The 115,343-nt window shown below is 43.2% G+C and carries 112 protein-coding genes (2 of these 112 running past the window's edge); 99 read left to right on the top strand and 13 right to left on the bottom strand.

Annotated elements, in window-relative coordinates; translation table 11 throughout:
- Positions 1–700, bottom strand: the 5' portion of a protein-coding gene (locus BMX69_RS06650) for a nucleotidyltransferase (protein WP_100041917.1). The gene continues 560 nt to the left of window position 1, outside the view; only the first 700 of its 1,260 coding nucleotides appear in the window; the start codon lies at positions 698–700; the stop codon falls past the left edge of the window.
- Between the two features lie 164 nt (positions 701–864).
- On the opposite strand from BMX69_RS06650, the gene pduL reads away from it, so the two are divergent.
- The 4 genes from pduL to rpmF all read left to right on the top strand — a co-directional run bounded on the left by pduL (position 865) and on the right by rpmF (position 3,517).
- Positions 865–1,434 carry a phosphate propanoyltransferase gene (gene pduL, locus BMX69_RS06655; protein WP_100041918.1) on the top strand — a complete coding sequence of 190 codons (570 nt, stop codon included), beginning with the start codon at positions 865–867 and terminating at the stop codon, positions 1,432–1,434.
- Between the two features lie 21 nt (positions 1,435–1,455).
- Entirely contained in the window at positions 1,456–2,649 is a 1,194-nt protein-coding gene (locus tag BMX69_RS06660) for an acetate/propionate family kinase (protein ID WP_100041919.1), read from the top strand.
- A 155-nt stretch (positions 2,650–2,804) separates the two neighbouring features.
- Positions 2,805–3,332 carry a YceD family protein gene (locus tag BMX69_RS06665; RefSeq protein ID WP_054791794.1) on the top strand — a complete coding sequence of 176 codons (528 nt, stop codon included), beginning with the start codon at positions 2,805–2,807 and terminating at the stop codon, positions 3,330–3,332.
- A gap of 2 nt (positions 3,333–3,334) precedes the next feature.
- Positions 3,335–3,517 (top strand): 50S ribosomal protein L32, encoded by a 183-nt coding sequence (rpmF, locus tag BMX69_RS06670; protein ID WP_038281809.1) that lies wholly within the window; start codon positions 3,335–3,337, stop codon positions 3,515–3,517.
- 134 nt (positions 3,518–3,651) lie between these two features.
- Here the strand turns inward: rpmF and BMX69_RS06675 are convergent, their stop codons facing one another.
- Together BMX69_RS06675 and BMX69_RS06680 are read right to left on the bottom strand one after the other, a co-directional pair.
- A complete protein-coding gene (locus tag BMX69_RS06675; RefSeq protein ID WP_100041920.1) occupies positions 3,652–4,836 on the bottom strand; it encodes a response regulator in 1,185 nt (394 codons plus the stop codon).
- Between the two features lies 1 nt (position 4,837).
- Complete coding sequence (locus BMX69_RS06680) at positions 4,838–6,475, bottom strand: sensor histidine kinase (protein ID WP_147297054.1); 1,638 nt, start codon at positions 6,473–6,475, stop codon at positions 4,838–4,840.
- Positions 6,476–6,932: 457 nt separating this feature from the next.
- Here BMX69_RS06680 and BMX69_RS06685 point away from each other — a divergent pair, with 457 nt between their 5' ends.
- From BMX69_RS06685 to BMX69_RS06705, 5 genes are all read left to right on the top strand, one after another.
- Positions 6,933–7,754: a carbohydrate ABC transporter permease gene (locus tag BMX69_RS06685; protein ID WP_242941375.1), complete on the top strand. Its 822-nt coding sequence runs from the start codon at positions 6,933–6,935 to the stop codon at positions 7,752–7,754.
- Between the two features lie 2 nt (positions 7,755–7,756).
- Positions 7,757–8,584 (top strand): carbohydrate ABC transporter permease, encoded by an 828-nt coding sequence (locus BMX69_RS06690; RefSeq protein WP_054791797.1) that lies wholly within the window; start codon positions 7,757–7,759, stop codon positions 8,582–8,584.
- A 16-nt stretch (positions 8,585–8,600) separates the two neighbouring features.
- Entirely contained in the window at positions 8,601–9,956 is a 1,356-nt protein-coding gene (locus BMX69_RS06695) for an ABC transporter substrate-binding protein (RefSeq protein ID WP_054791798.1), read from the top strand.
- Positions 9,957–10,065: 109 nt separating this feature from the next.
- On the top strand, positions 10,066–11,235 hold the full coding sequence (locus BMX69_RS06700; RefSeq protein ID WP_100041923.1) for an oligogalacturonate lyase family protein: 1,170 nt from the start codon (positions 10,066–10,068) through the stop codon (positions 11,233–11,235).
- The gene (locus tag BMX69_RS06705) at positions 11,228–12,295 is read left to right on the top strand and encodes a dienelactone hydrolase family protein (protein WP_157724398.1); all 1,068 of its coding nucleotides are present in this window, start codon (positions 11,228–11,230) and stop codon (positions 12,293–12,295) included. Before BMX69_RS06700 ends, BMX69_RS06705 begins: the two co-directional genes overlap by 8 nt.
- A gap of 126 nt (positions 12,296–12,421) precedes the next feature.
- On the opposite strand, the gene BMX69_RS06710 is transcribed toward BMX69_RS06705, so the two are convergent.
- Positions 12,422–13,123 carry an MBL fold metallo-hydrolase gene (locus BMX69_RS06710; RefSeq protein WP_054791801.1) on the bottom strand — a complete coding sequence of 234 codons (702 nt, stop codon included), beginning with the start codon at positions 13,121–13,123 and terminating at the stop codon, positions 12,422–12,424.
- Positions 13,113–13,652 (bottom strand): glucose PTS transporter subunit EIIB, encoded by a 540-nt coding sequence (locus BMX69_RS06715; RefSeq protein ID WP_197678662.1) that lies wholly within the window; start codon positions 13,650–13,652, stop codon positions 13,113–13,115. The genes BMX69_RS06710 and BMX69_RS06715 overlap by 11 nt, the downstream gene beginning before the upstream one ends.
- A gap of 87 nt (positions 13,653–13,739) precedes the next feature.
- On the opposite strand from BMX69_RS06715, the gene BMX69_RS06720 reads away from it, so the two are divergent.
- The 39 genes from BMX69_RS06720 to BMX69_RS06905 all read left to right on the top strand — a co-directional run bounded on the left by BMX69_RS06720 (position 13,740) and on the right by BMX69_RS06905 (position 56,053).
- Complete coding sequence (locus tag BMX69_RS06720) at positions 13,740–14,180, top strand: DeoR/GlpR family DNA-binding transcription regulator (RefSeq protein ID WP_100041925.1); 441 nt, start codon at positions 13,740–13,742, stop codon at positions 14,178–14,180.
- Positions 14,181–14,206: 26 nt separating this feature from the next.
- On the top strand, positions 14,207–15,610 hold the full coding sequence (locus tag BMX69_RS06725; RefSeq protein ID WP_242941376.1) for a M24 family metallopeptidase: 1,404 nt from the start codon (positions 14,207–14,209) through the stop codon (positions 15,608–15,610).
- 287 nt (positions 15,611–15,897) lie between these two features.
- On the top strand, positions 15,898–16,332 hold the full coding sequence (locus tag BMX69_RS06730; protein ID WP_054791806.1) for a VOC family protein: 435 nt from the start codon (positions 15,898–15,900) through the stop codon (positions 16,330–16,332).
- Positions 16,333–16,615: 283 nt separating this feature from the next.
- Entirely contained in the window at positions 16,616–17,629 is a 1,014-nt protein-coding gene (locus tag BMX69_RS06735) for a LacI family DNA-binding transcriptional regulator (protein ID WP_025232930.1), read from the top strand.
- A gap of 88 nt (positions 17,630–17,717) precedes the next feature.
- Positions 17,718–18,353, top strand: a complete 636-nt coding sequence (gene deoC, locus BMX69_RS06740; protein WP_054791807.1) for a deoxyribose-phosphate aldolase — start codon at positions 17,718–17,720, stop codon at positions 18,351–18,353.
- Positions 18,354–18,370: 17 nt separating this feature from the next.
- Complete coding sequence (gene rbsK, locus BMX69_RS06745) at positions 18,371–19,315, top strand: ribokinase (RefSeq protein WP_100041926.1); 945 nt, start codon at positions 18,371–18,373, stop codon at positions 19,313–19,315.
- Positions 19,309–19,707 carry a D-ribose pyranase gene (gene rbsD, locus BMX69_RS06750; RefSeq protein ID WP_025232933.1) on the top strand — a complete coding sequence of 133 codons (399 nt, stop codon included), beginning with the start codon at positions 19,309–19,311 and terminating at the stop codon, positions 19,705–19,707. Before rbsK ends, rbsD begins: the two co-directional genes overlap by 7 nt.
- A 30-nt stretch (positions 19,708–19,737) precedes the next feature.
- Entirely contained in the window at positions 19,738–21,249 is a 1,512-nt protein-coding gene (locus tag BMX69_RS06755; RefSeq protein ID WP_092249377.1) for a sugar ABC transporter ATP-binding protein, read from the top strand.
- Positions 21,233–22,195: an ABC transporter permease gene (locus BMX69_RS06760; RefSeq protein ID WP_054791808.1), complete on the top strand. Its 963-nt coding sequence runs from the start codon at positions 21,233–21,235 to the stop codon at positions 22,193–22,195. Before BMX69_RS06755 ends, BMX69_RS06760 begins: the two co-directional genes overlap by 17 nt.
- Before the next feature lie 41 nt (positions 22,196–22,236).
- A complete protein-coding gene (locus BMX69_RS06765) occupies positions 22,237–23,256 on the top strand; it encodes a substrate-binding domain-containing protein (protein WP_100041927.1) in 1,020 nt (339 codons plus the stop codon).
- A gap of 179 nt (positions 23,257–23,435) precedes the next feature.
- On the top strand, positions 23,436–24,182 hold the full coding sequence (locus BMX69_RS06770; protein WP_054791809.1) for a MurR/RpiR family transcriptional regulator: 747 nt from the start codon (positions 23,436–23,438) through the stop codon (positions 24,180–24,182).
- A gap of 139 nt (positions 24,183–24,321) precedes the next feature.
- Positions 24,322–25,242 (top strand): 1-phosphofructokinase family hexose kinase, encoded by a 921-nt coding sequence (locus tag BMX69_RS06775; protein ID WP_092249386.1) that lies wholly within the window; start codon positions 24,322–24,324, stop codon positions 25,240–25,242.
- Between the two features lie 45 nt (positions 25,243–25,287).
- Entirely contained in the window at positions 25,288–26,148 is an 861-nt protein-coding gene (locus BMX69_RS06780; protein ID WP_054791810.1) for a class II fructose-bisphosphate aldolase, read from the top strand.
- On the top strand, positions 26,141–27,139 hold the full coding sequence (locus BMX69_RS24390; RefSeq protein WP_054791812.1) for a dihydroxyacetone kinase subunit DhaK: 999 nt from the start codon (positions 26,141–26,143) through the stop codon (positions 27,137–27,139). Before BMX69_RS06780 ends, BMX69_RS24390 begins: the two co-directional genes overlap by 8 nt.
- Positions 27,136–27,786, top strand: a complete 651-nt coding sequence (gene dhaL, locus BMX69_RS24395) for a dihydroxyacetone kinase subunit DhaL (protein WP_242941377.1) — start codon at positions 27,136–27,138, stop codon at positions 27,784–27,786. Before BMX69_RS24390 ends, dhaL begins: the two co-directional genes overlap by 4 nt.
- Positions 27,787–27,812: 26 nt before the next feature.
- On the top strand, positions 27,813–28,787 hold the full coding sequence (locus BMX69_RS06790; RefSeq protein ID WP_054791261.1) for a substrate-binding domain-containing protein: 975 nt from the start codon (positions 27,813–27,815) through the stop codon (positions 28,785–28,787).
- A 30-nt stretch (positions 28,788–28,817) separates the two neighbouring features.
- Positions 28,818–30,338 carry a sugar ABC transporter ATP-binding protein gene (locus tag BMX69_RS06795; protein WP_100041928.1) on the top strand — a complete coding sequence of 507 codons (1,521 nt, stop codon included), beginning with the start codon at positions 28,818–28,820 and terminating at the stop codon, positions 30,336–30,338.
- On the top strand, positions 30,335–31,300 hold the full coding sequence (locus BMX69_RS06800) for an ABC transporter permease (RefSeq protein WP_054791266.1): 966 nt from the start codon (positions 30,335–30,337) through the stop codon (positions 31,298–31,300). The genes BMX69_RS06795 and BMX69_RS06800 overlap by 4 nt, the downstream gene beginning before the upstream one ends.
- A gap of 204 nt (positions 31,301–31,504) precedes the next feature.
- Positions 31,505–32,380, top strand: coding sequence for an AraC family transcriptional regulator (locus tag BMX69_RS06805; protein WP_100041929.1), 876 nt, complete (start codon positions 31,505–31,507; stop codon positions 32,378–32,380).
- 457 nt (positions 32,381–32,837) lie between these two features.
- On the top strand, positions 32,838–33,329 hold the full coding sequence (locus tag BMX69_RS06810; RefSeq protein WP_100041930.1) for an RNA polymerase sigma factor: 492 nt from the start codon (positions 32,838–32,840) through the stop codon (positions 33,327–33,329).
- The gene (locus BMX69_RS06815) at positions 33,326–34,213 is read left to right on the top strand and encodes an RsiV family protein (protein ID WP_100041931.1); all 888 of its coding nucleotides are present in this window, start codon (positions 33,326–33,328) and stop codon (positions 34,211–34,213) included. The genes BMX69_RS06810 and BMX69_RS06815 overlap by 4 nt, the downstream gene beginning before the upstream one ends.
- Before the next feature lie 217 nt (positions 34,214–34,430).
- Positions 34,431–35,198 carry a MerR family transcriptional regulator gene (locus BMX69_RS06820; protein ID WP_100041932.1) on the top strand — a complete coding sequence of 256 codons (768 nt, stop codon included), beginning with the start codon at positions 34,431–34,433 and terminating at the stop codon, positions 35,196–35,198.
- 60 nt (positions 35,199–35,258) lie between these two features.
- Positions 35,259–35,990, top strand: coding sequence for an ABC transporter ATP-binding protein (locus BMX69_RS06825; protein ID WP_100041933.1), 732 nt, complete (start codon positions 35,259–35,261; stop codon positions 35,988–35,990).
- Positions 35,977–36,720, top strand: a complete 744-nt coding sequence (locus tag BMX69_RS06830) for an ABC transporter permease (protein WP_100041934.1) — start codon at positions 35,977–35,979, stop codon at positions 36,718–36,720. Before BMX69_RS06825 ends, BMX69_RS06830 begins: the two co-directional genes overlap by 14 nt.
- A gap of 136 nt (positions 36,721–36,856) precedes the next feature.
- Positions 36,857–38,464, top strand: coding sequence for a response regulator transcription factor (locus tag BMX69_RS06835; RefSeq protein ID WP_100041935.1), 1,608 nt, complete (start codon positions 36,857–36,859; stop codon positions 38,462–38,464).
- A 13-nt stretch (positions 38,465–38,477) separates the two neighbouring features.
- Complete coding sequence (locus BMX69_RS06840) at positions 38,478–39,497, top strand: sensor histidine kinase (protein ID WP_100041936.1); 1,020 nt, start codon at positions 38,478–38,480, stop codon at positions 39,495–39,497.
- Positions 39,498–39,517: 20 nt separating this feature from the next.
- The gene (locus BMX69_RS06845) at positions 39,518–40,963 is read left to right on the top strand and encodes an ATP-binding cassette domain-containing protein (RefSeq protein WP_100041937.1); all 1,446 of its coding nucleotides are present in this window, start codon (positions 39,518–39,520) and stop codon (positions 40,961–40,963) included.
- Positions 40,964–41,132: 169 nt separating this feature from the next.
- Entirely contained in the window at positions 41,133–42,635 is a 1,503-nt protein-coding gene (locus BMX69_RS06850) for a sugar ABC transporter ATP-binding protein (RefSeq protein ID WP_100041938.1), read from the top strand.
- 22 nt (positions 42,636–42,657) lie between these two features.
- Complete coding sequence (locus BMX69_RS06855) at positions 42,658–43,665, top strand: ABC transporter permease (protein ID WP_025232955.1); 1,008 nt, start codon at positions 42,658–42,660, stop codon at positions 43,663–43,665.
- Between the two features lie 72 nt (positions 43,666–43,737).
- On the top strand, positions 43,738–44,745 hold the full coding sequence (locus tag BMX69_RS06860; RefSeq protein ID WP_054791258.1) for an ABC transporter substrate-binding protein: 1,008 nt from the start codon (positions 43,738–43,740) through the stop codon (positions 44,743–44,745).
- 162 nt (positions 44,746–44,907) lie between these two features.
- Positions 44,908–45,864 (top strand): ROK family protein, encoded by a 957-nt coding sequence (locus BMX69_RS06865; protein ID WP_100041939.1) that lies wholly within the window; start codon positions 44,908–44,910, stop codon positions 45,862–45,864.
- A gap of 106 nt (positions 45,865–45,970) precedes the next feature.
- A complete protein-coding gene (locus tag BMX69_RS06870; RefSeq protein WP_100041940.1) occupies positions 45,971–47,329 on the top strand; it encodes an MATE family efflux transporter in 1,359 nt (452 codons plus the stop codon).
- 96 nt (positions 47,330–47,425) lie between these two features.
- The gene (plsX, locus tag BMX69_RS06875) at positions 47,426–48,439 is read left to right on the top strand and encodes a phosphate acyltransferase PlsX (RefSeq protein WP_054791257.1); all 1,014 of its coding nucleotides are present in this window, start codon (positions 47,426–47,428) and stop codon (positions 48,437–48,439) included.
- Positions 48,440–48,458: 19 nt separating this feature from the next.
- Positions 48,459–48,689: an acyl carrier protein gene (acpP, locus tag BMX69_RS06880; RefSeq protein ID WP_025232960.1), complete on the top strand. Its 231-nt coding sequence runs from the start codon at positions 48,459–48,461 to the stop codon at positions 48,687–48,689.
- Between the two features lie 72 nt (positions 48,690–48,761).
- The gene (gene rnc / locus BMX69_RS06885) at positions 48,762–49,493 is read left to right on the top strand and encodes a ribonuclease III (RefSeq protein ID WP_054791256.1); all 732 of its coding nucleotides are present in this window, start codon (positions 48,762–48,764) and stop codon (positions 49,491–49,493) included.
- 150 nt (positions 49,494–49,643) lie between these two features.
- On the top strand, positions 49,644–53,204 hold the full coding sequence (smc, locus tag BMX69_RS06890) for a chromosome segregation protein SMC (RefSeq protein ID WP_100041941.1): 3,561 nt from the start codon (positions 49,644–49,646) through the stop codon (positions 53,202–53,204).
- Positions 53,205–53,215: 11 nt separating this feature from the next.
- Entirely contained in the window at positions 53,216–54,157 is a 942-nt protein-coding gene (gene ftsY, locus BMX69_RS06895) for a signal recognition particle-docking protein FtsY (protein ID WP_054791255.1), read from the top strand.
- Positions 54,158–54,160: 3 nt separating this feature from the next.
- Entirely contained in the window at positions 54,161–55,384 is a 1,224-nt protein-coding gene (ilvA, locus tag BMX69_RS06900; protein WP_054791254.1) for a threonine ammonia-lyase, read from the top strand.
- Between the two features lie 201 nt (positions 55,385–55,585).
- Positions 55,586–56,053, top strand: a complete 468-nt coding sequence (locus BMX69_RS06905; protein WP_054791253.1) for a cupin domain-containing protein — start codon at positions 55,586–55,588, stop codon at positions 56,051–56,053.
- A gap of 472 nt (positions 56,054–56,525) precedes the next feature.
- On the opposite strand, the gene BMX69_RS06910 is transcribed toward BMX69_RS06905, so the two are convergent.
- From BMX69_RS06910 to BMX69_RS06920, 3 genes are read right to left on the bottom strand one after another with little or no spacing between them, the layout of a single operon-like run.
- Complete coding sequence (locus BMX69_RS06910) at positions 56,526–57,641, bottom strand: anaerobic sulfatase maturase (protein ID WP_100041942.1); 1,116 nt, start codon at positions 57,639–57,641, stop codon at positions 56,526–56,528.
- 4 nt (positions 57,642–57,645) lie between these two features.
- On the bottom strand, positions 57,646–59,268 hold the full coding sequence (locus BMX69_RS06915; protein WP_100041943.1) for a response regulator transcription factor: 1,623 nt from the start codon (positions 59,266–59,268) through the stop codon (positions 57,646–57,648).
- Between the two features lie 30 nt (positions 59,269–59,298).
- Positions 59,299–61,059, bottom strand: coding sequence for a sensor histidine kinase (locus BMX69_RS06920; protein ID WP_100041944.1), 1,761 nt, complete (start codon positions 61,057–61,059; stop codon positions 59,299–59,301).
- A 318-nt stretch (positions 61,060–61,377) separates the two neighbouring features.
- Between BMX69_RS06920 and BMX69_RS06925 the strand changes: the two genes are divergently transcribed.
- The 14 genes from BMX69_RS06925 to BMX69_RS06990 all read left to right on the top strand — a co-directional run bounded on the left by BMX69_RS06925 (position 61,378) and on the right by BMX69_RS06990 (position 78,410).
- Complete coding sequence (locus tag BMX69_RS06925) at positions 61,378–62,721, top strand: ABC transporter substrate-binding protein (RefSeq protein ID WP_100041945.1); 1,344 nt, start codon at positions 61,378–61,380, stop codon at positions 62,719–62,721.
- 112 nt (positions 62,722–62,833) lie between these two features.
- A complete protein-coding gene (locus BMX69_RS06930) occupies positions 62,834–63,730 on the top strand; it encodes a carbohydrate ABC transporter permease (RefSeq protein ID WP_054791265.1) in 897 nt (298 codons plus the stop codon).
- Between the two features lie 12 nt (positions 63,731–63,742).
- Positions 63,743–64,570, top strand: coding sequence for a carbohydrate ABC transporter permease (locus tag BMX69_RS06935; RefSeq protein ID WP_100041947.1), 828 nt, complete (start codon positions 63,743–63,745; stop codon positions 64,568–64,570).
- Positions 64,571–64,737: 167 nt separating this feature from the next.
- The gene (locus tag BMX69_RS06940) at positions 64,738–65,916 is read left to right on the top strand and encodes a glycoside hydrolase family 88 protein (protein WP_100041948.1); all 1,179 of its coding nucleotides are present in this window, start codon (positions 64,738–64,740) and stop codon (positions 65,914–65,916) included.
- A 27-nt stretch (positions 65,917–65,943) separates the two neighbouring features.
- Positions 65,944–67,335 carry a sulfatase family protein gene (locus BMX69_RS06945; protein ID WP_100041949.1) on the top strand — a complete coding sequence of 464 codons (1,392 nt, stop codon included), beginning with the start codon at positions 65,944–65,946 and terminating at the stop codon, positions 67,333–67,335.
- A 249-nt stretch (positions 67,336–67,584) separates the two neighbouring features.
- A complete protein-coding gene (locus BMX69_RS06950; RefSeq protein WP_100041950.1) occupies positions 67,585–69,039 on the top strand; it encodes a sulfatase-like hydrolase/transferase in 1,455 nt (484 codons plus the stop codon).
- Complete coding sequence (locus BMX69_RS06955; protein WP_242941378.1) at positions 68,951–70,837, top strand: sensor histidine kinase; 1,887 nt, start codon at positions 68,951–68,953, stop codon at positions 70,835–70,837. Before BMX69_RS06950 ends, BMX69_RS06955 begins: the two co-directional genes overlap by 89 nt.
- Positions 70,834–72,348, top strand: a complete 1,515-nt coding sequence (locus BMX69_RS06960; protein ID WP_100041952.1) for a response regulator — start codon at positions 70,834–70,836, stop codon at positions 72,346–72,348. Before BMX69_RS06955 ends, BMX69_RS06960 begins: the two co-directional genes overlap by 4 nt.
- Positions 72,349–72,356: 8 nt before the next feature.
- Entirely contained in the window at positions 72,357–73,850 is a 1,494-nt protein-coding gene (locus BMX69_RS06965; protein ID WP_100041953.1) for a sulfatase, read from the top strand.
- A 373-nt stretch (positions 73,851–74,223) separates the two neighbouring features.
- Complete coding sequence (locus BMX69_RS06970) at positions 74,224–75,306, top strand: ABC transporter substrate-binding protein (protein ID WP_100041954.1); 1,083 nt, start codon at positions 74,224–74,226, stop codon at positions 75,304–75,306.
- An 11-nt stretch (positions 75,307–75,317) separates the two neighbouring features.
- The gene (locus BMX69_RS06975) at positions 75,318–76,103 is read left to right on the top strand and encodes an ABC transporter permease (protein ID WP_025232981.1); all 786 of its coding nucleotides are present in this window, start codon (positions 75,318–75,320) and stop codon (positions 76,101–76,103) included.
- Between the two features lie 2 nt (positions 76,104–76,105).
- Positions 76,106–76,894, top strand: coding sequence for an ABC transporter permease (locus BMX69_RS06980; protein ID WP_025232982.1), 789 nt, complete (start codon positions 76,106–76,108; stop codon positions 76,892–76,894).
- On the top strand, positions 76,870–77,649 hold the full coding sequence (locus BMX69_RS06985) for an ABC transporter ATP-binding protein (protein ID WP_100041955.1): 780 nt from the start codon (positions 76,870–76,872) through the stop codon (positions 77,647–77,649). Before BMX69_RS06980 ends, BMX69_RS06985 begins: the two co-directional genes overlap by 25 nt.
- A gap of 11 nt (positions 77,650–77,660) precedes the next feature.
- Positions 77,661–78,410 (top strand): ABC transporter ATP-binding protein, encoded by a 750-nt coding sequence (locus BMX69_RS06990; protein WP_025232984.1) that lies wholly within the window; start codon positions 77,661–77,663, stop codon positions 78,408–78,410.
- A 107-nt stretch (positions 78,411–78,517) separates the two neighbouring features.
- Here BMX69_RS06990 and BMX69_RS06995 read toward each other — a convergent pair whose 3' ends face one another.
- Both BMX69_RS06995 and BMX69_RS07000 read right to left on the bottom strand, forming a co-directional pair.
- Positions 78,518–79,264 (bottom strand): LytR/AlgR family response regulator transcription factor, encoded by a 747-nt coding sequence (locus BMX69_RS06995; protein WP_054791252.1) that lies wholly within the window; start codon positions 79,262–79,264, stop codon positions 78,518–78,520.
- Positions 79,265–79,278: 14 nt separating this feature from the next.
- Positions 79,279–80,589, bottom strand: a complete 1,311-nt coding sequence (locus tag BMX69_RS07000; RefSeq protein ID WP_100041956.1) for a sensor histidine kinase — start codon at positions 80,587–80,589, stop codon at positions 79,279–79,281.
- A 159-nt stretch (positions 80,590–80,748) separates the two neighbouring features.
- On the opposite strand from BMX69_RS07000, the gene BMX69_RS07005 reads away from it, so the two are divergent.
- From BMX69_RS07005 to BMX69_RS07015, 3 genes are all read left to right on the top strand, one after another.
- On the top strand, positions 80,749–81,330 hold the full coding sequence (locus BMX69_RS07005; protein WP_166433183.1) for an accessory gene regulator B family protein: 582 nt from the start codon (positions 80,749–80,751) through the stop codon (positions 81,328–81,330).
- Between the two features lie 4 nt (positions 81,331–81,334).
- Positions 81,335–81,490: a hypothetical protein gene (locus tag BMX69_RS07010; protein ID WP_025232988.1), complete on the top strand. Its 156-nt coding sequence runs from the start codon at positions 81,335–81,337 to the stop codon at positions 81,488–81,490.
- Positions 81,491–81,942: 452 nt separating this feature from the next.
- On the top strand, positions 81,943–82,128 hold the full coding sequence (locus BMX69_RS07015) for a hypothetical protein (RefSeq protein WP_025232989.1): 186 nt from the start codon (positions 81,943–81,945) through the stop codon (positions 82,126–82,128).
- Positions 82,129–82,286: 158 nt separating this feature from the next.
- Here the strand turns inward: BMX69_RS07015 and BMX69_RS07020 are convergent, their stop codons facing one another.
- Complete coding sequence (locus BMX69_RS07020) at positions 82,287–84,029, bottom strand: Rqc2 family fibronectin-binding protein (protein WP_100041958.1); 1,743 nt, start codon at positions 84,027–84,029, stop codon at positions 82,287–82,289.
- 142 nt (positions 84,030–84,171) lie between these two features.
- Between BMX69_RS07020 and BMX69_RS07025 the strand changes: the two genes are divergently transcribed.
- From BMX69_RS07025 to BMX69_RS24400, 11 genes are all read left to right on the top strand, one after another.
- Positions 84,172–85,050, top strand: a complete 879-nt coding sequence (locus BMX69_RS07025) for a YicC/YloC family endoribonuclease (RefSeq protein ID WP_100043788.1) — start codon at positions 84,172–84,174, stop codon at positions 85,048–85,050.
- A 16-nt stretch (positions 85,051–85,066) separates the two neighbouring features.
- On the top strand, positions 85,067–85,687 hold the full coding sequence (gene gmk / locus BMX69_RS07030; protein WP_054791249.1) for a guanylate kinase: 621 nt from the start codon (positions 85,067–85,069) through the stop codon (positions 85,685–85,687).
- A gap of 26 nt (positions 85,688–85,713) precedes the next feature.
- Complete coding sequence (rpoZ, locus tag BMX69_RS07035; RefSeq protein WP_025232993.1) at positions 85,714–85,968, top strand: DNA-directed RNA polymerase subunit omega; 255 nt, start codon at positions 85,714–85,716, stop codon at positions 85,966–85,968.
- A gap of 67 nt (positions 85,969–86,035) precedes the next feature.
- Positions 86,036–87,376, top strand: a complete 1,341-nt coding sequence (rimO, locus tag BMX69_RS07040; protein ID WP_100041959.1) for a 30S ribosomal protein S12 methylthiotransferase RimO — start codon at positions 86,036–86,038, stop codon at positions 87,374–87,376.
- On the top strand, positions 87,360–87,902 hold the full coding sequence (gene pgsA, locus BMX69_RS07045; protein WP_100041960.1) for a CDP-diacylglycerol--glycerol-3-phosphate 3-phosphatidyltransferase: 543 nt from the start codon (positions 87,360–87,362) through the stop codon (positions 87,900–87,902). The genes rimO and pgsA overlap by 17 nt, the downstream gene beginning before the upstream one ends.
- Positions 87,903–87,904: 2 nt before the next feature.
- Entirely contained in the window at positions 87,905–89,152 is a 1,248-nt protein-coding gene (locus BMX69_RS07050) for a competence/damage-inducible protein A (protein ID WP_054791264.1), read from the top strand.
- Between the two features lie 22 nt (positions 89,153–89,174).
- Positions 89,175–90,515 carry a hypothetical protein gene (locus BMX69_RS07055; protein ID WP_100041961.1) on the top strand — a complete coding sequence of 447 codons (1,341 nt, stop codon included), beginning with the start codon at positions 89,175–89,177 and terminating at the stop codon, positions 90,513–90,515.
- Positions 90,493–90,825, top strand: coding sequence for a hypothetical protein (locus BMX69_RS07060; RefSeq protein ID WP_330387656.1), 333 nt, complete (start codon positions 90,493–90,495; stop codon positions 90,823–90,825). The genes BMX69_RS07055 and BMX69_RS07060 overlap by 23 nt, the downstream gene beginning before the upstream one ends.
- Before the next feature lie 7 nt (positions 90,826–90,832).
- Entirely contained in the window at positions 90,833–91,771 is a 939-nt protein-coding gene (locus tag BMX69_RS07065; protein ID WP_054791262.1) for a DUF2953 domain-containing protein, read from the top strand.
- 1 nt (position 91,772) lies between these two features.
- On the top strand, positions 91,773–92,183 hold the full coding sequence (locus tag BMX69_RS07070; protein ID WP_100041962.1) for a GerW family sporulation protein: 411 nt from the start codon (positions 91,773–91,775) through the stop codon (positions 92,181–92,183).
- A gap of 54 nt (positions 92,184–92,237) precedes the next feature.
- Complete coding sequence (locus tag BMX69_RS24400) at positions 92,238–92,375, top strand: hypothetical protein (protein ID WP_013272624.1); 138 nt, start codon at positions 92,238–92,240, stop codon at positions 92,373–92,375.
- A 108-nt stretch (positions 92,376–92,483) separates the two neighbouring features.
- Here the strand turns inward: BMX69_RS24400 and rpmB are convergent, their stop codons facing one another.
- The gene (rpmB, locus tag BMX69_RS07075; protein WP_025233002.1) at positions 92,484–92,672 is read right to left on the bottom strand and encodes a 50S ribosomal protein L28; all 189 of its coding nucleotides are present in this window, start codon (positions 92,670–92,672) and stop codon (positions 92,484–92,486) included.
- Between the two features lie 168 nt (positions 92,673–92,840).
- On the opposite strand from rpmB, the gene BMX69_RS07080 reads away from it, so the two are divergent.
- The 9 genes from BMX69_RS07080 to BMX69_RS07120 all read left to right on the top strand — a co-directional run bounded on the left by BMX69_RS07080 (position 92,841) and on the right by BMX69_RS07120 (position 101,014).
- Complete coding sequence (locus tag BMX69_RS07080; protein ID WP_024295513.1) at positions 92,841–93,197, top strand: Asp23/Gls24 family envelope stress response protein; 357 nt, start codon at positions 92,841–92,843, stop codon at positions 93,195–93,197.
- A gap of 14 nt (positions 93,198–93,211) precedes the next feature.
- Positions 93,212–94,885 carry a DAK2 domain-containing protein gene (locus tag BMX69_RS07085; protein WP_100041963.1) on the top strand — a complete coding sequence of 558 codons (1,674 nt, stop codon included), beginning with the start codon at positions 93,212–93,214 and terminating at the stop codon, positions 94,883–94,885.
- 91 nt (positions 94,886–94,976) lie between these two features.
- Complete coding sequence (gene recG / locus BMX69_RS07090) at positions 94,977–97,028, top strand: ATP-dependent DNA helicase RecG (RefSeq protein WP_100041964.1); 2,052 nt, start codon at positions 94,977–94,979, stop codon at positions 97,026–97,028.
- Between the two features lie 109 nt (positions 97,029–97,137).
- Entirely contained in the window at positions 97,138–97,833 is a 696-nt protein-coding gene (locus BMX69_RS07095) for a DUF975 family protein (protein WP_100041965.1), read from the top strand.
- A 71-nt stretch (positions 97,834–97,904) separates the two neighbouring features.
- Positions 97,905–98,522, top strand: a complete 618-nt coding sequence (udk, locus tag BMX69_RS07100) for a uridine kinase (protein ID WP_054791248.1) — start codon at positions 97,905–97,907, stop codon at positions 98,520–98,522.
- A 187-nt stretch (positions 98,523–98,709) separates the two neighbouring features.
- Positions 98,710–98,913 carry an alpha/beta-type small acid-soluble spore protein gene (locus tag BMX69_RS07105; protein WP_013272630.1) on the top strand — a complete coding sequence of 68 codons (204 nt, stop codon included), beginning with the start codon at positions 98,710–98,712 and terminating at the stop codon, positions 98,911–98,913.
- A gap of 400 nt (positions 98,914–99,313) precedes the next feature.
- Positions 99,314–99,874 (top strand): 16S rRNA (guanine(966)-N(2))-methyltransferase RsmD, encoded by a 561-nt coding sequence (gene rsmD / locus BMX69_RS07110; protein WP_054791247.1) that lies wholly within the window; start codon positions 99,314–99,316, stop codon positions 99,872–99,874.
- A gap of 49 nt (positions 99,875–99,923) precedes the next feature.
- Positions 99,924–100,412, top strand: a complete 489-nt coding sequence (coaD, locus tag BMX69_RS07115; RefSeq protein ID WP_025233008.1) for a pantetheine-phosphate adenylyltransferase — start codon at positions 99,924–99,926, stop codon at positions 100,410–100,412.
- 20 nt (positions 100,413–100,432) lie between these two features.
- Positions 100,433–101,014, top strand: a complete 582-nt coding sequence (locus BMX69_RS07120; RefSeq protein WP_025233009.1) for a vacuolar family H+-ATPase subunit H — start codon at positions 100,433–100,435, stop codon at positions 101,012–101,014.
- On the opposite strand, the gene BMX69_RS07125 is transcribed toward BMX69_RS07120, so the two are convergent.
- The gene (locus tag BMX69_RS07125; protein WP_054791246.1) at positions 100,971–101,897 is read right to left on the bottom strand and encodes a hypothetical protein; all 927 of its coding nucleotides are present in this window, start codon (positions 101,895–101,897) and stop codon (positions 100,971–100,973) included. The two genes, BMX69_RS07120 and BMX69_RS07125, sit on opposite strands and share 44 nt — an antisense overlap.
- Positions 101,898–101,948: 51 nt before the next feature.
- Here BMX69_RS07125 and BMX69_RS07130 point away from each other — a divergent pair, with 51 nt between their 5' ends.
- The 14 genes from BMX69_RS07130 to hisA form a co-directional block, all read left to right on the top strand.
- Entirely contained in the window at positions 101,949–102,758 is an 810-nt protein-coding gene (locus tag BMX69_RS07130; RefSeq protein WP_100043789.1) for a M23 family metallopeptidase, read from the top strand.
- 175 nt (positions 102,759–102,933) lie between these two features.
- Positions 102,934–104,298: an RsmB/NOP family class I SAM-dependent RNA methyltransferase gene (locus tag BMX69_RS07135; RefSeq protein ID WP_100041966.1), complete on the top strand. Its 1,365-nt coding sequence runs from the start codon at positions 102,934–102,936 to the stop codon at positions 104,296–104,298.
- A complete protein-coding gene (locus BMX69_RS07140; protein WP_100041967.1) occupies positions 104,298–105,029 on the top strand; it encodes a pseudouridine synthase in 732 nt (243 codons plus the stop codon). Before BMX69_RS07135 ends, BMX69_RS07140 begins: the two co-directional genes overlap by 1 nt.
- A 127-nt stretch (positions 105,030–105,156) precedes the next feature.
- On the top strand, positions 105,157–105,822 hold the full coding sequence (locus tag BMX69_RS07145; RefSeq protein ID WP_054791244.1) for an HAD family hydrolase: 666 nt from the start codon (positions 105,157–105,159) through the stop codon (positions 105,820–105,822).
- Positions 105,819–107,759, top strand: a complete 1,941-nt coding sequence (locus BMX69_RS07150; RefSeq protein ID WP_100041968.1) for a YgiQ family radical SAM protein — start codon at positions 105,819–105,821, stop codon at positions 107,757–107,759. Before BMX69_RS07145 ends, BMX69_RS07150 begins: the two co-directional genes overlap by 4 nt.
- Positions 107,760–107,865: 106 nt before the next feature.
- Positions 107,866–108,636, top strand: a complete 771-nt coding sequence (locus BMX69_RS07155; RefSeq protein ID WP_100041969.1) for an SDR family NAD(P)-dependent oxidoreductase — start codon at positions 107,866–107,868, stop codon at positions 108,634–108,636.
- A gap of 28 nt (positions 108,637–108,664) precedes the next feature.
- The gene (locus BMX69_RS07160; protein ID WP_100041970.1) at positions 108,665–109,234 is read left to right on the top strand and encodes an O-linked GlcNAc transferase-like protein; all 570 of its coding nucleotides are present in this window, start codon (positions 108,665–108,667) and stop codon (positions 109,232–109,234) included.
- A gap of 100 nt (positions 109,235–109,334) precedes the next feature.
- Positions 109,335–110,297 carry an RluA family pseudouridine synthase gene (locus BMX69_RS07165; protein ID WP_100041971.1) on the top strand — a complete coding sequence of 321 codons (963 nt, stop codon included), beginning with the start codon at positions 109,335–109,337 and terminating at the stop codon, positions 110,295–110,297.
- Between the two features lie 9 nt (positions 110,298–110,306).
- Entirely contained in the window at positions 110,307–110,840 is a 534-nt protein-coding gene (locus BMX69_RS07170; RefSeq protein ID WP_054791243.1) for a Holliday junction resolvase RecU, read from the top strand.
- A 157-nt stretch (positions 110,841–110,997) separates the two neighbouring features.
- Positions 110,998–112,260: an ATP phosphoribosyltransferase regulatory subunit gene (hisZ, locus tag BMX69_RS07175; RefSeq protein WP_100041972.1), complete on the top strand. Its 1,263-nt coding sequence runs from the start codon at positions 110,998–111,000 to the stop codon at positions 112,258–112,260.
- 12 nt (positions 112,261–112,272) lie between these two features.
- A complete protein-coding gene (hisG, locus tag BMX69_RS07180) occupies positions 112,273–112,923 on the top strand; it encodes an ATP phosphoribosyltransferase (RefSeq protein WP_025233021.1) in 651 nt (216 codons plus the stop codon).
- Positions 112,920–114,227, top strand: a complete 1,308-nt coding sequence (gene hisD, locus BMX69_RS07185; RefSeq protein ID WP_100041973.1) for a histidinol dehydrogenase — start codon at positions 112,920–112,922, stop codon at positions 114,225–114,227. Before hisG ends, hisD begins: the two co-directional genes overlap by 4 nt.
- A gap of 173 nt (positions 114,228–114,400) precedes the next feature.
- Positions 114,401–114,988, top strand: coding sequence for an imidazoleglycerol-phosphate dehydratase HisB (hisB, locus tag BMX69_RS07190; protein ID WP_100041974.1), 588 nt, complete (start codon positions 114,401–114,403; stop codon positions 114,986–114,988).
- Positions 114,989–115,000: 12 nt separating this feature from the next.
- Positions 115,001–115,343, top strand: the 5' portion of a protein-coding gene (gene hisA / locus BMX69_RS07195; RefSeq protein WP_100041975.1) for a 1-(5-phosphoribosyl)-5-[(5-phosphoribosylamino)methylideneamino]imidazole-4-carboxamide isomerase. Its footprint extends 398 nt past the window's final position; 343 of the gene's 741 nt are visible here — the first part of the coding sequence; it begins with the start codon at positions 115,001–115,003; its stop codon lies off the right edge, out of view.

Consider the following 115,343-nt stretch of genomic DNA (forward strand, 5'->3'; position numbering starts at 1 on the left):
GGGAAGACTCCGCCTGCTTCAGGATATCTGGATTTTCATAAATGGCTTTCCGGATTCCCGTTGCAGAACTAAAACCTTCGGAGGCAAGACTGGTATCATGATAACCGTATCCTTTTCTGGATATTGTAACTGGAGTCATTGAACTTTTCTGCCTGTAAAGAGCCTTGCAATATTCGATTCCCAGGATGTTATTTGGGGAGGCCAGAATGGAAGCCTCATCCTCGTTTAAAATCCCACAGGAAATAAGGGCCAGATTTCTGGCCTGGGGAAAGGTGGCCCCCTTTTTCAGCTCTTTGCGCAGCTCTTTCGTATAAACAGGGGGTTCTGTGGCTAAAATAGAAGCAATACCGGTAAGTTTTTCCACATTACCGCATTCGCTTCCAAAGCAGACACTGCCAACTACTCCCAGATTGTTAAGAAGGGCGATCCCACTGGCTGCAAAATCCTCTGCGCTGCTGGAAGCAAAGACAGACGGAAGCTCGATTACCAAGTCAGCTCCGCAAGACAATGCCATAGCTGTTCTTGTATATTTATCATAGATGGCAGGAGCTCCTCTTTGGACAAAATCCCCGCTCATAGCCACGATGCAATAGTCTGCCTGAGAGATTTCTTTGGCTTTCCTGATATGGTAAGCATGTCCATCGTGGAAAGGATTGTATTCAGCGATAATACCAACGGCTAGAGAACTTTTGTTTTTCATGTTAAAAGATATCCTTTTTCATTTTCTTATCCTCTATTATGCGATTGTTTCGCAAAAAATGCAAATTATTTTAGCACAACACTTGAAAATTTTAGCGAATCCTCATAGAATAGAGTGAGAATCGGTGAAAAACATCGATTAAAAGAACAGGAGAATAGATAGGTATGAATTTTATCGTTGAAACATCAGCTCGACATGTACATCTAACTCAGGAACATCTTGAGATTTTATTTGGAAACGGCTATGAGTTAACAAAGAAAAAATCTTTATCCCAGCCAGGCCAGTATGCCTGTGAGGAGAGAGTAACTGTTGTTGGTTCCAAGGGCGAGTTTAAAGGAATTTCCATTTTAGGCCCGGTTAGAAAAGCGACTCAGATAGAGCTTTCCGCAACCGATGCCCGTTCCGTTGGAATTGCTGCGCCTTTAAGAGAATCCGGCGACGTTGCCGGCAGCGGTGCATGCAAGATCGTAGGACCTGCTGGTGAAATTGAGATAACAGAGGGCGTGATCGTTGCAAAACGTCATATCCATGCAACTCCTGCAGAAGCAGAAAAGCTTGGTGTTAAAGATGGTGAAGTTGTTTCTGTGAAAATAGACACAGACGGTAGAAGCCTTATTTTCGGAGATGTAGTTGTGCGTGTAAATGAAAATTATGCTTTGGCTATGCACATTGACACAGACGAATCCAACGCAGCAAGCTGTGGCAGAGAACAGTACGGCGAAATTATTAAATAAATGAAGGAGAATCAAAGGAATATGAAAATTTTAGTTATTAACTGCGGAAGCTCTTCCTTAAAGTACCAGCTGATCGATATGGAGAACGAGGGAGTCTTAGCAATAGGCTTATGCGAGAGAATCGGCATTGCCGGTTCCAAGCTGACTCACAAGTCAGAAGGCAATGAGGATATGGTAGTAGAGAAAGAGATGCCGAACCATACCGTTGCTATCAAGCTGGTTTTGGATGCATTGGTTGACCCGAAATATGGTGTAATCAAGGATACCAGTGAAATTTCTGCAGTAGGACACAGGGTTCTCCATGCAGGAACGATTTACAGCGATTCTATCGTAGTAAATGAAGACGTGAAAAAGGTTATCCGTGACTGCTTTGATTTAGGACCTTTGCATAATCCGGCAAACCTGATGGGAATTGAAGCATGTGAGGAAGCTGTACCGGGAGTTCCTAATGTAGCAGTATTTGATACTTCTTTCGGTATGGGTATGCCAGATAAAGCAGCCATGTATGCAATTCCTAATGAATATTATGAGAAATACAGCATTCGCCGTTACGGCTTCCATGGAACAAGCCACAAATTTGTATCCAATGAAGCTTTAACTTATTGTGATCTGGATCATAAGAATGGCAAGGTAATCGTATGCCACTTAGGAAACGGAGCCAGCATTTCTGCCTCCATCGGCGGCAAGTGCGTGGATACCAGCATGGGACTGACTCCTTTAGAGGGTCTTATCATGGGTACCAGAAGCGGTGACATCGATCCTGCTGTTATTCAGTTTATCTGCAATAAGGAAGGCAAGAACGTTAATGAGGTACTGGACATTTTAAATAAAAAATCCGGTATCCTTGGTATGTCCGGCGGTATTTCCAGCGATTTCCGTGATGTGCAGAAGGCACAGGGAGAAGGAAATCGTCTGGCTGATATTGCTATCCAGGCATTTATTTACCGCGTGGCAAAATATATCGGTTCATATGTAGCAGCAATGAACGGTGTTGACGCTATTGTGTTTACTGCTGGCGTTGGCGAGAACGATAAGCCGATCAGAGGTGCGGTTTGTGAATATTTAGGCTACCTTGGTATTTCTATTGATGCTGAAGCCAATAAAGCAAGAGGAAAACGTGTTATGATCTCCACACCGGATTCCAAGGTAAAGGTATGCGTAATTCCTACCAATGAAGAGCTGGCCATTGCAAGGGAAACAAAAGCTCTGGTATAATCCGGGATAAAATGGTACATGATGTTGAGTATGGGTTACAGTTCAGCCATACCATTCATAAGTATGGCTGAACTGTTACTTCAAATATGGAAATATTTGTTGACAAATGTTGCACCCATATGTATAATAACATAGGTGCGTATTAGGAGACTAGTATGCTTATTAATTTAACTGAGTTGTTCACCCTTGAAGGGAAAGAGAAAACTTACACACCCGATCTTGATATGAAGGTCTATCACGGGCCAGGCGGTGATTATGAAGTAGTAGATGCAGAACCTGTGCTGCTGCGGATTATGAATCTTGGAGACAAAAAGCTGGTAGTGGAAGGAAAAGCGAAATTAGCTTTAATCATTCCATGTGACCGCTGTTTGGATCCGGTACGTGTTGACCTAAGTTTTGATGTAATCCGTGCTCTTGATTTGAGCGAAACGGATTCGGGAATTGTAGAAGATTTCGAAGAACAACCATTTATTAATGGTTATAATCTGGATGTAGACCAGTTGGTTTGTGATGAACTCATACTGAACCTGCCTATGAAAGTTCTCTGTAGTGAAGACTGCAAGGGGATTTGTAATAGATGTGGAACAAATCTCAATCATGAGACTTGTGACTGCGATATTAGGTCTGCAGACCCTAGAATGGCAGTCATCCAGGATATTTTTAAAAAGTTTAAGGAGGTGTAACCATGTCTATCTGTCCAAAGAACAAATCTTCTAAAGGAAGAAGAGACAAACGTAGAGCAAACTGGAAGATGAGCGCTCCAAACTTAGTGAAGTGCAGCAAGTGCGGTGCACTTATGATGCCTCACAGAGTATGCAAGGCTTGCGGTTCTTACAACAAGAAAGAAATCATCAATGTTGAAGCTTAAATTTCTGCGGATTTTGTGGAAATAGGATTTTAACCGTATCAACTTAATTAGAAAATTTCTTTAAAAAAAGCTGTTACTCAAGGAATTGAGTAGCAGCTTTTTTAAGTGTGACGGGTATGGACTACAACCCTTCTTTAACCTGGACGATGCTGTTTTCTAAATTCTGTTATGGTGCAATCAAAATATTTCTTAAAGCTGTTACTAAAATGCTGGCTATATCCATACCCCACCATATCGGCGATTTCATAGATTTTTTTATCTGTTTGTATTAATAATTCCTTTGCTTTTTCCATTCGTGTACGTATAAGAAAATCATAAACACTAGTACCGGTTTCTTTTTTAAACAGCATTGTCATATAACAATGATTTAGACGGAATTGGGCAGCAATTTCTCTTAATGTCAAATCTTCTTCAGAATAATTCTGATAAATATACGTTTTTATATCTTCAACAAGACTATTATCAATAGTAAGCTCTTTTTTCATAGCTTCCCGATAAGAATGCTTCAGTTCCTCAGCTTTATGAAAGATTGAGCCAAAAAAGAATTTTGCCCCCAGTTTTTGGAAGACGTTTAGTCGTTCAATCACTTGTTTTTCAAAACTTTCCAAGTGTATGGTGAAATCCTGATCAGTTACTGTTTTTTTATGGAGATAAAGAAAAAATATTTGAGCAGCATTGGATTTTACAAAAATACAGTCGGGATACAGATTTTCCAGTTCATCACATATAAGTTCAATGCTATCTGATGATAGTAAAGAGCTTTCGGATAAAACTCCAGTCAAATTGATAACTCCGGTTGTGCCTATCTTGTCAGAGATATCAATATCAAACTGCTTTAATTTTTTTAAGTCTAAATCATGAAACTGGTTTTGCAAAAGTTTGGAGAGATAATGTCTTCTTACAATGGGAAGGCCATTTGTAAGAATCATCTTGGTCTTTGTGCGGTTAAGCAGTTCCGTTTCCGCTCTTTTTACCACTTCAATTAATGCTTCATTACTGATAGGTTTGGTCAGATAGTCAAAGGCGTTTAATTTGAGTGCTTGCTTGGCATATTCAAAATCCTCATGACCGGATAAAAATATAAACAGCATATCCGGATATCGCTCTTTTATTTGACGTGCCATTTCAATGCCGTCCATTACCGGCATTTTTATATCACTCAGTATGATGTCAGGCTGGTGAGAGGTTAGATATTCCAGTGCGTCAATACCATCCCTGGCCACATATTCAAGACAAAATCCATTAGATTCCCAATCAATATTTTTTTGAATTGCTCTTCGTATAATGGCATCGTCATCAATAAATAATAGTGTAGTCATCTCACTCCTCCTTAATTTCCGGCTGAATTTCAGTATGGAAAGGTATCTTCACAGTAACAGTGGTTCCAACATCAATCTCGCTTTCTATGGAAATGCCATAATCTGCACCATAAGCAAGCTGAAGTCGCTGATGGACATTTTTTAATCCATAGGTTTGAGAGGAATTAGGGGCATTACAGTTATGAATCGCCTCTGTAAGTTCCGCTAATGCTTCTTTGCCGATTCCTATTCCGTCATCGGATAAATAGATATAGAGGCTGTCCCGAATGGGTTCAGCAGTGATGGTGAGCATTCCACTTGAGCGTTTAGGGCGTATTCCGTGATAAATTGCATTTTCCACGATGGGCTGCAGTGAAAGCTTGATAATCCTGCAGTCAAAAAAAGCATCATCAATACCGATATAAAAAGTAAATTCGTCTTCGTACCGAAGCTGCTGAATCTGCAGATAGCTCACAACATGCTTAATTTCCTCTTTAAGCAAAATCATGTTTACCCCTTTGCTGACCCCTATCCGATAAAAAGTGGACAGTGAATCAATCATAAGAATTGCATTGTCTGTTTCACCAAGTTCACATAGCTGTCTGGCAGAATAGAGGGTATTATATAAAAAGTGAGGATTGATTTGGGATTGGAGAGCGGATAGTTCTGCTCTTCGTTTATTTTCCAGCTGAAGATTTAATTCATGAATTAAATGCTTCATATTTTGTGTCAATTCTCCGATTGTGTTGTTTAATGTACTTATTTCTTTAATTCCCCAGATGTTAAATTCTGTATCCAGATCTCCCTTTCCTACCTGAGAGATTTTTTTTGTGAGGGCTATTATAGGTTTACTGACCTGTATGGAAAGTATGGAGTAAATGATAAGTCCTAAAGAAAGTAATGAGATGGCGGCAATGGGCAGGATTGTTGTGGATTTTTCCAGATCCAAGTACATCTCTTCTTCGGGGATGGCTGCCATGATTCCCAGTCCGCTGAGCATAAGAGGGCGGTAGAGAACATAACATCCTGTTTCTTTATCCGTATAAAATTTTTGCTCATCGGAATGATAACTGCGCACTTTTTCGATCACTTCTTCTGAAAGCCTGTATTTTTCAGGAACATTTTCTGGATTCAAATAATTGTTTTCCTGAATCAATGTCAGATAACTGTTGTTGGTGATTCTCTGTTTTTCAATTATATCTTCCAGGTAGCTTGCTTTTAGACGAATTAGGAAAATTCCCTGCACATCCGTTTCGGGGGTTCCGAGAAGCTGTGTGATTGGCAGGCTGTTTTCCTGAGGATAGATCGTTTCATAAGGAGAGGGACCATTAATATCCCGCCACTTGATTCCATCATTTCCATACTTTCCAAAATATTTATTGAAGTCAAAGTTAATCTGCTTAATTGAGTTATTTCCGGCGTATAGCATGATGGAATTGTCATTCAAATAAAGAAATACAGATTCCAGAATAGATGCATTGTGGGAATAAAAATTACGGATATCATTATTCAGGGCAATATAGGATTCTGGATCCAACGTTTTCTTATTGCTATTTAAATTATATTGCAGTTTATTATAATTCTTGTTCTGAACCAGAACTGTTATTTGCTGAAAAAGCTTGTAGCAGTTTTCATCCAATGTATTTCCGATATTAATCATGGTTCCGACAGCATTATTTTCGACAATATTGGTAATCTGGTAGGAAGATATATTATAAAAAGCTAAAAAAGAAAGAGCTGTAAACAGAATAACAAGAAAAATGTTCGTGGCAAGGATTATGGTTCGGATAGAAAAAGAATTTTTGATAGGAATCACCTTCTTTCTGTTTTGGAATTGTTAGATTCAAACAATGAGATCAATTGGATTATATATTTCGATCTGGGTTATGTCAAATGAAAACAATAAAAAAACCATGTTTTATCAGCAATATAAACATATTATACTTTTTTCTAAAAATACTTTATTTACTATTCACTGAAATTATAGTTAGATAATAGTAACAAGCGCTTGGGTTAACATGTATAGGAAGGAAGGTAGGAAAACGTTGAAAAACGGATATGTATACAAAAAAAGAGTGACGACGCCATATATACTGATATTTCCGGCGGTAGTGTTTATGGCAGTGTTTATGGCCTATCCGTTGCTAAGGGTATTTGTATTGAGCCTGCAGAGGAACAACCCTTCAAAACCGTATCTGAATGGTTTTGTAGGGTTGGGAAACTTCATTGAATTGTTTCATACATCTCAATTCTATCAAGCATTGGCTAACTCATTCAAGTGGGTAATTCTAGAAGTTGTATTGCAGTTGTTATTTGGTATGGCTATTGCACTATTGCTTAATAAAAAATTTAAGGGAAGAGGGCTTGTCAGAACTCTGACCTTTATACCTTGGGCTTTGTCCGGCGTTCTGACTGCAGTAATATGGTCTTTAATTTATAATCAGCATATGGGAGTACTGAACGATATGCTGATGCGTACAGGTTGGATTGATAAGGGGATCGCCTGGACAGGAAATCGGGGAGTTGTGTTTGGGGCAGTTGCTCTGGCGGAGCTTTGGAGGGGGATTCCTTTCTTTGCCATTACTTTACTGGCAGCGATGCAGAATATATCAGGTGAACTTTATGAGGCTGCGAATGTGGACGGCAGCAATGCCTTTCAAAAACTTTTATACATAACACTTCCGCTTTTGAAGGAAACCATCGTATTGACAACTCTTTTAAGGGCTGTATGGGAATTTAACAGTGTGGATTTGATTTACAGTCTTACAGGAGGAGGACCGGCGGGGATGACAACCACATTGAGTATGTATATTGCAGACCAGGCGATACGAACCAGTAACTATGGGTATGGCTCATCGATTTCAGTAGTAAGCTTTTTAATTCTTTCGGTCTTTGCTATTATCTATATGAAATGTACAAATTTTGGAAAGGACAGTTGATTATGAAAGAGAAACGAAGACAGATGACACTTTATTTATTATTGATTCCTTTGCTGCTTTTCGTGCTTTTTCCTATTTACTGGACACTCTGCACCTCTTTGAAGCATGAGGGGGATATTTCAAAAATTCCGGTTAAATATTTTCCTTCACCTCTGACCTTCCAAAACTATGTGACTTCATGGAATCAGGTAGGATTTTCAAAATATTTTGTTAACAGTTTAATTGTTAGTATTAGTTCCGTAGCAGCCATTGTACTCATTGCTATTATGGTGGGATATGCATTAAGCAGGTATGAGTTTAAGGGAAAAGGGGCTTTTATGCTTGCACTTCTCAGCACCCAGTTCGTTCCGGTTGCAGTACTGCTTATTCCGCTTTTTAATATTTTTAATGGTTTACAATTAATTGGCACGAGAAGTAGTATTATTCTGGCGAATATAACATTCCAGCTTCCTTTTAACTCTATTTTGATGAGAGGATTTATATCCAATATTCCTATTGATTTGGAGGAGGCGGCTTCCATTGATGGCTGCAGCCGGTTTCAGGGAGTGATAAAAATTGTTCTGCCCATGTTAGTGCCGGGGATTGTTGCAACAGCAGCATTTGCATTTATAGGCTGTTGGAATGAGTTCTTATTCAGTTTAATGTTTCTGAATGATCCGAATAAATTTACAGTGCCGATTGGACTTCGGTTTATGCAGGGACAGTTTGATATCAATTATGGTGCTTTGGCAGCAGGTGCATTGATTGCAATGTCCATACCGGTACTGCTGTTTGCCTATTTACAGAAACATTTAGTACAGGGGTTGACTGCCGGAGCCGTTAAGGGTTAAAAAGGAGAAAAGAATAATGATGAAAAAACAATTATTGGGTACCGCAATTGTAATTATGTTGGCAATGGGGATGTCAGGGTGTAAATCAGCAGATACAAAGAATCATACCGATACGATAACCTCTGAAGTAAATAAGGAAGGGCAGGCTGGGAGCGAGCCTGTGACCATTACCTTCTGGGATGAAAATGCAGGACCCACAAGAACTCCATACTATGAGGAGCTGATTAAAAAGTTTGAGGAAAGCCATCCGGGAATTAAAGTGGAGTATGTGGGACTGCCCTGGAGTGATTCCAAGTCAAAATATGATGTGGCCATACAATCAGGAACCACACCTGATGTAGGAGGTATTACCCAGTCATGGCTGACTGACTTTATTGTAAAGGAAGCGGTAATCCCTCTGGATGATTATTTTGATAAATGGGATCAAAAGGACGATATGATTCCCGGATATATTCAATCTCAGCGTGATTGCGCTCCTAATGGTAAGCTTTATGCGATTAATAATACGGCGAATATTCCTGTTGTATGGTATCGTCCCGATGTATTAGAGGAAAAAGGAATTGATGTACCAAAATCCTGGAATGATGTTTTTAATACAATAGAAGCAACCACGGATAAAGGCAACAATATCTATGGATTCAGTATTCGGGGGGGATCCGGGGGAACCGGAGCTTTGGAAATGATGATGTATTCCTATTCCGGTATATCAGAAATGTTTGATGAGAATGGTAAAAGTACGGTCAATGATCCCTCTAATGTTGAGTTTGTTGAAAGGCTGTCATCTCTTTATAATGTTTACACTCCGGAAAGCGATATAACCAATGGATATAAAGAAATGGTAGCAGCCTTTGATACCAGGGTAGCAAATATGATTTATCATAATCTGGGTTCCTATGGTGAACATAGTAAGACCCTAGAAGAAGGAGAATATGCTGCTCTTACCAGCATTGAATCCGTAAAAGGATCTACCAGTTTGGTAACCAATGGCTGTATTTCTTATAGTATATTTAAAACTACGAAGCATCCCGAAGAGGCTTTTGAATTTTTAAGCTTCCTTTGTGAAAATGAACAATCCATATATTGGAATCAAAATATCGGTCAGCTTCCGACTACCAAAACTTCTCTGGAATCAGATTATGTAAAACAATTGCAGCATATCCGTGCAGCAGCAGAAACATCTTCCGATCCTGATATTAAAGCAGTACTCCTGCCTATTTACCTGCCGGGTTATGCGGATCTCCATGAAAATGTACTGCCCAGCCAGTTTCAGGAGGTTCTGCTTGGTAATAAAACAGCTCAGGAATTTCTTGATAATTGGGCGGGTGAGATGACGAAGTTAAAGGAAGAATACGATCAATATCTTACGAATTAAGAACACAGAGCTGAAAGAAAATATATCAGGAAAGGTGCCACATTATAAATCTTTCAGCTTTCTTTTGTGGCAGCACCGTAGTTAAAAACGGAATGCATAGGAGCATAGGATGATTGGAACGAAATATCCCTCTGAGATGAGGACTTATATTGATCCGAAAACGGGGCATCTGGTGACACAGCTTACACAAAATGGACAGAACTTCCATATGTATTTTACGGATAATTCCTTCGATATTAAAGGAAATGACATCTATTTTTTATCAAATCGAGGTTACGAAGGTGAAATTTACAATATATTCCATATGAATTTAAATACCGGAGATATGACCCAATTAACGGATGAGCCGGCGGGAGTTGTCTTTAATACAATAACAAAAACACCGGACAGCCAGTTGATAGCCTATAAAACCGGGAATTGTCTCAAGATTTTGAATAACCAGACTGGTTCAATCCAAACAATTTATGAAGATAACGTAATGAAGTTTGGCAATATACATATCAGTCCAGATAAAAAAATGATTGGTTTTTGCAGAAATGAAAAGGCGGATGTACTTCCTGATACCGGGCCGAATTATTCTGGTTTTAAAGAGAGAATGTTTGCCATCAAGGATGGGCGGGTATCAGTAATCGGACTGGATGGCACCGGGTTCCGGGATGTATGGAGGGATACTCATCAGCTGTCACACTTTCAGTTTTCCCCTGAAGATAGCCGGATAGCCATGTTCTGTCACGAGGGCCCGTGGAACTATGTACATCAAAGAATTTGGATTTTAAACATGGAGACATCAGAGGTTATTCCATGCTTCCGCCAGGGAGAGGACGACTGCGTAGGTCATGAGTTTTGGACCAGAGATGGAAACATCTTATTTGATAATCGGAGAGCAGGTCATGATGGAACCATTTCTTCAGATAAAACCCAGGTGGTCACAAAGGGGGCTGATTCAGGGCAGATTCCTTATTTCGGTTTTGCGGATAAAAAAGGAGAGGTACTAAAAAAGATAGAAATGCCATTTTACTGTAACCATTATCACGCGAACAATGACAGTACATTGTTTGTTGGAGATGGAGTGGAGGATATCGTCTTAATTAGAACCGAAGATGGGAAAGTACAATTGACAACCTTGACTAATCATAATACTACCTGGAAATACCAGCGTTCTCATTGTCATCCAACTTTTAGCTGGGATGGGAGAAAAATTCTCTATGCTGCGGATACAGATGAGATGCATTGCAATCTTTTTCTTGTTAAATTACATGAAGGGGAAAAAGATGGCTGATAAAATGGTTTATTATACAAGTCTGCACCGTCTGTCCGCAATATTTCGGAATAACAAGCCTAGAATGGCTATGCATGCAGATAATCGAAAAGAGTTTGAAGAATGGCAGAAGGAAACCAGAGAGAAATTAAAAATTCTGCTTGGAATGAATAAGTTGGAAGAATGTCCATTAAAGCCTCAGCTCATGGAACGAGAGGAGGAAGAAAACTTTTATCGGACCCGTATGCTGATTCAGACGGATATTGATGTATGGATGCCTTTTTTTATACTAGAGCCGAAGGGCAGGGAAGGAGAAAAACTTCCCTCTGTTATTGCTGCTCATGGTCATGATAGCGGAGGAAAAGCCGTTATTGCAGGAAAATGGGACCGCTCAGGGGTTAAAAAAGCGGCGGAACAGTATCATTACACCTATGGATTGGAAATGGTCCGAAGAGGTTACCGGGTTTATTGCCCGGATGCCAGGGGTTTTGGGGAACGCAGGGAAAGATCCGGTCAGGGAGACACTATAAAACAATATATGTCCAGTACCTGCCGGGAATTAAACCAAATGGCAATCTCTCTGGGACTTTCACTTACGGGACTTTGGGTATGGGATCTTATGCGGTTAACGGATTATATAACAAAAAGAGAAGATAATATACCGGGGAAAATCGGATGTATGGGGTTATCCGGCGGTGGATTGCAGACTCTTTGGCTTGCCGCATTGGATGAGCGGATCCAGGCAGCTGTGGTAAGCGGATATTTTTATGGATATCATGATGCGCTGCTGATTGACAATACAAACTGCAGCTGTAATTATGTTCCTCATCTGTGGGAACATGCAGATATGGGTGATATCGGAGCATTGGTGGCTCCCAGGGGACTGCTGATAGAAACTGGCAGTGAAGATCCGTTAAATGGAGAGGGAGGGCTTCAGAATGTGCAAGCTCAGCTGGAAACAGTAAAGAAGGCCTATACCTTGAGAGAAACGGAAGATAATCTGTCTCATCATATATTTTCAGGGTCTCATAGGTGGTCTGGCGAAACTGCATATGATTTTATGGACAAATTTTTAAAATAGATATGTATGAACAAGCTAAAGTAGTCAAACTGAGGGCCTTTTATGCAGCAAGGCGTTTTTTATCAGGCCGCCAAAATGGCGGCCTGATTGCATGAGGAAGACAAATATTATTCTACTCCTAGTTTACTACCGATTATTTAATAAATAATACTTGTATGCAGCCCGTATTGCTTCTTTTGCATTGTTGTTGATGAACGGAATTCCATGACCTCCTAATATAATGTTTGGATCTAAATTGAGATTCCATAATTTTTGAAAGCTTATCCCCAATTTATTGGCGCTATAACTAAGGTCCCCTTTCCAGCCAGTTTTAATATCTGTCCCGGTTTCCCCCTCTACGAAGAACATGTCTCCTGAAAATAAGATCCTGTCATCATCAACATTGGTATAATAAAGGATTGTTCCATCGGTATGCCCGGGCATAGGATAAACGATTATCTGTAAGCCATCAAATGTTAAAGTTTGATCCTCCTTAAGTATAACATCAGCAACACAGGGAGGCGCCATATGATTAGTAAAGGGACTATTTGGCCCAAAGTAACCTTTTTGGAGCGTCTCATTATCTGCACCAACATATATTTTTGCACCTTGATTCTGGAAATAGGCCGCACAACCAGCATGGTCATCATGACCATGGGTAAGGAGAACGGCTGAAATTTCTTCCTCTTTAATTTTCCAATAAGCTAGATTATTTCGGATAGTCGTCAAAGCATCCGGTTTACTGCTATCAACCATAATATAACCATTCTTGGTTTTAATCAGATAGGCATTTCCCAATTCGCCATAGCTGCCTCCTGAGATCAGATAAAGTTTATCTTTAATTTTCATTATAATTCCTCCCGTTGTAGCTTTCGATATATTCTTCCAATTCAGTTTTGATGGTACTGACCTTAGTACCGTAGATCACCTGCAGATTATTACCTTTTTGAATAACTCCTGCAGCACCCGTAGATTTAAGGAGTGCCTCATCGGTTTTTGCGGCGTCTTTCACAACCACTCTTAAACGTGTTGCACAATTATCTAAATCCACAATATTATCCATTCCACCCAGTCCATCAACGATTTGCACATACATATCTGTGGAAGTGCCTGCTTTTTCTTTTGCCTCAGCTTTCTTCTTATCAAGGTAATCCGCTTTTGTATATAATTTAGAATCCTCATCGTCTTCCCGGCCAGGTGTTTTTATATTTAATTTCATTATGGCAAACCGGAAAACCACATAATAAATCATTGCGTAAGCGAAACCTACGAGTAATACGGCAATCCAATTTGTTCGCACGTTCCCGGGCAAAATACCATATAAGGCGAAATCAAGGGCTCCGCCTGAGAAAGTATACCCCACACCTGCATTCAGCATGTTTACAACGGCAAAGGAGATGCCGCCTAAAACACAATGGATCCCAAAGTATAGAAGCGGTGATACAAATAAGAATGAAAATTCACAGTGATACCCTTGCTGGCTTCCAAAAGCCTGACCGCCATTACCAATTCTTTAACGCATGCGGTTGAGATGGCAAAACACGGTAATAAGGATATCAAAGTGGTGGGAGGGAAACTGCACCAAATACAATTGTTTTTATACGGCAGCGATACGGTACTGGAATTATCCCAGTATAGGGTTGATTATACACTGCTGGGAGTTTTCGCAATTACCGGTACCGGGCTTTATATCCACACGGAAGAGGAAGGTCTGGTCAAAAGAGCCATGGTCAATTGCGCCAAAAAAGTCATCGCAGTTGCGGATTCTACGAAAATGGATACAACAGGCTTCTTCAAAGTCTGTGCATTAGAGGATATTGATGTTTTAATTACGGATATAGAACCCTCCCCAGATTTCCAACGTGATCTGCAGGAGCATGGTGTGGATTTAATTATCGCCGGATAAACTGCAATTCATTCATAGGAGGAGTTATGATGTTAAATTTAGATCGAATTTACTTAAATACAAATTTGCCGGAGCCAAAAACCTACAATGAAGTTTGTCCTGTTTTATTGTCGGACCAAACGATGGAAGAGCGGTATCAGAAGGTTATAGCTGAAATGAAGGAAAGAAAACTCGATTATCTGGTAATTTATGCAGACAAGGAGCATAGTGGGAATTTCGAATACTTAACCGGCTTTATTCCGCGCTTTGAGGAAGCTTTGCTAATTTTAAAACAGGATCTCAAGGTATATTACCTCTTAGGAAATGAAAATCTAAAGATGAGACAATATACCCGGCTGCCTGGCCATGTTATCCATGTCCCTTCCTTTTCGCTTCCAAACCAGTCTATGGAAAGTGAAATTGCTTTGGATTCTATTTTTGAACGGCAGGGATTGAACCAGGCAAATAGAATAGGGCTTGTGGGCTGGAAGCTATTTACGGGCATTGAAGCGAAAGAAGGTCCTTTTGATATTCCCTACTATATTGTTGAAGCACTAAAGAGAAGTGCACGGCCAGACGCGAATTTAGTGAATGCAAATGATTTATTTATAGGGCCAGGTAAAGGTGTTCGTATTACCAATAATGCAAATGAAATCGCTCATTATGAATATGGAGCCAATCTTTCCTCCAACTGCATTTTAAATGCACTAAATGCCATTGAAGTGGACAAGGCGGAAATCGAGATAGGTAAATACTTAACGGCAGATGGTCAGGTTAATACAGTGGTACCGATTGCCGCAACCGGAGAGAGATTTCAGCAGGCGAATCTCTATCCCACTGCAAAAAAGATTCAGCGAGGAGATGCATTTTCTCTTACAACAGGCTTCAAAGGAGGACTTTCAAGCAGGACTGGTCTTGTGGTCAGTAATGAGACAGAACTTCCTCAGGGCCAGAAGGATTATCTGGGAAGAGTTGTTTATCCTTATTACAATGCAGTTGTTGCATGGCTGGAAAATTTAAGGATAAATAAAACTGGAAAGGAAATCTATCAGCTGATAGAGACAGTCTTCCCGAAAGAACAGTATGGCTGGTCTTTAAATCCAGGACATTTAACCGCAGATGAGGAATGGATGTCGTCACCTATTTATCCGGGCTCAGATAATAAAATTAAGAGTGGTATGATTTTTCAGATTGATATCATTCCAGCTGTACCAGGATATACGGGCGTAAGCGCGGAAGATTGTATTGCCATTGCGGATGAAGCTCTGAGAGTAAGGATTCAGGAAGAATATCCCGGTTTATGGAAACGGATTCTTGAAAGAAGAGAATATATAACTCAAACTTTAAATATTTCTTTATCGGATGAAATCCTTCCGCTTTCCAATACAGTTGGCTATTTGAGACCTTTCCTTCTTAACAAATCGTCTGCAATGTGTTGTAATAAGTCTTGAACGGGTGTTAGAACTATTTTGTAGATCTTTTTTAATGCAAGAAAGGCGGCTGTTGGCAGTCATTCATGAAATAGGTCTAAAAGTAGTTAGGGGTAGGTTATAAGCTTTCATACCTTGTGTCCTAGAACCAGGCATCTCAAAAACATACTTTGAGCTTCATGTTAATTGAAGGGTCGCTAACATTCAAAGATCTTAAATAAGATGAGAAATAAGACATACTGTTGTCGTATTCCTTGTATTATACTATTTGCAGGAATTAAATAAAAAAGTAGCAAGGAGGGAGTTAAATGAACCGAATAAATGTAATATGTTTAGGTGTAAGAAGTATGGAAGATTCAATCCGCTTTTATAAAGATGGATTAGGTTTTCAAACAAACGAAACGGGCTATAACCCACCGGTAATTTTTTTTAATACCTCAGGAGGATTAAAACTGGAACTATATCCGATCGACTTATTAGCAAAGGATATTAGCAACAGCAATCCTCCGCAGATTCACTCTGGTTTTAGTGGCATAACATTGGCCTATAATGTGAAAAGCAAAGAAGAAGTACATCAAGTGATCGAATTAGCAAGAAAAGCCGGTGCACAAATTGAAAAAGAACCGCAGGATGTCTTTTGGGGCGGTTATCATGCTTATTTTTCGGACCCAGATGGTTATTTTTGGGAGGTTGCATACGGTCCTGAATTTAAGTTTGACGAGAATGATATGTTGATTATATGATATAAGAAAGTAAAACTATTGTTCATCATTTTTATAGAAGGCTTTATAAAGTAGGCCATCTTTCAGAAGCACGGCGGCAAACCAGAGATTGCCACCGTGCTATTTTTTACCATTCTTCCATTCATAATAACTGTCATGGATTACCTTCTTATCTGGCACTATTTTCTGATTATACAAAAAAAGGTTCCAAATCATTTGTAAAAAATGATAAAAAAAGCTTTACATTCGTTATACAATATGTTAATATGCATATGTAACCGGTTACATAAAGGAGATACTAAAAATGAATATACGGGATATTGCCAAAAAAGTAGGTGTTTCTTCTGCGACAGTGTCCAGAGTGATTAATCAGTCAGGATACGTAAAGGACGAAACGAAGCAGAAGGTTTTAGCAGCAATTGAAGAAGCGGATTTCGTACCGAATGCCATTGCAAGAAGTTTAAGCACCCGTGACTCTTCCAGTATCGGTGTTATTGTTCCGGATATAGCCAATGAGTTTTTTTCCAGTGTTATAAGCGGAATGGGAGAGATAGCGGTCAATAACCAGTATAACATTGTTTTGTTTGATACAGGTGAAATGCAGGAAAGGGAGCATCAATACCTTCAGATGGCAGAAGGCCAAAGACTTTCCGGTTTGATTATTACCCCGGTTTCCGAGCTTGATATGGTCACTCGGGATAAGCTGATACAATTTGAAAACAAGGGAATTCCAGTGGTTTTAGTTGACCGGAATATTAAAAATTCCAGTTTGGATGGTGTTTTTGTAGAGAATGCCGCCGCTGCTTATAAAGGAGTGGAATCTCTGATCCATGCCGGACACCGAAAGATCGCAATCATAACAGGTCCAAGCACTTCTATGCCGGGGAAGGACCGGTTAAAGGGATACAAGGCGGCCTTAATGGATTATAGGATTGAACTTAAGGAAGAGTATATTGTATCCGGAGATTTCAAGATTATCAAAGCCTATGAGCGGACAAAAGAATTGCTGCGGCTTCCGGATCCGCCGACTGCAATTTTTGCCTCCAATAACCAGACCAGTCTGGGAGTCCTTAAGTATCTTACCGAGCAGAAACTTAAAATGGGCAGGGACATATCAATGGTAGGCTTTGACCAGATTGAATCTCTTAAAATAATCGATTACAGGCTATCAACCATCGAACGTGATGCAAAGAGGCAGGGATATGAAGCTATGGCAATGCTGATTGACAAGCTGTCCCATAAGGAGAGTAAAAGCTCCGGCAGGAAAATATTTGTTCCATATCAGGTGGTGCTTCGCGGGTCAGAATTAATAAAATAGGCTGCGGTTAGCAGTTTATTTTTACCCCGGATATGTAACCGGTTACATATCCGGGGAGATAGAGAATGAAGGAAAAGAGGAGAAGAAAATGGAAATTGCTAAATTAGTGGATCACACGATGTTAAAGGCAGATGCCACATCAGAAACAATTAAAAGATACTGTTCAGAAGCAAAAGAATATGGATTTGCATCGGTGTGTGTGAATACTTGCCAGGTACCTCTCGTTGCACAGGAATTAAAAGGCAGCGGTGTCGCTGTTTGCTGTGTGGTAGGTTTCCCTCTGGGCGCAATGTTAGCTTCTGCAAAAGCTTTTGAAGCCGCCGAAGCAGTGAAGGCAGGGGCAGATGAAGTAGATACGGTAATGAACATCGGCGCCATGAAGGATAAAAATTATGATCTGGTGCGTGAAGATATAAAAGCAGTTGTAGAAGCCTCCCAGGGGAAAATTGTAAAAGTTATTTTAGAAAACTGCCTCTTAACGAAAGAGGAAATTGTAAAAGCCTGCGAGCTTTCTATAGAAGCCGGAGCAGATTTTGTAAAGACATCCACAGGTTTTAGCACAGGCGGTGCTGTAGCTGAAGATGTAGCACTTATGAAGCAGACCGTAGGAAACAGGGCAAAAGTAAAAGCTAGCGGAGGAATCCGTACACCGGAAGAGGCACGGGCCATGATAGAAGCCGGAGCGGACCGGATAGGAGCAGGCAACGGAATCGCCTTGCTATAAGAAAAAGGAGAAGGATTATGGGGAAAAAAGTAACAGTTTTCGGAAGCTTTGTAGTGGATCTGATGGGAAGAAGTCCTCATCTTCCGGTCCCGGGAGAAACCGTTAAAGGAAGTATTTTTAAGATGGGTCCGGGCGGCAAGGGATTCAATCAGGGGGTAGCTGCCCATAAGGCGGGAGCTGATGTGACCATGGTAACGAAGCTTGGGAAGGATGCATTCGCAGATGTGGCCTTAAATACCATGAAAACCCTGGGAATGGACACAAACCGGATATTCCGCACAGGGCAGACAGAGACCGGCTGTGCGCTAATCATGGTGGATGAAAACACCAGCCAGAATGAAATAGTTGTCATTCTGGGCGCCTGTGACACAATTACAGACGAAGAAGTAGAATCTATTTCAGATTTGCTGGATCAGTCGGAATTTTTGTTAACTCAGCTGGAAACCAATATTTCTTCCGTGGAAAAAGTAATTGATATCGCATATGAAAAAGGCGTAAAAATCATTTTAAATACGGCTCCTGTACAGCCGGTCAGTGACAGCATTTTAAGTAAAGTGGATTTAATCACGCCGAACGAGGTAGAAGCTGAGATTTTAACCGGGATACCGGTGGATGGGGAAGAGAATGCAGGAAGAGCTGCAGATTACTTTTTTGAAAAAGGGGTTAAAAATGTACTGATCACCTTAGGGGGAAAAGGTGTTTACTTAGCAACTCCAAAGAAGAGGGGCATCCTGCCAGCTTACCGTGTCAATGCAGTAGATACGACCGGTGCCGGCGATGCGTTTAATGGCGGCCTGGTGGCAGCCTTGGCAGAAGGAAAGGATCTATGGGAGGCGGCAGCCTTTGCCAATGCATTAGCCGCTATCTCGGTACAACGGATCGGAACCACACCGGCCATGCCTGACAGGGAAGAAATTGACTCATTTATTAAAGAGCAGGAGAAGGAGAAACGTTCATGTTAAAAACAGGAATTTTACACCCACAATTAGCAAGAGTCATGGCAGAACTCAGGCATATGGATATGCTGGTAATCGGAGATGCCGGACTTCCCATTCCCAAGGGAGTGGAACGGGTGGACTTGGGCTGGAAGCCGGGAAGTCCTGCTTATCTGGAAGTACTGGAAGAAATAGAAAAGTATATGGTAACGGAAAAGGCCATATTTGCAGAGGAGGCACTTGCAGTAAGCCCTGAACTACATAAAAAGGCGCTGGCTCTCTTGCCGGAAGGAATTCCGGTGGAGTATGTGCCCCATAAAGAATTAAAAAAGATGACTGAAGGGGCCAAGGCAATCATCCTGACAGGCGAATTTACAGGCTATACCAACGTAGTATTGGTCTCAGGATGCGCATATTGACCGGAATCAAAGGGGAAGTGGTGAAAACATATGGGAGGAAGGTTAGTTTTAAAACTGGAATCAATCGTAAAGACGTTTCCCGGTGTCAAGGCTCTTGACGGGGTTCATCTGGAGATCTTTGAAGGAGAAGTCCATGCCCTGTGCGGAGAAAACGGGGCAGGAAAATCTACCTTGATGAAAATAATCGCGGGAGCGCAGCCTTATACTTCCGGTGCCATGTATCTGGATGACAAAGAAGTGGTGTTTCATTCTGCCAAAGATGCGGAAAAACATGGAATCGCCATGATCTATCAGGAGTTTAATATGGTTCCAGAGATGTCGGTAGCAGAAAACATGTATCTTGGAAGACTTCCGGTAAGTCCATTGGGGAAAGTGGATTGGAACAGGCTGTACCAGGATGCACAGGAGAATCTGGATCATCTGGGCTTAAAATTCAGTGCAAAGACTAAGGTAAAGAATCTGTCAGTGGCAGAGGCTCAGATGACGGAGATTGCTAAGTGCCTGACCATCGGGGCAAAAATCATCATTATGGATGAGCCTACCGCAGCACTGGCAGATGAGGAAATACAGATTCTCTTCCGGACAATTGAGGAACTGAAGAAAAAGGGAATTGCAATCATTTACATATCCCACCGCATGGATGAGATCTTTCAGATCTCAGACCGTCTAACCGTTTTCCGCGACGGAAAATTCGTTGCATCAAAAATCATTGGAGAGACGGATTATGATGATGTGGTATCCATGATGGTCGGACGCAATGTATCCAATCTGTATCCGGTAAGAGATTACAAAACCCAGGAAGTGGTATTTGAAGCCAGGAAAGTAAACAGCCGTGGGGTCCATGATGTCAGTTTAAAGCTTCACAAAGGAGAAATTTTAGGGATTACAGGTCTTTTGGGTGCCGGTACCATAGAACTTTCCAAGCTGATTTACGGTGCTATTCCAATGGACAGCGGAGAGATTTACGTACATGGTAAAAAGAAGGATTGTTCTTCTCCCAGAAAAGCATTAGAAGCAGGAATCGGATTTGTCTCGGATGACAGGAAGCAGGAGGGGCTTGTTTTATTAAGAAGCATCAAGGAAAATATCTCCATGTCTTCTCTAAAAAAGCTGACCAAAGGATTCCGGCTGGATAACAGGCTGGAAATGGACCGTGTAAAGGAACAGGTGAAAGCGCTTAATATTAAAGTCAGTTCTGCACAGCAGCTTGCCGGAAAGTTAAGCGGCGGAAACCAGCAGAAAGTAGTGTTTGCAAAGGTGCTTTTAGCGGATTCTGATATTCTGATTTTAGACGAACCCACACGAGGAGTTGATGTGGGGGCCAAGGCGGAGATCTATGCCATTATGAACAAGCTGACGGAAGCGGGAAAGAGCATTCTTGTAATTTCTACGGATCTTCCGGAATTGATTGGGGTCAGTGACCGCGTCATTGTTATGCGGGAAGGACGAACGGTGTTAGAAATCTCCAAACAAGAAATGAATCAGGAAAAAATATTAGCACATGCGTCTGGAGGGGTAAGTGAAAATGAATCAGGAAACTAAGAAACGGTTAATCAACCAAATTAATATATATCGCTCGGTTTTGATCTTACTGGTAATCTGTATCTTTGCCGCCTTTTTGTCAGAAAGCTTTTTAAGTGTTTCCAACCTGTTTAATGTTTTTAAGCAGGTGACAGTTGCCGGCATCATCGGATGCGGCATGACCTTTGTGATTCTTACCGGCGGAATCGATTTGTCCGTAGGTTCCATTCTGGGGTTTGCCGGGGTTGTAGCCTCCGGTGTGCTGGCTTCCACCGGCAATACCTTTCTGGCTGTGCTTACAGCAGTTGCAATCGGAATTACCTGCGGAATCGTAAATGGATTTTTTATTTCTCAGTGCGGGATACCTCCGTTTATTGCTACCCTTGGCATGATGACACTTCTTCGGGGCTGTGTTTTGGTCTACACCAAAGGCTCTCCCATTCCGGTCAAGGTAGATTCTTATAAATTTATTGGAAAAGGTACGGTTCTGGGGGTTCCGGTGCCTGTTATTATACTGATAGCACTTTTCCTGCTGGCACATTACATATTGACGCAAACCAGCTTTGGACGCAGCATTTATGCATTTGGCGGAAACCGGGAAGCAGCCCGCTTATCCGGAATTTCCGTAAAAAAAACGGAATGGATGGCTTACATCATTAATGGCTTTTTAAGCGGCATTGCGGCAGTGGTTTTAACAGCCAGACTGGGGTCTGCACAATCCACCAGCGGACAGGGGATCGAGATGGATGCCATTGCAGCGGTCATACTTGGAGGTACAAGCTTAAGCGGCGGAACCGGATTTGTGCTGCCTACTGTGGTAGGTGCTATGATCATGGGAATTATCGATAATATTCTTACGCTTATGAACGTAAATCCCCATGCCACCAATATTGTAAAGGGCGCAGTTGTACTCATTGCAGTTCTGGTGGACAAAAAGGTTAAGGATTTATCTGCGAAAGCAGAATAAATATAACTATTAATGCAAAAAAGAAGGGAAGGTAAAAGATTATGATCAAAAGAAAACACATGGCAGCAGTGGCAGCCGCAGGATTTGTCCTTGCATCATTGGCAGGATGCAGCAGCGGAGAGAAGGCGTCTGAAACCAAACAGGAGACCGCACAGACAGAAGCAGCTACGACAACAGCGGAAGCTAAAGCAGAGGCTAAGTCAGGGGAGAAGAAATACGTAATCGGACTTGCTATGAATACTCAGACAAATCCATTCTTTGTGGATGTTAAAGACGGGGTACAGAAAGCCGCAGACGAATTAGGAGTAGAACTTTATATTACAGATGCGCAGGATGATCCTTCAATTCAGATGAAGGATGTAGAAAACCTGATCACCAAGAAACCGGACTGCATCATCATTGATACTTGTGATTCGGATGCAATCGTATCTTCTATAGAAGCATGCAACGAAGCCGGTATCCCGGTGCTTACCATGGACCGTGAGGCAAGCGGCGGAGAAGTGGTTTCTCATATCGGTTACGATGCCATCAAATCCGGAAAGCTGGCCGGAGAGTATCTGGTAGATACACTGGGAGGCAAAGGAAATATCGTAGAAATCCAGGGTATTATGGGAACCAATGTGGCTCAGAGCCGTTCCAAGGGCTTTAACGAAGCCATAAGCCAGCATCCTGACATGAAGATCGTTGCCTGCCAGGTTGCAGATTTTGACCGTGCAAAGGGTATGAGCGTTATGGAGAACATCCTTCAGGCCAACGACCACATCGACGGATTATATGCAGCCAACGATGAAATGCTTCTTGGAGCTTTGGAAGCGATCGAAGCTGCCGGCCGTCTGGACGAGATTACCATGATCGGCTGCGATGCCATTGATGACACCATTGAGGCCATTAAAGCAGGAAAGGTTAATGCAACGATTGCAGAACCGCCTTTCTTCCTTGGAAAAGCAATTTTGAACTCTGCATACAATTATCTGCAGGGCAAAGACGTTGACAAGTATGTGATTCTGGACAACGAACTGGTAACTGCTGATAACGTAAATGATTTAGTTACAAAAGAATAATCGATATTTTTATTAGCTGCGGCATCAGGCTGGATTAATCGGTCTGATGCCGCAGCTTTATTAGGGTGTGTCAATATTTGTAAATTCTGAAAAGATTTTCGTTATTGTTTGTGATATAATTTCTACAGTTTTTAATAATGATGAGCCGGATTCAAAAATATGAGACAGGAGGTGTTGTCATGATCATATCACTTGATCCAAAGACCGTAGATAAGTTAACAAAAACTGAGCTTGAAATCGTAAATTTTATTAATACACATGAAGATACCCTTCCTGAGATGTCAATTGTAGATATTGCATTTGAGACCTATTCTTCTCCCTCTACCGTTTCCAGAGCAATCCGGAAGTGCGGATTAAACGGATTCAATGAGCTCCGGTACCGCTCCGTTAATAAGGCAAAGAGCGAGGAAATACAAGGCATAAATGAAATACTCAATAAAACCCTTATTGAGGCACAGAAAGTTCATGAACGTATTTCCCTTACGGATGTTCTGGAGATTATTAAATGCCTGGATTCTGCCCGGCAGATATCGGTTTTCGCAAGAGGGCCGACTACTTATGTTGGGCAGGAGTTTTCTTTAAAGCTTCAGCTTCTGGACTATGATGTCTTTTATACGGACGATCCCAACATCATGCAGGTAAAAGCTTCAAAACTAAAAGCAGACGATGTTTTGTTTCTCTTGTCTTTAAACGGAGAAACTCCGGAGCTGATCGCCTCCGCATGTACTGCCTTTCACCGTGGAAACCGTGTGATTACCTGCTGTTGTAATGAGAAGTCCAAGCTGTTGTTATACAGCAATTATTCCCTTATCGGATATAAGCATTCCCATCAGGCAATCAAGGAATTTGAAGTCTCATCAAGAATTGCGTTGCATATGATTTGCAGAATTATCATTGATTACATATCAACCTATCGCAAGAAATAACAGGGCGGATGAAAAATCCGGCCCTTTTTTTGTATCTTGGCTTTGCTGGGTTTTCAATTTCTGAAAAGATTTTCATGGGATTTCTATATATAATGGCAAATGAGCAGAAGTTCTGAAAAAAGGTGAGGTGCAATAGAAGATGATCTATACTTTGACTACAAATCCTGCGATTGATATGAATATTTCAACCAATGGGATACAGGCAAAAGTAGTAAACCGGACGTATGGTGCTGTTTATACTCCCAATGGTAAGGGGCTGAATGTAAGCTATTGTTTGAAACGGTTCCATATCCAATCAAAAGTTCTTGGCTTTTTCGGAGATTTTTCAGGAAAGTATATCGTTGAGGAGACTCAGAAGAAATCCATTGAAACCTTTCCGGTCTGGGTGGAAGATATCACACGGATTAATATTTTTATAAACGATGGGAAAGAGGAGTTCAAGTTTGTAAATGAAGGGTCCTATGTATCTGACAGGAAGCAGGAGGATATGCTCCGGATTATGAACGGACTTGCTGATTTAGATACGCTGGTAATCAGCGGAAGCCTGCCAAAGGGGATCGGAAACCAGTTTTATGATGAGGTAATGGAGATATGCAGAAAAAAACAGGTAAAGGTAATTTTAGATATTAGTTCCGATTACTTAAAGGACTTGATGCATTACCGACCGTACTTAATTAAGCCCAATGATGAGGAAGTAAAAGATATTTTTGGAATCATTATGCGGGATGAAGCAGATATGGTCGATGCCCTCCACTATCTGCACGAGAAGGGGGCACAAAATATCCTTATTACACTGGGGGACCGGGGATCCTATTTTTATAATGGGAAATCTGTATTTTTTGCAGGTACAAAGAACGTTGAGCTGGTCAGCTCTGCCTGCGCGGGAGATGCATGCCTTGCCGGATTTTTAAGCGTATGGCTTGATCAGCCGGGGGAGGTAGAACAAGCATTAAAGCGTTCTGCGGCAGTAGGGGCAAACGTGGCTGAGAGCAACGGATTGGGACCCATGGATAAGGTAGATGATTATGAGAAGGAAATTGATGTAAGAAGGGTGGAATGAACATGATGCTGTTTCATGATTGTCATAAGAATAGGAGAGAGAAAAATGCCGTTAGTTACTTCTAAAAAAATGTTACTTGATGCCCAAAAAGGAGACTATGCTGTCGGTGCCTTTAATGTGGAAAACATGGAAATGGTTATGGCTGTCATAGATGCGGCGGAGGAGCTTCACGCGCCGGTGATTCTGCAGACGACGCCGTCTACAGTAAAATACGGAGGCTTAAACCTGTACTATGCGAATGTAAAAGCAGCCGCCGAACTCGCTTCTGTCCCTGTGGCGCTTCACCTGGATCATGGCAGCAGCTTTGAACTGGCGATGCAGGCCCTTCGTGAGGGTTATACATCCATTATGATAGACGGTTCCCATTTGTCCCTGGAAGAGAATGCGGCTATATCAAAGTCCGTTGTGGCTGCCTGCCATCCGTCTTACATACCGGTCGAAGGGGAGCTTGGACGTGTGGGAGGAAAGGAAGATGATCTGGAGGGCGGTGACGGAGGATTCACATCACCGGATGAAGCCGCTTATTTTGTGGAAAAGACAGGGATCGATTATCTTGCGGTATCCATCGGAACCGCACATGGCGTATATTCCGGGGTTCCCAATATCCGAATTGATATACTAAAGGAAATCAGGAAGAAGGTTTCCATACCCCTTGTACTCCATGGAACCTCCGGCCTTGCGGATGAAACCGTGCAGGAATGCATCCGCGAAGGCATTTGCAAAGTCAATTATGCAACGGATTTACGAATCGCATTTAGCGAAGGGGTGAAAGCGGTTCTAAAAGAAAACCAATCCGTTATTGATCCAAAAACTTATGGCAAAAGAGGCAGAGAGTTTGTAAAGCATTATGTATGGAACAAAATTTCAGTTTGCGGCAGCGGGGGGAAAGCAGGAAATTATGAATAAGCTGATCAATAGCCAGGAGCGGATGGTACCGGAGATGCTGGAAGGCTATCTTTCCTTAAATCCGGACCTGTACTGCAAGGTACCTGGCGTTATGGGAATTAAAAATAAAAGGGAAGAAGATAAGGTGTCGGTGGTCATTGCCGGAGGATCTGGGAATGAACCGTGGGTTCTGGGATTTGTTGGAGAGGGCCTGGCGGACGGAGCTGCCCTGGGAAATGTTTATACAGCGCCGCCTTCCCGTACCGTATTGGAAGTGACAAGGTCAGTGCCTCATGATAAGGGCGTCATTTTTATCGCTGCAAACCATGCCGGAGATGTACTGAATTTTGAACTGGTGCGGGAACTGGCTGAATTGGAAGGAATTAAGTCCCATTGCATTTATGTATCTGATGATATTTCATCGGCTCCCCTGGAAAAAAAGGAGGAGCGCAGGGGGATAGCAGGAATTTCCTTTATGGTTAAAATTGCGGGGGCAGCATCAAAAGAAGGCTATGGTCTGGAAGAAATGAAACGGGTGGTTGAGAAAGCAGGCAAAAACACCAGAACCTTTGGTGTAACCACCTCCCCGGGATATATGCCCGGGTCAGGAAAGGCGATGTGCGAGCTTCCGGATGGCTTTGTGGAGTATGGAATGGGATTTAATGGAGAGCCCGGAACGAAACGGGAAGAGCTCTCGTCAGCAGATGCGATAACAGAAGCGCTCATGGAACAGTTGTTAAATGAGGTCCCGGCAGGCTGTGAGGCTGCATTTATGGTGAATGGTTACGGATTTACCAGCATGCTGGAACTTTGCATCGTAAGCCGGAAAGTGAGTGAAATTGCAGAGGCAAACGGAATTGTCAATGTTCATTCATTCATTGATACCCTGTTTTCCCCTCAGGGAACCGGTGGTTTTTCCGTATCAATCCTGATCCTTGATGATGAGTTGAAAGAATTATATCAAAAACCCTGTAAATCCCCATTATTCCGGTTTCAAGGAGGCAGCAGATGAATGTGGATCAACTAAATGCGGATCAGGTAAAGCAGCTTTTTCTGTGTGTTGCCGACCGGATTGTGATAAATGAGCCGTATCTGACAGAAATTGATATGAAAATAGGAGATGGAGATCATGGCACGGGAATGGAACTGGGGTTTAAAGCGGTTCTGGAACAGCTTCCTTCCCTGGAAGCAGAATCCGTGGAATCCGTATTCCAGGAATTGGGGCGGATCCTGCTTGATACCATGGGCGGAGCCTCAGGTGTTTTGTTTGGTACCATGTTTATCAGCGGTGTTATCCGTCGAGAACCCTCCTGTTGTTTTGGGCTTTCGGATTTTGCGGAAAGCTTTCGGGTATCCCTGGATGCCATTATGCAAAGAGGGAAGGCCAGGGTCGGAGATAAGACTATGGTGGATGCATTGGAGCCAGCCGTTGCTGCGTTAGAACACGCCGCTTCCCAGGGGCTGACCATCCATGAGGGATTTTCCATGGCTGCAGCAGCGGCAAAAAAAGGTGTTGAATATACAAAAGAGATAAGAGCCAGATTTGGAAGGGCTAAATATTACGGGGACAAGGCGATTGGACTGCAGGATGCGGGTGCTACATCCGTATGGCTGATTTTCCAGGCTATGTCGGATTGGGTATCAAATAACTTGATATAAATAAAAATTATGGGAGGTTACGCAACATGAAGAAAGCATTAAAGAGATTTTTAGTCGCAGGAGCAGTAGTTTTGAGTCTGGCAGGATGCCAGAAAGCCGCACAGGAACCGGCAGTGGCAACAAATGCAGGAAGCGAGGAAGCTTCAAAGCCTAAGGAAACCAATGACAAAATCATCACAGTGGGTGTCAGCCTGTTAAACAATGCGCATGTTTTCTATAATAACATAGAGGCAGCTATGAATGAAAAGGCAAAAGAAATGGGATATCAGCTGATCATCCAGGATGCGGCCGGAGATGGCAACAAACAGCTGAATCAGGTACAGGATTTCATTACACAAAAAGTAGATGCCATCGTCATTTGTCCAACCAACTCCGCCGGAAGTAAATCCATGGTGGAACTGGCTGATGCAGCCGGTATACCGGTATTTACCATGGATGTTGCGTCGGATGGAGAGGTAATCAGCCATATTTCAACCGATAATTACAGAGGCGGAGAACTGGCTGCTGAATATGCGGTAGAACATATCCTGAAACAAAAAGCCGGTCAGGCGGCAGTTATTACATATGCAGAGATTGAAGGCTGCGTACAGCGTGAAAAAGGGTTTACAGAATGGCTTAGTAAAAATGCTCCCGATGTATCGGTTGTGGATGTACAGAACTATTCAGGAGACCAGGGAAAAGCGGCAGAGGTTATGCAGAATATGCTGTTAAAGCATGAAAACCTTGATGTGGTATTCTGCGTCGGCGATCCCGCGGCCGTAGGCGCCATGTCCTCCATTGATGCGGTGGGAAGTAATGTAAAAGTGATTGGTTTTGACGGAAATCCGGAAGGTATTGAAGCAATTTTAAGCGGCGGAAACTGGATTGCTGATATTGCTCAGGATCCGTCAGCCATTGGAATAACAACCTTGGAATGCATTAAGAAGCATCTGGCCGGTGAGTCTGTTGAAAAATTAATTCCTATTCCACCCAGAGTGGTTGACGCAAGCAACTTAAAATAATACAACCTACAACGGAAGGAGTGAGATGCAATGAAAGAACAGGCTTTCGTTGCTTTAGAACACATTAGTAAATCCTTCCCTGGCGTAAAAGCACTGAATGACGTTTCCATCAATTTTTCCCCTGGCAGAGTCCACGTTCTGCTGGGGGAAAATGGTGCAGGGAAATCTACAATTATAAAAATTATCTCAGGGGTATATCAATCGGATGAAGGGAATCTGATTGTCAGAGGAAATAAAGAAAGATTTGAAAACACCAGAGAATCCTTAGGGAAAGGAATCAGTGTGATCCATCAGGAGCTCAGTGTGATACCTGATCTGACGATTGCTGAAAACATCTTCCTTGGAAGGGAACCAAAAACCCCCTTAGGGTTGATTGATAAGCAAAAGATGAATCAGGAAGCCGGTAAGCTGCTGGAATCATTGGGAATGCAAATAGACCCCAGGACATTTATCAGAAAGCTGGCCAATGGGGATAAGCAGATGGTCGAAATCGCCAGGGCAGTATCCCAAAACAGTTCCATGGTCATCATGGATGAGCCTACCTCCTCCTTGTCGGAAAAAGAAGTGGGGGCCTTGTTTAAAGTCATAAAGTCTTTAAAGGAAGAAAATGTAGCGGTTATTTATATATCCCACCGTTTGAAGGAAATACGCGAAATAGGGGATGATATTACGATTTTAAGAGATGGAAAGGTTGTTATAACACTGCCCTTATCTCAAATTTCAGAAGAAGAAATGATCAACAAGATGGTCGGAAGAGAAATGAAGCAGTTCTATTTCCGGTCTGAACATGCAGTGAAGGATGAAATTGTGTTATCCGTAGAAAACCTGGGTCGAGGCGGTACGTTCCACAATGTCACGTTTCAGCTGAGAAGAGGAGAAATCCTGGGTGTTGCAGGATTGATCGGCGCTGGACGGACAGAAGTGATGAGAACTGTGTTCGGAGCGGATGCCCCGGACTCTGGTTCTATGTTTGTCTATGGCAGACCATACCAGCCGAAATCAGTAAAGGATGGGGTTGCATCCGGGATTGGCCTTGTTCCGGAGGACAGAAGGGGCCAGGGGCTGCTTCTTGAAAAGAATGTAGCCATCAATACGACGTTATCCAGCTTGTTTCAAAGGTCTAAAAAGGGATTGATCGATTTCGCCTGGGAAAAGGCAGCGTCAGAGGAATATGTGAAAAAGATGGGAACGAAAACTCCCGGGATCAAGACCAGGATTAAAAATCTCTCAGGTGGTAACCAGCAGAAGGTGGTCATTGCAAGGTGGCTTCTTGCAGGCTCCCGTATTTTGATCATGGACGAGCCTACCAGGGGGATTGATGTCAATGCAAAAGCTGAAATCTACAACTTAATGAAGGAGTTTGTAGAGGCAGGAGGCAGCATTATCATGGTTTCTTCTGATCTGCCTGAAATTCTTGGAGTTGCAGACCGGATTATGATCATGAGGGAAGGCACTGTTTCAGGATTTATAGATACCAAAGAGGCTTCGGAAGAAAAAATCATGGGATTGGCAAGCATCAGCACAGAAAGTTCCGGGAGGGCAAAAGAATGAATAAACAAAAACCAAATAAATATCTGACATTTGCAAAAGACAATACCATGCTGATTTTCCTGATCCTTTTATTTGCACTTTGCCTGATGTTTGTTCCCAGGTTTGCAACCATCGGTAACTTTAAGAATGTATTGATTCAAATTGCAATTAATGCATTGATTGCAACCGGCATGACGTTTGTGATTCTTTCTGATGGAATTGATTTATCCGTTGGCTCTGTTGCGGCGCTTGCCGGTATTGCAGCAGCAGCCTGCATCAAGCTGTTTCCGGATGCCGGCATAGGGCTGAGCTTGTGTGTGATTATGGCAACATCTGTTGTGGTCGGAGGAATTTGCGGCAGCATCAACGGATTATTTGTATCTGTTTTAAACGTTCCGCCCTTTATCGCCACACTGGCGATGATGAATGCCGCAAGAGGTCTGGGATATGTTTTTACAGATGCAAAACCGATATTCGGACTTCCGGCTTCTTTTGGCTGGGTAGGACTTCGCTCGGTTGGTCCGGTGCCGGTATCTGTCATACTCATGTTTTTGGTGATTGGTACTGCCATTTTTATTCTTGGAAGAACCTGTTACGGCAGATACATTTATGCGGTAGGAAGCAATACAGAGGTTGCAAAACTCAGCGGAATCCAGGTCAGGAAGATCAAAATGTCCGTTTATATTATCTGCGGAATCTTAGCGGCCCTTGCAGGTGCGGTATTGGCTTCGAAACTACAGAACGGTCAGGCAACAGCTGCAGCCGGATATGAGCTGAATGCCATTGCTGCTGTGGCTATGGGAGGCACCAGCATGTCCGGAGGACGGGGCGGTATGGTGCAGACGATCTTTGGACTCTTTGTCATCGGAATCATAAATAATGCATTGAGTCTGTTAGGCATATCCTCTTACTGGCAGACCATTGCCATGGGAGTTATTATTCTCATTGCAGTGGTGATTGACCGGTTACAGAGCAATGAGTGATGCTGGTAATGATATAGTTTCCGGCATAGATTACTTCTTTTAACCAGAAGCATAGCATGATACAATGAAGCTGGAAGAGGAAGAATACCTCATGAAAGCAAGGAGTCCTTTATTGATAACTAAATCTGTGTTTATCCGCATCAAAAATATCAGGATTTATATCTAAATCTCAAGTATGATTGTTTTGAAAGGAGGAATCAGGCAATGAATACGCTGGCTCAATTTAATGATGCAATGGCATATATTGAAAGAAACTTGATGCTTGATATTGAACCGGGTCAAATCGCACGTATATCCGGCTGTTCAGAATATCATTTTCGCAGAATGTTTTCTTTTCTTGCAGGAATGCCATTAGGTGAATATATTCGCCGCAGGCGGCTGTCGGCAGCAGGACTGATGTTACAAAACGATTCGGTAAAAGTCATTGATTTAGCATTACAGCTTGGTTATGAATCACCGGAAGCTTTTAGTAAAGCTTTTCAAGTGATGCATGGAGTAACCCCTTCGCAAGCAAAAAAAACAAACACTGAACTTAAAGTCCTGCCTCCAATGACCTTTCAATTAACAATCAAAGGAGGAATAGAAATGAATTATCGGGTTGTCGAAAAAGACGAATTTTATGTTGTTGGATTTAAAAAAAGAATTACAGTGAAATTTAAAGGGATCAATCCACAGATGGACTCATTGGTACAAAAATTAACTCCTCAAATTATTGAAGAGCTAAAAGGATTATGCGACGTGGAACCAAAAGGAATGCTCAGTGTTTCTGCGAATTTTCATGAGCGTACCACGGAAGGCTCACAGCTTGACCAGTATATCGGAGTTGCTACTTCCAAAAGGGCTTCTGACGGCTATGATATCCTTCATGTCGCGGCATCTACTTGGGCGGTATTTAAAGCGGTTGGTCCATTTCCAGAGGCGATACAGGACACATGGGCTAAGATTTATGGGGAATGGTTCCCGGCATCGGGATATGAATTGACCGGGGGACCGGAGTTATTGTGGAATGAGACCCCTGATACGAGCAGGGCAGATTATAAAAGTGAGATATGGATCCCTGTCCGCAAAATTAACGGTTAAATTCTCGAAGACATTTTAAACTGCCGAACGGCATTTAAAAAGCCGTCATTTGGCAGGCAATATGTTTTACCCATTGAAAAATGTATAATTAAGCGGTGGTTTTGTAATCGAATCGATTCAAAGCCGCCGCTTTGTTTAGAGTATAAAGAGGGGAAGCCGATGCTCTGCTTGATATTTTGACTCAGTTATGTAATGATAGAGGTATGGAAATTATGAAAAAGCATAGGATACCGAATTGAGTCACATGCTGTTGGTGACAATTACGTTAATAGAATAAATTCAAGCTCCAAGGTGAAATAATAATAATGGATTAAATAGTAATAGCGTAAATCATATAAAAACAGGGCTTCTGAATTTTCAGAGCCTTGTTTTTCATTTTCTGCAACTTTTTTGCATCTGAAATCATCTATATAACAGAACGGCAAAAATGTCTGTTAAAAGACAGAAAGGGTAACAAATGAGACAAGAGAACTATGATAAGATGACAGGCTACATCATTGAAAACCAGAAAAAGTTTTACCGGCTGGCATTCAGCTACGCCCAAAACCAGGAGGATGCACTGGATATTGTTCAGAATGCGGTATTAAAAGCGCTGGATCATTATGAATCCTTAAAAAATTCCGATGCCATTAAAACATGGTTTTACAGGATTCTAGTAAACGAGAGCATTTATTTCCTCAAGAAAAATAAAAAAGAGATCGCCTCTGGAGAAGACCTGGGTCTGGAGATCCCCTATTATGAACAGGGCTTTGAACCATCGGATGACCTTTATCACGAGATCAACCGGTTGGATATAGAAATACAAAACATCATTAAGCTTCGTTTTTTCGAAGAAATGTCGCTGAAAGAGATTGCAGAGATCACCGGTGCCAATTTAAACACGGTAAAAGCAAGACTGTACCGGGGTTTGAAATTGTTAAAGCAGAATATTCAGGAGGTAAACTTATGAACCAGTTGGATGATGCAAAAAAAAGATACGATGAGACTCCCATTCCCGAGGAATTAAGCGGACGCATACAGGGTGCCATCGAGCAGTTTGAAGGAAGAAAAGCAACTAGCACCACGAATCATAATGGGAATGGAAAGAGACGGTATTATAAATGGGGACTGGGAACAGCGGCAGCTTTCCTTATTACATTTACTGCGGCGCTGAATATAAATACAGCTTTTGCAGAGGAAGTACACCAGATTCCGGTTGTAGGTGCCATCGCCCGGGTCCTAACCGTAAGCTCCTATAAAAAGACTGTTGGAGATGAAAAAATTTCAGTAGAAGTGCCGGGAGTGGAATTTATCCAAAACGACACCCATGGACTTTCCAAGCAAATAAATGAAGAAATCCAGGAAATCTGCAGTAAATATGCAGATGAATCATTGGAGCGTGCACAGGAATATAAACAGGCGTTTTTAGATACAGGAGGAACAGAGGCAGAATGGGCGGAACATAAGATCGAGATCAAGGTGTGGTATGAGATCAAGGCTCAAAGCGATAACTATCTTTCTTTTGTGGTGAGGGGAACAGAGAGCTGGACCTCTGCCTACAGTCAGGAAAAGTACTATAACATAGATCTAAAATCAGGAAAGCTATTATCACTAGGAGATGTTCTAGGAGAGGATTACATCAATAAAGCAAACGAGAGCATTAATAGACAGATGGAGGAAAAATCAAAAGAAATTGGTATTCCATTTTTTACTCCTGAGGAGGGCGGTTTCGAAAGCATTACTGATGAGACAAAATTCTATATGAAGGATAATGGAAATCCGGTTATAGTTTTTGACAAATATGAGATAGCGCCAGGAGCTGCCGGGTCAGTGGAATTTGAAATAGTAAGGTAAAAAGCGAATCGTGTTCATAGCTATGTAAGGCTTGGCTGACTGGAAAACAAGCGTATCGTTTACGATGGACGATATGCTTGTTTTCTTTTGCAGGCAGGCCGGTATCATCTCCACCTTGCACTTTTTATTCTTATTAGTTACAATTGAACTCTCCACTATAACACCAGACTTTAAAATGATGCTATTATGGTGGAATAGAATGGTGGTGATAGATCGAATGAAAACTTACATGACATCCGAAATTGCGCATAGTATAGGAATCCATCCCAATACGGTACGTCTTTATGAAGAACTTGAGCTTATACCCAAACCAGAGCGGAGGGCAAACGGTTATCGCATTTTTACAGATTTTCATATGGAGCAGATTAAGTTCGTAAGAATAGCGCTAAAGGTCGAGGTTTTACAAAATGGATTGAGAAAACAGGCGATTACTATTATTAAGACCTCTGCTTCCGGAAATTTTGACAAGGCAATTAATTTGACGGAACATTATTTGCAGCAGATAAAAAATGAGCAAAGTAATGCGGAGGAAGCCATAGAGATCACTCAAAAGCTGTTATCAGGCAGCAGCCAGGATCAAGAATCCGGTGCAATGGTTTTAACCAGAAAAGAAATGGCCGATTATTTACAAATTTCAATGGATGCTTTAAGAAATTGGGAAATGAATGGCCTGCTCACTATAAAACGAAAACAAAACGGCTACCGGGTTTATACGGATGAGGATATTCGGCGGCTCAAAATCATTCGTTCCCTGCGTTGTGGGAATTATTCCCTTTCGGCAATTTTACGAATGCTGAATACATTATCCCAAAATCCAAAAGCAGATATCCGGCAGGTGATTGATACACCGGACGAAAACGAAGATATCATTTCTGTATGTGATAAGCTTCTCACTTCTTTGCATTTTGCGGAGGAAAATGCGAAAGTCATGCTGTCGCACCTTGAGAAGATGAAAGAACAATTTGAAATAAACCCTACACTTTGACACCAGACTTTGCTCTGGTGTTATTCTTTTTGTGAAAAGAAAAAGGAGGGATTTTATCACATGGAAACAACCATAGAAGTAAAAGGACTGTGCAAGTCTTACGCCCAAGTGAAAGCGATAGAGAATATTAATATCTCAATTTGCCGCGGGGAAGTATTTGGCTTGCTGGGAGCAAACGGTGCTGGTAAAAGCACCACAATTGAATGTATCCTGGGAACGAAAATACAGGATAGCGGAACGGTATCCATTTTGGAATTGAATCCGCAAAAAGACAGGAAAAAACTTTTTGAGAGGGTTGGTGTTCAATTTCAGGAAGCCAATTATCAGGACAAAATCAAGGTAGATGAACTTTGTGAAGTTACTGCTTCGCTTTACAAAAACACCCTGGATTATGGTGTTCTACTGGAGCAGTTCGGACTTTTGGAAAAGTCAAATAGCCTGGTCAGTGAACTTTCAGGAGGTCAGAAGCAACGGCTTTTTATCGTGCTTGCGCTGATCCCAGATCCCGAAGTCGTGTTTTTAGACGAGCTGACAACAGGATTGGATGCCAGGGCACGGCGGGAAGTGTGGAAGAGCCTTTCCCAGTTAAAAGAAAGAGGTATCACAATTTTGCTGACCTCTCATTTTATGGATGAGGTGGAAGCCCTTTGTGACAGGATCATGATTTTGAAGAACGGGAAGAGCATATTTTGCGGTTCCATAAAAGAAGCGGTCACAGCAAGTCCTTATGAAAAGCTTGAGGATGCATATCTTTGGTACACAGACGGGGAGGGTGAATATGAAAACATTTAAAACGTTACTTAAAACAGAAGGAAAATTATCTCTTCGTGGGCTGGACATGTTTATCTTTGCTATTTGTATGCCGGTTGTCGTGGTTGTAATCTTAGGAGCAGTTTTTGGAGACAAACCCGCTTTTGATGGTGCAGAATATACGTTCCTGGAACAATCCTTTGGTGCGGTATCAGCCATTGCCATATGTGCCGGAGGCGTGATGGGGCTTCCCCTGGTTGTATCTGATTATCGAAGCAGAAAGATTTTAAAGCGGTTTAAGGTAACGCCCGCTGATCCTGCACTTATTCTGGCGGTGCAGGTTGCTATTTACGCACTTTATTCGATTGCATCCCTTATCCTGATTTATATAACTGGAGCGCTATTTTTTGGATTTCAGCTAAAAGGTTCATGGCTTCCGTTTCTAGGGGCATACTTGCTTGTCATGTTGTCCATGTTCAGCATTGGGCTGCTGGTGGGGGGAATTGCACCGAACACGAAAATAGCCGGTGCCGCCGCCAGCCTGCTGTACTTTCCAATGCTGATTTTTTCAGGTGCCACTCTGCCTTACGAGGTGATGCCTGCTGCATTTCAAAAAGCAGCAGACCTCCTTCCGCTGACTCAGGGAATTAAACTTCTTAAGGCTGCCTCACTGGGGCTGCCAATGGATAGGGTTTTCACTCCGGTTATGGTGATGATTGCCATTGCGGTGATATGTATCAGTATTTCCCTACGTTTTTTCAAGTGGGAATGAGAGCTTGGATTAATTGGCCTGACAGAGCTTACCTCGCCAATAATTTATGGCTGCTTTTTATTTTTTACACTACTTCCTTCACCCGGGCGAACATGATATAATGACAAAAGAATCGGGGCAAAGCAGGGGGTTAATCATGTTAAAAGTATTGATAGCAGATGATGAAGAAAAGATCTGCCAGCTGATCGAGAAGCTGATCGATTGGCAAGCACTGGATATGAAGCTCAGCGGTGTGGCAAATAATGGGATCGAGGCGCTTGAAAAGATAGAAGCCCTTTCTCCTGATGTAGTGATTACGGATATCCGGATGCCGGGATATGACGGCCTGGACCTGGTGAAAAAGACCCGGGAACTGAATGTAGGTGTGGAATTTGTGATTATCAGCGGATACCGCCATTTTGAATATGCCCAGACAGCGATCAAATATGGGGTCAGCGATTATTTGTTAAAACCAATCAAAAAACAGGAACTGACAGAAACTCTGGAAAAAATAAGAGTAAGGTATAATGAAAAAAGCGAGCAGCTGACCTACGAGGAGCGGGTCAGGCTGGCAAGGAAGAGTGACGCAGAGAGGCTGCGGACCACCTGGTTTTCCAATGTCTTGTACCGGGACCGAAGTGAACAGGACTGCTCCAGCCTGGAAGAAATCAATAAGCAGTATTATTATCAGTTAAAACAGGGGTGCTTTCAGATCGTTTGTGTCAAATTTGATGGAATTTCCATGCCTGACGAGAAAAACCTGGAATTTCTGACAGAAAAGACAACTCAGATTGCAGAGCAGATGCTGAAAGGCCATGTATATGACTGGGAATTGTATGTGGAAAACAGCCATATTTATCTATTCTTAAATTATGGTGAGGAAAACAGGAAACTCATCCGCCGGCAATGCAAAAATATATTAAATGAGCTTGCTGTGCTGGAATCCATTCTGGAAGGGCTTCGAGTGACCATTGGGTTTGGAGCAACTGTATGGAATATCACCCAGCTAAGGAGTTCCCTCAAATCCGCCAGGTACTTAGTAGAGCAGCGCCTGGTGGCCGGAAACGGCAAACTCCTGGAGGGGGAGCTGCGCAGCTCTTTTCATCTGGCATCAAGCCAGTGGTTCACTCAGTTTAACCAGAACATGAACACGGCTTTGGAAAGTCTGGACAGGCAGCAGGTGGGAGATTGCCTGATGAAACTGAAAGACGGGCTTTTGGAGCAGCCGGATATGACCGGGCATGAAATTCTGCAGATGTGCAGAGAGGTCTGTAACCTTTATCTGTTTTTCATGAAAAATCATAAGATCCCCATTGAACAGAATTTTATGGAACGGTTTAATCAGGGAGTGGAATTTTGTTCTTCTGCAAGAGAGGTCCTTCGCTATCTCATAAAAGAGATTTCCGCTTCCTATGATAAGGCCGTGGCCGGAAAGATGCAGGAGAATAACCGCCCCATCCGAATCGCCAAAAAATACATCAGAGACCATTATAGGGAAGCCATTACCTTAGAAACAGTCAGTGAAGTCGCCGGATTCAATCCTACATATTTCAGTTCCCTGTTTAAGAAGGAGACAGGAAAGAACTTTCTGGAATTCCTATCCGAGGTGCGTATGGAACAGGCGAAAGGCCTTCTAAAAGAAACAAATTTAAGTGTTGCATCCATATGTGAGGAAGTGGGCTACAGCGATGTAAAGTATTTTACAAAGAACTTTACCAAATATTCCGGTTTAAAGCCAAACGAGTATCGGAAGCTTTATTCCTGATGGGAGGCGTATCATGAAGGAAAAATTACGGTTTCTATCCGTCAGAGTGATTCTTCTATTGGCAGGTGTTTTGACCGGATTCATGTTTTTGCTTTGCTATGCCCTGTACTTAACCAGGGGTCAGCCGGAGCAAATTTGGCTTATAATGGCGGCTTCCGTTCTCCTGGTCTTATTTTTCTACAACGGATATTATGGAATTTATAAGCCCATGCAGGAAACCAAACGGGTGGAACGGCAGTTTGCCTCTGGCAGTGTTTTAAATGACTTATTAAAAATACGCTATCCCTACTGCCCGGAAACTGAGAAAGTAAATCAAAGGTTTTTTGAAATGCTTGGGACCAGGGAACTGATTAATGTTTCAAAAAAGCAGGCGGAATATCTTGCCCTGCAAAACCAGATCAACCCTCATTTTTTGTACAATACTCTGGAAGGAATACGGAGTGAGGCGCTGAGCCTGGGCGTGGACAGCATAGCGGAGATGACGGAGGCTCTTGCTACCTTTTTCCGCTATACTATTTCCAATGTAGACCATCTGGTAAACTTAGAGGATGAGCTTGCAAATATTGAAAACTACTATTACATCCAACAGTTCCGCTTTGGAAAAAAATTACAGCTGAATATCCAGTATGCATGTTCTGAAGAACTGGATGAAATGGAGATCCTGCAATACCGTCTGCCAAAGCTGACTCTGCAGCCGGTTGTTGAGAATTCTATTTATCACGGGATTGAGCGGAAAATAGGGGAAGGGCATCTGATCATTAAAATTTTGGTAACGGATTCCCGGTTGATCATCAAGATATCTGATGACGGGCTTGGGATGGAGGCCGAAAGGGTAAAAATGTTAAATGAAAAACTTAAAAGCTTATCCTTAGACGATGTGAACCCTGATTTAGACCGGAAAGGCGGCATTGCAATCCAGAATGTCAATAACAGAATCAAGCTGCTCTTCGGAGAGGAATATGGCATCCATGTCTACAGCCAGGTGGAGGCAGGAACGGATGTGGAGATATCCCTTCCTCTGGTAAAGGATTAACAGGACAGAGAGGTGATGAGATGAGAAAGGAAATTCTCCGGCTGAATCATGTTACCCTGGAAGAAAACGGAGAGCGTTATCTGGATAATCTGGATTTTTATATTCTCCAGGGAGAAATTATGGGGCTCATTATATCCGATGCAAAGGGCTGTTCCCAATTGATCCGTCTCATCTGTCATAACATTCCCATAAGCTTTGGCGGAGTATACTATGAAGGAGACCGGGTAAATCATTATTCCCACGCGGACTTTACTGACAACCGGGTTTATGTCATTGAGGAGAGGGGACGGCTCATAGACAGCCTGACCATATCTGATAACCTGTTTGTTATGCGGAAGGGATTTAAAAAGTATATTATTAACAGCAGGGTGCTGGATCATCAGGTGGAGCTTTTGATGGCAGAGTTGGGACTTTCCATTGATCCCAAACGCCGGGTTTCAACCTTAAGCGCCTTTGAGCGCTGTGTGACTGAGCTTTTAAAAGCCATTCTGGCCGGGTGCCGGTTCATTATTCTGGACAGGATCAGCAATTTCTTAAGCCAGATGGAACTAAAACAGTTTCAGGACATTATCAGAGAGCAGGCAAAGAGGGGGACCGCATTCCTTTATATGGGCAACCATCATCAGGAGGTGTTCCAGATTGCGGACCGGGCGGCTCTTTTTCATCAGGGAATCATATGGAAGGTGTTTGAAAAAGAAGAAATGGTGGAAACGGCCCTTCAGCCTTACACCATATCGTTTGACTTATCCGGCAGCCAAATCCGGGAACCTAAGGAGGAGGCTGTTCTTAAATTGGATGGCGTGCATTTGAACGGAAAAGAGCCGGTGGGTTTTTCTCTGCGAAAAGGGGAATGTCTGATGATACTGGATATGGATAATCAGACCTGGGAGCCTCTGGTGGAGGTCCTCTCCGGCAGCAGGGGAATCAGGGCCGGCAGGATTTACCTGGGAGAAAGGGACTTTGCAGGAGAGGAGCCCACGGACTTTTTTAAGGAGGGAGTAGCTGTCATTCCTGATGATCCGGCTGAAACCTTCCTGTTTAGGGACATGAGCTATATGGAAAACCTGACGTTTCTTCTGGACCGGAAGGTTTTGTTCGGGAATTTAAAGCGCAGCCATCTTCGCAGTGTACGGAAAGAATATATGAAAAAGGTGGGGCCCTGTATTGATGCTGGTAAGATTGACCGTTTAAGCATGCGGGAAAGATACGGCCTTGCCTATTACCGGATCCATCTCCTTCACCCTAAGGTCGCTGTGTGCGTACAGCCGCTGGCAAAGGGGGACATGTACTTAAGGCGTTATGTGCTGGATCTGATCCAGGAGCTGAAAAACAGCGGAATTTCGGTACTCATTCTCACAAGCAACCTTGCCGACAACATGGATGTATCAGACCGGATGATAATTCTGCAGGATGGAAAGGTGGCGGCAGAATACGCGAAAGAGGAATTTTATAAAGTAGGCTGGTAATGAATAGGATTAACAGGCGGTCTGGCTGCCTGTTTTTCATTTCTGCAAAGGATTTGATTGCCAAAGAATACCCCCCTTAAACGGAAGAATCTCCCCTACTATCCATGGATTCCCGATGATATACTGTTTACAGAAGCTAGAATTTGAGAGAAATATGAGGGTGATAGGTATGCAGGAAGATATTGTGCGGATGCAGAATATTATAAAGACATTCCCTGGTGTAAAAGCGCTTGACGATGTTTCGTTTTACTTAAAATCAGGAGAAGTTATGGCATTGCTGGGTGAAAATGGTGCGGGAAAATCAACACTTGTTAAAATATTAAGCGGCGTCTATCCAAGAGATGGAGGAACCATCGAAGTATTCGGCGACAATATCCGGGAAATGACCACACAGAAGGCAAAGGATCTTGGGGTAGCGATCATCCATCAGGAACTGAACATGTGCCAGCATTTGACCGTAGCGGAAAACATTTTTCTGGGACGGGAACGGACAAAGGGAATGATCCTTTCTGAAAAAGAGATGAACAAGGCGGCTGCCGAGATATTAAGCCGAATGAATATAGAATTAGATCCAGAGGAACTGGTGGGTAATCTGGCAGTATCCAAGCAGCAGATGGTTGAGATCGCCAAGGCGCTTTCCATGAATGCCAGGATCTTGATTATGGATGAGCCTACGTCAGCCCTGACCTCAAAGGAAATCGCAGATCTGTTCACTATTATTAAAAAGTTAAAGAAAGAAGGCTGCGGAATCGTATACATATCCCACCGACTGGAAGAACTGAAACATATCGTGGACCGGGTCACCATCATGAGAGACGGAAGATTTATCACATCCATGGATTTTGATCAGAATCGGATGGATGAGATCATTTCTCACATGGTCGGCCGCGAAATAAAACAGAAATTCCCACGGGTCTCCTGTCCAAAAGGGAAGAAGATTCTGGAGATCCGCAATTTAAATGCCGGACGGATGGTCCGCGGCATCAATCTGGAGCTGCATGAAGGCGAGATCGTAGGAATAGCCGGGTTAATGGGGGCAGGAAGGACAGAGACCACCAGAGCCATATTTGGAGCGGATCCAAAGGAATCCGGGCAGATTTTCCTGGATGGAAAAGAGGTCATCATACATAATGTAGAAGATTCCATAAAAGCAGGTATCGTACTGGCTCCGGAAGACAGGAAAAAGGACGGCCTCTGTACGAAACTCAGCGTACGGGATAACATTGCCCTTCCCAATCTGGATATGCTATGCGGAAAGCTGGGAATCGTCAACAGGAAAAAAGAGAGGGAAATGACGGATAAAACAGTGGTTTCCTTAAAAATCAAGCTGCCGAACGCAGAGGTAGATGCCGGAAGCTTATCCGGCGGTAACCAGCAAAAGGTGGTGGTAGGTAAATGGCTTGCAAGGAATTCACGGGTCGTGATTTTCGATGAACCCACCAGGGGCATCGACGTGGCGGCTAAGGTAGAGATCTATAACCTGATGAACGAATTAAAACAAAAGGGGATCGGCGTTTTGTTCGTTTCGTCGGAAATGCCGGAAGTCCTTGGCATCAGCGACCGGATTATTGTCATGTGTGACGGGAAAATAACAGGGGAAGTGATGACAGCTGAGGCGACACAGGATCTGATCCTCAAATATGCGACTCAGTTTGAAAGCAAGATCAGTTAAGAAAAGGGCAAGGAGAGGTAACATGAATAGTAAAAGACAGAGTTGGTATAAAAGGCTGTTCGCCGTTCGCGGGATGGGGCAGGTAGTCACCGTAAGTTTAGGACTTATCGTTATGTGCGTTGTTTTTGGCATCATAAACCCTACATTCTTTTCCGGGAAAAATGTTGCGAATCTTTTGCGTCAGATTGCTCCGATCCTGTTAATCGGCATCGGACAGTCCTATGTATTGATCACCGGCAATATTGATTTGTCCATTGGTTCTGTTGTCGGTATGAGCTGCATGATATCTGCGACCATGATGACAAAGGGCATGAATCCATGGGTTGCGGTAATTCTTACCCTGTTGTGCTGTCTGATCGTAGGCGTTGTCAACGGCTTACTGGTAGCCAAGTGCAAGCTTCCGCCTTTTATTGCAACCTTAGGTACCATGACAATTGCCAGGGGCGTTGCTCAGATTGTAAATAATAACTACAATACCGATGCCATTGGAGACGGGGCAAGGGGATTTCGGGATTTCTTTTATTATGGAAAGGTCGCCGGAGTGTATAACACAGTGATCATATCCATTGTTTTATGGCTGGTATTTAATTTCCTATTAAGCAAAACAAGAACCGGGCGGCACATTTATGCAATCGGAAGCAACATAGAGGCCTCCAAGCTATCCGGGGTAAATATTGTAGCCACCACTACAAAGGCTTATCTGGTCAGCTCTTTTTGCTCCTGCGTCGTAGGACTAGTGATCTGTGCAACAAGCGGCATGGGTACCATGGATGCGGGCAATGCCTATGAAATGTATGCTGTGGCGGCTTCCGTAATCGGAGGAGTTTCTACATTGGGAGGCCAGGGAATTCTAATTGGTACGGTAATCGGTGCTTCCATCTGGGGCGTGCTCCAGAATGGACTTCAGTTTGCAGGCGCCCCGGTTGCAATCCGAAATATTGTCATCGGCGCCATTGTAGTGATCTCCGTATTGATTGATGTGATTGTACGAAGCGGAAAGCTGGGAAAGAAAAATAAGATAGAACCATAATGATGGTATTGGAGCCTGAGGCTTTGATATAGGCAGATTTTAAAATATCCAATTTTAAGGAGGAAAAGGTTTATGAAGCGGAAAGTATTGGCGGCTATTCTTTCTATGGGAGTGATTGCGTCTATGGCAGGCTGCAGCAGCGGGCAGAAGGAGGCTGCAGCTACGACCGGGGCAACAACAGAAGCTGCAACAGAAGCTGCAACCACAGCTGCAGAAACAGCAAAAGAGGCGGCTTCCAGCGGCGGCTCACACAAGGTTTATTTAATCACCATGGATCAAATGGACCAGCACTGGGTAAACGTGGATGCAGGTGCCCAGAAGGCTGTAAAGGAGCTTGGAAATGTAGATTACAAATGGCTGGCTCCTGATGTAAAGGATGACGCAAAACAGATCGAATGTATTAACAATGCCGTAGCAGGAGGCGCACAAGCCATTTTACTGGCAGCTAACGGCCCTGATGCAGTTACTGCATCCTTACAGGAAGCCATTGACGCAGGAGTAAAAGTGGTATACGTAGACTCCGCAGCATCTCTGCCGGCGATCCAGACTCTTGCAACAGATAACAAAGCTGCTGGAAAAACTGCAGGTGATGAAATGATCAAAGCCTTAAAGGAAAAAGGAATCGAATCAGGCAAGATCGGCATCGTAAACGTGAATGCTGCAACCGCATCCACAGTGGCCAGAGAAGAAGGCTTCCGTTCTGCATTTGAGGGAACAAAGTTTGAGATCCTGGAAACTCAGTACGGCGAAGGCGATGCGGCAAAATCCAAGGATATTGCAGCGAACTATATTACCCAGGGCTGCGTAGGCATTTTCGGAGCCAATGAAGGCTCTACAGTAGGTACAGGCAATGCCATTCAGGAAGCAGGCGAGACTGTAATCGGCGTAGGCTTTGATAAATCCGATATGATCCTTCAGCTGATTAAAGATGGCTATCTCCTTGCAACCATGGCTCAGAACCCAGATGTTATGGGATATGAAGGAATAAAGACAGCTGTTAATGCTCTGGAAGGCAAGGATACAGGAGACAAGAACGTAGATACTGGCGTTTCCGTTCTTACAAAAGATACATTAAAATAAGTGCGATTTAAACACAGACACATTTTATAACAGGGAAAGAGCAGGGCCGGTTCGCCGGTTCCTGCTCTGTTGGCATATTTTACTTAGTAAAGGCAAGTTGCCCGTTCGGCAAACAGCCAGGTGAATCGAACTTACTTATAATAATAGAAGGACTGAGGTATTATGATGCATATCATAGGATTTGATATTGGAGGAACAAAGTGTGCGGTGTTTCTTTGCCGGCTGGAGGGTGATACGATTATATGGAACGACCGGAAGGAAATACAGACTACATCAGACTGGAGAGCAGTGTTGGATACATTGTGCGTTTATGGGGAACGTATGCTGGAGACTCATGAGGTTTCCCGGCCCGATTGCCGTATTGGAATATCCTGCGGAGGACCTTTGAGTCCTGACCGCAAGATTATCTGTTCTCCTCCTAACCTGCCGGGCTGGGTTTCAGTTCCCATTGTTTCCTATCTGTCGGAAAAACTCCAAATGCCCGCCAGAATGTTAAACGATGCCGATGCCTGTGCCCTTGCCGAATGGAAATACGGGGCAGGTAAAGGATCTCTTCATATGATATTCCTCACCTTTGGTACCGGCCTTGGCGCAGGGCTGATTTTGAATGGGCGTTTATATACAGGTGCCTGCGGCATGGCAGGAGAAGTTGGCCATGTCCGCCTGAAAGAGGACGGGCCGGTCGGATACGGAAAGGCAGGGAGTCTGGAAGGATTTTGCAGCGGCGGCGGAATCCGTCAAATGGCAATAGATAAAGCAAAACAGATGGAAAAGGAGGGGAAAAAGGCCTCCTTCCAGACTGGAGAAAAAGAGGAAATCAAGGCAAAGGATGTGGCTGAGGCTGCCAGAGCAGGTCATAAAGATGCCGCAGAATTACTGAAAGAGTCGGGAACGTATTTCGGAAGAGGATTGTCCATGCTCATTGATATCCTGAATCCGGAGGTAATAGTTGCCGGAAGTATATACGCCAGAACCCACGAATTCATGGAACCTTCCATGTGGGAGGAAATCCGCAGGGAGGCTCTTGCCTCTTCCGCAGCTGTGTGCAGAATCGTGCCTGCCCAGTTAGGGGAGAGGATCGGGGATTATGGAGCCGTTATGGCTGCGGTTTATGAATAGAAATACCGGATTTTTTGAAAAGGAGTGACAACAGAAGAGGAACGTGATAAAATAACCCTTGCGCATCATAAAGGGTGACAAAATTTTGAACAGAGGATGGAAAAAAATGGAAACTGATATGACAAGAGGCAATCCGCTTCCGATCATTTTAAAATTCACACTTCCGCTTCTGATGGGTAATATCTTTCAGCAGCTTTATAACATGGCAGATACCATTATTGTAGGCCGTTTTGTTGGACCGGATGCACTGGCAGCGGTGGGCTCCACCGGTACGATCATGTTTCTGGTCATTGGATTTTCCCAGGGCATGAGCACCGGGTTTACGGTCCTTACCAGCCAGCGGTTTGGAGCAGGAGATGAAAACGGCGCGAAGCGCTCCGTGGCCAATGGGATCATTCTGTCATCTTTCATTATTGTGCTTATGACAGTCTTAAGCCTCTCTTTTATGAGAACACTTTTAAAGGTCATGAACACGCCCGGCAATATTTTCGAGGATGCTTATACCTACATTTCCATCATCTGCATGGGAATTGTTGCAAATGTATTTTACAATCTGTTTTCCTCTTATCTCCGTTCCGTTGGGAACAGCCGGATCCCCCTTTTGTTCCTGATGTTTTCTGCCTCTCTGAACGTAGTGCTGGATCTTGTTTTTATTATTAATTTTAAAATGGGAGTGGCTGGAGCCGCCTGGGCAACGAATCTCTCGCAGGGGATATCCGCGCTTCTGTGCATCTTCTATATTTATAAAAAAGTTCCGGTTTTAACTCCAAAGAGGAATCACTGGAAACTGAATGTGACGGATACAAAGCGCCAGCTTTCCGTGGGAATTCCCATGGCTCTCCAATTTGGAATCACTGCATCAGGAACCATCATCATGCAGTCTGCCGTTAATTTATTCGGTTCAGCCGCAGTAGCAGCTTATACGGCCGCCAACAAGTTTCAGGGGTTGGTTCTGCAGGGAATGGTCGCCATGGGTCAGACAATGGCTACGTATTCGGGTCAGAATTACGGAAAGGGAGACATAGGAAGGATCCGCCAAGGCGTCAGACTTGTACTTTGGACAGAGGTCGTCTATTCAGCAATTTCTTCTGTCATCGTCTGTTTAGTCCTCCCATATGCATTAAGGCTGTTTTTCTCAGGTGATGTGGATATAGCGGAAATGCTGCCATGGGCGAAAACCTATATTTATTTATGTGCTGTTTTATATATTCCCCTAGGAATGATTTTTATATTCAGAAATACCATGCAGGGGTGTGGCTACGGCCTTCTTCCCATGCTTGGAGGAGTCGTAGAGCTTGTGGCAAGACTGATAACTGCTGGATTGGCAATCCGGCTTTTAAGCTTCCCCTTGGCCTGCGCCTGTGATCCAGCGGCCTGGTTAAGCGCCGGTCTGTTCACTACAATCTCATATATCTATATCATGAAGAGGGTGGAAAAAAGCAGGGAAAACAAAGGTCTTGTCTGATCTTTTAATTTTCTTAATTTATTATTGATTTATAGTATAATATTTAGTATATTATGTAATAGATTATCTTAGGCGATATGTGAAAGGAGAATCATGATGATAAAAGTAGCTGTTGACGCCATGGGCGGCGACTATGCACCGGTGGAGATGGTTGCCGGAGCCGTAGAGGCGGTAAACGCGAATAAAGAAGTCCAGGTTCTCTTAGTAGGGCAGGAGCATATTGTATCGGAAGAACTGAAGAAGCATACGTTTCAAAAGGATCAGATACAGATTGTGAATGCGTCAGAGGTAATCGAGACGGATGAACCTCCGGTTAACGCCATACGAAAGAAGAAAGATTCTTCCATCGTTGTGGGAATGAATCTGGTAAAACAAAAGGAAGCGGATGCATTTGTATCGGCTGGCAGTTCGGGCGCTATACTGGTTGGCGGACAGGTGATTGTCGGACGGATAAGAGGGGTGGAACGACCACCGCTTGCACCGCTTATCCCAACGGAAAAAGGCGTTTCCCTGCTGATTGACTGCGGAGCCAATGTGGATGCCAGACCGTCCCATTTGGTACAGTTTGCCAGAATGGGATCCCTTTACATGGAGCATGTAGTGGGAATAAAGAATCCAAGAGTGGCTATCGTTAATATCGGCGCAGAAGAAGAAAAGGGAAATGCGCTTGTAAAAGAAACCTTTCCACTGTTAAAGGAGTGCAAGGATATCCATTTTACCGGAAGCATTGAAGCCAGGGAGATTCCGCATGGCGGTGCAGATGTCATTGTTTGTGAGGCATTTGTAGGCAATGTAATTCTGAAGCTTTATGAAGGAGTAGGAGCAACCTTAATCGATAAGGTAAAACGCGGTATGATGGGAAGTTTAAGGAGCAAAATCGGAGCTCTGCTTGTAAAACCTGCTTTGAAGGAAAGCCTAAAATCATTTGATGCATCTCAGCACGGCGGAGCACCGCTTCTGGGACTGAATGGCTTGGTTGTAAAAACCCATGGGAATTCAAAGGCAACAGAAGTGAAGAACTCCATACTTCAGTGCGTGATCTTCAAAGAACAGGGAATTAATGATAAGATAAGAGAAAGTCTTAAAAAGAATGATGAAAATCAAGAATAGGAGAGAGGAAGGAAAAGAGATGGAATTTGAGAAGTTACAGAACATAATTGCAGAGGTGTTAAATATTGAGCCGGATGAGGTGTCCATGAACTCCACATTTGTGGATGACCTAGGCGCTGACTCCCTTGATGTGTTCCAGATCATTATGGGCATTGAGGAGGAATTTGATATTGAGATTCCAACAGAAGTGGCAGAAAACATCGTAAGTGTCAATGATGCAGTAGAACAGATCAAGAATGCTTTAAATTAATAGATGTGGGTGCTGCCGGGGACTTCTTAGTCTGTCCGCAGCACCTTCTTTCATAATGAGAAGAGGAGTATGATGAGCAGGAATTTAAAAGAACTGGAGGAGCGTATCGGCTACCGTTTTTCGGACAGCCATCTCATGACACAGGCCATGACACACAGCTCCTATGCCAATGAACACCGGTTAAATAAGCTGGAATGCAACGAACGCCTGGAATTTTTAGGAGACTCTGTGCTGGAAGTGGTTTCCAGTGACTGTCTGTATCATAAGTATCCGGAAAAACCGGAGGGGGATTTGACAAAGATACGTGCCAGCATCGTCTGTGAACCGACTCTTGCCTATTGTGCAGAGGATATAAGGCTTGGAGAATACTTGCTTTTGGGCAAGGGGGAAGAAGCCACCGGAGGCAGAGGGCGTGCATCGATCGTATCTGATGCTATGGAAGCGCTGATTGGGGCCATTTATCTGGACGGTGGTTTTGCTAATGCAAAAGAGTTTATCCTTCGATTCATCATGAATGATCTGGAACATAAGCAGCTCTTTTATGATAGCAAGACTATCTTGCAGGAGATCGTACAGAGTAAGACGGACGAGCCCTTAAGCTATGAGCTTTTACGGGAAGAGGGACCGGATCATAACAAGGTATTTGAGTCTCAGGTTCTGATAGGCCAGGAGATAATCGGCCAGGGGACCGGACGGACAAAAAAGGCGGCGGAGCAGGTGGCTGCCTATCATGGGATTCTCCGTCTTAAGAATATGGATACAACCTGCGGGTATTCCTCTATGTCCAAAAATCGTGGACAATAATAAGGAAACACCCTTCGGGTATACCTCTATGTCCAAATAGCGTGGACAATAATAAGGAAACACCCTTCGGGTATACCTCTATGTCCAAATAGCGTGGACAATAATAAGGAAAAGAAAGGGCAGGCCCAGTAGAGCCTGTCGGCGTGAACTATGTATTTAAAAAGTATTGAAATCCAAGGTTTTAAATCTTTTGCCAATAAGATCGTCTTTGAATTTCATAATGGGATCACCGGCATCGTAGGCCCTAACGGCAGCGGTAAGAGCAATGTCGCCGATGCCGTGCGCTGGGTGCTTGGTGAACAAAAGGTAAAGCAGCTTCGAAGCTCCAACATGCAGGATGTGATTTTTTCCGGAACTGAACTGAGAAAACCTCAGGGCTTTGCCTATGTTGCCATTACCCTTGATAATTCCGATCACCATCTGGCTATTGATTATGACCAGGTAACGGTATCAAGAAGGGTTTACCGCTCCGGCGAAAGTGAGTACATGATCAATGGCAGTGCCTGCCGTTTAAAGGATATTTATGAATTGTTCTATGATACCGGTATCGGTAAGGAAGGCTATTCCATTATCGGACAGGGACAGATTGATAAGATATTAAGCGGAAAGCCGGAGGAGCGAAGAGAATTATTTGATGAGGCCGCCGGCATTGTTAAATTTAAACGGCGCAAGCTTATCGCCCAGAAGAAGCTTGAAGATGAAAAACAAAACCTCATCCGTGTCAATGACATTCTTACAGAGCTTGAAAAGCAGGTCGGCCCCCTGGCAAGGCAATCTGAGGCGGCAAAGGAATATCTCCGTTTAAAAGAAGATTTAAAAAAGTATGATGTTAACCAGTTCCTGATGGAGACTGAGGGAATCCAGGTACAGATGAAGGAAAATCAGGAAAAGGAAACCATTGTAGCCCATGATCTGGAGGATGCAAAGCAGACATCAGAGGGCATCAGGGAAGAATATGATGTTCTGGATACATATTTAGCGGAGCTTGAGGAGGCTATCAGCAAGGCCGGCAATGAGAAAAATAAAACCAACATGGAAATGGGAAGCCTGGAAGGCCGGATCAATGTACTTAAGGAACAGATCAATACCGAACAGATGAATGCAGAGCACATTGCCGGGCGCATGAGGGCTATCCATGCTGAAATCCAGATGAAAATGGCTCAGGCTGCTACTTATGAGGAAGAACGTTCCCTGATTGCCGACCAGGTGAAATCTGCAGTAAATGAACTGAAAGATGCGGAAGAGGTCCTGAATTCAGAAGACGAGAAAATCCATCTTTTTGAACAGCAGATTGAGGAAGGAAAGAGCGGCATCATTGATATCCTCAATGAAAAGGCTTCCTTAACCGCAAAACAACAGCGATATGAAACCATGCTGGAACAGGTGAATGTGCGGCGTTCTGAGGTTTGCCAGAAGCTTTTAAAGTTTAAAAGTGATGAGTCGGAGCAGGATGAACGGCTGGAAGCTCTTCAAAAAGAAGCAGATGAGATAGAAACCAAGATCTCGGAAAGCCAGGAAGCCCAGGCGTTCAGTGAGAACCGTGCAGAGGAGCTGGAAGGCGAGGTCAAAAGGCTTAATAAGAACTTAAATGACAAACAGCAGGAATATCATACCAGTTATACAAAGCTGGAGTCTTTAAGAAACATAGCTGAGCGGTATGAAGGCTATGGCGGCAGCATTCGCCGTATCATGGAGGTAAGGGACAGGATCCATGGAATTCACGGGGTTGTAGCGGATCTGGTAAAGGTGCCGAAAAAATATGAAATTGCCATTGAGACCGCTCTTGGCGGAAGCATACAGAATATTGTTACTGATTCCGAAGAAACTGCCAAGCAGCTTATTGAATATCTAAAGAAAAACCGGTATGGAAGAGCTACCTTCCTACCATTAACCAGCGTCAGCAACAGGGATTCCTTCCGCCAGGACAGGGCCCTTACGGAGCCGGGAGTATTGGGACTTGCTAATACCCTGGTGGAAGCGGAAGACCGGTATAAAGGCCTTTTAAATTATCTGCTGGGCCGTGTGGTTGTGGTGGATACCATTGAACACGCCATTGCACTTGCAAAAAAGTTCCAGTATTCTTTCAGGATCGTAACGCTGGAAGGAGAGCTTCTCAGCGTAGGCGGATCCATGACGGGCGGTGCCTTTAAAAATTCCAGCAATCTTTTAGGGCGTAAGCGTGAGATGGAGGAACTGGAAGAGATCTGCTCCAAGGCTCTTACCGATGTGGAACGGCTGGAAAAAGAACTGGTGTTAAGCGAGGGGCTCCTTGGGGAAAGCAGGGAAGAACTTGAAAAGATCCGGGCGGAAAAACAGCAGCTTTATTTAAAGCAAAATACGGTTAAAATAAATATACGCAGGATAGAAGATAAAAAAGAAGAAATCAAGGAATCTTACGGAGACTTAGAGCGTGAAAACGGCCAGCTTGAAGTACAGATACGTGAAATCAGTACCAGCCAGCAGGAACTTCTTACAGCCATAGATAAGCTGGAGATGCAGAATCAGGAAACGGTCGGAGAGCTGGAACGCTTAAACGGCCGGCTTGAAACGGCCAGGGCAGACCGGGAGCAGTATTCCAGGGACTTATCGTCCGTACAGCTGAAAACCTCAAGTTTAAAGCAAAAGGATGATTTTGAACTGGAAAATATCCGGCGTGTAAAGGAAGAAAGCCATCGTCTGGAGGAAGAACTTGCCGGACTTTCAAACGGAACTCATGGTTCTAACTCCATTATCGAAGAGAAACAGAAAGAAATTGATGCATTAAAGGGCAGGATTGCGGAAGAAAAGGTATACTCAGAAGAACTGGAAGGCATCATAAATGAGAAGTCCACGCAAAAAGAGTCCAGTTCCAGGGAGCAGAAGGAACTGTTCAGAAAACGAGAAGAGCTTACGGGAAGGATCAGCCTTTTGGATAAAGAGCTGTTCCGTTTGCAAAGCCAGAAGGAAAAGCTTGATGAGTGGATGGAGAGTCATATCAATTACATGTGGAATGAATATGAACTGACTTTTTCTACTGCAAAGGATTTAAAGAACCAGGAATGGACGTCACTTCCTGAAATCAAACGTATGATCCAGTCCTTAAAAGAGGAGATCCGGAAGCTTGGCAATGTCAATGTCAATGCCATTGAGGATTACAAAGAGGTATCAGAGCGCTATGAATTCATGAAGACCCAGCACGATGATCTGGTAGCCGCAGAGGGCACCTTATTAAAGATCATCGATGAACTGGATACGGGAATGAGAAAACAATTCGAGGAAAAGTTCCGGGAAATACGGCAGGAGTTTGATAAAGTGTTTAAGGAACTTTTCGGAGGTGGACGAGGTACATTAGAGCTGGTGGAGGATGAGGATATCCTGGAAGCAGGAATTCAGATCATATCCCAGCCGCCAGGCAAGAAGCTTCAGAATATGATGCAGCTTTCCGGTGGGGAAAAGGCATTGACGGCTATTGCGCTGCTGTTTGCCATCCAGAACTTAAAGCCCTCTCCATTCTGCCTACTTGACGAGATCGAAGCAGCCCTTGATGATTCCAACGTGGACCGTTTTGCAAAATACCTGCATAAACTGACGAAATATACTCAGTTTATTGTTATTACACACAGGCGTGGTACCATGTTATCTGCAGACCGTCTATATGGTATTACCATGCAGGAAAAGGGCGTTTCAACGCTAGTATCTGTAAACCTGATTGAAGAAGATTTAGAAAGTTAAGGAGGCCGACTATGGGTGAGAAAAAGGGATTCTTTGGCAAGCTGGTTGCCGGGCTGCAGAAGACAAGAGATAACATCATCGCAGGCGTAGATTCCATATTCAGTGGTTTTTCAGCCATTGATGATGAGTTTTATGAAGAAATTGAGGAGATCCTGATTATGGGGGATCTGGGTATCCAGACCACCATGTCCATTATGGAGGATTTGAGAAAGAAAGTAAAAGAACAAAACATCAAGGATCCCATGGAATGCAAGCAGCTTCTCATGGACAGCATCATGGAACAGATGGATCTGGGAGAAAATGCCTACGAATTTGAAAAACGGAGTTCCGTTCTTTTGATCATCGGCGTAAACGGAGTGGGAAAGACCACATCAGTGGGCAAGCTGGCCGGGCAGATGAAGGATGACGGAAAAAAGGTGATCGTTGCTGCGGCGGATACCTTCCGTGCGGCAGCCATAGAGCAGCTTAGTGAATGGGCTAAGAGGGCCGGAGTGGACATCATCGCCCAGCAGGAAGGCTCCGACCCTGCGGCAGTTGTTTATGACGCAGTAGCGGCGGCAAAATCCAGACATGCAGATCTTTTGATCTGTGATACTGCAGGCCGTTTGCATAACAAGAAAAACCTGATGGAAGAGCTTAAGAAGATCAACCGGATCATTGACAAGGAATACCCTGAGGCTTACCGGGAAACCCTGGTAGTGCTTGATGGGACCACGGGACAGAATGCTCTTGTCCAGGCGAAGCAATTTATGGAGGTTGCTGATATTACCGGAATTATCCTTACAAAACTTGACGGAACCGCAAAAGGAGGCATTGCGGTCGCTATCCAGTCAGAGCTTGGAATTCCTGTAAAATATATTGGGGTAGGAGAGAAACTTGATGACCTGCAGAAATTCAATGCAAAAGAATTTGTAAGCGCATTGTTTCACGTTGAAGAGAAAGAAGAGGCGTAAAGTATGTTGACATTGGAAAAATTTGAAGAAGCATCGGAAGCCGTTAGCAAAGTTATCCTGGAAACAAAGCTGGTATACAGTGAGTATTTCTCCGCTCAGACCGGCAATAAGGTATATTTCAAGCCGGAAAATATGCAGTATACCGGTGCTTATAAGGTGAGAGGGGCTTATTATAAAATCAGCACCCTGTCTGAAGAAGAAAAATCCAAAGGTCTTATTGCTGCCTCTGCAGGTAATCACGCCCAGGGCGTTGCCTATGCGGCGAAACTGGCCGGCATTCCTGCAACCATCGTTATGCCCACCACGGCACCTCTGATGAAAGTAAACCGTACCAAGGGCTATGGAGCGGAGGTCATTTTAGAAGGCGACGTTTTTGATGAGGCTTGCAATTATGCCTACAAGCTTTCAGAAGAACGGGGGCTTACCTTTATTCATGCTTTTGACGACCTGGATGTAGCAGCCGGGCAGGGAACCATTGCCATGGAGATCATCAAGGAACTTCCTACGGTTGATTATATCCTGGTTCCCATCGGAGGAGGCGGTCTTTGCGCAGGAGTTTCTACTCTGGCCAAGATGTTAAATCCCAAGATCAAGATCATCGGCGTGGAACCGGCAGGTGCCAACTGTATGCAGGAATCCTTACGACAGGGGAAGGTGGTTTCCCTTCCAGGTGTCAATACAATTGCTGACGGAACTGCTGTAAAATGCCCGGGAGAAAAACTATTCCCTTACATCGAGGAAAACGTGGATGAAGTCATCACCATAGAGGATTCTGAACTGATCGTGTCATTCCTTGACATGGTTGAAAACCATAAGATGATCGTGGAGAACTCAGGGCTTCTGACTGTTGCGGCATTAAAGCACATGAACGTGGACAATAAAAAAATTGTTTCTATCTTAAGCGGAGGAAACATGGATGTGATCACTATGGCTTCCATTGTTCAGCTTGGCCTGATGCAGAGAGACCGTATCTTTACGGTGTCTGTTCTGCTTCCGGATAAACCAGGAGAGCTTGCAAAGATATCTGCACTTCTAGCAAAAGAACAGGGAAATGTCATCCGTCTGGATCACAACCAGTTTATCAGCATTAACCGGAATGCAGCAGTGGAACTTCGCATAACCATGGAAGCATTTGGAACGGAACATAAGAATACCATTATGGCAGCACTTACAGCCCAGGGTTACCGGCCTAAGCTGGTTAAATCAAAAGGGACTTATGCGGATTAAGATTCCATATTTTCGGTAAATGATTTTTTCCATTGCCTAATTTACAAAATAAGAACGATATGCAAATAAAAGCACGGGATTTTTCCGTGCTTTTATTAAATTAACATATTACCATAAATTGGAAAACTATATTGATAGTTGGCAGGACGTGTGATATTCTACTCGTAAAGAATGATTTTAATAGCGAAGGGAGAATTTTAATTGGATATCTTTAACGTGGATAAATTACCTGAACAGTTTATTTGGGATGACGAGATAGGTTTGGTAACAAAGCTGTTGGGGGAGGCAGCCGGAAGTCAGAAGATTTATGTGAATATTGATTATGTCCCACCTAAAGCATACAGTACGAGATATCACAGTCATTCACAGCAGGAAGAGTTTTTCATGATCCTTTCCGGAACGGGAACTTTACGCTTAAACGAAGAGGAGAAAACCGTAAAACAGGGGGATTTTATAGCTAAACCGGCAGGGAAAAATATCTCCCACACATTCTATAATTCCAGTGACGAGGTTTTGGCAATTTTAGACATTGGAACGAATCAAAGTGAAGATACTTGTTATTATCCTGATGATGATATGTATATGCAAAAATCTTATGAATTGAGGCGAGTTTTTAAAGGAGCTGATTTAAATACTTCATGGCTTCCAGAGCCGAATCCAAAAGAGTAAGATTTTTAAATTTAATTGTTCATATTAAAACTATCAATATTAAGTTGGTAGTTTTTTTATTGCCAGAATTAGAATCACTTCATATTGATAGTTGGCAAATGTCATGGCAGAAGAAAGTATTATTATTAGCGATGGTGGATCAAACGAATTGTATGGAGCTAAAAGGGCGAGTATGAAAACAATTTTGACCCAAAAGCAGTACCGGAAAACCACTTTCCGGTACTGCTGAATTTCTTATATTATAAAAGTTTTAAATATCATGTGCATAGTTCTTGACCCCGTCGCTCAGCCGGAGGTGATTGGCCTGTAATTTACAGGCTCTTCTATTACGTGATCATAACGGTATGCTGAAAAAACAAGCCCAAGAAGTAACATATTGAGGAGTATGCTTAATCGCCCTTCTGAAATCAGGGGTAGATTGGGAAAAATCGCATATTACCCCATAATGGCGTCTTTGACATTAATATGTTTTTCATGAATGATTAAATTTTCCTGCTGTCTGCATAAGCCTTGGAAGACAATAGTCAAAAAACATCTGATAGGATTTGCAGAAGTAATTGCGGCAGGTTTCTTCCATGGACATGATACGGTGCCGGTAGCAGCCTCCCCTGCACAGAGAAAAGTAAGAACAGGCCTGGCACTGGCTGTCAGGCGCTTTCTGGGAAGAGAGAAAACCGATTTCCATTCTTTTTTTGTGTATTTCATTAAAATCGGTATTGTTTAAATTCCCTAACTTAAATTCATCCAGAACAAAGAAGTCACAGGGATATACTTCGCCGTCGGCTTCGATGACGTTTTGGATGCTGCAAAAACCGTTCATATCACAAGATTCTGCATTTCCGGTCAATAGAAGAGAGAGGTAATTATAAAACTGGCGGATGTAGATTTCCTTTCCGGCGTTTAAATCCTCATACCATAAGTCAAACAGGTCACAAAGGAATTGTCCGTATAATTCCGGTGTAAGAGAATATTCCATGGTACCAGGGGCAGCTTCCAGAGGATCCAGACAGGGAATGAATTGGAGATAAGAAAAGCCCATTTTCTTATAGTATTGATATATTTTTCTGATAGAGGACGCAGTCCTTTTGTTCACCACTGTGAGGATATTATATTCCACTCCATACCTGTTGAAGCTATCCACTGTTTTCATGATGTTTAGAAATGTGGCACTGCCGTTTCCGCTTTTCCGGTAAGCATCATGGGTATGTATGGTTCCGTCTACGGAGATTCCCACCAGAAAGTGTTCTCTGGCGAAAAATTCCGCCCATTCCGGACCCAGGTCATAGCCATTGGTCTGAAGGGCAAAATGTATTTCTAAATTTTTCTTATTATATTCCTTTGAAAGCCTTACGGCCTTTTCGAAAAATGGAAGGCCGGCCAAAGTGGGTTCTCCTCCCTGAAAAGCAATGGTGCAGGCAGTGTCTGCGTAGTCCAGAGCTTTTTTTAAGACATTCTTTAAAGTATCCTCCGACATGAAGCCATAAGAACCTTGTGTTCGCTTTTCTATAATATCATGATAAAAGCAATACTGACATTGCATGTTGCACATACCTGAGGCCGGTTTGATCAAAAGATTAACTGGGGGCATGGATTTAACTCCCTTCGTCTGTAAATGGATAGGTGACCCGGTTTTCGTGTTCTCTAGGCGATATACCCGTAACCTTTTTAAATACCTTACTGAAATAATAGGGATTATCAAAGCCCAATTTATCTGAGATTTCATACATCAGGTACTGGTGGGTATCTATAAGCTCCATGGCATGCTGAATCTTAACCTGGGCAATATAATCTGACAGGGTAGTTCCTGTAAGTTTTTTAAAAGTATTGCTTAAATGTCCGGAACTAATGTTTAAAGCTTCGGCAACATCGGCCAGGGTCAGTTTTTCCATGTAGTGCTCCTTGATGTAGCTTCTGGCCAGATCCACCAGCTTGTCGGAACGAGTGGATTTCCGATCCTCCAAAAGGCGGCATAGCTTCAGACAGAAACTTCTCAACCATTCCAGGATGTCCTCCAGGCTGTTAAAATGATTCAGCTGCTCGGCAATGTTAATGGTATAAGGAAAGATCTCCTGATAGCTGTCATCTCCTGTGTCGAAAAATGAATAGAGATAGGTATAGATATTGATGCAGGCACTGGTGGCCTGTTCCTTACGGGGCCTGTTCTCCCGGAACAAGGTAATGATTTCTTCAAAAATGGAAGCCAGCTTTTCACTGTCGTTCTGGCTTATATATGCGGCCAGATCTTTTTTAAATACATTGATATTAAATTTTTTTGCCTGGCTGAAATGGGAGTTCTGTCCATCATAAAAAACCACTTGGGATGAAGAGTCAAAGTAGTAATACTCCAGTGCTGTCGAGGCTTCTGAGAATGCCTGGGGAAGCTCGGAGATCTTTTCTTTTGTCCTGCTGACGCCGTAAACGGCAGAAAGCTCAAAGTAAGTCTTTAAAGCAACGCTGAACTTCTGGCAGAATTCCCTAATAACGTTTTGGGAAAAGGCTTCTTCTTTGAAGGAGGCTGCAAGGAGAAAAGTATCCTGCCGGTATTCCAGAATTGTGTAATGAAAGAAAAACCTTGCTGCGATTCCGCCCAGTATATCCATAAGCTGCCTGCTGACGGAATGCAGATCATAGCTTCCTCCGCCCGCTTCAAAGTCTATGTGGATAGGACTTAAGGAAAACAGGATGACAAAAGGAGCCGGATAATGCTCCTCCAGTTCTTCAGGAATATCAGATACTGCCTCCTGGGAAAGAAAAAGGCGGCGGAACTCTGTCTTTGCCAGATCCTCCTGGTTATTCTTAAGCTGGCTGTCAAGGAGGCGGTTCTGCTTATTGACCAGCAGGTCACAGGCCTCCTTGGCCCGTTCCAAAGCGCTCACAAGAGCTTCTTCATTCAGATCGATTTTTACCAGATAATCGGAGGCACCCAGGGAAAGGGCCTTTTTCACCAGATGGAATTCCTCTAAGTTTGTTAATACAATAAAAGCAAAGTCACAGCCGTTTTCTTTACATTTTTCCACCAGATCAAGCCCGCTTAACACGGGCATCCGGATATCTGTTATAACAATATCCGGATGAAGATCCATGATCATCTCATAGGCGGAAGGGCCGTTGGTTGCCTTTCCTATAATCGTACACTCATAGTTTTCCCATATGATCAGGGAAGCGATGCCAGCCAGGATGAGTGGCTCATCGTCTATAATAATAATTCGATACATGCTGTCTTTATACCCCTTTGTCAGCCCTTCTTAAAATTCCAAAGGAAGGGCAATGGTAATTAATGTGTATTGGTCTAATTCGCTTTCCAGCTTTATTCCGTATTCTTCTCCGTAAACCAGCTTTAATCTCCGGTCTACGTTTGGAAGCCCGATTCCGCTCATATTGCTTCTCGTGATGCGGGAAGTATCTGTTAACAGCGTTTCAATGCCTTCCGGAGAAATGCCGATGCCGTTGTCTCTTATCGTAATATAAAGAACACTGTTTTCAGCAAAAACGTGTATCTGTATCAGCCCGTTTCTTCCGCTTGGCTCGATTCCGTTAAAGATGGCGTTCTCCACAATGGGCTGAAGGGTCAGCTTCACGATTTTGGCATCGTATAAAACTTCCTGATCTACCTCTGTGGTTACATCAAAAAGTTCAATATATCGGATTTTCTCTATAATAACATAATTCTGCAAAAAATCCAATTCCTGACGAAGGGTTACCTTTTCGTTGAATCCCTTTGCCATGTTCTTTAGCAGGGAGGACAGGGCAGTGACCACCTGAACGATCCCGCTGTTTTTCTGCATGGTTGCGATCCATTTGATAGAATCCAGTGTATTGTAGAGGAAATGAGGATTGATCTGGGCCTGAAGCATTTTAATTTCCAAATCCTTTTTTTCTTTTTCGCTTTGAACTCTGGTTTCCAAAAGATCGGAGATCCGGTCAGACATTTGGTTGATTTGCTTTCCTATGCTTCCGATTTCATCATCTGTTTCAATGGAGCGGTCCGGTTCGAAATTTCCCATGGAGATGAATTCCAGACGTTTTTTCAAACGGCTGATGGGAGCGCTTAGCTGGCGGGATATAAACCAGGACAAGGTCAAGCCGATGGCACAGCAGAAAAAGAATATGAGAGCAATGGTACCCCCAATCATGCCATGGTCAAGGTTAAGGTCTGAAATTGGCAGGATCTGAAAGAAGATCAGACCGCTGATTAATTGCCTCTGATAGGAGATGATACAATCCTTTCCATTCAGCATAGTGCGGAAATTGCCCTGGGGGTCTTTTAAATTTCTAAGAGTGACCAGTAGATCAGAGACATCATAATCCTTTCCATTCACAGAAGAAATGATACTTCCATCTAAAGTGGATGCAAAGATGATCTGTCCATCTCCCATGCTTTCCAGGGTATCGGAAAACAGGCGGGGAGAAATAGCCAGAAATATCCAGGCATCCTCCGGATTGCTGCTTGAGGAATATTTTAATGGTCTAAGAAGAGGGAGCAGCTTAGGGGTGTAATTCATTGGAGAAAAAGGGTTGTCCTCCAGGGAGAGAAGATACTGGGTATTCTCTCTGGAAAGCATATCGTGGAACCAGGGCGCATTTTGGATGTCTCTAAAATCGAAAGAAGAGCCATAGGCGCTCCCTGCTTGCAGGATTTCTCCGTTGCTATAAAGAGTGATCTTATAGATATATTTGCTGTAACCTGAAATTGCGCAGAAGTCCCTCAGTACATTGGAAGCGTACAGCTTTATATAAGCAGCATCTCCGTATTCCGACTGTTTTAGGGAAGGTGTGTAAAATAAAGACTTTCTTTCTGAGCAGGTCACAATGATGTTGACCATTTCCTCATAAGCAACTTCCATCCGGTCGGACAGAATCTGTATTCGGTTAACAGAATTTTCCGTTTCATTTTGAATGGCATCCTTATAATAGGAATGATAGTTATAAAAACTTACGGCACAGGCGATACTTATAACTACCAGAAGATTATATAGAAGAAGCTTATACTGGAATGTGCGAGGCATGACAGAGATCCTTTCTAAACCCCGTGAGCAGTCGTCAAAGTTTAACAAACTTGACCTTGACTCGTTGCTTTCACGAGAATAAATTTAATAATATCATATCCTTTATTACGCAGAAATTCAACGAATATAAAAATTAATCTTAAAAAAGTATAAGAATCTAAATAAAATATATGTTTGGGATCATGAAAAACGGTTATGAGTAAAAAAAATAATAGAATTATGCAAATCGTTTATTTCGATATTGCCTTAAATCTGTTATTCTTATACCACAAAGAACACATACGCGCGTAGTTCTAAAAAAAGGGAGGTTTCAATCTGATGAAATTAAAACGAGTTTTAGCTATGATGTTAGCAGCCGGAATGGTATGCACATCTTTAACTGCTTGTGGTGGCAGCAAAACATCCGAGAGCAGTGCTGCAGGTTCAACTGAAAAGACAGAAACAACAAAATCAGATGAAAAAGCAAGCACAGGAGAAAAGAAAGTACTTTCCGTTACAACATGGGACTATGATACATCACCGACATTTCAGACGGTAGTCGATGCCTACATGGCAAAACATCCAGATGTTGAAATTAAAGTTATTGATACATCAGCCGATGAATACAACAATTCCCTGGGAATCAGTTTATCTGCAGCTCAGCCGGATCCAGATGTAATCTGGGTAAAGGACATGGGTTCCATGCTCCAGATGGCTGATAAAAAACAGCTTCTTCCTTTGGATGATTTCATGAAGAAAGATAATTTTGATTTATCCATTTACAATGGTGCAGCAGAGCAGCTTCAGTATAACGATGCTACCTACGGACTTCCATACCGTTCCGATTGGTATATCTTATACTACAACAAGGACCTTTTTGATGCGGCAGGCGTTCCTTATCCATCTAATGATATGACCTGGGATGAGTATTACGATCTTGCAGCAAAGCTGACTTCTGGTGAAGGAAGTTCAAAGGTTTATGGCGGACATAACCACACCTGGCAGGCACTTGTATCAAACTGGGCTGTTCAGGATGGCAAACATACAGTTGTTGAAAAGGATTATTCCTTCTTAAAGCCATGGTATGAGCAAGCTGTTGCTTTACAGGATAATGGTTATATTCAGGATTTCTCTACTTTAAAGACAGCAAATATCCATTATTCATCTGTATTCAAAAATCAGCAGTGTGCTATGATGCCTATGGGTTCCTGGTTTATTGCAACTATGATCCAGTCTCAGGCATCAGATGAAACTTCCTTTAATTGGGGCATTGCAAGGATTCCTCATCCTGCTGATACAGAAGCCGGTTACACAGTAGGAGCTCTTACTCCTGTCGGAATCAGTGCTTATACCGATGAACCTGACTTATCCTGGGATTTTGTGAAATTTGCAACCAGCGAAGAAGCAGCTAATATTTTAGCTGAACAGGGCGTATTTACCGGTATCCAAACAGAGCAGTCATTAAAGACCATCGCTTCTGCACAGTTCTTCCCAGAGGGAGAGTCAAATGTTGAAGCACTGACTTATACTCACTATATATTTGACCGTCCTTTAGATCCTAAGATTACTGAAATCAAAACAGTGCTCGAAGAAGTTCATGAAATGATCATGATTAAGCAATATACCGTTGATCAGGGAATCGAAGAGCTGAACAAGCGTGTTGCGGAGATCAAGGGCTGGTAAAAATTAATTGCCCGGAGAGCGCCTTTTCTAAACATTATGGCAAGGCGCTCTTTTTGTGGCAAAAAGCAGGTGAAAAGGAGGTTAACCCTGTATGAAAGAAGTAAAAAAGACAATGAAGTCTCATCAAATGAAGGCAATCCGAAGTAACCTGATTGGTTATTCCTTTATTCTACCCAATTTAATCGGATATGCAATTTTCGTATTCATTCCCGTTATCTTTTCTTTTGTTTTAAGTGTTATGAAATGGGATGGGTCCCGGACCCCCATGGAATTTGTAGGATTAAGTAATTTTGTTCAGATTTTTAATGATAGGATTTTTGTTCAATCCTTTATTCACACGATTCAATACGCACTGCTTACTGTATTACCAACCTTAGTGCTGTCACTTTTACTGGCAGTTCTGTTGAACCATAAGTTAAAGGGAATCGCAGTTTTCCGTACAGCATTATATTTCCCTTATATTGCTTCCATCGTAGCAGTCGGTGCGGTGTGGAATATGTTGTTCCAGCCGGATTTTGGACCAATCAATGAATTTTTAAGATTCATCGGTATTTCCAAGCCCCCCAGATGGGTTGTGGATGTGAAATGGGCCATGGTGGCTATTTCTATCGTAAGCGTATGGAAATACATGGGATACTATATGATCGTATATCTGGCAGCTCTTCAGGGAATCTCAGGTTCTCTTTATGAAGCGGCAGGAATTGACGGAGCCAACGGCTTCCAGAAGCTTCGTTATATTACCATTCCCATGCTGACTCCAACCACATTCTTCGTGCTGATCATGCTGACGATCCAATGCTTTAAGGTATTTGACCTCGTATATGTAATGACAGGAGGAGGTCCTGGTAATGCCACTAAGACTCTGGTCAATTATATATATGAAAAGGCGTTTACCAGCTGGGAGTTTGGACCGGCAAGCGCTGGCGCACTTGTTCTGTTTTCAGTAGTCCTTGTTGTCACCTTGATTCAGTTTGCTGGTGAAAAGAAGTGGTCTAAAGATATGATGTAAGGAGGGAAAGCGATGAGAACAAAATCAAAGTATTTGAACATATTTCTGTATCTGGGATTGATTGCTTTATCCCTTTTTATGCTGGTGCCCTTTTATTGGATGGTGATATCTTCTTTAAAGCTTAATAAAGACGTATTTTCCATACCTATGACGTGGTGGCCGGAATCGATGCATTGGGAGAACTACAAAATCATCTGGAAGAAGCTGCCACTTGTGACCTTCTTTTTCAATACCGCCAAGCTGACGGTCATTACGACCGTGATCCAGCTGTTCACCAGCTGCTTTGCTGCTTACGGTTTTACGAAGACACGTTTTAAAGGCAGAGATTTAATATTCCTTATGTATGTTACGACCATAGCCGTTCCATGGCAGGTTTACATGGTTCCCCAGTTTATTCTGGTTTCCAAGCTTGGACTTAACAATACTCACTTAGGATTAATCCTGATGCAGGCCTTTTCCGCATTCGGCGTATTTTTAATCCGACAGTTTTATATCAGCATTCCTGACGAATTGTGTGAGGCAGCCAGGATTGATGGATTAAACGAGTACGGTATATTTGCAAAAATCGTATTCCCACTTGGCAAGCCGGCAATGGCAACCCTGACGATCTTTACCTTTACGAATGTATGGAATGATTTCATGGGACCATTGATCTATTTAAAGACAAAAGAATTAAAGACCATTCAGCTTGGTATCCGGATGTTTATATCCCAGTTCGGAGCAGATTATGCATGGATCATGGCAGCCTCTGTATGCTCTTTGATCCCGGTCATCATTGTATTCTTAAGCTGCCAGAAGTTCTTTGTTGAGGGCGTTGCAGCCAGCGGAATCAAGGGCTAAGCGAAAGCGCCCTGCGGGTATACCTTTATGTCCATATAGATGGACAATAGGAGGAAACACCCTACGGGTATACCTTTATGTCCAAATAGATGGACAATAGGAGGAAACACCCTGCGGGTATACCTTTATGTCCAAATAGATGGACGATAGGAGGAAAGGAGAATCAAATGGCACAGACATTGGAACAAATAAAAACCTATCCTGGAATGGAAGAGGGTATGGTTCAAAAAGCTCTTGATGATGCTGTAAAGATCGTCAAAGAAAATCTATCGGTATTTACGGATAAATTCCAATCTTCCAACAGCTTTGACGGATTTTATGAAGCAACAGAAAATGTAGAATGGACAACAGGATTCTGGACAGGAGTGATCTGGTTAGCTTATGAGCATACCGGCGATGAAGCGTTCCGGAAAGCGGCAGAAGTGCAGGTGGAAAGCTTTCTTGACAGAATTGAAAATAAAATTGATGTAAACCATCATGATATGGGATTTTTATTCAGCTTATCCTGTGTGGCAGCCTATAAACTGACCGGCAATGAACACGCAAAAAAGGCTGCTTTATTGGCAGCGGACCATCTGGCGGAACGTTACCGGGATAAAGGAAGGTTTCTTCAGGCCTGGGGTAATCCAGGAGAACCGAAGGAATACAGGCTGATCATTGACTGTCTGTTAAACCTTCCCCTGCTTTACTGGGCAACAGAAGTAACGGGAGATCCTTCTTATGAAGAAAAAGCGGAAAATCATATAAGAACTGCAATGAAATGCATTCTTCGTCCGGATCATTCCACTTACCACACTCATTTCTTTGATGTGGAGACCGGGGAGCCGACCTATGGCGTGACCCATCAGGGAAACCGCAATGGTTCCGCATGGGCCAGAGGCCAGGCTTGGGGCATATACGGAATCGCCTTAAGCTACCGGTATTTAAAAAATACAGAATACATGGATCTGTTCTGTAGCGTAACGGATTATTTTATCGAACACCTGCCGGATGATCTTGTTCCTTACTGGGATTTTGACTTTGACACAGGAAGCACGGAGCCGAGAGATTCCTCCGCTTCTGCCATTGCTGTCTGCGGAATCCTGGAAATGGCAAAATATTTGGATAAAGATAAAGCGATGGTATATTTAGATGCGGCTGACCGTATGCTTAGGGCGTTGGCAGATCATTGCGCCAATAAGGATTACAAAAAGTCCAACGGACTGCTGCTACATGGCACCTACGCCAGGGATTCTAAGGAGAATACCTGTACGAACCGGGGCGTGGATGAGTGCAATACCTGGGGTGACTATTTTTACATGGAGGCTCTTACCAGGCTTTCAAAGAACTGGGAGCTGTACTGGTAAGAACTGTGGAAGAATAAGGAGATAAAAATGAAAACAAATCTGCTGTATGTTTTTGCCGACCAGTGGCGGGCTCACGCCATGGGATTTATGAACATGGACCAGGTGGTGACTCCTAATATTGACTCCTTTGCACAGGAGAGCATGAGGTTTACCAATGCTTACAGTACGTACCCCTTATGTTCTCCTCACAGAGCTTCCCTGATGACAGGGAAATACCCATTCCGTGTGGGGATGTGGACCAATTGCAAGATAGGACTGGAAGAAAAGGTCATGCTACGGCCTCAGGAGCTCTGCATCGGAGATGTACTGAAAACCGAAGATTATCACACAGGATATATCGGTAAATGGCATCTGGATGCTTCAGAACTTAACTTTTCCTTAAGTCCTAAATCGGGCGCAAAAGACTGGGATGCCTATACGCCGCCAGGGGAGAGAAGACATGGATTTGACTACTGGCTGTCTTATGGAGCCTGGGATGACCATTTGGATCCTCATTACTGGCAGGATGATGAAAAGCAAATAAAACCCGGAAAGTGGTCTGCGGAATTTGAAACAGATAAGGCCATCGAGTATATGGAAGCCAGGAAAGAAGAGGAGCAGCCTTTTGCGCTGTACTTATCCTATAATCCACCTCATCTTCCCTATGAACTGGTACCGGACCGGTATTATGAGAAATTTAAGGATTTAGAAGTTCACTACAGGGAAAACGTACCGGAAGAGATGCGGGAAAAAGGCGGACTTCTGGAAACCCAGACAAGGCAATATTATGCTGCAATCCATGGGATCGATGAACAGTTTGGTAGAATCCTTCAATATTTAAAGGATCATAATATGGAGGAAAATACCATGGTCATCTTATCTGCTGACCATGGGGAAATGCTTGGTTCCCACGGACTGATGAGTAAAAATGTCTGGTATGAGGAGTCCATCCATATTCCTCTTATGATCCGTCAGAAGGGAAGAATTAAGGCTGCAGACAATGACGGAATCTTTGCAAGTCCGGACCATATGCCGACCATTTTGGAACTTTTGGAGCTTTCCATACCTGAAACGTGCGAGGGTTACAGTCATGTAAAAGGTATGTTCGGAGAAGATGAAAACGAACCGCAGGATATGTTGATCTGTTCCTATCCGGGCGGTGCGGATGCGGTAAAGGCGTTTTCCGACAAGGGGCTTACCCATAAGGCTTATGGCTGGAGAGGCATCAAGGACAAACGATATACCTATGTCATTTTTAACGGCTATGCTCCTGGAGAGGAACAAAAGGAATACCTTTATGATAATATAGAAGATCCTTACCAGAAAAATCCGGAACTGTTGGAGCCGGAGTGCCAGAGAGCAGAAATTCTGGCATACCGGGAAAAACTTAAAAATTACCTGTGTAAGACAGAAGATCCGTTTTTGTGGGACAGGTATTAGGCACATATTATTAGCGTCGGACTTCTTCCGGCGCTTTTTATGTGCCTTGATCCAATAGAGCATGCAAAGTTCAGATATCTAAGCAACCCGCTAAGCGGCATAGCCGATGGTCTTTGCTATGGTCAGGAGATGCTTTTGTATAAAATGCGACATAAAATGCGTCTTTACAATTGATTCTATATCATATATACTAAAGATAAATGTTCGACTTGCCGCAGCTATTATAACCTAATAGTAAGGAGAACAAAAATGAGTAAAAATAAACCTAATATCATTTTTATATTATCGGATGATCAGGGTGCCTGGGCTATGGGCTGTGCCGGGAATCAAGAGATACTTACGCCCAACCTGGACAGGCTGGCAGCAGAGGGGATCCGCTTTGACAACTTTTTCTGTGCTTCCCCTGTTTGTTCCCCAGCCAGGGCTTCTCTTTTAACCGGAAGAATTCCGTCACAGCATGGGGTGCATGACTGGCTTCGCGATGATAATAAAGAACAGGAGGATATCGAATATCTGGCGGGTCAGACTGCTTATACCGATGTGTTGGCTCGGGAAGGTTATGTATGTGGCCTGTCCGGTAAATGGCACGTTGGCAGGAGTTCTGTTTCTCAAAAGAGTTTTACACACTGGTTTGCGCACAAATCTGGCGGAGGCCCTTATTATAATGCTCCTTTTTATAAAGAAGGACAACTAATCTATGAATCCGGTTATGTCACTGATGTGATAACCGATGATGCCATATCTTTTATCAAAGAATATGCAGGCAAGCAATCTTTTTATCTTCATGTGGGCTATACGGCACCTCATTCCCCATGGGTTAACAACCATCCAAAAGAATACACAAAAATTTACGAGGACTGTTCCTTCTTGTCATGCCCTATGGAGGAAGAGCATCCGGATCATATTTATTTAACAGAAGAGGTTTTGAAGGATTTAAAGGCTAATCAGATAGGATATTATGCAGCAGTCACTGCAATGGATCAGAATATCGGCCGTATTCTTGATGAGCTTGATCGTCTGGGTATCAGGGAAGAGACGCTGATACTGTTTTCCAGTGATAATGGATTCAGCTGCGGACATCATGGTTTCTGGGGAAAGGGCAATGGTACCTTTCCGATCAATATGTATGAATCCTCAGTTAAGGTTCCTTTTATTGCCAGCAAGCCGGGCAGCATTCCGCAGGGAAAGGTAAACACTTCTCTTGTTTCTGCTTATGATTTAATGCCTACTCTGCTGGAATATGTCGGAGCAGAGGACAGCTTCACAGATCATCTTCCAGGCAGAAGCTTTCTTCCGGCTATGATGGGACAGCCGTTTGTTCAGTCAGAATCCATTGTTGTATTGGATGAATACGGGCCGAACCGAATGATACGGGGAACCAGATATAAGTTTATCAAACGTTACCCTTACGGACCCAATGAACTTTATGATTTAGAGAAAGATCCGGGAGAGAAGAACAATCTTCTTATATCTGAATACGGGGAAGCGGCAAAAATAAAAAATGAACTGAATTATGAACTAGAGCAGTGGTTTTTAAAATATGTAAATCCGGAGATTGATGGTGCAAAAGAAGCTGTATACGGTTCAGGACAGATCAATCTGGCAGGAGTCTGGAGTGAGGGGAAAGAGTCTCATAGCTGTGATGAATATATTAAAGAAAAACTGCAGAAAACCCATTGTAAAGACGAAAAAGGAATGGAATAAAATGAAAAAGGGATTTAGAACCCTTAAGGCGCAGTTGCGCCTGGGATATGGGCTAACGTTTGCCTTGATCTCCCTTCTTTTTGTTATGTTTTTATTCTTAGGGATCAAAAGCCTTATGTTGGATCAGATCGGACAGAGCAGACTGGATGTATTAAAACAGATCTCAGAACGATCCAATACCATAAAAAGCAATACGATTACCATATCCAATCTTTACCGTTATGATGAGCATATGAGAAGCTATCTGTCTGAAGAAGAGGATCAGTTCGGGGAAAGCAGGCAGAAGGCCATCAATTATCTTGATGAGTTAAAGGAGACCTATGACCAGGTTTTTCATGATATAGGTCTGAATTATGATGTGGTTATTCTGGGCAATAATGGTTTTCAGTACTCTTCAAGGGGAAAAGGGAATTATGATTTTCAGGGATTGGAAAGCCAGCTATGGTACAGGCAAAGCTATGATTCTGAGGATGATATGGTGTTTATCAGCAGTTTTCAGGAGAAGTTTGACAGCACAGGCATAGAAAATCCTTATGTATTCGGTGCATTTCGTCAGGTTATGGATCAGGAGGGCAATATTCTTGGTACCATTCTTGTTAATATCGATGAAAAGTATCTGGAGGGTTTATATAGTTCTGTAGAGGAAAACAGCAATTTTTATATTTTTGATAAAAAAGGAAATATTGTATCCAGCAGAGATAAGGATTTGCTTGGTAAAAACTTCATTGGGGTTAAAAACTTCAGACAGTTTTATGGGGTAAATCAGTACAATATGATCAGGAAACTGGGGCAGGATTATCTGTTGTCCAATTACTATGATCCTGAGACAGGTTGGACAATTGTAGAAGAGATGCCTTGTTCTGTGATTTTCAAGCCTCTCCATCAGGCCATTGCCATTCTGCTCCTGCTTTTAAGCTTCTGTATTTTTGCAGGAGCCGGAGCTGCTTATTACTTATCCGGCAGAATATCAAAGCCGATCCAGAAGCTGTGCAGTCTGATGGATCAGGTACGGCAGGGTGATTTTGATGTGATCAGTGACATTAAAGGCTATGAAGAAGTCAATCAATTGAAAGACAGCTTTAATGAGATGGCTAAAGAGATTAAAAAACTGATGGAAAGTGTAAAGCAAAAAGAAATAAAAAAGCGGAAATCAGAGCTGGATTTTCTCAGGGCCCAGATCAATCCCCATTTTCTTTACAATACCCTGTTTTCTATTCAGTGCATGATTGAACTGGGGAATAACAAGCAGGCGGTTTTAATGATGTCAGCTTTTATAGACCTGCTAAAGAGGACCTTGTCAGTAGATACGGATTTCATTTTGTTGGAAGAAGAGTTTGAGAATACGAAAAAATACCTGATACTTCAGCAGATCCGCTATGGCGATAAAGTACATTTTGAATGTGAAATAGAAGAAAAGACAAAGGGGTGCCTTGTACCTTCTCTTATTATTCAGCCAATCGTGGAAAATGCTATATTTCATGGACTTAATGCAAAGGAGGAGCCGGGGCTGATTGTAGTCGAATCTGCTATATGCAGTGACTGCCTTCTGATTACTATTTCCGACGATGGAGTCGGTCAGAGTGAAGAGGAACTTATGCAGCTGAGAAATCAGCTGGAGGACAGAGAGTACCATACCGGAGGCTCCATTGGCATCTTAAATGTGTTAAATCGAATCAGAATCAATTTTGGAGATTCTTATGGGCTTCTTATAGAAAGCGAATCAGGAATCGGGACAACGGTCACTTTAAAGCTTCCGGTTATAAGGAAAGAGCATTTCAATGAAGAGGATTTAGTATGAAAATACTGATTGTTGATGATGAAAGAATGATTTGTGAATGGCTGCAGTTTTGCATTCAGAGCTATCCGGGCTGTGAGCTGGCAGGCTGTGCGCATAACGGAGAGCAGGCTCTGTCAATTTTTAAAGAGAATGAGGCTGATATCGTATTTACGGATATAAAAATGCCTCTCATGGGAGGTTTAGAGCTTTTAAAGGAGATTAAAAAGCTGAATTCCAGAACGATCGTTATATTGCTGACTGCTTTTGCAGATTTTGATTTGGTTCGGGAAGCCATTCGCCAGGGTGGTGACGATTATCTGCTGAAAACAGAGATGAATCAACAGTCCTTTCAGGAGATGCTTTCTAAGCTGGAACTGCAAATCAAAAGAGCGGGTACGAAAGAAGTTCGCGGAGAAACGGAGAGTACAGGACAGCAGCACTCCATAATCAGTGATATTTTAAGAAAATACGGCCCATTGGAAGAGGATGATATCAGGCAGCTGAGAGAGTGTAATATCAGATGGAGGGATGGAGGACTGTTTTCCATAGCTGTCTGGAAACAGGATTTAATGAAAGATTTTGTCCTGCCTCAGAACGCCTGTGTCCGTCATGTGGCCAGCTTTGAGTATGACAGATATACCTATGTGCTTATTGGTAATCTGGCAAGGGATTTAACAGAACTTAAGAAGAATCAGATTTTGTATGAGTATGCATCTGCAATTGTATTAAATAACGGCTGCATGGCAGGAGTCAGTACCATAACGGAACGTTTAAGCAGTGTGCCCGATGCCATTGTTCAGGCGGTTTATGGTCTTGGACTGGGATATTATGAAGGAAAAATAAAGGTTTGGCAGGCTAAGAACAATGGAAGTGAAATCAGGAAAAAGGAATTAAAGTGGGAGTCTGTTTTCCGGAAGAAAAGACGGGAATTATATGATGTGCAAAGTGACAAATTTTATGGAAGAACGGAAGAAACCATGGAAGAAGCCAGGAAAGATACAGGGGTTCCTATCAGTGGTTTTACTGCCTTTTGCTGTGATGCAATGGAAATGGCATATATGCGGTTTGCAGAAGAGGATGCACAGCTGATGCACCATATGCTTTTAGAAGAAAAAAGCCGGGTCTACAGAACCACAGACTATGCAGAAGCCAGGTGCAGGGTTTTGGAGTTTATCAGAAATGTGTTGGCATATCAGGATGTAGATGAAAGACGATTGTCAAAAGGAGTAGCCGCAGCCGTTGATTATGTAAGAAAGCATTACAGCGAAGCCATCAGCCTGGAAATGCTTTCCCAGAAGGTCCATTTAAACCCTGAGTATTTATCCAGAATCTTTAAGGAAGAGGTGGGATGTACCTATAGTGCCTTTGTCTCTGAGATAAGGCTTAAGAAAGCTGCTTATTTGCTGTCTCATACAACGGAACGTGTTCAAAAAATCGGGGAATCGGTAGGATACCCTAATGTAAGTTATTTTTCCACAACCTTTAAAAAACGTTATGGGGTCAATCCCTATGAATACAGAAGAGGGGAGTAAAAGAAATCATGAGAGTATTGATGGTTATGTTTGATTCATTAAATAGAAATATGCTGGAGTCCTATGGAGGAAGATTTGCAAAGACTCCTAATTTTAACAGACTGGCAGAACATTCCGTAACTTTTGACAATTGTTATGCCGGCAGCCTTCCATGTATGCCTGCGCGGCGGGAACTGCACACTGGGAGATATAATTTTCTCCATCGAAGCTGGGGACCATTAGAGCCTTTTGATGATTCCATGCCTGAGCTGTTAAATCACAATGGCGTTCATACCCATATTGCTACAGATCATTACCATTATTTTGAAGATGGGGGGGCAACCTATCATACCAGATACAGAACATGGGAAGGATTCCGTGGACAGGAGGGAGATGCATGGAAAGGTGTTGTAGGAGAGAACAGGTCTCCAAAGGAATATAAAAACCGGTGTGATGGAATTGCTGACAGCTGGGAGCACAACTGGGTTCCCCAGGATTTTATTAACAGATCCTATTTAGATACAGAAGAGAAGCAGCCCCAGAGTAAAACGTTTGAAGCCGGTAAAGAATTTATCAGGACCAACCACAATACAGACCAGTGGTTTTTGCAGATAGAAACCTTTGATCCCCATGAGCCGTTTTTTACTCATGATAAGTTTAAAAAGTTGTTTCCCCATACTTACAATGGCGCTGTTTATGACTGGCCGGATTACAGAAAACTGAATGAGTGTGATACACCAGAGGAAATTCTTCATTTGAGGTCAGAATATGGAGCCCTGTTGTCGATGTGTGATGAAAAGCTGGGTGAGATCCTGGATCTGATGGATGAGTATCATATGTGGAAAGATACTATGCTCATTGTTAATACTGATCATGGGTTTCTTCTGTCTGAACATGGGCAATGGGCCAAATGCCACTGTCCGTTTTATAATGAAGTGGCCAGGATTCCTTTGTTCATATGGGACCCGGTAACCGGAATAAGAGGAAAGAGGGTAAAAAGTCTGGTGCAGACCATTGATCTGCCTGCAACCATATTGAAACAATTTGGGGTGGAACTTCCAAAAGATATGGAGGGAATTCCTCTTCAGTCTGTGCTTCAGGAAGATAAAGCTATCCGGGAAGCTGCTCTTTTCGGTATCTATGGAGGCCAGATAAACTGTACAGACGGACGCTATGTTTATATGAGAAGTCCTGTAAATTATGAGACAAAAATTTATCAGTATACTCTGATGCCAACTCGCCATGGAGGACGCAGGGCTTTTATAAAAGAGGAAGAGTTAAAGCAGATGACTTTGTCAGAGGGATTTTCATTTACAAAGGAACTGCCTGTCATGCAGATTCCCTATGGCAGAGAAGCCGGGCAAAATATATATCCTACGATGTTATTTGATTTAGAAAAAGATCCGAATCAGGAATCGCCTATTGAGGATGAAGCAGCAGAAAAAAGAATGATCCATTTCATGAGAAAACGTATGAAAGAAAACCAGTGTCCTTTGGAGATGCTGGAACGATACGGATTCTAAGAAGAGGGGATAATATTGTATGACCGCCAGCTGTTAACTGAGCGGTCATCTTTTTATAGAAATTTTCAAAAATGGATGGAGAGGTGCAGCCACCGCAGGAGGGGAATTCTGCAGCATCAGAATTCTGTCATAATAACTAAACAAATGTCAAATTTAGAAAAGTCAACAATTTCATTTTAACAAAATCCATCCGAAAAGCAAAAGAAACATAAAATAATAAAAAAACAGAGGTACTATGGCTATTATATAATCATAATACAAGAAGGAAATACGAAAAAAAAGAGTTGGATGCGGCAAGTCGGATGAATTCGTATTTCCATTTGTAAACAGGATAGGGGAAAAGCTGCAAACTATTATACGAGGAGGATGTAATATGAGAAAAAGCAAAAAAGTAATAAAGATCGCAGCAGCGGTTATGGCTCTGACCATGGTACTGTCAGCTTGCGGAAAGGGAGGCGGAAATGCTTCTGTTCCGTCAAAAGAAAGCGGGGGAAATTCAAGTACAGAGGCGGCAGGAGATTTGCCTGAGTTAAGAGTTGCCATGATGCCGTTTATCACCAGTCTTCCCACAGAGTATATTAAGAAGAATAAACTGGATGAAAAAGCTGGTTTTAAAATGGAAACAGTTATGTTTGCAACAGGTGCACCGATGAATGAAGCATTGGCAGCAGATTTATGGGATGTTGGAGCAATGGGTGCAGCAGCGGTGACAGGTGTCGCTAATTATGACATGATGATTATAGGAGAAGTTTTGGAGTCTACTGATGGTTTGGGAGTATTTGTAAAGCCTGATTCTGCTATTGCAGGTGCTAAAGGCTACAACCCTTCTTACCCCAATGTACTTGGCAGTCCTGAGACTGTAAAGGGAGCTACAATTCTCCTGCCAATAGGAACAGCACAGCATTTTACCACATTAAAATGGCTGGAGAAGCTGGGGCTTGGAATTACAGATGTAAACATTGTTAATATGGATACCGCCCAGGCTTATCAGGCCTTACAGGCAAATCAGTGTGATGCGGTTGCTCTTAACGTTCCTACATTTTTTGAAGCAGTGGATGACGGTATGGTTCAGGTTGGCAATCTGGCTGATCTTGGAACCAGATATGTAGATATGGTAGTTGCTAACAGAAAAGCAGTGGAAGGAAAACCGGAACTGGTTCAGAAATACATGAATTGTATTATGGAGGCCTGTAAGGCTCTGAATGAAGATACTGATATGGCTGCAGATCTGATGGTAGAATTTTTAAAAGAAGCAGGTGCAGAGACTACAAGAGAAAGCTGTGTCAGTGATTTAGGCAGAGTTCAGTTTATCACAGCGGAAGACTGGAGCAATCGTGAACTGGGCAGTTTTGCCAGGGAGCTTGGCGAATTCTATATAAGCCTTGGCCAGCTGGAGCCTGAGCTCATAGATAAGTTTGACAAAAATATTGATCCGGAATTCGTTAAAAACAATTAGGAGGAATGGAAATGAAGAAGGAGAAAGCAAAATATAAATACTGGCTGATGTCAGTATGCTCTGTTCTTACTGTGCTCTTTATCTGGGAGCTGGTAACCGATATTTTGCACCTGATCTCTCCCATGATGCTTCCCAGTCCGGCAAAGGTACTGAATACATTTCTATATAAACTAACAGGAGGGGTCAATCCAGATGGAGCGACCCTTCTCCAACATATAGGAGCCAGTATGAAGATTGCACTGGGAGGTTATACCGTTGGAGTAGTCATTGGGGTGCCTCTGGGGATTGCCATGGCATGGAGCAGGAGATTTGAGCTGTTTGCCAAGCCATTGTTTGACGTAATACGTCCGATTCCCGCACTTGCCTGGATTCCTCTGATGATTCTGTGGCTGGGAATTGGTTACTGGTCAAAGGTTGGAATTATATTTTTTGCAGCGTTTATCAGTGCTACCATCAACGCCTATGCAGGGATCAAGAGAACCAGCCGGGTTCACTTGTGGGTTGCAAGTACCTTTGGTGCCTCTAATAAGCAGATGTTATTTAAAGTGGCGATTCCAACTGCCCTTCCAATGATATTTACAGGATTAAGACTTGCACTTGGGTCCTCCTGGGTTGCACTGGTGGCAGCAGAGCTTCTGGCAGCAACAAGAGGTCTGGGTTATATGATCCAGGTGGCAAGAATGCTGGGACGGCCAGATGTAATTTTAGTAGGAATGATCACAATAGGAGTGATTGGTTTTTTGTTATCCTATATACTGGAGAAATTGCAGAATAAGTTCGTAAAGGGAGGGAAATAGCCATGGCAGCCAGATTGTTCAGAAAAAACGTTGCAGTTTTTATGACTGTGATTGCCTTCGGGTCTCTGCTGCTTTTGTGGGAACTGGTAGCCAGATTTACAAATGCCAGGATGTTTCTCCCTCCTGCCTCAGAGATAATCATTAAATTCTTCGAAAGCTTTACTGTCCCCATTGGCAGGCATACGATGATGGTACACATTGGTGTCAGTCTGTACAGAGTGGGTGTTGCCTTCTTTTTCGCAACTCTTACCGGGATTACTTTGGGAGTTTCCATGGGGTATTCCAAGACTGTAGAAGCAATTGTAAAGCCCATATTTGAATTTATTCGTCCGATACCGCCTTTGGCCTGGATTCCTATGTCAATTCTGTGGTTTGGGCTTGGTGATCAGAGTAAATTCTTTATTATTTTTCTGGGGTGTTTTTGTTTTATTACAGTGAATACATACGATGGTACGAAAAACGTAGATCCTGTTTTACTGGGAGCTGCCAGAATGTTAGGCGCATCAGAGCGTCAGGTGTTCTTTCGAGTTGTTCTTCCTTCCTCGATTCCGTACATTTTTGCAGGCCTTCAGATTGCGATTACAGCAGGCTGGTCTGCGGTGGTAGGAGCTGAAATGGTACGGTCCGATGAAGGTGTCGGCTGGTTGATCGTTATGGGAATGACCAATGGAAATACCGTTCAGATTATGGTTGGAATGCTGGCAATCGGGCTTGTTGGATATATTCTGGCTACAGCCATGGCAAAGCTGGAAGGGAGGTTATGCATATGGAACCAACAGCAGGGACTTTAACAGGAGTACTTCAGTGCAGTCATGTCTCCAAGGAATTTGACAGCTTTGACGGTACCGGCAAGAACCTGGTATTAAAGGACATTGATTTTTCTGTTAAGGAAAATGAATTTTTGGTGTTGTTTGGACCGGGACAGTGCGGGAAAACCACTTTGCTTAACATTTTGGCAGGTTTAGAGCCGGCCACCTCCGGGGAAGTGATGGATCATGGGAAAAAGGTGACTGCTCCTGCTCCGAAACGAGGAGTTGTTTATCAGAAGACAGCATTATTTCCATGGCTTACAGTCATGGGAAATGTGGAATTTGGGCCGAAGGTCCGTGGATTTAAGAAAGAGGAGATAAAAAAGATTGCAGATCATTATATTGAACTGGTAGGTTTAAAAGGGTTTGAAAAAAGTTATCCCTCCCAGTTATCAGGCGGAATGAGACAAAGAGTCGGAATTGCCAGAGCATTCAGCAATAATCCTGATATTATGCTGATGGATGAACCTTTCGGCCATTTAGATGCTCAAACAAGATATATGATGGAGGAAGAACTTCAGAGAATCTGGCAGAAAGAAAAGAGAACGGTAATCTTCGTTACCAATAACATTGAGGAAGCGTTATTTCTGGCAGACCGGATCATACTGATGACCAACTGTCCTTCTGCCATTAAGAAAGAATATAAGATCGATCTGCCACATCCCAGAAGCTATGTTGACTATGAATTCCTACGTTTACGGCAGGAGATAACTGAAAATATGGACAAATCGCTGTAAAGGAGGAGTTTATGGAAGATAAAAGAGAAACAAAAGTAAAGGTAATGAATCTGACAAAACAGTTCGACCAGCTTCTTGTTCTGGATGACATATCCTTTGATGTGAAAAAAGGAGAATTCCTTTGTATTGTAGGGCCTACAGGCTGTGGCAAGACAACATTTTTAAACAGCCTTACCAAGCTTTATCAGCCCACAAAAGGGGAGATATTAATTAACAATGAGCCTGTGGATTTAAAAAAGCACAGCATTGCATATATTTTTCAGGAATATTCAACGATGCCATGGCTGACGGTAGAAGAAAATATCCGTTTTGGTCTGGATATTAAACATACTTCAAAAGAGTTGGCGGATCAGAAGGTGGAGGAGTATTTAGAGGTGGTAGGACTGACGAAATACCGTAAATACTATCCTGATCAGCTTTCGGCAAGTATGCTCCAGCGGGTAGTCATCGCCAGAGCATTTGCTACAGAGCCGGAGTTATTGCTAATGGATGAACCCTACGGGCAGCTGGATATTGAACTGCGGTTTAAGCTGGAGGATGAGCTGTTAAGCCTGTGGAAACGAAATGGGACAACTGTTATTTTCATTACCCACAATATCGAAGAGGCAGTCTATTTAGGGGAAAGGATTCTTGTTCTTACCAATAAGCCTACAACGATAAAAACAGAGATCAAAAATGATCTGCCAAGGCCGAGGGATATTGCTTCTAAGGACTTCGTAGAATTACGAAATAAAGTGACTGATTTAATTAAATGGTGGTAGGTTTTGTTTAACGATCACACATAAAAAGCAGCAGTTCCATTAGCATTCCATATAGGAATGACAGGGGCTGCTGTTTTTAACTGTGCTGCAATTGTCCAGTGTATCTATTAAACATGAATGTTATTTAAAGCTTTTTGCACTTTTCCCATCATGCGAATCGATACGGAATAGGTTTCTTTATTATTCATATGTAGCAAAGCATTTTCCCTGGAATACTTTAATACATGTTTCATATTTATGATGGTGGAACGGTTGCATTGGCAGAAATCAGAATTCAAGGATGCTTGGATTTCTTTTAATGAGCCTGAGATCTGACGTGTTCCGGTTTTGGTATGAACGATGATTTTGTGGGAATCGTCGCTGGTCGTAATTGCTACAATGTCATTTTGATCCAGAACCAGTGAATCTTTATCCAGCTTTATGGATAAAAGACGATTGGAGGAGTCCAACTGAGTCTTATAATTAGTCTCTGCATTTTGTATACAGGAGCAGATCTGATCTGGTAAGGTTTCTGTTTCGTCTTTTGTGATGAAGTCCATTGCTTCCACCTTATAGCGGAAGGTAAGAATAGCCATTTCACTGTGAGTAGTTACAAAGACAATATATCCCCTTGGATCATATTTGCGTATTTCCTGAGCCAGTTCAATTCCATTTTTATTTGACTGCAAATCAATGTCCAGAAAATAAAGTCCGATAGTGTTGGAACGCCTTCGCATGGAAAGCAGTTCTTCCGGGTTTGAGGTTGCACAATAAAGCTTGGATTCTGTTGGGTTCATTATTAGATATTTTTCTATGATGCTTATCCAGCGATTTAATTGCATATTATCATCTTCGCAAAGATATATGTAGATCATTTTTGTGCTCCTTATTAATTGTTACGCATTAGGATTAGTTCTTGTGTAAAATTAGGTTCTTCATATGTAGTGTTCCAAATGGTATTTTCATAATTTTTTAAAATCATATCTACGTTAAAAAGGCCGATTCCTCTATTCTCACCTTTTGTTGAAATTTCATGGCTGCGAAGCTCTGATATAGCAAAAGTTGGAGGAAGCGCGGTGTTTTGGATGATGAGATGGAGATCCTTCTCTTTATAAAACATGCAGAAACGCACTCCTTTTTCTTTTGTTTCTATAGCAGCTTCCATGGCATTATCTAAAAATATACCTAAGATTCGAGATAAGTCTAAACAATCCATGTTTAAATCATCAATAGGTTCTGTCAGTTCTATTTCAGTTTTGATACCTACCTCCATCATATAGACGAATTTGGAAGAGAGCAGACTTTTTAGTGCAGTGTTTTTAATATTAGAGAGAGCTCCTAGTTTGGTATCCGATTCTGTAAATGCACGACTGATTGGGAGTATTCTATCTTCGTAATAATCCTTTAGTCCATTCATGTCATTTTCTTTTATAAATCCTGACATGGTAATAAGTATATTCATGTAATCGTGTTTGAATTTACGCATAACTCCATAAGAGTTTTCCAGGCGATCTGTATAAGTGCGGAGATTTTCGAACTGTGCCATGCGGTGCTTATAGGCTTGTTCACTCATGGTGATCTTATAGACTGAATACATGAGCAGGACTGTGATCGCGAATAACAGTAGAAAAATAATTCCGTTGGCTGCAATGACTCCGTAATTATAGCCAAGGCGTTCTCCATAGGAGAAGTTAAAAATATAAAAGAACACCAACAGAAAAAGATCAAGAAAGATGGCTTTCAGCAAATGCTGGTTAGTTAAATATTTCGCTATATTTAGTTTGCTATGTAAATACCAGCCCAGCATTTTTGTTGTTGAACCGCAAAATAAGCAATAAATGCAGGAAAAAGCAATTGTTAATCCACTATGAGCTAGAAGTTCCAGCATATCCATTTTTAATAATGTACCGGCAAGCCACATGAATATATAATTAAAGGTTACAGAATATAGGTAACCAAACAAGTTACAGGATAAACTAAAAAAGTTAAATTTTGAAAAATAAAAGGTGATAAGTAATATTCCTCCATAAGTTACTAGAGTACTTATCTGACCAAAAGATTTATTAAAAAAGTAAACTGTAGCAAATGTGTATAAAAATATAATACTTTTCTTTGCTGGAGAGAATTTATTAGGTAGAAGGTGAACGCAAGAAAAATAACTGCATAAACTTCCTGTTAGTGAATATATAAAGTAAGTCATATTGTGCCACCTCTTTTTGTAGGTACTAATATTCTACAATTCATATCGAAAAATGTAAAGTGATATTGTGTCAAAATACTGGGGAATTTACGCTTAGGAAGAAAAATACAACGAAAATTACAAAAATATTTACATGTAAATATTTGTGCTAAAATGACAATGTCTGGTGGTGATAAGATGATTATAACAAGGTTTTCGGTCGTTCTCTGTAGCTTACTGAATAAAATCAATCCGAGATCTGAAGAAGATAATATTGCAATCCAATATGGTTTTGAACTGATTTTAGATAATATAATCAAGTTACTTTTTCTTCAAATATTAGGGATATTTTTAGGAAAAGGTTTTGAAACCTTTATTATATTATTTTCCTTCTGTGCCTTACGTCTGCAAGCAGGCGGAATACATGCTAAAACAAATGTTGGCTGCAGCTTAGGTATGTTGCTGGTCTGGGGATTGTCACTGGTCGGGAGCACAATTATAAAGCTTGAGATACCTTATATAATTTTAATTTATATTATAAGTATGATAGTTATGTTTTGCTTTGCACCAAAAGGTAAAAACATAAATCATTTTACTACTTCGTCAAAATTAAAGAAGAAGTTAATGTCTATGTTAATATTATCATTATTTACAATAATTGCAATTCTAAATAGTAATTTACGAGAGTTATTTGTTTATCCGGTTACTTTGGAAGTATTAACATTACTTCCTGTAAATAATACAGATGTGAAAGGAGAATAAAGGTATGAAAGAAAAAATTGTAGAGGGATTACAGAAGGCAATGGTGAAGGTTTCTCTTGATTCAATCGGAAGAAGCATTCCGGCTACGATGTATGAAAGAGAGATTCCGAAAGAGGTTTTAAAGAAGTATGAAAATGACTGCAAGGAAGTAAAAGGCTAATGTTATTTTCTGCAATAAAGGCAAGTGCTTCTCGTGCAATGTGCAGGAGATATGAAAGTCCGGTATGAGTAATATAATGATTATATGTCATTATAGAAAGAAAAAGCGCCTCTATACCAGCGAAAATAATACATATATTAATTTATTGTAAAGTTTTCATATCCAACTAGTTGGAATGTGTATAGTATTAATACTGTAGTAACAAGGGGGAAACTTCTGACTGAATTGGTTAAGAACCTAATAATGGAAAATATAAGGAATTTGTCTTCATTCAGAAGTTTTATGGATACTCAGTAGAATAAGGTTAAATAATCGCTGCCCTTTGAAATTAATTCAAAGGGCAGTTAGTCAATGTAATAAAATTGGCTGGTGCTGCTTAGGCTGATTTATTTTTATGAAGCCTGCCGGACTTTTCCCGTACAACTGGATGACTAAGATAGGAGTAAAATCGAATGAGAGAAAACTTATTTCGGAAAATTCTAAAACTGGAAAAGAATTTAGCAGATGCTTCTGTGCAAAAGAATATCAAGTCAAAGCATAGAAAGAGAAAGATCATTCCAGATGAATATTATATAGATGTAATAACAACCGTACCGGAAAGAAGAGTAATGGTAGAGATGGAGTGTATTGATATTTGACAAGAGTAGGTAACTGGCGGAATGTAAATAAAAGCAGGTAACGTGAGAGGATGTAATGTTCTTCCGCGATACCTGCTTATTTTTAATTCAATATTGTTATATATCTTTTCCTTCCCTTCGCCGGCTCAATACACGATTACGAGTATTTCAAGGTGGTTTTACTTACACTCTTCCAAAAGTATCTTTGGCTCAGCGACCATGGAATAATTGGTATGGTAGATAACAAAGCCAGGCGCCGCTCCGGCTACTTTTTTAATCTGCTTTTTCTGCACATAATCCACTTCCACCTTATCGTTTTCACGACCCTTGGAATAGTAGGCAGCTAAAGCTCCGGCTTCTTCAAATACCCGGTCGGGAAGCTCTTTTCCTTCGGATTTTACGATCACATGGGAGCCTGGGATTCCTTTTGCATGGAACCACCAGTCATTGCCGCTCGCCACTTTAAAAGTCAGTTCCTCATTCTGGTAATTATTCTTCCCCACATAAATATGGAATCCGTCAGAAGAAAGGTAGTGGAAGGGCCTGCTTGTAATCTTGGGCTTTTTATCGCCGGAGCGACGGTGCTTAATGTAACCGTACTCCATCAATTCTTCTTTGATCTGTACAAGATCTTCCTCCATTAAGGCGATGTCCAAAGCAGTACTAACAGATTCCAGATGGTCGATTTCCTGTTTGGTTTCCGCAATCTGATCTGTTACAGCTTCAAAGGTTCGCTTTAACTTATTGTATTTATCGAAATATTTCTGAGCATTTTCCTTTGCAGATAACTGATCATCCATAGGAATGGAAATTTCCTCGTTGGTGTAATAATTAAGGCAGACCAGCTGCTTTTCACCTCCGGTTAATTCATATCCATAGGTATTGATAAGCTCTCCGTAAACCTTATACTTGTCCCGTTTGTCCGTATCCTTCAGCTGCTTGGCCTGAAGGTCGTATTTCTTATAATTTCGTTCCAGAGCGGTCTGAACGATTTTTCGTAAGTCTACGGATTTTTGCCGGATTCTGGTGATGGTATTCTTTGAGGCATAATAGTTTTCTAAAAGCGTGCTGATGGAATCAAAGCATTGGGAAACATAGCCTTCCCCCTGATAACATGTTAAGGGAAGGGAGGAGAATTCCACAGGTTCTTCCTTCTTATATATAATGTTTGGAGTGAAATGTCCATGTTTTACATCATCCATGATAAAGGAAAACATGTGATACAGGTGTATCAGTTCCAGTTCTGTCATTCCATTGGCAGAGCGGTCCCCGTCAATGGAGGCCAGATTGCAAAGCTCATGGCCCATAATAGGACTTAGACCGGTCAGTTTCATATACAGCGCTTTTTGTATTGGTGCGGCTGTCTGGCCGATTACATCAATGAATTCTTCTTCAGTGATAGTCAGAGGATCTTTTTTCTCCATGGTCTGTGGGATGAAATAGGTTCTTCCCGGCAAAACCTCTCGTACGGAGCTGACCTGGGCGGAGATGTGCTTTATGCTGTCTAAAATCAAATCCTCTTCATTGCAAAAGATGATATTGCTGTGCTTTCCCATAATTTCAATGATCAGTTTTTTGGTTCTTTTATCACCTAATTCATCAAAGTGCTCCACTTCCATACATAAGATCCGTTCCAGTCCCGGCTGGCTCACCCGTATGATTCGCCCGTTTCCGATGTGTTTTCTTAAAAGCATACAAAAATTTGGGGCGGTCATGGGGCTTTGCTTGTTTGCCTCTGTAAAATAGATCAGAGGGAGACTGGCACTGGCCGAAATCAGGAGTCTCCATGTATTTTTCTGGTTTTTAATAGTAAACAGCAGTTCATCCTTTTCCGGCTGGGCAATTTTTGCAATCTTTCCGCCTTCCAGCCGGTCTTTCATCTCTGCTGCGAGATTTGCCATAACAATTCCGTCTAATGCCATCGTCTGTTCCTCCGGTAAATGGTCTATATAATAAGGATAGTATAGCACAGAATCAACTTTCTGTAAAATTTAAAACCAATTGACTTGTATTTTATTATGAATTATAATGGATGATATCTATGGCGAAAGAGAGGCATATGGAATGATCAAAAGCATGACAGGTTTTGGCAGATGCGAAACTGTCACGGATGAATATAAGATTTCCGTAGAAATGAAAGCTGTAAATCACAGATATCTGGATTTAAGCATAAAGATGCCGAAAAAGTTTAATTTCTTTGAAGCAGGGATCAGGAATCTATTAAAGAATTATATCCAGCGCGGAAAGGTTGATGTTTTTATCACCTATGAGGATTACACAGAGAATAAGCTGTGCTTGAAGTATAACAGTGCGCTGGCTGCTGAATATATGGATTATTTCGCAAAGATGGAGGCACAATTCGGAATTCAGAACGACATCAAGGTATCGACTCTGGCCAGGTGCCCGGAGGTCCTTATTATGGAAGAGGTTCCGGAGGATGAGAATCAGATGTGGAAGCTTCTTTCAGAAACCATAGAGGAAGCTGCAAAACGTTTTGTGGAAACCAGAGTGACAGAAGGGGAAAACCTAAAGAGCGATCTCCTTGGAAAGCTTAAGTTTATGACTGAGCTTGTGGAATTTATTGATGAACGGTCCCCCAGGATTCTATTAGAATACAGGGCAAAACTGGAGGACAAGGTGAAGGAATTGCTGGCAAGCGCTACCATTGATGAGGGAAGAATTGCAGCGGAAGTTACGATATTTGCCGATAAAATCTGTGTGGATGAAGAAACCGTACGGCTCAGAAGCCACATTGAAAATACTTGTGCAGAGCTTAATGCAGGCGGAAGTGTGGGAAGAAAACTGGATTTCATCGCTCAGGAGATGAACCGGGAGGCGAATACCATACTTTCCAAAGCCAATGACCTGGAAATTTCCGATAAGGCCATCGCTCTGAAGACCGAGATTGAAAAGGTTAGGGAACAGATCCAGAATATTGAGTAGGAGTGTAACGAATAACATGAATGAAAATGGCATATTGATAGTCGTATCCGGATTTTCAGGGGCAGGCAAGGGTACCTTGATGAAAGAGCTTCTGAAACGGTATGATAATTATGCGTTGTCCATATCCGCTACCACCAGAAATCCCAGAGAGGGAGAAGCAGACGGCAGGGAATATTTCTTTGTGACAGAAGAACGTTTTAAGGATATGATACAAAAGGAAGAATTGATCGAATATGCCCAGTACGTCAACCATTACTATGGTACACCCAAGGAATACGTTTTAAACCAGATGAAAATGGGGAAGGATGTAATCCTGGAAATTGAAATTCAGGGGGCGCTAAAGGTAAAGAAACATTTCCCTGCTGCGATTTTGATTTTTGTCATGCCACCCAACGCAGAGGAATTAAAACGCCGTCTCATAGGCCGCGGTACGGAAAACATGGATGTGATCAATGCCAGACTCCGCCGGGCAGCCGAGGAAGCGGAAGGCATGGAGGGCTATGATTATATCCTCATTAACGATAAGATAGACACTTGTGTGGAAGAGATGCACCGCATGATTCAGGTACAGCATAACCGTGCTTCCAATAATATGGCATTTTTATCCCATATTCGGGAAGAATTAAAGAATATATAGAGCCGATTAAGAAAGGGGAATGAAAGATGTTACATCCATCTTATTCAGATTTGATTAATGTAGTAAACAGCGAGGTAGAGCCAGGAGAGGCTCCTGTTGTACAGAGCCGTTATTCTATCGTAATTGCCGCAGCCAAGAGAGCAAGGCAGATTATCGGCGGCTCAGAGCCGGAGGTTTTGGGAGCTGGTAAGAAACCGCTTTCTGTTGCCGTAGAAGAACTGTATGAGGGCAAAGTGAAGATTTTAAGCGAAGCGGATGCAACAGAAGAAGACGATAATTAGGAAAGAGGCCGTCTCCCTTTTGGATGAGATGGCCTTTCCCATTATAAAGAAAGACAGGAGTTAAAACATGAAGTTATTATGTGTTTCACTGGGCTGTGACAAGAATCTTGTGGATACAGAGATGATGCTGGGCCTTCTGAATAAAGACGGATATACCTTTACGGATGATGAGTATGAGGCGGATGTGATTGTGATCAATACCTGTTGCTTCATCGGTGATGCAAAAGAGGAAAGCGTAAATACCATACTGGAGATGGCCCAGAGAAAGATTGACGGCAAATGCAAGGCTTTGATCGTAACCGGCTGCCTGGCCCAGCGGTATAAACAGGAGATCATAGACGAGATTCCTGAAGTAGATGGAATTTTAGGTACTTCCACCTATGACGAGATCTCTTACGTTCTGGCGGAAGCTTTGGGCGGAAAAGAACACGTTCAGCGTTTTCACGAACTGGACGAGATTCCTGAAGTGGAAACAGACCGGATTCTTACAACAGGGGGGCATTATGCCTTTTTAAAGATTGCGGAAGGCTGTGACAAGCATTGTACTTACTGTATTATTCCGTCTTTGCGTGGTAATTACCGCAGTGTTCCCATGGAACGTCTGGTAAAGGAAGCTGAAAGGCTGGCTGAGAGGGGGGTGAAAGAGCTTATTTTAGTTGCTCAGGAGACGACTCTGTATGGTGTGGATCTATATGGTGAGAAATCACTTCCAAAGCTTCTTAAAAGCCTGTGCCGCATATCCGGGATTCAGTGGATCCGGATCCAGTACTGTTATCCGGAAGAAATCACGGATGAACTGATCCAGACCATAAAGGAAGAAGAGAAGATATGTAAATACCTTGATCTGCCCATTCAGCATGCCAGCGACCGGATCTTAAAACGTATGGGCCGCAAGGCCACAAAGGCCCAGCTTCGGGAAATCGTGGAAAAGCTTCGGAGAGAAATTCCGGATATCGCTCTTAGGACCACACTGATCTCAGGATTCCCAGGGGAAACCCCGGAAGATCACGAAGAACTGATGGAGTTCGTGGATGAGATGGAATTCCAGCGTTTGGGAGTGTTTGCATATTCGGCAGAAGAAGATACACCTGCTGCGGAATTTCCGGATCAGGTTTTGCAGGAGACAAAGGAGGAACGCCGTGATGCCATCATGGAGCTCCAGCAGGAGATCTCCTTTGATTTTTCTAAATCCATGATCGGGAAAACTCTGGAGGTCATGATCGAAGGCAAGGTGGCGGATGAAAACGCTTATGTAGGACGTACCTTTATGGATGGTCCTGGTGTGGATGGAATGATTTTTGTTCAGACAGCCGAAGAACTGATGTCAGGTGATTTTGCAAGAGTCCGCGTGACGGGGGCTATGGAATATGATTTGATAGGAGAGTTGGAGGATGAATTTACCGAATAAGCTTACGATTTTAAGAGTTATTATGATTCCGTTTTTTGTTCTGTTTCTGCTGCTTGACGGAGGTGCCAATGCGTCATACCGTTATATTGCGGCGGTCATATTCATTGTGGCCAGCTTTACGGATTTTCTTGACGGAAATATCGCAAGAAAGTATGGCCTGGTGACTAATTTTGGCAAGTTTATGGACCCTCTGGCGGATAAGCTGCTGGTCTGTGCAGGACTTATCTGTTTTACGGCCCTGGGCCAGCTTTCTGCCTGGATTGTTATCGTGATTATTAGCCGTGAATTTATTATCAGTGGTTTCCGTCTGGTGGCTTCTGATAATGGCGTGGTGATCGCGGCAAGCTATTGGGGAAAGTTTAAAACAGTGTCCCAGATGATTATGTCGGTTCTTCTTATCCTGAATATTCCGGCATTGTCCATACTCACAACAGTGTTTGTCTGGATCGCCACTATCCTTACCTTGGTTTCACTAGTTGATTATATAGCAAAAAATTACCGCGTTCTTATGGAAGGGAGCATGTGATCATGGTTGTTGAACTGATTTCAGTTGGAACGGAACTTCTTCTTGGAAATATTGTAAATACCAATACTCAGTATCTGGCGGAGAAATGTGCTCTTTTGGGACTTTCCATGTATCATCAGGTTACGGTGGGTGATAACAGGGAACGTCTGTCAGAGGCATTAGAGACTGCCCTAAAGCGTTCAGATGTTGTCATCCTGACCGGAGGCCTTGGACCTACGGAGGATGATCTGACAAAAGAAGTCTGCGCAGAGGTCATGGGATTCTCTTTGATGGAAGATAGCCATACAAAGGAGAGAATTAAAGAGTATTTTAAAAACAGCATTTATAAAGATATTCCAGATAATAACTGGAAGCAGGCGCTGGTTCCTCAGGGAGCGGCTGTACTTGACAACCATAACGGTACTGCTCCCGGACTGATCTTGGAAAAGGATGGAAAGGCGGCAATCCTGCTGCCAGGACCTCCAAATGAGTTAAAGCCCCTGTTCCGCGATCAGGTATTCCCTTACCTTCAGAAGCTCCAGCCTGAAGTGATCCGTTCTCAAATGATCAAGATCTGCGGACATGGAGAGAGCCAGGTTGAGAATAAGCTTCTTGACCTCATTGACGGACAGTCCAACCCAACCATTGCCACCTATGCGAAGACGGCTGAGGTGCATTTAAGAGTCACGGCAAAGGCATCAAGTGATGAGGAAGCCAAAAGCCTTTTAAAACCGGTGGTAAAAGAGATTAAAAACCGTTTTGGGAACGATGTGTATACCACAAAAGAGGAAGAAACCCTTGAAATGGCAGTCGTCCGTCTCCTGAAAAAATATGAGCTGACGGTGACTACAGCGGAATCCTGCACCGGAGGACTGATTGCAGGACGTCTGGTGAATGTACCGGGGGCTTCCGAAGTGTTTCGGGAAGGCTTTATCACCTATTCCAACAAGGCGAAGAGAAAACATCTTGATGTAAGCAAAGGCACCTTGAAGAAATACGGTGCAGTCAGCGAACAGACTGCCAAAGAAATGGCGATCGGTGGTATTTTCGCGGCTGATTCGGATGTATGCATTGCGGTGACAGGAATCGCAGGACCGGATTCTGATGGGGAAAAACCGGTAGGACTTGTTTATATGGCCTGCTATATGAAGGATAAGGTTTCTGTGGAAGAATATCATTTTAAGGGAAACCGGGAGAAAATCAGGGAACAGTCTGTCGTAAAGGCACTGGACCTGCTGCGCCGTTCCATTCTTAAGAATTATCATTCATAAAACCTTCCGGGAGGAGATAAATTTGGAGACCCGTTTGCTGAAAAAACAGATGACTGCAGCGTACCAGTACTCCTATGTAAGACTGGTGCTGAATTATTATACTTTATTTGAAACCGTAGGAGAGGAGCCGGTGATTCCGGAGAGGATTATTGCTTACTGTCTACAGCTTAACGGGCTGCTAAAGGAGCATTTTTCCGGAAAAGATATGGAAGAGGAGCTGCTTAAGCTTCGTGAAAGTATCACTCATGAAGTGGAGGTTCTGACTTCCTACACAGACTGCTTTCAGATTTATGAATATGTTATAAACCGCCTGGAACGGAAGTTTATTTCTTTGCCGGAAACCGAAGGTGATGATGAAAGCTTTTCACAGCGCCTTATGGGATTCGTAACGGATACAAAGGAAACAGCCGTTATGAACGGAAGGATCAGGCAGATCATCGGGCAGCTTCCGGTCCGACTGACAAAACAGAAGTTTTTCAGTCTTGTCATGGATGGATTGTCCGTTTACATTGGTTCTCCCGTAGAGAATCTTAAGGATATGATGTATAACCTCCGCGGGTCATCCATGGTGAAGCTTCCTTCAGGAATGGAAGAAGGGCATAAGGAACTTTTTGAGCTTCTGGAGCAGTTCCGTCTTATGGATTACGGGAATATGACCGCTGAAGGCTTTGAAGAAGCTTCTGAAAAACTTGGCCTTGCCTGCGAGGGGCTTATGGATGAATCCGGCCTTTATATCATGCTCCAAGACATTATCAATGATTTTTGTGTTCTTGTATTTGCAAGACCGGAAGCAGTTGTTGATATAATGGAGGAAGAACTTTACTTCTCCATGGTTGAGGAGATTTTAGAAAAGTTCGTAAAAGAAGATTATTCCCCTGCAGGAGAAGAGTTTTTTGACAGGCTTACTCAGCTGGAGGGAAGGCAGGAAGCTTATTATGAGCGGTATTTAAGGACCGAACTGCCGGAAGAGAGCGACGATTGGAATAAAGATCCGGATTACGTGAAAGCTGTAAATGTAGACAGGCTTTTATCCGGAAGCTCTTTTGTGGAATTAAAAAGCCGGGACGAGCGGAAAGAAACAGGTAAAGCGGATAAAACGGCTGTTGTTGACCGTTCCTATCTGGATAAAACGGCGAAGGAGTATTTTGAAGAGCTTGAGGAGGTATTCTCTGGCGTCTCCAGACCTGTGATCCGGGCCATAATGGCGAAGGTTTTATCAGACCTGCCTGTCTATTTTAATTCAGTTGACGAAATACAGGCATTTATTGCAGGAAGCTTAAAAAGCTGCCTGGATGAAGCGGAAAAGGAAACTTGCAAGGAATTATTGGAAGAGCTGATGGATGATGAAAATAAGCTGGTTTGACCGTTTGTACGTAGGCGAGAAAGCGAAGAAGAAACGTTACCGGATTATTCAGGGAATCCGCAGGTTAAAGCCTGGACCAGGGATTTATGTGATTACGCCTGCTGCAAATGGGAATAATATACTTGATATCTATCCGGCAATGACACTTTTGTGGCCTCTTTACCGGGAGGAGGAATTTCTCATTTTAGGCATTGCGTCCGGTTACTGGGAAGCGTTAGAGGTGGCCGGGAATATCATCGGTGATATGTACCGGAAAACTGGAGGCTTCGATCTGCCTGCCTTTATAGGGAGGGAAGCCGGTAAGGTGTGAGGTGTTCATGCTTCATATAATTTTGTTTATACTTAAAATTTTAGGGCTGCTGGTGCTTATCGTATTAGGGCTCGTCCTCGCTGTTGCTCTGCTAATCCTTCTGGTCCCGGTACGGTACCAGGCAGAGGGATCCTATGACGGAAAGGTTAGGGGGAAAGCCAGGATTACCTGGCTGCTACATATCCTTTCCGTGTCAGCTCAGTACGAGGAAGACTTAATCGTGAGGGTCCGGATTTTCGGCTTCCGCATAGGAAAACCCAAGAAGATGGATTCAGAGCTTAAGGAAGCGGAAGATATTATGGTTCAGGCTATGGAAATAATAGAACCGGAACCCATAAGAGAAGCACTGGAAGTGAAAGATGAAATTCATGACAGGGTCAAGGAAGAACCAAAGAACCTGCCGCCTCCAAAGGAGGAGTTAAGAAGTCCGACGCCTCCAAAGGAAGAACCAAAAAAGAAAAAAGGATTCCGGGTCATGGGAGTGTTTGAAAAGCTAAAGAAGAAGGTTCTTAGGGCTTTTACAAAACTTAAGTTTTTTTTCCTGCGGATCTGTGATACACTGAGAACAATAAAAGACAAAAAAGATGAGATTTATGCCTGGATTTCCAATAAGGAGAACCAGAAGACAGGAAAGCTGCTATTTAGACAGGTAAAAAGATTGGTCCGCCATATCCTTCCCCGTCGGGGAAAGGGAAATATAACCTTTGGCTTTGATGATCCTTATCTGACCGGTCAGGTGCTCACCTATGCAAGCGTTATTTATCCGCTTTGCCATAAGCATTTGAACCTGTATCCGGTTTTTGACCAGACTGTGTTTACGGTGGAAGGAACGTTTCGCGGCAGGATCCGTATGGGAACGGTTCTCCTCATTGGATCACGGATGCTGTTGGATAGAAATTTCAGGCGTTTGTTAAAAGGATGGCTTCATAAAGGAGGAATTGCTTAACGTGGCAGAGAATAATTTTACATCTACGGTAGAGTCGCTGTTTAAGGGAATGGATTCTTTTGTGGCGACAAAAACTGTGGTAGGAGATGCGGTAAAGGTGGATGATACGATCATTCTGCCTTTGGTGGATGTGACCTGCGGCATGGCCGCCGGATCCTTTGCGGGAGATACAAAGCATAACGGGGCAGGAGGCATGCATGCAAAGATGAGCCCCAGTGCAGTGTTAATCATTCAGAATGGAGTAACAAAGCTGGTTAACATCAAACAGCAGGATGCTGTAACGAAAATTCTGGATATGGTACCGGATTTTGTCAATAAATTTGCCGGTGGAACAAAAGAGGTTTCCCCGGAAGCATTAAAGGTGGCGGAGGAGATGGCCGCTTCGGAAGAGAATCAAAAAGGGGAAGAATAATAAAGGGATAAGCCGCATAGGATGTCATATAGCCTGAATGGATTGAGGGATGATATGAGAAGAGTATGCGGACTTATGCTGTTCTGCTTTGGAGCGGGCATGGCAATTCTGCTTTTTATCCCGGCGACTATCGTAACGATCCTTTTTATTATCGGATGTCTGGTACTGGGATATAACCTGTTCTGCTGCTGAATAAGCAATGCTGTTAAAAATAAATGAGGCCAGCCTTAAAAAGGTCCGGCCTCATGAAAAAAGACAAAAAAATACTCCTGACTGATATCAGCCAGGAGTTTCCTTCGATTAAGCTCTTTCAACTAATCCGGATCTTAAGCAGGAAGTACATACGTACATCTTCTTATTAGCGCCGCCATTAACTTTTACTTTAACGGACTTCACATTTGCTTTCCACATCTTATTGGATCTTCTATGGGAATGGCTCACTGCGTTGCCAAAGTGAGCAGCTTTTTCACAAATTGCACATTTAGCCATGATTGCACCTCCTTAAAAGCGACTTGGACTTTTTATGGTTGAAAAATCCACAACAAATGTATGATAACAGAAAACACATGGATTTGCAAGTGAAAATTAAAAATTTGTTTCTTTTTTTGGAAAAATAATGTATAATCAAAACAGACAGAAAGAACGGAGGTAGAGACTATGAAGGGTTATATTAATAATAAACTGGGCGAAATCCAGGTAAGCCCTGATGTTATCGCTATGTATGCCGGAACGACCGCAGTGGAATGCTTCGGTATCGTCGGTATGGCGGCTGTCAGCATGAAAGACGGACTTGTTAAACTTTTAAAACGGGAAGGCCTGACTCACGGAATCAATGTGAACATCCAGGACAACCATATCACCATCGATTTCCATGTAATTGTAGCCTATGGGGTCAGCATTTCTGCGGTGGCGGATAACTTGATTGAAAATGTAAAATACAAAGTAGAAGAATTCACAGGTATGACAGTAGATAAGATTAACATCTTTGTCGAAGGCGTAAGAGTGATTGATTAAGGAGGAAACTACCCGTGGGTATGAAGTATATAGACGCCAAAATGCTGCAGAAGGCATTTCTGGCAGGAGCAAAAGGACTGGAAGCAAAGAAAGAATGGATTAATGAACTGAATGTGTTTCCAGTGCCGGATGGAGATACCGGAACCAACATGACCATGACGATCATGGCGGCGGCAAAGGAAGTGGCTGCCATTGAGAATCCTACCATGGAATCGTTAGCAAAAGCAATTTCCTCCGGTTCATTAAGAGGAGCGAGAGGAAACTCCGGTGTGATCCTGTCCCAGTTGTTCCGTGGTTTCACAAAAGAGATCGCTGCCGCCAATCAGGTAACTGCCACCGTTTTAGCCAATTCCTTTGTGCGGGCAACAGAAACTGCTTATAAAGCAGTCATGAAACCCAAAGAGGGAACCATTCTTACTGTAGCCAGAGGAATGGCAGAAAAGGCTGCGGAGCTGGTCACCGAGACAGAGGATATCCTTGAGTTCTGTCAGAAGGTAATCGAACATGGTGATTATGTATTAAGCCAGACGCCGGAGATGCTTCCGGTTTTAAAGCAGGCCGGAGTTGTAGATTCCGGCGGCCAGGGCCTTATGCAGGTAATGAAGGGGGCCTTTGACTGCCTGTCGGGCAAAGAGGTAGACTTATCTGTAGAGGTTGAAAAGCGCCCGGTCGATACTGTCGGAGCCTCAGGAACAACAACTGCTGACATTGATATCCGGTTCGGCTACTGTACCGAATTTATCATTAATCTGGAAAACCATTATGATGATAAGAAGGAACACGATTTCAAGGGATACTTAGAATCCATCGGTGATTCCATTGTGGTTGTTTCAGACGATGACGTGGTAAAAGTCCATGTCCATACCAATGATCCGGGACTTGCAATCCAGAAGGCCCTTACTTATGGCTCTTTATCCCGCATGAAGATCGATAATATGAGGGAAGAGCATCAGGAAAAATTAATTAAAGAATCAGAAAAGCTTGCAGCCCAGCAAAAGGCTGAGAGCGAAAAAAAGGCGGAGCAGAGAAAACACTATGGCTTTATATCCGTATCTGCCGGGGAAGGTCTTGATGAAATATTCCGGGGGATCGGCGCAGATTACCTGATCCAGGGCGGTCAGACCATGAACCCAAGTACAGAGGATATGTTAAATGCCATCGAAAAGGTGAATGCCGATACCATCTATATCCTGCCAAACAATAAAAACATCATATTGGCTGCCGAGCAGGCCAAAAGCCTGGTGGAAGACAAGAAGGTTATTGTGATCCCTTCAAAAACCATACCCCAGGGCATTACTGCCATCATCAATTTTGCTCCGGATTTATCACCGGAGGATAATGAAAAGATCATGACAGAAGAGATGTCCCGAGTGAAAACCGGACAGGTTACCTATGCGGTCCGCAATACCATGATCGATGATACCACGATCCGGGAAGGCGATATCATGGCGCTTGGCGACAGTGGTATTCTGGCTGTTGGAAAGGAAATTGAGTCCACAGTGTTAGAAGCCATGGAAGCCATGGTGGAAGAAGAATCTGAATTAGTGACCGTTTATTACGGCAAGGATGTCAAAGAAGAGGATGCAAAAGAGCTTAAGGGAAAAGCAGAAGAGCTGTTTTCCCATTGTGAGGTAGAGCTTCATGCAGGCGGCCAGCCAATTTATTATTATCTCATATCAGTAGAATAAAAAGAGCCAGCGGCATTTTATATACCGGGCAGACGAGGCCTGTCTGCCCGGTTTTGCTGTGCATGTAAAAAGAAAGGAGGGGAACCCGTCTTTGAATGGTGAGTCAATTGATTCCTTAAAGGGAATCGGTGAAAAAACAGGGAAATTGTTTCAAAAGGTGGGAGTGATAACCGTTGGGGATCTTCTGGAATATTATCCAAGGGCCTATGACACCTATGAGGAGCCTTGCCCTATTGGGGAGCTTAAACCGGATCAGGTGATGACTGTGGCCGGTATGCTTTACAAGACTCCGGATGTAAAACGTTACAGCCATATCCAGGTCATCACAACAACTTTAAAGGATATGACGGGAACTCTTTTACTCACCTGGTACAATATGCCCTATCTTCACTCCACTTTAAAAGCAGGGACTCGGGCTATTTTCCGGGGCAGGGTGGTGAAGAAAAGCGGACGTCTTACCATGGAACAGCCAGAGGTATTTACGGAAGAAGCCTATGAGCAGGTGGTGCATTCCATGCAGCCTGTTTATGGACAGACCAAGGGGCTGAGCAATAAAACCATTGTAAGAGCCCAAAGACAGGCATTAAGCCTCCGGAGTATGGTGCGGGATTATATGCCTGCTGATTTACGAAAAAAACACGAACTGGCGGAATATAATTTTGCTATTGAACATATTCATTTTCCGACGGACCGGAGCGAACTGCTATTTGCCAGAAAAAGACTGGTGTTTGATGAATTTTTTCTTTTTCTCATGGCGGTCCGGCGTTTAAAGGATGGCAGAGAGGATAAAAAAAGTGCTTATATCTTAAGTCTCTCTCCTCAAGTAGAAGCTTTAAGGAAAAGTCTTCCCTATTCTCTTACCAATGCCCAGGAAAAGGTATTAAATGAGGTATACGGTGATTTGTCGGGAGGCAGGGTCATGAACCGGCTTATTCAGGGAGATGTAGGCTCCGGTAAGACGATCATTGCCATACTCGCCCTCCTTCAGGCAGCGTATAACGGATATCAGGGAGCTCTTATGGCGCCTACGGAAGTACTGGCAAAACAGCATCTTGAATCCATGACAGAGCTGTTTGCCGCGCATCAGATCGACAAAAAGCCCATACTTGTTACAGGCTCCATGACGGCAAAGGAAAAAAGGATTGCATACGAAAAGATAGCTTCCCATGAGGCGGATATCATAATCGGAACCCATGCCCTTATTCAGGAGAAGGTGGTATACGATAATCTGGCACTGGTGATCACCGATGAACAGCATCGGTTCGGAGTCGGCCAACGGGAAATGCTTGGAAAAAAAGGAGAAGAGCCTCATGTTCTGGTTATGAGCGCCACGCCTATCCCACGAACACTTGCCATTATCATTTACGGGGATCTGGACATCTCTATTATTGATGAGCTGCCGGCAAACCGTTTGCCCATTAAAAACTGTGTGGTAGATACCGGCTACCGGAAGAAGGCCTATGAATTTATCCGGAAAGAGATAGCAAGCGGCCGGCAGGCCTATGTGATCTGCCCTATGGTAGAAGCCAGCGAGATGATTGATGCGGAAAATGTAGTGGATTATACGAAAACCTTAAGAGAGGCACTTCCGGGAATTTCTGTGGAATATCTTCATGGGAAAATGAAGCCTAAGGAAAAAAACGGGATCATGGAAAGATTTGCCGGCGGGGAAATTAAAGTTTTGGTTTCCACTACTGTAATCGAGGTAGGAGTGAATGTTCCCAATGCAACGGTAATGATGATTGAAAATGCAGAGCGCTTCGGGCTGGCTCAGCTTCACCAGCTGAGAGGGCGTGTAGGGCGGGGAAAATATCAGTCTTACTGTATTATGGTAGGAGCTTCGGAACAGGAAGGAACGAAAGAACGCCTGGATATCTTAAACCAGTCCAATGACGGCTTTTTTATTGCCTCAGAGGATTTAAAGCTACGTGGACCCGGCGATATTTTCGGAATCAGGCAGAGTGGGGATCTGGAATTTAAACTGGGGGATATTTTTACGGATGCAAACCTGTTAAAGACTGTATCAGAAGAAGTGAAACGGCTTTTTCATGTGGATCCGGAGCTGGAAAAAGAGGAACACCAGGAACTGAAAGGCAAGCTGCAAGAGTATCTTGAGAAAAGCTATGATAAGCTTAATTTGTAGTTGAAATTATCTGGTTTTTGATTATTGCAGAAAATATTTGCAATAATCGACTGCAAATGATACACTAATTTACGTAAAATTATGAATGCAAGGAAACAGGAGGAATGTAATGAGTAGAAAAGCCTTAAAATTTGATGCAAAGGATGCCATGAGGAATGCGCTGGTAAGTCCTATTATGGTTACAATAATAATGGGTATCATCATGGTTGCATTATCTGCGGTGCAGGGTTTTCTGGATATATGGCAGAACATGATAGACAATGCGGGCGCTTATGTAGATTCAGGCCAGACTGGAGCATTTGTAGTCAGCAGCATTATTTTTTTAGTTATTAATATTGTTGTTAGCACCATTATCCAGTTTGGGTATCAGTCTTACTGTTTAAAAGTTGCTAACAGGGATGATACTATGTCATATGGGGATTTATTCGGATCTGTAAGGTATTTGTTAAAAGCTCTGGGATTGATTCTCATGGTGTCTTTACTTACTTTTTTGTGGACGTTGCTTTTAATCATTCCGGGAATTATTGCTGCTTACCGCTATTCACAGGCTGTTATTATTATGGTTGAGGATCCAAGTAAAGGTATTATGCAATGCATTCGTGAAAGTAAGGAAATGATGGTAGGACATAAGTGGGAATTCTTTGTTCTGGAGCTGTCCTTTATTTTATGGCAGCTTTTGGGCCTTGTCACCTGCGGTCTTGCTTTCGTTTATGTATATCCTTATATGAAGGTTACTTTTGCTAATTATTATAATGCAATAAAGCCTAATGCGGTTGTATTTGAGGAAGCGACTGTAATTGAGTAATGATAAAAGGGTTCAAACTTTTTAAGAGGTTGAACCCTTTTGTACGGCAAACGAGTGGAGGAGCACGGAAGATGAAGTGTGTGATAATTGGAATTGCCGGAGGAACCGGCTCAGGGAAGTCGACCTTTACCAACCGGTTAAAGGAAGCGTTTTGTGATGATATCGCGGTTATCTATCATGATAATTATTATAAAAAGCAGGATGGGATCTCTTTTGAAGAGAGAAAGAAAATGAATTATGACCATCCCGAAGCTTTTGAAACAGAGCTTTTGCTGGATCAGCTTAAAAAGCTACGGGATGGAGAATCGGTTGATTGTCCTGTTTATGATTATTCCATGCACAACCGTTCTCAAAATGTGGTGAAGGTGGAGCCTAAAAAGGTTATTTTAGTCGAGGGGATCCTGGTTTTTGCGGATGAACGCTTAAGAAGCATGTTTGATATAAAAATCTTTGTGGAGGCTGACGCCGATGAACGGATCCTTCGCCGGGTGATCCGGGATGTAAAGGAAAGAGGCCGGGATATCGAGGGTGTTGTGGAACAGTATTTAACCACAGTTAAGCCTATGCATTATTTGTATGTGGAGCCTACGAAACCAATGGCAGATGTTATTATAAACAGCGGCATGAATGAGGTTGCGTTTCAGCTAGTGAAAACGAATATTGAGAAGATATTGGAGTCTGGTAATTAGGGTTAAAAATGTATCTGCATGAGAATGTTTTTGAGGGCTAGATTTTTTCCAGAAAAAAACATTTTACGAAAAACCTTCTAGTGTATTTCATTCTATTCCAGCCATAATAGGAGTGTAGCACAAAACACACCATGAATTATTAAAAAAACAAAATCATGGTGAATAGATGAAAAGGAGGCATATCATTATGTCAGGTAGATCTAATACTACAAATGTACCAGAGGCAAAAGAAGCAATGGATCGTTTTAAAATGGAAGTAGCCAACGAGATTGGTGTTCCGTTAACCAACGGTTATAACGGTAACTTAACTTCTGCTCAGAACGGTTCCGTAGGCGGTTATATGGTTAAGAAGATGATCGAAGCCCAGGAAAGACAGATGGCAGGTAAATAATCTGTAAAAAAAAATGAAACACCCTTCGAATATAACAAGAAATAACATTTAGTCCAATAGCATGGACGATTGAAGGGAAGCAGGAGCTGCAGTTTCGTAACTGATAATCAGTTATGGGGGCTGCGGCTCCTGTTTTTTTGATGAATGGGGATGGTATGAGTGGTTGGAAAGGATTGGTGGGTAGTTGAGTCCGCCATGGAACCCTGACTGCGCAGAGCGCAGTCAGGGTCGCGGGCTTCGCCCTATGAAAAAATACAGAAGTTCAGGTGCTTATGTGCAAGCACAACGCGCCTGAATTTCTGCATTTTTTCACCATGGCTCATTGCTGGCGCGAAAAATCAGTTGTATATCTACCGATTTCATACTATAATGGTTTGGAATAATAAAGTGAGGAATTGTTATGAGAGTAATTGCCGGAAAAGCCAGGAGGCTTGTTTTGAAGACGATAGAGGGGCAGGATACACGGCCTACGACAGATAGAATTAAAGAAACACTTTTTAATATGATACAAGGGGACATGCCTGATTGCTGTTTTTTGGATTTGTTCTCTGGCAGCGGGGCTATCGGTATTGAGGCGCTGAGCCGGGGAGCCAGGCTGGCGGTTATGGTGGAACAGAGTCCGGGGGCAGCAGAATGCATCCGTGAGAATTTAAAGACCACCAGGCTGGAGGATGGCGCCATTGTGATGAACTGTGACGTTATGACAGGACTTGGAAGGCTGGAAGGGAAAGGGTATGTATTTGATTTTATATTTATGGACCCTCCCTATAATCAGGATTTGGAAAAAAAGGTTTTGCAGTATCTGGCTGATTCCCGGATGATTGATGAGGACACGACGATGATTGTGGAAGCTTCTTTAGAAACTTCTTTTGATTTTTTGGAGAATCTGGGATACCGGATGATAAGGGAAAAGAATTATAAAACCAATAAACATGCTTTTATAGCAAGGAAAGAACGATAAGAAATTGCTCAAAATACATGGGCAACAATAAGGAAGAGGAAGAGACCATATGAGAAAAGCAGTGTATCCGGGAAGCTTTGATCCGGTGACGTTTGGTCATCTGGATATTATAGAACGTTCTGCCAGGATGTCGGATCATCTGATCATAGGAGTTTTAAATAATAATTCAAAAACTCCGTTGTTTTCTGTAGAAGAACGTGTTAATATGTTAAAGAGCCTTACGAAACACCTTCCCAACGTGGAGGTGGAATCGTTTGGAGGACTTTTGGTAGATTTTGTACGAGCCAAACAGGCGGATGCAGTGATTCGCGGGCTTCGGGCTGTAACGGATTTTGAATATGAATTGCAGATCGCACAGACAAACCGGGTCATGGCCCCAGAAATTGATACTGTGTTTTTGACGACGAATTTAAAATATTCTTACTTGAGTTCCAGCATTGTGAAGGAGATCGCCGCCTATGGTGGAGAGATAAACACGTTTGTACCTGCATGCGTTGCGGAGCGTGTAATGAAGAAGATGGAAGATAGAATGAAATAAGAGTAAGGAGTGTTCGTATTATGATGAGCAGAATTGAACAGTTAATCGGTGAAATTGAAGAATATATTGACAGCTGCAAATACCAGCCGCTCTCCAACAGTAAGATTGTGGTAAACAGGGATGAACTTGAAGAGCTTCTGGTAGAACTTCGTCTGCGCATCCCGGATGAAATCAAGCAGTACCAGAAGATCATCAGCAATCGTGACGCCATTATGAGTGAAGCCCGCCAGCAGGCGGATTCTATTTTGGCCCAGGCCAATGCTCAGACAAATGAGCTGGTTAATGAGCATGAGATTATGCAGAAAGCATATACCCAGGCCAATGATATTATTGAACAGGCCAACAGCCAAGCCCAGCAGATCGTGGAACAGGCGGTTTCTGACGCCAACGGAATCAGGCAAAGCTCTGTCCAGTATACGGATGACATGTTAAAGAGCCTTCAGACTATTATCAGTCATTCCATGGAAGGAGCTCAGGGCCGCTTTGATGCCTTTATGACTTCCATGCAGTCAAGCTATGATATCGTTTCCTCTAACCGCCAGGAGCTGACAGGAGCTGTCATGCCCGTGGAAGGAACGGAAGAAAACGGGACAACAGAATAAAAAGTATGATGGTAAGGAAGCTGTGAAGTACTTTCCAAGCTACATAGTGCCGGATGGATAATCCGGCATTTTTTATAACACTCTTTGTCTGAAAGATGCCGGATAACCCTCCGAATGCGGTTACGGTTCCGATCCATAAGCCAGTAGAGATTCCTGAAAAGGCCTGGGAAACAGCCTTGATTCCTGTGGTCATTTCAACAAATCCCAGGATAAGGGCCTTATGCTGGGGGAGGTCTATGGGAATCGTAGCTATGTAGAGGGCCAGGATGGAAAAAAGCATGATATATCCCCCGATTTTTACCATGACTTCGCAGGAATCCATTAGGCTGTCATCAAAGGATTTGGAAGATTCTCTGGTGACCGGAAGGGACAGGGCAGGTCCGTTTATGCCATAACAGCTCCGGGCTGCAATGGAAAGAGGAATTATGGGCAGGTAAACGCAGACAAGAAGGAGCCAGACCGGTACGGCTGGTGGAAGCCCTCCGGCAGCATAGCCTAATAAAAACATGGGGCTGGGATGATTGCAGATGGCTAAAAGGTATCTACCTTCTTTTTCCGAGATACGTCCATTATCCATGAAATCACTGCAGGTTCTGGCTCCCATGGGATAACCGCAGAGAAGTCCGGAAACAAGGGTATAGCTTCCGGCATCCGAAAGGCAAAAGAACCGATGCAGGATCCTTCTGACGGGGAAAATAAGGATGCGGATTGCATTTAAGGCAACAATGACATTGGAGCAGATCATAAAGGGCAAAAGGGTGGGTATCACGACTGAACCCCATAAAACAAGTCCGTTTCTTGCCCCTTCAAAGGCTGTGGACGGAAAACGGAGCAATAGAATTAAGGCAGCAACGGAAAGGAGACGGAAGAAGGATTTTTTCATGTACACCTGAATAGATTGTTTTATACAATTATATGAAATGGCATGACTGATATGATGGTGATTCTTCTTTTCATCCTGATCCTTTCTGTTTTCCAGGTAACCATGATCGATTACCTGTATAATAATCCTACCTTTTACCAGCTCGACGCTTATACCTGGGAAAGCGATGACTTCAGAAGCTTAAAGCTTGGAAAAATGGTGGCAGAATGGGATTCTCTTGATTATGATACTTTGACTTCCTTAATGGTGGAGCATCAATATGATCTGACTGGGGTCACAGACCGTGATACCCATACGGACCGCCTTTTAAAGGTAAAGCCGGCGGAGTATAGAAAGCTCCGTCAGGCTTATGAAACTATTTTATATGATTTAAAGTTTTTTCCGATCCCTTTATCCGTTCAGCCCGGTTCTCCGGATATTAGCTATCAAAACGGCTGGATGGACACCAGGACCTACGGAGGAGAACGAAGGCATGAAGGCTGCGACATCATGAGCAATGATCAGCCAAGAGGGCATTTTCCGGTGGTCAGTATGAGCGACGGAGTGGTGGAAAAAGTGGGGTGGCTGGAAAAGGGCGGCTGGCGGATCGGGATACGGACTCCTAAGGGAGCGTATCTTTATTATGCCCACCTTTACGGCTACAGCAAGCAGTGGAAGGAAGGGGACGAGGTAACAGCGGGAGAACTTTTGGGATTTATGGGGGACACCGGTTACAGCCAGGTAGAGGGTACTACCGGCAACTTTCCAGTCCATTTGCATTTGGGAATTTATTTGCGGACCGATCATAATGAGGAGATGAGCGTAAATCCCTATTGGGTCTTAAAATATCTGGAGAAATACCGGTTGAAATATTCGTATTAGCATACCGGCCTTTTATCGAAACTTGCCTTGCAAATTTCGATAAGCTATATTAAGATTGCTTACATAGGCATAGTTTATTTAATGAAGGCAGAATTAGCGCCTTACTTTGGTAAATTAGCCGTTCGATGAGCTTAAGGCGAATCGAACTTCTTTGACGCAAGATGGGAGCGACAACGTGAAAGAACGGAAGATTTCAGAAGAATTTTTAAACAGAATGAAAGATTTATTAGGGGAAGAAGAGTATGAAGCGTATTTAAAAAGCTTTGATGAGGAGCGGCTCTATGGGCTGCGTATCAATACCCTTAAGATAACCCCGGAAAAATTTACAAACATGACAACTCTTAAGCTAAAGCCCGTTCCCTGGATCCATAACGGTTTTTACTATGAGGGGGAAGAACGTCCGGCAAAAGATCCTTATTACTACGCCGGGCTTTATTATCTCCAGGAACCCAGCGCTATGACGCCGGCAAGCCTGCTTCCCGTGGTTCCGGGAGACAAGGTCCTTGATCTTTGTGCAGCGCCAGGAGGGAAAAGCACGGAGCTGGGGGCAAAGCTGAAAGGCAAAGGCCTTTTGGTGTCCAATGACATCAGCAATTCCAGGGCAAAGGCTTTGCTTAAGAACTTAGAATTGTGGGGGATTGAGAATATTTGTGTCACCAGCGAGGAACCAAAAAAATTAAAGGAAACCTTCGGTGAATTTTTTGATAAAATTCTGGTTGATGCTCCCTGTTCCGGAGAAGGGATGTTCCGCAAGGATGCGGATATGGTGAAAAGCTATGAGGAACACGGGCCTGAGTATTATGCTGCGATCCAAAGGGAAATTATGGATCAGGCGGCAGACATGCTTGCACCTGGCGGATATCTTTTATATTCTACCTGCACGTTTTCGGCCTGTGAGAATGAAGACATCATCAGACGGACTCTGGAGTGCCATGAGGAGATGGAGCTTATCAGGCTTCCTCTTTTTGAAGGAGCCAGCGGTGGGATCGGCCTCCCCGGCTGCCTCCGCCTTTTTCCCCATAAGATCAAGGGAGAGGGCCATTTTATGGCGCTGTTAAAAAAGAAAGGAAGCCCGGCTGGATATAAGGATTATGGGAAGACCGGAAACAAACAGTCCCCCCTTCCTGCTGAACTTTCTAATTTCCTTTCCATGGTCTCAAAGCCCCTGGAGAGTTCCCGGATCCGGATAAAGAATGATGCGGTTTACTATTTGCCGGAACATTTTCAGGAGAATACAAAAGGCCTGCGCTACTTAAGGACCGGACTTTTGCTGGGAGAGATGAAAAAGGACCGTTTTGAGCCGGGACAGGCCTTTGCTATGGCCTTAAAGCCGGAAGAGTTCAAACAAGTTTTCTCCTGGGAAAAGCAGGATGATAGGGTAATCCGCTATTTAAAGGGAGAAACCATTTCCTTGAAAGACGGAGAGGATCCTATCAAAGGCTGGTGCCTGATCTGTGTGGAAGGCTTCCCTCTTGGCTTTGCCAAGGGGAGCGGAGCGACACTGAAAAACAAATACTATCCGGGATGGCGGTGGCAATAATGAAGGAACTGAGACTTGATAAATATTTAACAGAGATGGGAGAAGGAACGAGAAGCCAGATCAAGGAAATGGCCAGAAAAGGCAGGATTCTGGTAGACGGCATACCGGAGAAAAGGGCGGAGCGCAAAATCGATCCGGAACAGCAACAGGTATCCGTGGATGGACGCCCGGTGTCCTATGTCCGATATGAATATTACATGCTAAACAAGCCTCAGGGAGTGGTATCTGCCACAGAAGATTCCCGTTATGAAACCGTGATCAGTCTCATTGAGGAGCGGAAACGGGATGATCTTTTTCCGGTGGGACGGCTGGATATTGATACGGAGGGGCTTCTTCTCATCACCAATGACGGAGACTTGGCTCATCGCCTTCTGTCTCCCAAAAAGCATGTGGATAAGGTTTATTTTGCCCGGGTTGAAGGGGTGCTTCCGCATGACGCAGAGGAACGTATGGAGGAAGGGCTTGTGCTTTCTGATGGAACTCCCACAATGCCAGCCCGGCTGGAAGTACGAAAGCGGGGTAAGGATGAAGTTCCTTCTGAAATCTGCCTGACCATCCGGGAAGGAAAATTTCATCAGGTCAAACGAATGTTTGAAACTCTTGGGTGCCGTGTGATATACTTAAAGAGGATGTCTATGGGAAGCCTGATCTTAGATGAGGCGTTAAAACCGGGTGAATACCGCCCGCTTTCAGAGGATGAAATCCTGAAACTAAAAAGTCATGGTAAATAAGGAAACACCCTTCGGGTATACCTTTATGCCCAGATTACATGGGCAATAACAAGGAAGCACCCTTCGGGTATACCTTTATGCCCAGACTACGTGGGCAATAACAAGGAAAGGAAGACAAAAGCAGAAGATGTTAGAGGAAAAGAAAGCAGTGATTTTTGATCTGGATGGAACACTGGTTGATTCCATGTGGATGTGGAAATCCATTGATATAGAATTTCTTGGCAGCAGAGGGCTTGCATGTCCGGAAGATTTACAAAAGGAGATTGAAGGGATGAGCTTTTCGGAAACTGCTTTTTATTTTAAAGAGCGGTTCAGGCTGAAAGAATCTCTTGAGGAAATCAAGGCTGTCTGGACGGATATGTCCATTGAAAAATACAGGAACGAGGTTTGGCTAAAGCCGGGAGCAGGAGATTTTCTTAAATACATTACTGAAAGAGGATTAAAGACCGGAATTGCCACCAGTAATGGCAGACAGATGGTGGATGCGGTGATTGATTCCTTAAATATCGGGCAATATTTTCAGGTAGTGGCTACTTCCTGCGAGGTGACTTATGGAAAGCCTGCGCCGGATATTTATTTAAAGGTGGCAGAGGAGCTTTCCGTATCTCCCGCTCAATGCCTGGTCTTTGAGGATGTTCCTGCCGGAATTCTGGCAGGAAAGCGGGCAGGTATGACGGTCTGCGCCATTGATGATGAATTTTCCAGAGAGATGGAAGAAGAAAAACGGCAGCTGGCTGATTATTTTATATACGATTATCACCAGATACTGAAAAGAAAGGTCGAAATATCATGATGCACGATTATCTTCCCATGAGCCGGGCTGATATGAATATCAGAGGTTGGAAGCAATGTGACTTTATCTATGTCACCGGAGATGCCTATGTGGACCATCCGTCCTTTGGCCATGCCATCATCAGCCGCCTTTTAGAGGCCCATGGCTATAAAGTAGGGATTATATCCCAGCCGGACTGGAAGGATCGGGCAAGCATTCAGGTTTTAGGAGAACCACGCCTGGGATTCCTGGTTTCAGGCGGCAACATGGATTCTATGGTAAATCACTATTCTGTTTCAAAGAAACGCAGACAGCAGGATGCATATACGCCAGGGGGCGTTATGGGAAAGCGTCCTGACTATGCGGTTACGGTCTACTGTAATCTGATCCGGTCCGTATATAAGAAAGCGCCTGTCATCATCGGCGGCATTGAAGCCAGCTTAAGGCGTCTGGCTCATTACGATTACTGGTCGGACCGGTTAAAGCATTCCATTCTGATTGATTCCCAGGCGGACTTAATTTCCTATGGGATGGGAGAAACGTCCATTGTGGAAATTGCAGACGCATTGAACAGCGGGATCGACATCAAGGATATCACTTTTATCGATGGCACTGTCTATAAGACGGACAGCCTGGAATCCGTATATGATGCCCAGATCCTTCCTTCTTTTGATAAATTGAAGGCTGAAAAACAAGAATATGCAAAAAGCTATTACATTCAATATAATAATACGGACCCATTTACCGGAAAGCGTCTGGTGGAGCCATATAAGGACAATCTGTTTGTCGTTCAGAATCCTCCCGCCAAGCCTCTATCCATGGAGGAGATGGATGAGGTATATGCCCTTCCTTATATGAGAAATTACCATCCTTCCTATGAGGAGCTTGGAGGAGTTCCAGCCATCCGTGAAATTAAATTCAGCCTGATCAGCAACCGTGGCTGCTTTGGCGCTTGCAGCTTTTGTGCTCTTACCTTTCATCAGGGCAGGATTATACAAGCCAGAAGCCATAACTCCCTTTTAGATGAAGCAAAGCTTTTAACTGAGGAACCGGACTTTAAGGGATATATCCATGACGTAGGAGGTCCTACGGCGGATTTCAGGTACCCGGCCTGTGAAAAACAGATGACGAAAGGGGCTTGCTCCAACCGGCAGTGCCTGTTTCCAGAACCTTGTAAAAATCTGAAAGCGGACCATACGGATTATATTGAGTTACTGAGAAAGCTTAGAAGCCTGCCAAAGATGAAAAAGGTATTCATTCGTTCCGGCATCCGGTTTGATTATGTGCTGGCTGATCCCGGTAAAAAGTTTTTAAAGGAGCTTTGTCAGTACCATGTCAGCGGACAGCTAAAGGTTGCACCGGAGCATGTGTCGGATAAGGTGCTTTCAAAAATGGGAAAGCCCCGGAATCAGGTATATCGCCAGTTTGTAAAGGAATATAAGGACATGAACGGGCGGCTTGGAATGAAACAGTATCTGGTTCCCTATTTAATGTCTTCCCATCCAGGCTCCGGACTTTCGGAAGCTGTGGAGCTTGCAGAATATTTACGGGATTTGGGATATATGCCGGAACAGGTACAGGACTTTTACCCTACCCCTTCCACCATATCCACCTGTATGTATTACACGGGATATGATCCCCGTACCATGGAAAAGGTATATGTACCGGTCAATCCCCATGAAAAGGCCATGCAAAGAGCGCTCATCCAGTATCGGAATCCGAAAAATTATGAATTGGTTTCCGAGGCATTAAGACTGGCAGGCCGCACCGATTTGATCGGGTATGACAAAAAATGCTTAATCCGTCCAAGGGCAGGTGCTCCAGGCGGTTTCTCAGATAACAAAACAGGGAAGAATCCTAACAGCGGGAAAAGAGGGGCTGCTTCAGAGACAAAAGATCGCCGGGAGCAAAAGAAAAAGACCATTAGGAACGTCCATAAAAAAGCAGGTAAAAAATAATCCTGAATTGAAAGAAATACCCTTCGGGTATATTCACATCCGGAAAAGCGGGGTGGACTCTGCTCCAAATATGTAGGCAAAAATAATAGAAAAGAAGGGAACGATTATGAAGATTGCCATTGTAACAGGTGCGTCTTCCGGCATGGGAAGAGAATTTATCATGCAGATTGCTGACCGTTTTAATGGGATTGGAGAAATATGGGCCATAGCCAGAAGGGAAGACCGGCTGGAAGAGCTGTCCCCTAATGTTCCGGTTAAGGTCCGGACCTTTGCCATTGACTTAACGGATAAGAGTAAACTGATGAGCTTAGAGGATATTCTGGCGAAAGAAAAGCCGGAGGTAAAGTGGTTGATCAACGCGGCAGGTTATGGAAAAATCGGTGCCGTGGGGAGCATAAATATAGGGGATGAGATGGGCATGGTGGAATTAAACTGCGAAGCCCTTTGTGCCGTGACCCATATGGTCCTTCCATATATGTCGAAGAACAGCCGCATCATACAGTTTTCCTCTGCTGCTTCCTTTCTGCCCCAACCCGGATTTGCCATTTATGCGGCTACTAAATCCTTTGTGTTAAGTTACAGCAGGGCTCTGAATGAAGAACTGAAGCAAAAGGGAATTTATGTGACGGCGGTTTGCCCGGGACCAGTGAAAACCGAATTTTTTGATATTGCGGAAACCACAGGAAAGATCCCTCTTTATAAGCGGATCGTCATGGCTGATCCTAAGAAAGTGGTGCGAATTGCTTTGCGGGACAGCATGATGGGGCGTCCGGTTTCCGTGTATGGAACCACCATGAAGTCCTTCCGGCTTATGTGCAAGACAATCCCTCATACCGTGATCTTTCGTCTTATGAGGGGGCTTATGAAGACTACTTAAAGGAAGGCAAAGGAAGAGGAATACAAAAGTGAAACGATACAGGAAGGGACAGTACGGTTACCGTAATTATCATAGAAGAACAGAATTAGGGAAGGTCCTTGCCGGGGCGGCCCTGATTCTCATACAGCTATTGGCCCGGACAATGGCAGACAGCTCATCCTTTAAAAATATCCTGACGGTTACAGCCATTCTATCCGTTCTTCCGGTGGCCAATTGGGCATCCCCCCTTTTGGCCTCCTGGAAGTACAAAACGCTGAACGAGGAACTTTATAAAAAAGCATGTTCCCATGAAGGAAAAAGCAGATTGCTTTATGATCTGATCATCACCTCAAGGGATGCGGTCATGCCGGTGGATGTGGCTGCGGTTCATCCAACCGGCATCTATGCTTACTGTACAGCCAAAAAGCTGGACACAGGAAAAGCAGAATACTTTTTTAAGGATATGTTCCTCAGCCATCAGGTAAAGCTGGATATAAGGCTCATTCTGGATGAAGAGGAATTTTTCAAACACCTTTCCAGCTTGAGACCGGAAGCAGAGTACAAGGATGACGGCAGCGTGGAGCGTGGAGTTACGTTGTTAAAAAGCTTATCCATGTAACCGGCAGGACAGAAATACCCTTCGGGTATCCCTTTACACCCGATAAAGCGGGGTGGGCCCTGTCCCAAATACATGAGTAGTAATATGGAAAGGATAAAACATGCAGTCTTTGATTGTATCGAAAAATGAAGCAGGGCAGCGCCTTGATAAGCTGCTATCCAAATATTTGAATCTTGCAGAAAAGAGCTTTCTTTATAAGATGATGAGAAAGAAAAACATCACTTTAAACGGCAGGAAGTGTGAAGGCTCGGAAAAGCTTGCGGAAGGAGACGAGGTCAAACTTTTTCTTTCCGATGAAACCATTGAAAAGTTTTCCCAGTTAAAGCTTCAGGAAGTAAAAAAAGTATCGTTAAACATTATATATGAGGATGAGCACATCCTTTTGGTAAATAAGCCTGCTGGCATGCTCTCCCAGAAAGCTAAGGAGTCGGATGAATCCCTGGTGGAATACATGATCGATTATCTGGTTTCAGGCGGCCAGTTATCCACAGAACAGTTAAGGAGCTTCCGGCCTTCCGTGTGCAACCGTCTGGACCGGAACACCAGCGGCCTGGTAGTGTGTGGTAAGTCCCTTCCAGGACTTCAGCTCATGTCAGCCTCCTTTAAGGAGAGGAGCATCCACAAGTATTATCAGTGCGTGGTAAAGGGGCAGATTTCAGATAAACAGGTGATCACAGGATATTTGACCAAGTCGGAAGCAACCAATCAGGTGACGGTCCATAAACAGGAGGTTCCCGGGAGCGCTCCGATTGTGACGGAATATGAGCCGGTAAAGTGGCATGAAGGATACACTCTCCTTAGGGTCACTCTGATCACAGGACGTACCCATCAGATCCGTGCTCATTTATCCTCCATTGGACATCCAATCGTAGGAGACTATAAATATGGGGACAGCAGGGTGAATGAGGAAGCAAAAAAGCTTTATCACATTCAGTCCCAGCTCCTACACTCTTATCAGGTGACATTTCCGGAGCTGCCGGATCCCCTTGCCTATTTATCCGGCCGCACTTTTTATGCGCCTTTACCAAAGACCTTTTCCAAAATATGCAGGGACTGGAGATAGGAGGCAGAGATGGGAACCTGGAATACAAGAGGGTTAAGAGGCTCTGCACTTGAAGATCTGATTAACCGAAGCAATGAATGCTACCGGGAAAAAGGACTGGCTTTGATCCAGAAAATACCCACGCCGATCACCCCTATTTCCATTGATAAGGAAAGCCGCCACATCACCCTGGCGTATTTCGACCAGAAAAGTACAGTGGATTATATCGGGGCTGTACAGGGGATTCCGGTATGCTTTGATGCCAAGGAATGCTCGGCTGGCACATTTCCCCTACAAAATATCCACCCTCATCAAGTCGCTTTCATGGAAGAGTTTGAGAGCCAGGGAGGCATTGCTTTTATCATTTTATCCTATACCCAGAAGGATGAGATTTATTATCTTCCATTTGACCAGCTGAAACGGTTCTGGACACGGATGGAAGAGGGCGGGCGGAAAAGCTTTACCTATGAAGAGGTGGATAAAACCTGGCGGATAGGTCGGTTGCGGGATATTTTCGTTCACTACCTGGAACTGATTCAGAAAGATTTGGATAGAAGAGATTGACAAGAACCACTTTTTCCCCTATAATCGACTATACGTTATCAAATTATCACTTTACTACAAGAAAGTGATATAAAATGATAAACTGTGAAAATAATTTTCTTAGCTACAGATTATGGCGGCTTATCATGGAAGATCGAAGCAGAAGACGGAGGTTATTATGGCAAATAAACTGTTACATACGCCGGATGGAGTCCGGGATATCTATGGAGTAGAGTGTACGAGAAAGGCTGCTGTACAGGAGAAGATGTTAAAAGTTTTTCATCTGTGCGGATATCAGGACATTGAAACTCCCACCTTCGAATTTTTTGATATTTTCAATGAGTCCAGGGGAAGTGTCAAGGCAAAGGAGATGTTTAAGTTTTTTGACAGGGATAACCACACCTTGGTGCTGCGTCCGGATGAAACGCCTGCCATAGCCAGATGTGCGGCCAAATATTTTCTGGATGAGGATATGCCCATCCGTCTTTGCTATATAGAGAGAACCTTTATCAATAATTCCAGCTATCAGGGCCGGCTTAAGGAAGCCAGTCAGACCGGAGTGGAGTTTATCGGAGACGATTCCGCGGATGCGGATGCAGAAATTCTTGCGATGGTGATCAGGGCCTTAAAGGCAGCAGGATTAACGGAATTCCAGGTGGAATTAGGCGAAGTGGACTTTTTTAAAGGTCTGATGGAAGAAGCCGGCATGGATGAGGAAACGGAGGAGGCCTTAAGACAGCTTATTGAAAATAAGAATTATTTTGGCGTAGAAGAACTGGTAATGGCCCAGCCCATTAATGCGGAGTTAAAACAGGTGTTTTTAAAGCTCCCGGAACTGTTTGGTTCCCTTGAACAGATCCAGGCAGCAAAGGAATTGACTTCCAATCCAAGGGCGCTAAAGGCGATTGAACGCTTGGAAGAGGTAAGCCGGATTCTTGCATGTTATGGGCTTTCTGATTACGTTTCCTATGACCTTGGCATGCTGAGTCAGTATCAGTATTACACCGGTATCATTTTTAAGGCTTATACGTACGGGACTGGAGATTACGTGGTCAACGGCGGAAGATATGATAAGCTTTTGGAACAGTTTGGTAAAAATGCTCCTGCCGTGGGATTCGGAATCTCGGTGGATGAGCTTTTACTGGCTCTTTCCAGGCAGAAGATCGAGATGAAGGTTGATCTGGTGAACACCATGATCCTATATGAAAAAGAAGCCAGGGAACATGCAATCCGGCTTTCCAGCCATTTCCGGGAATCCGGTATGGCGGTCCAGCTTCAGCGTAAGGATACGGCCCGATCCCTTGAGGACTATCAGGCATACGCAAGGCGCCGGGATTTAAATAATCTGCTGTATCTGGACCAAAGCGGGTTTTCCGTAAAGGTCATGAACCTTATTCTGGACCGTACAGATGAGATCCCTCTGTCGGAATATTTAAAATAATCGGGGGTACGTATGAGATATCTGACTTTTGCCCTGGCAAAGGGGCGGCTAGCAAAACAGTCACTTGAAATGTTTGAAAAAATCGGGATCACCTGTGAAGAGATGAAGGATAAGGATTCCCGGAAGCTGATTTTCACCAACGAGGAGCTGGGCATTCGGTTCTTTCTTGCAAAGGCCAGCGATGTGCCTACCTACGTAGAGTATGGGGCGGCTGACCTTGGCATAGTGGGGAAGGATACCATTTTAGAAGAAGGAAGAAAGCTTTATGAGGTCATGAACCTGGGGATTGGAAATTGCAGAATGTGCGTCTGCGGTCCTCCATCGGCAGGGGAGCTTTTAAAGCATCACGAAAGGATTCGTGTAGCCACCAAATATCCGGCGATTGCCAAGGACTATTTTTACAATAAAAAACATCAGACCGTTGAAATCATAAAGCTTAACGGCTCCATTGAGCTGGCGCCTATTGTAGGGCTTTCCGAGGTCATAGTGGATATTGTGGAAACAGGTGCCACTCTTAAGGAAAACGGACTTGCGGTATTGGAAGAAATCTGCCCCTTATCCGCCCGTATGGTGGTCAATCAGGTAAGTATGAAACGGGAAAATGACAGGATCACAAAGCTGATCCATGATCTGCGTACCTTGCTGCAGGAGGAAAACCGATGAGAATTGTAAAGCTTAACGAAACTTCCAGACGAAATATTCTTGCTGATCTGTTAAAAAGAGATCCTAACAATTACGGCGCATATGCTGACACGGTCCAGGAAATCGTGGAAACGGTGAAACGGGATGGAGATCAGGCAGTATTTGCCTATACAAAGGAATTTGATCAGGCGGAAATAAAGGCCGGAAACTTAAAGGTGACCGAACAGGAAATTGAGGAAGCTATGAAGGAAGTGGACCCGGAACTTATAGAGATCCTTAAAAAATCCATGAAAAATATCCGTCAGTTTCACGAAAAGCAAAGGCAGTACAGCTGGTTTGACAGTAAGCCGGACGGTACCATTCTGGGCCAGAAGATCACACCTTTAGAAAGCGTGGGTGTTTATGTTCCAGGCGGAAAGGCGGCTTATCCATCTTCGGTCCTGATGAATATCATTCCGGCAGAAGTGGCAGGCGTGAGCCGCATTGCCATGGTGACTCCGCCAGGAAAGGATGGAAAGGTCAATCCTGTCACCTTAACGGCAGCTCATCTGGCTGGTGTTACCGAAGTTTATAAGGTGGGCGGAGCACAGGCGGTAGCGGCCCTTGCCTTTGGTACGGAAACCATCCCTAAGGTCAACAAGATCGTAGGGCCCGGGAATATATTTGTGGCATTGGCAAAAAAGGCAGTTTACGGGCATGTAAGCATTGACAGCATTGCCGGTCCAAGTGAGATTCTGGTGCTTGCAGATGAGAGCGCCAATCCCCGCTTTGTGGCGGCAGATTTATTGTCCCAGGCAGAACATGATGAGTTGGCTTCTGCTATTTTAGTAACTACCAGTATGGAGTTAGCTGAGAAGGTATCAGAGGAAATAGAGACTTTTACCCGGGAACTGTCCCGCAGAGAGATTATTGAAAAGTCCCTGGATAATTACGGCTATATTCTTGTGGCAGATACTATGAAGGAAGCCATCCATGCTGTCAATGAGATCGCTCCGGAGCATTTGGAGATCATCACCAAAAATCCTTTTGAGGACATGACCAGGATTCATAATGCAGGTGCAATCTTTATTGGAGAGTACAGTTCTGAGCCTCTTGGAGACTATTTTGCCGGACCAAACCACGTGCTTCCTACCAATGGCACGGCGAAATTTTTCTCAGCTTTAAGTGTGGATGATTTTATAAAGAAATCAAGCATTATTTATTACTCAAAGGAAGCGTTGGAAGAGATCCATGAAGATATCGAAGCATTTGCCGAGGCAGAGCATTTAACCGCCCACGCCAATTCTGTGAAAGTACGCCTTTCCACGATAGCAATGTCCATGTAAGCAATGAGCAGTGCGGAACAGGACGGAAGAAAAAGTTCGTCGTGCTTGCACGTAAGAAATTTTTCTTCCAGCCTGTTCCATAGGGCGAATGCCCGTGAGCTCGTAAAACCGCAGGTTTTACGAGCGCCACTGCGGAGTCACCTAATTATAAACATGAAAGAAGGTTAAACAAAATGGGACGAAGTGCAGAGATTTCCCGTGTAACCCGTGAGACAGATATCCGGCTGACCCTTGATATAGACGGCAGCGGAAAAGCTGACATCCATACGGGGATTGGATTTTTTGATCACATGTTAAACAGCTTTGCCCGTCATGGCTTTTTTGACTTAACCTTGTCGGTAAAAGGAGATCTTGAGGTAGATACCCACCATACTGTTGAAGATACGGGCATTGTACTGGGAACTGCCATCAAACAGGCCCTTGGTGATAAAAAATCCATCAGGCGTTACGGCAGCATGATCCTTCCTATGGATGAAACCTTGGTCCTCTGCGCCATTGACCTATCCGGCAGGCCGTATTTAGGCTACGATGTTTTGCTTACCAGCGAACGGGTGGGGGAATTTGAGACAGAAATGCTGAAGGAATTTTTCTATGCTGTTTCATATGCTACTGAAATGAACCTGCATATCAGAAAAATGGCAGGAGAGAATAACCACCATGTGATCGAGGGAGCCTTCAAAGCATTTGCAAAGGCCTTGGATGAGGCAACATCCCCTGATCCAAGAATCACAGGGGTACTGTCTACAAAGGGAACATTATAAAGGAGAATCCATATGCAGCTTTATCCAGCAATTGACTTAAAAGACGGGCAGTGCGTCCGTTTAAAACAGGGAGAATTTAAGGAGATCACCGTATATTCCCAAAAGCCGGAGGAGGTAGCTGCCCTCTGGCAGTCCCAGGGCGCCACATTTCTTCATTTGGTAGATTTAGATGGGGCTTTGGCCGGTCGTTCTGTTAATGAAAAGGTAATCAAAAAAATAGCGGATACCGTTTCCGTGCCAATCGAAATAGGCGGCGGCATCCGAAGCGAAGAGGCAATCGAATCCATGCTTTCTCTGGGAGCAGCCAGGGTAATCATCGGGACGAAGGCCGTCGAGAATCCGGAATTTATCCGGG

The organism is Lacrimispora sphenoides JCM 1415, from assembly GCF_900105615.1.
Classification (GTDB): Bacteria; Bacillota; Clostridia; order Lachnospirales; family Lachnospiraceae; genus Lacrimispora; species Lacrimispora sphenoides.

Excerpts from the sequence above, each read along its gene's own strand:
- pduL (WP_100041918.1), top strand. The coding sequence starts at position 865 with ATGAATTTTATCGTTGAAACATCAGCTCGACATGTACATCTAACTCAG.
- BMX69_RS06660 (WP_100041919.1), top strand. The coding sequence starts at position 1,456 with ATGAAAATTTTAGTTATTAACTGCGGAAGCTCTTCCTTAAAGTACCAG.
- BMX69_RS06665 (WP_054791794.1), top strand. The coding sequence starts at position 2,805 with ATGCTTATTAATTTAACTGAGTTGTTCACCCTTGAAGGGAAAGAGAAA.
- rpmF (WP_038281809.1), top strand. The coding sequence starts at position 3,335 with ATGTCTATCTGTCCAAAGAACAAATCTTCTAAAGGAAGAAGAGACAAA.
- BMX69_RS06675 (WP_100041920.1), bottom strand. The coding sequence starts at position 4,836 with ATGACTACACTATTATTTATTGATGACGATGCCATTATACGAAGAGCA.
- BMX69_RS06680 (WP_147297054.1), bottom strand. The coding sequence starts at position 6,475 with ATGATTAATATCGGAAATACATTGGATGAAAACTGCTACAAGCTTTTT.
- BMX69_RS06685 (WP_242941375.1), top strand. The coding sequence starts at position 6,933 with ATGGCAGTGTTTATGGCCTATCCGTTGCTAAGGGTATTTGTATTGAGC.
- BMX69_RS06690 (WP_054791797.1), top strand. The coding sequence starts at position 7,757 with ATGAAAGAGAAACGAAGACAGATGACACTTTATTTATTATTGATTCCT.
- BMX69_RS06695 (WP_054791798.1), top strand. The coding sequence starts at position 8,601 with ATGATGAAAAAACAATTATTGGGTACCGCAATTGTAATTATGTTGGCA.
- BMX69_RS06700 (WP_100041923.1), top strand. The coding sequence starts at position 10,066 with ATGATTGGAACGAAATATCCCTCTGAGATGAGGACTTATATTGATCCG.
- BMX69_RS06705 (WP_157724398.1), top strand. The coding sequence starts at position 11,228 with ATGGCTGATAAAATGGTTTATTATACAAGTCTGCACCGTCTGTCCGCA.
- BMX69_RS06710 (WP_054791801.1), bottom strand. The coding sequence starts at position 13,123 with ATGAAAATTAAAGATAAACTTTATCTGATCTCAGGAGGCAGCTATGGC.
- BMX69_RS06715 (WP_197678662.1), bottom strand. The coding sequence starts at position 13,652 with ATGCTGAATGCAGGTGTGGGGTATACTTTCTCAGGCGGAGCCCTTGAT.
- BMX69_RS06725 (WP_242941376.1), top strand. The coding sequence starts at position 14,207 with ATGATGTTAAATTTAGATCGAATTTACTTAAATACAAATTTGCCGGAG.
- BMX69_RS06730 (WP_054791806.1), top strand. The coding sequence starts at position 15,898 with ATGAACCGAATAAATGTAATATGTTTAGGTGTAAGAAGTATGGAAGAT.
- BMX69_RS06735 (WP_025232930.1), top strand. The coding sequence starts at position 16,616 with ATGAATATACGGGATATTGCCAAAAAAGTAGGTGTTTCTTCTGCGACA.
- deoC (WP_054791807.1), top strand. The coding sequence starts at position 17,718 with ATGGAAATTGCTAAATTAGTGGATCACACGATGTTAAAGGCAGATGCC.
- rbsK (WP_100041926.1), top strand. The coding sequence starts at position 18,371 with ATGGGGAAAAAAGTAACAGTTTTCGGAAGCTTTGTAGTGGATCTGATG.
- rbsD (WP_025232933.1), top strand. The coding sequence starts at position 19,309 with ATGTTAAAAACAGGAATTTTACACCCACAATTAGCAAGAGTCATGGCA.
- BMX69_RS06755 (WP_092249377.1), top strand. The coding sequence starts at position 19,738 with ATGGGAGGAAGGTTAGTTTTAAAACTGGAATCAATCGTAAAGACGTTT.
- BMX69_RS06760 (WP_054791808.1), top strand. The coding sequence starts at position 21,233 with ATGAATCAGGAAACTAAGAAACGGTTAATCAACCAAATTAATATATAT.
- BMX69_RS06765 (WP_100041927.1), top strand. The coding sequence starts at position 22,237 with ATGATCAAAAGAAAACACATGGCAGCAGTGGCAGCCGCAGGATTTGTC.
- BMX69_RS06770 (WP_054791809.1), top strand. The coding sequence starts at position 23,436 with ATGATCATATCACTTGATCCAAAGACCGTAGATAAGTTAACAAAAACT.
- BMX69_RS06775 (WP_092249386.1), top strand. The coding sequence starts at position 24,322 with ATGATCTATACTTTGACTACAAATCCTGCGATTGATATGAATATTTCA.
- BMX69_RS06780 (WP_054791810.1), top strand. The coding sequence starts at position 25,288 with ATGCCGTTAGTTACTTCTAAAAAAATGTTACTTGATGCCCAAAAAGGA.
- BMX69_RS24390 (WP_054791812.1), top strand. The coding sequence starts at position 26,141 with ATGAATAAGCTGATCAATAGCCAGGAGCGGATGGTACCGGAGATGCTG.
- dhaL (WP_242941377.1), top strand. The coding sequence starts at position 27,136 with ATGAATGTGGATCAACTAAATGCGGATCAGGTAAAGCAGCTTTTTCTG.
- BMX69_RS06790 (WP_054791261.1), top strand. The coding sequence starts at position 27,813 with ATGAAGAAAGCATTAAAGAGATTTTTAGTCGCAGGAGCAGTAGTTTTG.
- BMX69_RS06795 (WP_100041928.1), top strand. The coding sequence starts at position 28,818 with ATGAAAGAACAGGCTTTCGTTGCTTTAGAACACATTAGTAAATCCTTC.
- BMX69_RS06800 (WP_054791266.1), top strand. The coding sequence starts at position 30,335 with ATGAATAAACAAAAACCAAATAAATATCTGACATTTGCAAAAGACAAT.
- BMX69_RS06805 (WP_100041929.1), top strand. The coding sequence starts at position 31,505 with ATGAATACGCTGGCTCAATTTAATGATGCAATGGCATATATTGAAAGA.
- BMX69_RS06810 (WP_100041930.1), top strand. The coding sequence starts at position 32,838 with ATGAGACAAGAGAACTATGATAAGATGACAGGCTACATCATTGAAAAC.
- BMX69_RS06815 (WP_100041931.1), top strand. The coding sequence starts at position 33,326 with ATGAACCAGTTGGATGATGCAAAAAAAAGATACGATGAGACTCCCATT.
- BMX69_RS06820 (WP_100041932.1), top strand. The coding sequence starts at position 34,431 with ATGAAAACTTACATGACATCCGAAATTGCGCATAGTATAGGAATCCAT.
- BMX69_RS06825 (WP_100041933.1), top strand. The coding sequence starts at position 35,259 with ATGGAAACAACCATAGAAGTAAAAGGACTGTGCAAGTCTTACGCCCAA.
- BMX69_RS06830 (WP_100041934.1), top strand. The coding sequence starts at position 35,977 with ATGAAAACATTTAAAACGTTACTTAAAACAGAAGGAAAATTATCTCTT.
- BMX69_RS06835 (WP_100041935.1), top strand. The coding sequence starts at position 36,857 with ATGTTAAAAGTATTGATAGCAGATGATGAAGAAAAGATCTGCCAGCTG.
- BMX69_RS06840 (WP_100041936.1), top strand. The coding sequence starts at position 38,478 with ATGAAGGAAAAATTACGGTTTCTATCCGTCAGAGTGATTCTTCTATTG.
- BMX69_RS06845 (WP_100041937.1), top strand. The coding sequence starts at position 39,518 with ATGAGAAAGGAAATTCTCCGGCTGAATCATGTTACCCTGGAAGAAAAC.
- BMX69_RS06850 (WP_100041938.1), top strand. The coding sequence starts at position 41,133 with ATGCAGGAAGATATTGTGCGGATGCAGAATATTATAAAGACATTCCCT.
- BMX69_RS06855 (WP_025232955.1), top strand. The coding sequence starts at position 42,658 with ATGAATAGTAAAAGACAGAGTTGGTATAAAAGGCTGTTCGCCGTTCGC.
- BMX69_RS06860 (WP_054791258.1), top strand. The coding sequence starts at position 43,738 with ATGAAGCGGAAAGTATTGGCGGCTATTCTTTCTATGGGAGTGATTGCG.
- BMX69_RS06865 (WP_100041939.1), top strand. The coding sequence starts at position 44,908 with ATGATGCATATCATAGGATTTGATATTGGAGGAACAAAGTGTGCGGTG.
- BMX69_RS06870 (WP_100041940.1), top strand. The coding sequence starts at position 45,971 with ATGGAAACTGATATGACAAGAGGCAATCCGCTTCCGATCATTTTAAAA.
- plsX (WP_054791257.1), top strand. The coding sequence starts at position 47,426 with ATGATAAAAGTAGCTGTTGACGCCATGGGCGGCGACTATGCACCGGTG.
- acpP (WP_025232960.1), top strand. The coding sequence starts at position 48,459 with ATGGAATTTGAGAAGTTACAGAACATAATTGCAGAGGTGTTAAATATT.
- rnc (WP_054791256.1), top strand. The coding sequence starts at position 48,762 with ATGAGCAGGAATTTAAAAGAACTGGAGGAGCGTATCGGCTACCGTTTT.
- smc (WP_100041941.1), top strand. The coding sequence starts at position 49,644 with ATGTATTTAAAAAGTATTGAAATCCAAGGTTTTAAATCTTTTGCCAAT.
- ftsY (WP_054791255.1), top strand. The coding sequence starts at position 53,216 with ATGGGTGAGAAAAAGGGATTCTTTGGCAAGCTGGTTGCCGGGCTGCAG.
- ilvA (WP_054791254.1), top strand. The coding sequence starts at position 54,161 with ATGTTGACATTGGAAAAATTTGAAGAAGCATCGGAAGCCGTTAGCAAA.
- BMX69_RS06910 (WP_100041942.1), bottom strand. The coding sequence starts at position 57,641 with ATGCCCCCAGTTAATCTTTTGATCAAACCGGCCTCAGGTATGTGCAAC.
- BMX69_RS06915 (WP_100041943.1), bottom strand. The coding sequence starts at position 59,268 with ATGTATCGAATTATTATTATAGACGATGAGCCACTCATCCTGGCTGGC.
- BMX69_RS06920 (WP_100041944.1), bottom strand. The coding sequence starts at position 61,059 with ATGCCTCGCACATTCCAGTATAAGCTTCTTCTATATAATCTTCTGGTA.
- BMX69_RS06925 (WP_100041945.1), top strand. The coding sequence starts at position 61,378 with ATGAAATTAAAACGAGTTTTAGCTATGATGTTAGCAGCCGGAATGGTA.
- BMX69_RS06930 (WP_054791265.1), top strand. The coding sequence starts at position 62,834 with ATGAAGTCTCATCAAATGAAGGCAATCCGAAGTAACCTGATTGGTTAT.
- BMX69_RS06935 (WP_100041947.1), top strand. The coding sequence starts at position 63,743 with ATGAGAACAAAATCAAAGTATTTGAACATATTTCTGTATCTGGGATTG.
- BMX69_RS06940 (WP_100041948.1), top strand. The coding sequence starts at position 64,738 with ATGGCACAGACATTGGAACAAATAAAAACCTATCCTGGAATGGAAGAG.
- BMX69_RS06945 (WP_100041949.1), top strand. The coding sequence starts at position 65,944 with ATGAAAACAAATCTGCTGTATGTTTTTGCCGACCAGTGGCGGGCTCAC.
- BMX69_RS06950 (WP_100041950.1), top strand. The coding sequence starts at position 67,585 with ATGAGTAAAAATAAACCTAATATCATTTTTATATTATCGGATGATCAG.
- BMX69_RS06960 (WP_100041952.1), top strand. The coding sequence starts at position 70,834 with ATGAAAATACTGATTGTTGATGATGAAAGAATGATTTGTGAATGGCTG.
- BMX69_RS06965 (WP_100041953.1), top strand. The coding sequence starts at position 72,357 with ATGAGAGTATTGATGGTTATGTTTGATTCATTAAATAGAAATATGCTG.
- BMX69_RS06970 (WP_100041954.1), top strand. The coding sequence starts at position 74,224 with ATGAGAAAAAGCAAAAAAGTAATAAAGATCGCAGCAGCGGTTATGGCT.
- BMX69_RS06975 (WP_025232981.1), top strand. The coding sequence starts at position 75,318 with ATGAAGAAGGAGAAAGCAAAATATAAATACTGGCTGATGTCAGTATGC.
- BMX69_RS06980 (WP_025232982.1), top strand. The coding sequence starts at position 76,106 with ATGGCAGCCAGATTGTTCAGAAAAAACGTTGCAGTTTTTATGACTGTG.
- BMX69_RS06985 (WP_100041955.1), top strand. The coding sequence starts at position 76,870 with ATGGAACCAACAGCAGGGACTTTAACAGGAGTACTTCAGTGCAGTCAT.
- BMX69_RS06990 (WP_025232984.1), top strand. The coding sequence starts at position 77,661 with ATGGAAGATAAAAGAGAAACAAAAGTAAAGGTAATGAATCTGACAAAA.
- BMX69_RS06995 (WP_054791252.1), bottom strand. The coding sequence starts at position 79,264 with ATGATCTACATATATCTTTGCGAAGATGATAATATGCAATTAAATCGC.
- BMX69_RS07000 (WP_100041956.1), bottom strand. The coding sequence starts at position 80,589 with ATGACTTACTTTATATATTCACTAACAGGAAGTTTATGCAGTTATTTT.
- BMX69_RS07005 (WP_166433183.1), top strand. The coding sequence starts at position 80,749 with ATGTCTGGTGGTGATAAGATGATTATAACAAGGTTTTCGGTCGTTCTC.
- BMX69_RS07010 (WP_025232988.1), top strand. The coding sequence starts at position 81,335 with ATGAAAGAAAAAATTGTAGAGGGATTACAGAAGGCAATGGTGAAGGTT.
- BMX69_RS07015 (WP_025232989.1), top strand. The coding sequence starts at position 81,943 with ATGAGAGAAAACTTATTTCGGAAAATTCTAAAACTGGAAAAGAATTTA.
- BMX69_RS07020 (WP_100041958.1), bottom strand. The coding sequence starts at position 84,029 with ATGGCATTAGACGGAATTGTTATGGCAAATCTCGCAGCAGAGATGAAA.
- BMX69_RS07025 (WP_100043788.1), top strand. The coding sequence starts at position 84,172 with ATGATCAAAAGCATGACAGGTTTTGGCAGATGCGAAACTGTCACGGAT.
- gmk (WP_054791249.1), top strand. The coding sequence starts at position 85,067 with ATGAATGAAAATGGCATATTGATAGTCGTATCCGGATTTTCAGGGGCA.
- rpoZ (WP_025232993.1), top strand. The coding sequence starts at position 85,714 with ATGTTACATCCATCTTATTCAGATTTGATTAATGTAGTAAACAGCGAG.
- rimO (WP_100041959.1), top strand. The coding sequence starts at position 86,036 with ATGAAGTTATTATGTGTTTCACTGGGCTGTGACAAGAATCTTGTGGAT.
- pgsA (WP_100041960.1), top strand. The coding sequence starts at position 87,360 with ATGAATTTACCGAATAAGCTTACGATTTTAAGAGTTATTATGATTCCG.
- BMX69_RS07050 (WP_054791264.1), top strand. The coding sequence starts at position 87,905 with ATGGTTGTTGAACTGATTTCAGTTGGAACGGAACTTCTTCTTGGAAAT.
- BMX69_RS07060 (WP_330387656.1), top strand. The coding sequence starts at position 90,493 with ATGATGAAAATAAGCTGGTTTGACCGTTTGTACGTAGGCGAGAAAGCG.
- BMX69_RS07065 (WP_054791262.1), top strand. The coding sequence starts at position 90,833 with ATGCTTCATATAATTTTGTTTATACTTAAAATTTTAGGGCTGCTGGTG.
- BMX69_RS24400 (WP_013272624.1), top strand. The coding sequence starts at position 92,238 with ATGAGAAGAGTATGCGGACTTATGCTGTTCTGCTTTGGAGCGGGCATG.
- rpmB (WP_025233002.1), bottom strand. The coding sequence starts at position 92,672 with ATGGCTAAATGTGCAATTTGTGAAAAAGCTGCTCACTTTGGCAACGCA.
- BMX69_RS07080 (WP_024295513.1), top strand. The coding sequence starts at position 92,841 with ATGAAGGGTTATATTAATAATAAACTGGGCGAAATCCAGGTAAGCCCT.
- BMX69_RS07095 (WP_100041965.1), top strand. The coding sequence starts at position 97,138 with ATGAGTAGAAAAGCCTTAAAATTTGATGCAAAGGATGCCATGAGGAAT.
- udk (WP_054791248.1), top strand. The coding sequence starts at position 97,905 with ATGAAGTGTGTGATAATTGGAATTGCCGGAGGAACCGGCTCAGGGAAG.
- BMX69_RS07105 (WP_013272630.1), top strand. The coding sequence starts at position 98,710 with ATGTCAGGTAGATCTAATACTACAAATGTACCAGAGGCAAAAGAAGCA.
- rsmD (WP_054791247.1), top strand. The coding sequence starts at position 99,314 with ATGAGAGTAATTGCCGGAAAAGCCAGGAGGCTTGTTTTGAAGACGATA.
- coaD (WP_025233008.1), top strand. The coding sequence starts at position 99,924 with ATGAGAAAAGCAGTGTATCCGGGAAGCTTTGATCCGGTGACGTTTGGT.
- BMX69_RS07120 (WP_025233009.1), top strand. The coding sequence starts at position 100,433 with ATGATGAGCAGAATTGAACAGTTAATCGGTGAAATTGAAGAATATATT.
- BMX69_RS07125 (WP_054791246.1), bottom strand. The coding sequence starts at position 101,897 with ATGAAAAAATCCTTCTTCCGTCTCCTTTCCGTTGCTGCCTTAATTCTA.
- BMX69_RS07130 (WP_100043789.1), top strand. The coding sequence starts at position 101,949 with ATGATGGTGATTCTTCTTTTCATCCTGATCCTTTCTGTTTTCCAGGTA.
- BMX69_RS07140 (WP_100041967.1), top strand. The coding sequence starts at position 104,298 with ATGAAGGAACTGAGACTTGATAAATATTTAACAGAGATGGGAGAAGGA.
- BMX69_RS07145 (WP_054791244.1), top strand. The coding sequence starts at position 105,157 with ATGTTAGAGGAAAAGAAAGCAGTGATTTTTGATCTGGATGGAACACTG.
- BMX69_RS07150 (WP_100041968.1), top strand. The coding sequence starts at position 105,819 with ATGATGCACGATTATCTTCCCATGAGCCGGGCTGATATGAATATCAGA.
- BMX69_RS07155 (WP_100041969.1), top strand. The coding sequence starts at position 107,866 with ATGAAGATTGCCATTGTAACAGGTGCGTCTTCCGGCATGGGAAGAGAA.
- BMX69_RS07165 (WP_100041971.1), top strand. The coding sequence starts at position 109,335 with ATGCAGTCTTTGATTGTATCGAAAAATGAAGCAGGGCAGCGCCTTGAT.
- BMX69_RS07170 (WP_054791243.1), top strand. The coding sequence starts at position 110,307 with ATGGGAACCTGGAATACAAGAGGGTTAAGAGGCTCTGCACTTGAAGAT.
- hisZ (WP_100041972.1), top strand. The coding sequence starts at position 110,998 with ATGGCAAATAAACTGTTACATACGCCGGATGGAGTCCGGGATATCTAT.
- hisG (WP_025233021.1), top strand. The coding sequence starts at position 112,273 with ATGAGATATCTGACTTTTGCCCTGGCAAAGGGGCGGCTAGCAAAACAG.
- hisD (WP_100041973.1), top strand. The coding sequence starts at position 112,920 with ATGAGAATTGTAAAGCTTAACGAAACTTCCAGACGAAATATTCTTGCT.
- hisB (WP_100041974.1), top strand. The coding sequence starts at position 114,401 with ATGGGACGAAGTGCAGAGATTTCCCGTGTAACCCGTGAGACAGATATC.